Source organism: Gelidibacter maritimus, assembly GCF_014062315.1.
GTDB lineage: Bacteria > Bacteroidota > Bacteroidia > Flavobacteriales > Flavobacteriaceae > Gelidibacter > Gelidibacter maritimus.
Genome location: NZ_JACGLT010000011.1, coordinates 56,555 through 147,846 on the forward strand (window position 1 = coordinate 56,555; position 91,292 = coordinate 147,846).

Sequence of the window (91,292 nt, forward strand, 5' to 3'; positions counted from 1 at the left end):
TCTCTTTGGTTTGGGCAAAACCAATTGAGACAGCAAAAAAGGCAGCTAAGACAATTAACCGTTTCATTTTTTTGCAATTAGTTAAAATTGTAATACGATGTGATTTGAGCTTGCCTTGAGGGAGAGGATGGCACGTTCACAAAATACAATAACAATGCTGTTAAAGATTTTAAAATATATGTATCAACGTTTTTTGGGACCTTGATTAATAGCTTGCCAAAAATGGATAAAAGGGTTTTAATAAGCTAATTTTCGGGTTTTAATGCCAATAAATTAGATAAAGTGATGTGCGTTATTTTTCGAATTTATTGGATATCAGTTGAAAGACCAATTTCTTAGAAAAACGGCGCAATTGTCGATGAAATGCACTCACGGGTTCAAAGGAAAATAGGGCTTAATTAAAACATTGAATACCATTAATTTAGTAGTATTGTGAAAATGAAATGTTTATTGGTTATCTTCAATAAAATTAAATAACAGAAAAATGAAAAGAACAATCAAAACCATTCTGATGGTTGTAGGAGCTGTTTTGTTGGTATATGGAATTTATAAGTTAATTGTACCTGAAGCCTCTATTGGAATTGGTGATTTGAGCATTGACGTTCAAGATAATACTGATGCTTATATGACCATTGGTCTTGGTTTGGTTGCTATGGCATTGGGATTCCTCGGAGCTAAGAAACCATAATCAATGCTATTGAGATTTTCATCATGCGAATGGTGAAGCATTTTTTTGAATCTTGTTGCTTGTGTCAACCTCGTTAATTGCTTTTACAATATCACGTAGATGGAGTTATTATCAAAATATTCGTTCCAAACTCTACTGTAATTCCATAAAAACCAAGTCTGTTTCGATTCTGTTCGACGTTTTGAAGTGTATGTTACGCGTTTAATTCGAGAATTACAATGTCGCACATTCATAAACCGCAAGTTTATCTTAATCCATATTCTTGTTTTACATACTTGAGAGGGCCTTTGTGATGATAGATCAGCCCAAGCATCCGAATAATGGAAATATAGGGGAACATCCATTAGTTTATCTTTAATAGTTAAGCATCTGATAAGCGGCTATGTTCTTTAGTTGGTGTGTGCCATAGTTTTAGACGGACGAGAATAGCTCTATTTTTAGAAACATAATCTAAACTACTGGTAGGAATGCCACTTTTACCTTTGTAATCTAAATTTTATTTTTCAAATTCGGATTGAAATGACAAATCCATAACTTTATAAAGATGAGGTTCGTCTGGTGTTAAAGCGTAGGGAATATCACTGAATCCGTCGCATCCTGTGATTAGAAATAGAATGCTCAGATAGTAGAATTGGTTGTTTTTGAGAAGTTGTCGTATTTAAAGTTGATCAAATTGAAAAAGACGAGATGATGCTATTTTAAGCCATTTTAGAACATACAGTTTTTCCGCGACAATAGAGCTTTTGCATCGGAAAAAATTTAATTAAAATCTTATCTTTGCACACTTAAAATAAACAACAAATGAATCTTCAGGAGACCTTATCACATCAAGTTAGAAAAGCAGTAAACGATATTTTTGGCGCGACCTTAGAGTCGGTTGAACTACAATCCACCCGTAAAGAGTTTGTGGGTGATGTTACCGTCGTTATTTTTCCAATGTTGCGTGTGGTAAAAGGAAATCCAGTCCAAATTGGTGAGCAAATTGGTCAATATCTATTGGAAAACATTGATGAGGTAAAATCTTTCAATGTTGTGAAAGGCTTTTTAAACATTGAAATTGAGGATGCACATTATCTCAATATTTTTGAAACCATAAAAGATCAGAAATCTTACGGCTTTAAAGCTCCTCAACCAGAAGATAAAGCCATAATGGTGGAATATTCATCGCCAAACACCAATAAGCCTTTGCATTTAGGGCATATTAGAAACAACTTATTGGGTTATAGTGTTTCTGAAATATTAAAAGCTTCGGGTAAAAAAGTATATAAAACGCAAATTATCAATGACCGTGGGATTCATATTTGTAAGAGTATGTTGGCTTGGAAACGCTATGGTAATGGAGCGACACCTGAATCGACAGGTTTGAAGGGAGATAAACTTGTTGGTAATTATTATGTGAAATTTGATCAACAATACAAAAAAGAAATTCAGGAGTTAATAGATCAAGGAAAATCGGAGGAAGAGGCTAAAAAACAGGCGCCAGTGATTGTTGAAGCTCAAGAAATGCTACAGAAATGGGAGGCAGGTGATGCAGAAACCGTAGCGCTTTGGGAAAAATTGAACGGCTGGGTTTACAAAGGTTTTGATGAAACCTATGAAAATTTAGGCGTTGATTTTGATAGTTTGTATTACGAAAGCGAAACCTATCTTTTAGGGAAGGAATTTGTTGCAGAAGGCTTAAAATCAGGTGTCTTTTTTAAAAAAGAAGATGGCTCCGTTTGGTGTGATTTGACTGAAGACGGATTGGATGAAAAAATTGTGCTGCGTGCTGACGGAACTGCGGTTTATATGACCCAAGATATTGGAACCGCAATTCAGCGGGTTAAAGATTTTCCTGATGTTGGCGGAATGGTATATACGGTTGGAAACGAACAGGAATATCATTTTCAAGTGTTGTTTTTAATTATAAAAAAGCTTGGATTTGAATGGGCGAAAAATCTGTTCCATTTAAGTTATGGGATGGTCGATTTGCCTTCCGGTAAAATGAAAAGTAGAGAAGGCACCGTAGTTGATGCCGATGACTTGATTGTTGAAATGGCACAAACTGCCGAAGAGATTTCTGAAGAACTGGGCAAGCTGGAAGGGTATTCAGATGCTGAAAAAGATGCACTTTATAAATCCATTGGTTTAGGTGCTTTAAAATATTATATCTTAAAGGTCGATCCGAGAAAACGTATTCTTTTCGATCCTAAGGAATCCATCGATTTTCAAGGCAATACGGGGCCGTTTATCCAATATACGTACGCCAGAATCCAGTCCATTTTAAGAAAATCAGATTTAGGAGTTGCCATTGACACGGGGTCCCTTAACCTTCATGAGAAAGAAAAGGAATTGATTAAACAATTATTGTTGTTTCCTGAAGTTATCCAAAATGCAGCAGAAAATCATAGTCCGGCATTAGTGGCCAACTACACCTATGATTTAGTTAAAGAGTTTAATTCCTTTTATCAGAATGTATCCATCCTGGGTGCCGAAAACGATACTGAAAAAGCCTTTCGGGTCGCTTTGTCAAATACCGTTGCGGTGACCATTAAAAATGCATTTGGACTATTGGGTATTGATGTGCCTGAACGAATGTAATTTAGTGGATCTCATATCTTAAATGCAAGGCCATTTAGTAATGAAGGTTGTTCTGATGGCTATCAGAATTAATGAGATCCGAAGTTCAAGGCCTGACAAGCTTGACAAGATGATATTTATTAAGCCCTTAGGTTTTATAAATAGACATCAAATATGTAAATTTGCAACTGAAAATTTAATTCTTGTAGTTTTAAACACTGCAAATAGAAGACTGAAGACATATGTTTAATAATTTAAGTGAAAAGTTAGATAAAGCCCTACACGTCCTTAAAGGGCATGGAAGTATTACGGAAGTCAACGTAGCTGAAACCTTAAAAGAGGTGCGTAGAGCATTGTTGGACGCCGATGTCAACTTTAAGATTGCCAAGGAATTTACCAATACGGTTAAGGAAAAAGCATTGGGTCAAAACGTTTTGACCACTTTACAGCCTGGACAGCTGATGGTAAAGTTGGTTAAGGATGAGTTGACTGAACTTATGGGCGGTGATGCTGAAGACATCGATCTTTCAGGCAATCCGAGTGTGATTTTGATGTCTGGTTTACAGGGTTCTGGTAAAACGACTTTCTCCGGTAAACTTGCCAATTATCTTAAAAATAAAAAAACAAAGAAACCTTTATTGGTGGCCTGTGACGTCTATCGTCCGGCTGCGGTTGATCAACTTCATGTGGTTGGAGATCAAATCAATGTTGAGGTGTATAGTGATAAAGGGAACACAGATCCGGTGGCCATTGCAAATGCTGGTATTGCACATGCAAAAGCAAACGGTCATAATGTGGTTATTATTGATACCGCTGGACGTTTGGCAGTTGATGAGACGATGATGACGGAGATTTCCAATATCCGCGATGCCATTCAGCCACAGGAAATTTTATTTGTGGTAGATGCCATGACCGGTCAAGATGCTGTTAATACTGCAAAAGCCTTTAATGATGTCCTAAACTTTGATGGTGTAATCCTTACCAAATTAGATGGTGATACCCGTGGTGGTGCGGCCATTTCCATTAAATCAGTAGTGGACAAACCTATCAAGTTTATTGGTACTGGTGAGAAAATGGAAGCCATTGACGTATTCTATCCATCACGTATGGCCGATCGTATTTTGGGGATGGGGGATGTTGTGTCTTTGGTTGAGCGTGCCCAGGAGCAGTTTGATGAAGAAGAAGCACGTAAACTTCAAAAGAAAATTGCTAAAAATCAATTTGGTTTTGATGATTTCTTAAAGCAGATTCAGCAAATTAAGAAAATGGGGAACATGAAAGACCTTATAGGTATGATCCCTGGTGCCGGAAAAATGATGAAAGATATTGATATTGATGATGATGCCTTTAAGGGTATTGAGGCTATCATCCATTCCATGACACCATTAGAAAGAGCAAATCCATCAGTTATAAATGCCAGTAGAAAGAAACGTATTGGAAAAGGTTCTGGAACTTCTGTGCAGGAAGTCAATCAGCTTCTAAAACAATTCAACCAAATGAGCAAAATGATGAAGATGATGCAGGGCGGTAAAGGGAAAGCGATGATGCAGGCGATGAAGGGAATGAGATAAAATTTCAGTTGACAGGCAGTTACTCTACTATTAAACAAAACATACATCTTTAACGTCTCTGCGAGAAAATTATTCGTGTATTCGTGCTTAATTAAACACAAAAAGAATGACAATCCTAGATGGAAAAAAAATAAGCAATGACATTAAGAATGAAATTGCCGAACAAGTAAAAAAAATGAAAGAAAATGGCGAGAAAGTACCGCATCTCGCCGCAATTATTGTAGGTAATGATGGTGCAAGTTTAACCTATGTGGCCAGTAAAGTAAGAGCTTGTGAACGTGTGGGATTTGAATCCACCATGGTGCGCCTTTCCAATACGACAAGTCAAGTGGAATTATTGGATAAGATCAAAGAATTAAATGAAAACTCGGATATTGATGGCTTTATTATTCAATTGCCATTGCCGAAGCAAATTGATACACAAAAAGTCCTTTTAGCGGTCAATCCAGATAAGGATGTGGATGGTTTTCATCCGATGAACTTTGGCAAAATGGCTCTTGATATGTCAACATTTATTCCTGCTACGCCTTTTGGTATCTTAGAATTATTAGACAGATACAATGTTGATACTCAAGGAAAGCATACCGTTGTTATTGGCCGTAGTCATATTGTTGGACGCCCAATGAGTATTTTAATGGGAAGGAAAGGGTTTCCTGGCAACTCTACTGTTACTTTAACGCACAGTCATACCAAAAACATCACCCAAATCACATCTCAAGCGGACATTATTATTTCAGCTCTCGGAGTGCCAAATTTCCTAAAAGCAGAAATGGTAAAGGATGATGCCGTAATTATTGATGTGGGAATTACCCGTGTTCCTGATGACACTACTGAAAAAGGGTATCGTATTACTGGTGATGTTGATTTTGAAAACGTTAGTAAAAAAGCAAGTTTTATAACTCCAGTTCCTGGTGGTGTTGGACCTATGACAATTGCCATGTTGTTGAAAAACACGCTTTTGGCGAGAGAACGTCAAATGTAAATCTCCATAAAAAAGAAGAATAGGGCCTTATGCAAATTTCAGTTCTAACAGTGCCCTTAGCAGTACAACGAGTCGTGATGGGAAGTATAGAACATTGGCTTCCCATTATTTTTGCTTCTTTGGTTGGGTTTGTGACCATACGATATGCCAAGAATAATCTGCTCAAAAACGAACAGCATCGTCTTATTCATTTCATAGCCATTGGTATCTCCATTACAGTAATTAGCTTTCATCTTCATAAGGTGATATTTGAAGACTATGATCTTCAAAAAGATTTACCTTTATACTTATGTAGCCTGTTGGCAATTTTAATTCCCATATTCACATGGTATCGTAAATTTTGGATGTATGAAGTCTTGGTGTTTTGGGTTATTGCTGGCACCTTACAGGCTGTGATCACTCCTGATATTGCATCAGGTTTTCCAACATTCAACTACTTTCGGTATTGGGTGGTGCATCTGGGATTGTTATTTGTTATAGGCTACGCAACAATCGTCCTTAGAATGACTCCAAATTTTAAAAGTGTGTTTAAGTCATTTTTTGTTTTACAACTGTATTTTTTGACAATAATGTTGGTGAACCACCTTTTAAACGCCAATTATTTCTACCTCAGTCAAAAGCCGAAATCAGCATCGTTATTGGATTATTTTGGGGAATGGCCGATGTATATCATCGTTGTTCAAGTAATATTATTGCCGTATTTTTTGCTCATCTACGTTCCGTTCTATTTGTACAATAGGGAAAGAGCAAATAAAATCATTAATAAAAAGTAACTTATTTGGCAAATAATTGATCCATGTCTTTAAAGGCCTTAAACTCTAAAGCATTGCCAGAAGGATCCTTGAAAAACATCGTAGCTTGTTCTCCAACCTCTCCTTCAAAACGAATGTAAGGCTCAATAATAAATTCAACACCTTGAGTAGTCAGGTGTTTGGCAAAATCTTCAAAAGATTGCCATGGCAGCACAACGCCGTAATGTGGTACCGGAACATTTTTGCCATCTACACTATTGCTGTGTGATTCTTCTGCTGACTTCGGTTTATAATGAATGACCAATTGGTGGCCAAAAAAATTGAAATCCACCCAATGATCAGAACTTCTACCTTCTTCACAGTTTAAAACATCTTTATAAAAAGATCGACATTCCTCAAGATTATGTACAGGAATGGCAATGTGGAATGGAGATAAGGTTGTAGACATGATTTAATTTGTTGGTTCGTCTTTTCTGTACTTCAACATAGAAACACCAGCTAAGAAGAAGATGCCTCCTAATATGGATAAAGCCCAGGGACTTAAAGAAGTAAAGTTGTTCCCGAATATTCCCAAGACACCAAGTATTAAGGCAATCATTCCGCCAATGGTCAGTATTAATGCTAAGATTCTAATCATATATAGTTAATTTAAGATGTTGTATGCTTTTGCCATTATTGTTTGTATGAATGTTTGGGTTCCTATAAAGCAACCGGTGTTTCAATCTCAAGTTCTTTTTTTTCGAGTTGGAGATTTTTCTTCTGCCATCCGTTTTGCCGAATTATCCAAAAGCGCATTCAATTCTTTGAATTCTTCTTGCGTTAACTCTCGATAAGTGCCAATAGGCATATCCAATTTAATGTTCATGATCCGAACGCGTTTCAAAGATTCTACCTCATAATCCAAATACTCACACATTCTACGAATTTGACGGTTCAAACCTTGGGTTAAAATAATCCTGAATTCATTGGTGTCCAGTTTCTCTACAAAACATTTTTTTGTGATGGTATTTAAAATGGGCACACCGTTAGACATGCGCTCAATAAACGTCTGCGAAATAGGCTTATTGACCGTTACCAAATACTCTTTTTCATTATTATAACCAGCTCTCAATATTCTGTTGACAATATCACCATCATCGGTAAGTAAAATTAAACCTTCACTCGGTTTGTCCAATCGTCCAATCGGAAAAATTCGTTTATGATAGTTGATATAGTCAATTATATTATCTTTCTCAACACGTGTGTCCGTAGTGCAAACGATGCCAATAGGCTTATTGAAGGCTAAATAAACAAAATCTTCATTGGTGTCTTTAACCAGTTTTCCATCAACATGGACAACGTCGCTTTTCGAGATTTTCGTACCCATTTCCGGAACTTTTCCGTTGATGGTGACGCGTCCTGCTTCAATGAGTTTATCGGCTTCCCTGCGTGAGCAATAGCCTACTTCGCTTAAAAATTTGTTGATACGTTTGAGATTTTCTTCCATAACACAAAGATAATGGTTTTAGGCATCAATGAAGGCGTAAATATGTTCAGCAACGGAAGCGTCCATTAAAGAATGGCCTAATCCCTTGGTGGTAATTAGCTGACTGTTTTTAAAACTGTTCCTTATCAGTAATGCATCATTATAAGGGATTATATGGTCGTCTTGGTCATGAATAATCAAGCCTTCAGATTCAATTGTTTCAAGAAACCTTGCGGTTGATAAAGTGTCAGAAGGACTGCCAAAACGTTGGATTATGGTCTCTTCCAACTGTGTAACAATCCGTTGGTTATAACCCAACATATCCGTATAGCGTTTTATGACATCCTGAAATTCAGAAGGTGCGCCCAGCAGAATGATTTTCTTTAACTTGCTAAATTGATATTTATGTAGAAAAAAAGCGGAGGCCATACCACCAACAGAATGTCCGATAAGGATGTCAGGTGAAAAACGTCTGGCAACAACATTAATGAACTCAGCATATAACATGGCGTCAAAAGCACGACCTCCCGATTTGCCATGAGCAGGAGCGTCAAGAGCAATGACGTTAAAACCTTTCTTTTTAAGTGCTAAAATCAATTTTTTCCATCGCGCAGAATTACTTTCCCAGCCATGGGTCAATAAAATGGTTTGCTTTTTTCCCAACCATCTATAAGTCATAATCGGATAATGTTCATATTTAAGTTCTTCTTGGTAAGCGGTATGTGAAAAATCCGATTGCTCCTCATTTATCCGTCCAGCTCGTGGTTTGGTAAATAAGTACATGGCCTTATTTGCAGCATAAGGTTTTGAAACATAGCTCAGCATATTATAATAGGTCCCAATTAATTTGATAAGAACTTCCTTCATGAAATTTTGGCTGCGGGATTAATCTTCTCTATGAACAAGATCCATTGAGAATGCGGGAAGGCAAACGGCAAGATATTCACAAGGTTCCGTATACGGATTTGAATATTGAACACGTGTGTTTTTGTCTATTTTTATAGACTCCCCCGCTGATAAAATAACGGTTTCGCCGTCAATTATAAATTGCTTTTTACCACTTATGATAAATGTGTATTCGTCAAACTCCGGAGTTTGAAAAGGTTCACTCCAACCCGCTGGCGCCTTCATATGCGCAATGCTTAATTTGGAGTTGCCATCTGTAGCCTGTCCGAAATGTTCTTTAATGATTTTACCATCGGTTGTCGGAACAACAAAAGGTGACCTTTGTATGATATAGGGTTTATTTGCCATTAATTCTGTTTTGTTATTAGGGATTAGTATTAATAATATGATTTTCAAATAAATTCCATGCCAAAGATATTCAGAGCAATCATAATTAATAAAATTGAAAAAATGAATTCATCTGTTTCGTTTGTCAGAGGTTAATTCCAATGGATGAAAAAGTACTTTATTTTGGCATTATCAGGAATTTGTGAGGCTTCAATAGAAATGCTTCTATCGAAGCGTAAATTGGATGGTAATTCCTTTTTGTCGATTGTAAAGGAGGCATTGATTTCATTAACACTTACACTAATGGAGTTGATGAGGTTATCAATTTTTGAAATTTCATAAGCATCTTGGATATCCTTAAAGGTGCTCTGTGTTGAAATGCCTTTTTCAGTTTTGTAGCGCGGATCTAAAATCCGGATATTGTTGATCACAGAAGTTGAATCGGCTCTTCTTTGAGGCGATATACTTAACAGTGCCACGCCATCTCTATCGAAAATTTCGATGTTGTCAATATTTCTGGTAAATTCATCTCTGCCGATATAATTGGCAACGGAATCTTTATCAAATACCATATGTAAATCTTTGACTTGTGTTGAATCTGTTAAATTGCCAATATTTTGCTTTTTGATCAAAAATGGATCTTGTTCCTTTCCACAGCTGGTCAATATGAATGAAATTATAACAATAAAAATAAAAGGTTTTTGCATGTTTAATAGTGATTTTAATTTCCGTTAGGTTTATGATTTCCGGTAGATAATAGATTTGTTTTACTTCTTTTTCATGGCTTTTGACAGAATGCCAAAAACACTTCTTATAAATGTGGCACTGGTAAGGACTTTTACAATCGGATTCATTGCAGAACTACGTCGAGTGGTCCGAGTGCGTTGCTTGGATTGGGCTTTCTTTAAGTCTTCCAATTCCTTTTTTACTTTTTCTTTTTCTTCCTCCGCCTGTGCTTTTTCAATCTTTCTGTTGAGCATTTCGTAGGCACTGTCTCTGTCAATGGTCTCATTATATTTTTTAATTAATTTGGACTTAGACAATAGATTTGATAACTCATCATCGGTGAGAATATCCATACGGCTCATTGGTGCGCGCATCAATGTGGCGGCCAATGGAGTGGGACGGCCTTTTTCATCCAAAGCACTTACCAGAGCTTCACCCGTTCCTAAAGAGGTTAAAACACTTGCCGTATCATAATAAATGGTGTCAGGATAATTTTGTGCGGCCAATTTGATTGCTTTTCTGTCTTTGGCAGTAAAAGCACGTAGGGCATGCTGAACTTTTAAGCCCAACTGACTCAAAACCGCTTCAGGAATATCGGTAGGGTTCTGGGTTACAAAATAAATTCCAACCCCTTTACTCCTGATTAATTTAACAATGCTCTCAATTTGATTTAATAGTGCTCTTGATGCTTGATTAAAAATTAGATGGGCTTCTTCAATAAATATGATAAGTTCCGGTCGGTCGGTATCACCTCTTTCTGGAAAAGTAGAATAGATTTCCGCCAATAGCGTGAGCATAAAGGTTGAAAATAGCTTTGGACGGTCTTGTATGTCGGTTAACCGAAGAATATTGATATAGCCCCTGCCGTTCTCGTCAATATTTAATAAATCGTCCACTTCAAAGGAGGTTTCTCCAAAGAACAAATCAGCGCCTTGTTGTTCCAAGGCTACAAGTTTCCTTAAAATAGCCCCAGTTGAAGCGGTTGAAATCCGACCATATTCGGCTTCAAATTCATCTTTACCTTCTTGAGTTGAATATTGTAAGATCTTTTTAAAATCCTTAATGTCCAAAAGAGGCATCTTATGGTCATCGCAATATTTGAATATCACGGAGACAATTCCCGCTTGTGTTTCCGTCAATTCCAAAATTCTCGATAAAAGTACAGGACCAAATTCGCTCACCGTTGCTCTCAATCGGACGCCATCTTGTTCAGACAAGGTTAGAATCTCGACAGGAAAACCCTTTGCTTTGTGCGGAATTCCAATTTTGGCGTGACGTTCATCTATTTTGGGGTGGGGTGCACCGGGCACTGCTAGTCCGCTTAAATCGCCCTTGATATCCATGAGTAAAACAGGAATTCCTTTTTCTGAAAGACCTTCCGCCAATACCTGCAAGGTTTTTGTTTTACCCGTTCCGGTAGCACCTGCAATGAGACCATGCCTATTTAAGGTTTTCAGTGGAACATTGACCAAGGCATTCGTAATGGTCTCTCCATCCAACATGGCAGCACCTAGGGTAATAAACTCGCCTTTGTTGGTGTTTCCGTCTAGAATATGTTTGAAGAAATCATCCTTTCTGGCCATAAATTTTAAATTTTGGATAAAAATAGTGTAATTTTATTCAAGTTTAGAAGATAAAAAATGAAACTTAAATCTGTTTTTTCCACAATTTTCCTTGTATTCCTTGCCTTTGGATGCAAAAATCAATCTAATGGGATTATTTTTCATAAGTCACATGAGGCTAAAAAACAAGACACGCCTTTTAGTGATGTGGTTGAAAGCAATGGCTTTCTCTTTTTGAGCGGTCAATTGGGACTGGATCACAAAACGCGTACCCTGGTTGAAGGTGGGATTGAGGCTGAAACGCGGCAGTGTATTGAGAATATCAAAGCGGTCCTGGAACATCACCAATCTTCTATGGGGCAGGTTGTGAAGTGTACCGTCATTTTAAAAAACATGGATGACTTTACGACATTCAATGCGATTTATAAAGAATACTTCCCTAATAAACCAGCGCGTACAACCTTTGCCGCAAGCGGATTGGCGCTCAATGCCAGTATAGAAATTGAGGTTATTGCTTCTAAGTAAAAACTTCTATTATCAGGTCTCTTAGTATTAACTTTATCAAGTATCTTTGCACGCTATGATAAAAAGTGAAAAACAGGAATTGATAGATCAGGGCCTTCTACTACCGTTGATGGAAGAATTTTACACCATTCAGGGTGAAGGCTTCCATAAAGGGACGGCTGCTTATTTTATAAGATTGGGCGGCTGCGATGTGGGCTGCCACTGGTGTGATGTCAAGGAAAGTTGGAATGCAGAACTACATCCACCAACTATGGCAGATGCTATTGTTGAAAACGCAATAAGATACAGCAAAACCATCGTCATTACCGGGGGAGAGCCTCTCATGTGGAATATGGCTCCCCTAACTTCCAAGCTAAAATCGGAAGGCTTACAGATACATATTGAAACTTCTGGAGCTTATGAGTTGACGGGTACTTGGGATTGGATATGTTTGTCGCCAAAAAAACTGAAACGCCCTACCCAAGCGGTTTATGATCAGGCCAATGAACTTAAAGTGATTGTTTATAATAAAGACGACTTCAGATTTGCCGAAGAGCAAGCGGCAAAAGTCAATAAAGATTGCATGCTGTTTTTACAGCCAGAGTGGAGCAAGCGCGACAAGGTAGTTCCGGAAATTGTGGATTATGTGATGGCAAATCCGAAGTGGAAAGTGTCTCTTCAAACCCATAAATATTTAAATATCCCATAAAAAAAAAGAGTTTAGGATTTCTAAACTCTCTTTTTATTTCATAACGATGGGTTAAAACGTAAAAGGAACCTTTACTCTTAACGTGCCCCAGCCCATATACATATATGCACCCGATTTTGATTCTTCAAAAGTTATTGAAAAGGCTTCCAGAATAGCTTTGCTTTGGGTTACGGGAACTTTAATTCGTGCCACATCGTTAGCTTCTTTATAGGTGTAAGCGCCCCAAACATTAATGTCAGAACTTAAGATAATGGTCCATTCTTCGTTCCCCGGAATCGTAAATAAAGAATAGGTGCCAGGCTTAATTTTGGTGCTTCCTAGTGTGACCGGTTTGTAGAATGTGATTTCCGTAGCTTCATTTGCACCTGTTCGCCAAACCTGGTGATTAGGCGTTAATTTCGCTACATCTCTTCCTTTTAATTGGGGTCTGCTATAAATGATTTTTATTGTCTTATCAGAAACTTTATAATTGCTGGGATAGGTGGCAGCATCCATTGGGCTAGGGTCTAAATCTGAGAATTTTTGTGCATTGGCGGTATAAGAAAATACTAAGACCAATGTAAATAATAGTGTTTTAATAACTGTTTTCATAGAATTTATTTTTAGGGTTAAATTTAAGATTTTTTATCTTAAACTTTTTATAAAAATAAACCCCTACTTAAGATTTACAATTGTTAAAAAAACCACACCGTTTAGAGTCGTCACGCTTGGGTATTTTAGTAATATAGGTTTTTTTAGTTATGAATTGTAATCATTTTGATATATATGGTTTCATAATTGAAATGATAGACCCATATTTGCCTAAGTTTTATAATAGAAAAAATAATAAATATAAAAGTATAAGATCATGTGTGGAATTGTATGTGCCTTTGATTTAAAACAGAAAGCGGAAGATTTACGTCCTCAATTGTTGGAAATGTCCAAAAGAATCCGTCATCGCGGACCAGACTGGGCGGGAATTTACAATAATGAGAAAGCGATTATGGTTCATGAGCGTTTGGCTATTGTTGATCCAGCCTCAGGAAAACAACCATTGTTGAGCGAAGATCAAAATCTCGTTTTGGCCACAAACGGAGAAATATATAACCATAGAGAATTAAGAAAGCAATTTCCCGACTATAAGTTTCAGACTGAAAGTGATTGTGAGGTTATTTTGGCCTTGTATAAAGAAAAGGGGTTTGATTTTATCGATGAGATGAATGGGATTTTTGGATTTGCCATTTACGATGTGGAAAAGGATGAGTATTTCATCGCTCGTGACCATATGGGCATTATTCCATTATATATAGGTTGGGATCAGAACGGTACTTTTTATGTAGCATCAGAGTTGAAAGCTTTGGAAGGTTACTGCACCAAGATTGAACTTTTTCCTCCAGGCCATTATATGTCCAGTAGAGATGGGAAATTCGTGCAATGGTACAAGCGTGATTGGACAGAGTATGATGCGGTAAAAGATAATGAGACCAGCATCAAGGCCATTAAAGAAGCGTTGGAGGCAGCTGTGCATAGGCAATTGATGAGCGACGTGCCTTATGGGGTGTTGCTTTCAGGTGGATTGGATTCTTCCATAACTTCCGCCGTTGCTAAGAAATATGCTGAAAGACGTATCGAATCTGACGATACTCAGACCGCTTGGTATCCGCAATTGCATAGCTTTTCGGTAGGGTTGGAAGGGTCGCCAGATTTGGCAGCCGCCCAGAAAGTGGCAGACCATATCGGGACGGTACACCACGAAATAAAATTCACTATCCAAGAAGGTTTGGATGCGCTCAGAGATGTAATTTATAAGCTTGAAACCTACGACGTAACCACCATTCGTGCCAGTACGCCTATGTATTTGATGGCGCGTGTTATTAAATCGATGGGTATTAAAATGGTGTTATCCGGTGAGGGTGCAGATGAGCTGTTTGGCGGTTACCTCTATTTCCATAAGGCACCAAATGCTAAAGAATTTCATGAAGAAACTGTTAGAAAACTGAGTAAACTTCACATGTACGATTGTTTGCGTGCCAACAAAAGTTTGGCGGCATGGGGCATTGAAGGCCGCGTACCGTTTTTGGATAAAGAATTTATGGATGTTGCCATGAGCATCAATCCACAAGACAAAATGATCAATGGCGAACGCATGGAAAAGTGGGTGGTCAGAAAAGCATTTGAAGATATGTTGCCAGAAAGTGTGGTTTGGAGACAGAAGGAACAGTTTAGTGATGGTGTGGGTTATAGTTGGATTGATACTTTAAAATTGTTGGTAAGCAATGAAGTGAGCGACGAGCAATTGGCAAATGCCAAGTACAAGTTTCCAATTCAGACTCCAACAAGCAAGGAAGAGTTTTATTACCGCTCCATTTTTGCAGAACATTTCCCAAGTGATGCTGCTGCGTTGAGCGTGCCGCAAGAAGCTTCTGTGGCGTGCAGTACAAAGGTTGCTTTAGAGTGGGATGAAAGTTTTAAGAATATGAACGACCCAAGTGGTAGAGCAGTAGCGAAAGTGCATTCAGATGCCTACGTAAAAGTGTAATTTGACTGAAATTTTTAATTTTTTAATTTCAAAATCCCGCCTTAGCGGGATTTTGTTGTTTTTGCTTTTTTATGGAGATGTTAAAGTTCATCAAAATCTATTTTAAGCACCTTTTTAGCCGTTTTAAGCGACTTTTGAGTAATTAACAAATGTTGATAAATTTAGCACATAATTGATGAATTGCTTTCAAAAAGCCTCCTGATTTCGTATCTTTGTGAGTATCCAAAAATGATGCGCAAGTATCATTTTTTTTATGAATTTTAATTAGCTGAAATTTAATTTTGAATGTTCTATGGTGTTGTTCTTCTTTGAGAATAGTTATCGAAAAGATGTTTTAAAAAGGGTAATTGAAATCTTGATAAAAAATATAAATAGTAATTAAGGATTATAATAGAGAATAAGTAATATAACATTATGAAAGAAGAATTTAATAAGGACAATTATTCTGCGGATAGCATACAGGCCCTGGAAGGGATGGAGCACGTTCGTTTGCGTCCGTCGATGTATATCGGTGATACGGGGACGCGAGGTCTGCACCATTTGGTTTATGAGGTAGTGGATAACTCCATTGATGAGGCCATGGCTGGGCATTGTGATAATATCACCGTAACTATCAATGAGGATAATTCCATTACTACCGAAGATGATGGTCGTGGTATTCCTGTAGATTTGCATAAAAAGGAAGGTGTATCAGCACTTGAGGTAGTTATGACCAAAATTGGAGCTGGTGGAAAATTTGACAAAGATTCCTACAAAGTCTCCGGTGGACTGCACGGTGTTGGGGTGAGTTGTGTCAACGCATTGTCTGAGCATTTAACCGCCACAGTTTATAGAAAAGGAGAAGTCTGGGAGCAGGAGTATGAAGCGGGGAAGCCATTATATCCGGTTAAAAAAATTGGGGAAACCGATAAAAGAGGAACAAAGGTTACCTTTAAGCCTGACCCTAAAATTTTTACCCATGTTATAGAGTATAGCTACGATACGCTTGCAAGCCGTATGAGAGAGCTCGCATTTCTTAATAAAGGAATTACCATTCATTTAATTGACAAACGTAATGTAAAAGAAGACGGTACTTTTGAAGGTGAGACGTTTCATTCAGAGGAAGGTCTGAAGGAATTTATCAAGTTTTTAGATGGGAATCGTGAGCCGTTGGTAAAAGAGGTCATCGCTTTTGAGGGCGAGAAAAATGGCGTGCCGGTTGAGGTGGCCATGATCTATAATACCAGCTACGCTGAAAACTTACATTCTTATGTAAACAATATTAATACCCACGAGGGCGGAACGCATTTGTCAGGATTTAGACGCGGTTTAACGCATACCCTTAAAAAGTATGCCGATGAGTCTGGATTGCTTAAAAACCTCAAATTTGAAATTGCGGGTGATGATTTTCGTGAAGGCTTAACGGCTATTATTTCAGTAAAGGTTCAGGAACCACAATTTGAAGGACAGACCAAGACCAAATTAGGAAACCGTGAAGTTTCTGCTTCGGTAAGTCAAGCAGTTTCTGAAATGTTGACCGACTATTTGGAAGAAAATCCGGAAGATGCAAAAGTTATTGTGCAAAAAGTGATTTTGGCAGCTCAAGCCCGTCATGCAGCGCAGAAGGCTCGCGAATTGGTCCAGCGTAAAACGGTTATGAGTATTGGAGGTTTACCCGGGAAATTAAGTGACTGTTCAGAGCAAGACCCGGCATTGTGCGAAGTGTTCTTAGTAGAGGGTGATTCGGCGGGTGGAACCGCAAAACAAGGTCGTGACCGAACATTCCAGGCCATATTGCCTTTAAGAGGTAAGATTCTGAATGTTGAGAAAGCAATGTCCCATCGTGTTTTTGAAAATGAAGAAATAAAAAACATTTATACGGCGTTAGGAGTTAGCATTGGAACGGAAGAAGATAGTAAAGCGCTGAATCTTTCAAAGCTGCGTTATCATAAAGTCGTCATTATGTGTGATGCTGATATTGACGGTAGTCATATTGCTACTTTAATTCTGACATTCTTCTTTAGATATATGAAAGAGTTGATAGAGAATGGTCACGTTTATATTGCAACACCGCCATTGTATTTGGTGAAAAAAGGCCAAAGAAAAGAATACGCTTGGAGTGATAAAGAACGCGATGAGATAGCTGAAGATTTTGGAGGAAGTGTTGGTATACAGCGTTACAAAGGTCTTGGAGAGATGAATGCAGAGCAACTGTGGGATACTACTATGAATCCAAAGTACCGTACCTTACGTCAAGTTCAAATTGACAATGGCGGAGAGGCTGATCGAATTTTCTCAATGTTGATGGGCGATGAAGTTCCACCACGTAGAGAGTTTATTGAGAAGAATGCGATTTATGCTAAAATTGATGCGTAAATAGTAGGGATTAAAATATATTAACTGAGAACACCCAAGATTGGGTGTTTTTTTTTGTTCATAGCATTGTTTAGTGCAAAATAAATAGAATTGTTTTAAGAGAATGAAGGAAAAGCGTAAGAGGAAATCGTACCCTTTCTTTATTAACAGCGATTTTATTCGTAATTTCGCAATCATTTTACACCCGAAGTTTCACATTAAATAACATATATAATTATGAAAATCACAGTAGTTGGAGCAGGTGCCGTTGGGGCAAGCTGCGCAGAGTATATCGCCATTAAAAATTTTGCAAGTGAAGTTGTTTTGTTGGATATTAAAGAAGGTTTTGCCGAAGGTAAAGCTATGGATTTAATGCAGACCGCTTCTTTAAACGGTTTCGACACCAAAATAACAGGAATCACTAATGATTATTCTGTAACTGCAAAAAGTGATGTTTGTGTCATTACTTCTGGAATTCCGCGTAAACCGGGAATGACTCGTGAAGAGTTGATTGGAATCAACGCCGGAATAGTTAAGGAAGTATCTTCAAGTTTAATTAAGCATTCTCCGGACACCATCATCATCGTGGTTAGTAACCCAATGGACACTATGACCTATTTGGTTCATAAATCAACCGACCTTCCAAAACACAGAATTATTGGTATGGGTGGTGCATTAGATTCTGCACGATTTAAATACCGATTGGCGGAAGCCTTAGAAGCACCAATTAGTGATGTTGACGGTATGGTGATTGGTGGCCACAGTGATACCGGAATGGTGCCATTAACACGATTGGCGACGCGTAACAGTGTGCCAGTAACAGAGTTTTTGAGTGAGGACAGATTAAGCCAAGTTTTGGAGGATACTAAGGTAGGTGGTGCTACACTTACGAAATTACTGGGTACTTCAGCGTGGTATGCGCCAGGTGCAGCTGTTAGTGGATTGGTTCAAGCCATTGCATGCGACCAAAAGAAAATGTTTCCATGTTCAGTATTGTTGGAAGGCGAATACGGATTGTACGATATTTGTATTGGAGCTCCAGTAATTTTAGGGCGTAACGGCATTGAGAAAATCGTTGAAATTGAATTGAACGATGCTGAAAAAGCACACATGCAAAAAAGTGCGGAAGGGGTTCGTAAAACCAACGACTTATTGTAAGGCGCTATAAACAATTGAAGTTACAAGGTTTTTTAAATTTTTGTACCTACAGTTAATAGTTGGCATTATTTTAGTTACTTGTAACAGAAATCATTTAAATTTAAAACAAACAATACTAATGAGAAAAATATTATTTATAGTAGCCGTAACCTTGAGTGCAACAATGTTCGCTCAAAAGCAGATTGACGAAGGCGTCATTATTTCAAAGCAAACCATGTCTAGTGATAATGAGCAAATGAATGCTCAGTTGGCCATGTTGGGTGATATGACGACAACTACCTATTTTAAGAATGACAAATCGCGTTCTGAACTAAGTAATCCAATGACTGGTAATACCGTTTTTATTGCAGACAACAATTCTAAAAAATCATTGGTATTAATGGATAATCCTATGATTGGTAAGAAGTATATGGAGTCTGATATTTCACCTTCAGAAGAGGATGCAAAAGGAATTTCTATTGAAAAAACCAATGAAACAAAAACGATTCTTGGTTACGAGTGTACAAAATACAATGTTACTATGAATAGAGATGGGGCCGATGTGCAGATGGAGGTATATGCTACTGATAAATTGAAAGCGATCTCTCAGCAAGCAACGACCTTTGGAAAGGAATTCTCTGGTTTTCCTATGTATATGAGTATGGCTATAAATCAACAGGGCATGAAAATGAATATGGTTATTGAGGTTACTGATGTTAAGGCTGAAAAAGTTGCTGATGAGAAGTTCAACATGACGCCGCCTGAAGGTTACTCGAAAACTGAAAACTTGCCTGGGATGTAGGGGTTGTTTTTATTAGAAATTATTAACTAAGACTGTAGAAATACAGTCTTTTTTTATATAAGACGTGTTTTCCCATAAGAAAAAACCGAAATAATTAGATGTTTAATCGATGATTTATAAGGTTTAACAGGCTATTTTTGGTTTTTTGTAATAAAATACTTTCATTAGTTCTTATTTATGTAAAATTTTTTAGTGAATAAGTTTAATTTAATGATCTTCCCGTTTTGAAGTATTTGAATTCAATAAACCACTATCGAGCCCTTTCGATCGTCATGATCGTTGCAATTCACGCGTATTCAGCGGCCGATTTAGTTCTTGATTCCTACACCAGTCGATTTTTATTCAATCTTGTCAGTGGTGCTACATTAAATTTTATTTTTATTTCCGGCTTCTTGTTTTATCTTGTTTTTTACGAAAAGTTTGAGTTTTTTAAATTTGTGAAAGGAAGGATAGACAGGTATTTAAAACCGTATCTGTTTTTATCTATTTTGCCCATAGCTATAAGCCTTCTTACAATGCCTATGTATTGGGATAATTCTATTATCATAGATTTTAATAAGGATACTATTGGAACTTGGCATTTTATATCTACTTTAAAATATTTGGTGTCGGGAGCTCATATTACCGCCTATTGGTATATCCCTTTTATAATGCTTATGGTGTTGCTTTCACCCCTATTTGTGGCATTTGTAAAACTCAACATAACTAAGCAATTAATTATATTTGGCATTTTTCTGACGGTCTCAATGCTGATCCATAGGCCTTTTGAAAGAGTCGAACTGTTTCAAGCGGTGCATTCCGTGTTTTATTTTACTTCCATTTACCTAATGGGAATAATTTGTGCTATTCACAGAACAAAAATTTATGAAGTTCTACACAAAAAGGAATTATATCTATTGAGTATAGTGCTGTTAATCGTTATTTGGCAGACTAATCAAGGTCATTTGGGATTATATAAAACCGAGTTTTTTGTTTATAATGGTATTGATTTAGTAGTAATCAAAATGGTGTTTTTTTGTTTATTCTTTATGATATGGCTGCACAGATTTGAACATGTTAAAAGTTATGTCATAAGTACGATAGCCGCGGCCAGTTTTACGATTTATTTTTTGCACGTTTATTTTCTAAAGGGAATAAATATTGTGAAAGACTACTTTAACCTGAGTTTCGAGAACTACCCCTTTATAGCGTATATACTACTCGTTATGACAATTATTTTTTTAAGCACCATTACTGCACGACTTCTTTATCGTCTCATACCCAATTATACACGCATCTTGATAGGATATAATAAAAGAGCAGCCAAAAATCCAAAATCAAAATGGACCAGAAAATTGATTTTCTCAAGAAAATGATGCCTAAAACATTCTGGTTTCCTCTTACATAAGTCTTTATTTTTTATATATTTGCGCGATTCCAACCATAAGTAAATTATGATTTCCAATACTTGGGTATAGAATTTAAATTATAATAATTGAAACTCTTTAAAGTCAATAAAATACAACCAAAATGGTTCATCAGTGCAGCACTACTTTTTGTTGCTGTATTGGGTGGTGTTTTGGGTCAGCAACAGCATACGGTTCCAAATCAGGAAATTGTGGTGCAGTTTGCGAACGAGAATATCACTTTAAATGAAGCGAAGCATACCATTACAATAGTTGAACAAGAACTCCACCGCATTGGTGTATCCCACATTCAGATTAGTGAACAGGAAGATGGTAAGTTGGTCATCAGTTATTATAGCGATACCACCGTTGAAGCGATTAAAAAATTGCTTTCTGAACAAAACGAACTTGCCCTGGGTTTTGATTCTTCTGATAATCAAGAAAACCCATTACAATTTCCTTCTCAAAAAGAGTTGATTGCCTATAATCTTGATGTTTACGAAATTCATGTGGGCCAAAATGCTTTTGCCGACGTTGGTGGGAAACATGCCTTGGAGCTAAAGACGAAACCATACCGTTTTGTAAATCACAACTTTTATATTCCTTCTTTTAACGCTTATACTGTAAGTTGTATCCACCCGTTAAAAACTAAACTTAGCTTTCAAAGGTATACTGCGCTTACAAAAGATTACCGATCTCATAAAATACCAGAAGTCAGGGCGGGACCTTTGTCTTAGGAGGTTAGAAGTTATTGCGTAATTATTAAAACTTCCCCTTATTCCATCAAAATTAAACAATGTGATGTGCGAACAATGCATTTCATTTCTACAAAGCTTCTTAAGCTATAAACAAAACATACATAATCGTAAAAAACAATTGTCAAATCGTCCGTAAACTCTATATTTGCGCGTTGAAAAAATTGACTTTTTAAAAATTTAAAATAATGCAAAACAAAGGATTAGTAAAGCTGTTTGCTGTGTTATTTGGGTTGGTAAGTATCTATCAGCTATCATTTACATTCAAAGCTAACCAAATTGAAAATCGTGCCGAAGAAATTGCAGCGCGTAAAACTGACAACCCTGATTTAAGGGCTGACTACGAAACCAATTATTTAGATTCTATAGCCAATCAAGAAGTTTTTAATCTTGGTATTGCTAACTATACCTATAATGAGGTAAGGGATAAAGCCATGAATTTGGGTCTTGACCTTAAGGGTGGAATCAACGTTATTCTTGAAATATCTGTAAAGGATATTTTGAAAGGTCTTGCAAACAATAGTAAAGATCCTGTGTTCAACAAGGCTTTAGACGATGCTTCTGAACTTCAAAAAACAAGTCAGAATGCCTATGTGGATGACTTTTTTATCGCTTTTGATAAAATAAAGGGCGATCAAAAATTAGCATCTCCTGATATTTTTGCCAATAGAACCTTAAGTGAGGAAATTACATTTGACATGTCAGATCGTGCGGTACAACCAATCATCAGACAAAAGGTAGATGAATCTATAATCTCTGCATTTGAGGTATTGCGTAAACGTATTGACAAATTTGGGGTGACTTCTCCAAACATTCAGCGTTTGGGAAACACTGGACGAATTCTTGTAGAGTTACCAGGTGCAAAGGATGTAGAACGAATCAAAAATCTATTACAAAGTACGGCTCAATTGGAGTTCTGGGATGTGTACAGAGGTGAGGAGTTTCTTCCATTCTTGGCACAGGCCAACGAAGTTTTAAAGCCATTGGTCAATAAAGATGCTAAAAGTGAAGTTGCTGATTCAGAAATTGTAACAGATACTATTGATGATGCAGATAGCAGAATTAAGGAACTGACCGGTGTTATTGATACTGATTCTACCGAAGTTGGTGAGAATCCAATTTTAGATTTATTGAGAGGTTATGGTGCTGGCGGTCCAGTTGTGGCCATCTTTGAGGCCAATGATAAGGATCTTGTTATGGAGTATCTGAACATGCCACAAGTACGTTCGTTATTGCCAACAGATCAGCGTTACGTGAAATTTGCATGGGGTATTCAAGCCAAAAACAGTGAATTTGTTGATTTATATGCCATTAAAGGAAATAGAGATAACACACCTGAATTAAGTGGTGCGGTTATTACAGATGCACGTCAAGCATACAACCAAAGAAACCAGCCTACGGTGAGCATGCAGATGAACAGTAAAGGTGCTAAAATCTGGGAAGAGATGACCGGAAGAGCCTATGCGCAACAAAGCCAGATTGCGATTGTTCTTGATGATATTGTGTATTCTGCTCCAGGTGTGACTACAGGTCCTATATCTGGTGGAAATTCTGAAATTTCAGGATCGTTTACACTGAACGAAGCTATTGACTTGGCAAACGTTTTAAGAGCTGGTAAATTACCGGCAAAAGCTGATATTGTTCAAGCTGATGAGGTTGGGGCATCCTTAGGACAAGAAGCTATTGAAAGTGGTACAACCTCTTTCTTAATCGCACTATCTTTGGTGTTGGTTTGGATGGTTGTCTATTACGGTAGAGGTGGATTATTTGCCGACATTGCCTTATTGTTGAACATCTTGTTGGTTTTTGGAGTCCTATCCGGATTGGGAGCTGTTTTAACACTTCCTGGTTTGGCTGGTATTGTATTGACCATTGGTATGTCAGTAGATGCGAACGTGATTATTTTTGAGCGTATCAAGGAAGAGCTGGCCAAAGGCAAAAGTAGGCGAGAAGCTGTAAAGGATGGGTTCAGCAATGCATTGTCATCAATTTTAGATGCCAACATTACCACCTTATTAACGGCTATTATCTTATTCGTATTTGGTACAGGTCCAATTAAGGGTTTCGCAACTACCTTAATTATTGGTATTGTGACTTCATTGTTCACGGCAATTTTCATTACAAGATTGTTGGTAGATTGGTATGTTGGTAAGGGTAAGGAATTGACCTTTACAACCGCAATCACCAAAGGGCTTTTCCAAAATATGAATATCAATTTCATCAGTAAAAGAAAAGTATCTTATGTAATATCGGCAATTGCTATTTTATTGAGTTTATTCTCATTGTTCACCAAAGGATTGGATCAAGGTATCGATTTTGTTGGAGGTAGAACATACCAAGTTCGTTTTGGCCAGGAGGTCAATCCTGAAGAAGTGAAAGCTGATGTTTTGGAGGCTTTTGGTAGCGCTGAGGTGAAAACGATTGGTAGTTCGCATCAATTAAAAATATCTACAAAATATTTGGTAGATGTCAATACCGCAGAAGCGGATGAGAAAGTACAATCTGAACTTTTCGAAACCTTAATCCCGTACCTTCCAAAAGGAATGACTTTTGAAGACTTTAAAGTAGGATCAGGTGATAAGAAGATAGGACAGATGTTCTCTAGTAAAGTGAGTCCTACCATTGCTGATGACATCAAAACGGAGTCGTTCTGGGCAGTCATCGGATCTTTGGTGGTTGTGTTCTTATATATCTTGTTAAGATTTAAAAGATGGCAATTCTCTCTTGGGGCAGTCGCGGCTGTATTCCATGATGTTATTATTGTATTGGGTATATTCTCATTTTTCTACACATTTATGCCATTCTCAATGGAAATTGACCAAGCGTTTATCGCGGCAATCTTAACTGTAATTGGTTACTCGTTGAACGATACGGTGATTATCTTTGATAGGGTAAGGGAAACCGTAATGGAGCGTGGTGGATTTGCAGGAGGGCGTAACATCAACTTTGCCATCAACAGCACGATTAGTAGAACCTTGAACACCTCGTTGACAACTTTGGTGGTGTTATTGGCGATATTTTTGCTAGGAGCTGACTCCTTGAGAGGTTTGCTGTTTGCGATTATTGTTGGTATTGTGGTAGGAACCTACTCATCTATTTTTATAGCAACCCCATTAATGTATGACACTTTGAAAAATAAAGGTGAAGTTATTGATGAGGATTCAAAAATATAAGATGCATATAAAATCTTTATAAATTAAAAATGCCGCTCCTTTAGCGGCATTTTTTATGTTCATAAGTGATCTTAACTGGAGCAGAACCCTAAGTAAGACTATTAATGATTAAGTGTTATCGGATGATGTGAGCAAGACATATTTGGCCTACAAAGTCTTACAGATGGAGCGGATAAACATCGTTAAGTAAGGTGTAAAACTGACACTGAATAATGCTCCAATAGCTTAATTAAAATAATAGAAAGCAGTTTACTATGGCTTTCTTTTAGTAGTTATAGGATGTCTAAATTATACTAAATACGAATCGGTTGGTTTAGGGGTGATTCGGTGTTGAATCTTTTATTTGGTTGTAAAGGGATGTAAATCTGTAAACTGCGTGAATTCCGCAACTTGATTATCGTTCTACCCTACTATACTCTATTTTATCCCCAACTTCCAATTGCCATTGGTCAGCTAAACCAGCGTTAATTTCCAACACATACTTTGCCGGTACATTGGATGGCAATGAAGTTTCGTTATTAGGTTTCGCATTCTTTTGAAAGCTCACTATATTTTTATTGGCATCGATATAAATAATATCTAATGGAATGTTGGTGTTTTTCATATAGAATGATCGTAGATCTTCATCTGGAAACACAAATAACATCCCTTGAAGCTCGCCCATTGCATCACGGTACATTAGACCTGTTTGGGTCTTATACGCGTCATCGGCAATTTCTACATCTAATTTTTTAATGATGCTGTCATTGGTAGTTTTTAATACCAGTTCAGCTTCTTTTTTAAATTCAATCACCAAAGGTTTCACCGTTTTTTGTTCCTCTTTACAACTTTGAAAGTTTACCAGAGAAACTCCAAAAACAAGCATAACAACCAGTTTAACCGTAGATTTTTTCATTATGCGTGTTGTTTTTTCGATTTATAGAAGAACATAAAATACAAGCCAATAAGAATAAAAGGAATACTCAACATTTGACCCGTATTGAGTGTAGATGTTGCTATATATTCGTGTTCACTTTGAGGTTCCTTGACAAACTCCACAAAAAACCGAACCACCCACAGCAAGACCAAAAAGAGCCCAAAAAGAAACCCTTGTTGCTCGCTTTTTTTACTTTTCCAATAGAAAAGCCATAGGGCAATGAATACAAAAATATAACAAAAAGCCTCGTAAAGTTGTGCTGGATGCCTTGGGAAAGCCTCCCCGTTTTGCGCAAAAACAACCCCAAAATCGGTGCCGGTTGGTTTACCTACAATTTCAGAATTGATAAAATTTCCAAGTCTCACAAATACAGCACCAGCAGCTACAGGCACGACTACACGATCTAAGATCCAAAGAACTGATTTGTGCAACACTTTTTTATTGTAAAGATACATGGATATGATCATGCCAATGGCTGCACCATGACTCGCTAAACCTTGAAAACCTGTAAATTCAAATCCGCCCTTAAATTTAAAAGGTAAGAAAATGCTAAAGAAATCTTCCGAAATCAATTCACGTTGATAGAAGAGCACATGACCCAAACGGGCGCCAAGCATAATTCCAATTACCGAATAGATGAATAAAGAGTCTAAGGATTCTTCAGATTGATGTTCGTTTTTATAAATACGCTTCATGATCAAAAATCCCAGAATGAAAGCAACAATCCACATCACACTATAAAAATGTAATGTAAAACCAAGAATATCGATGCCTTTTGTAGGATCCCAAACAATTTTAAGTGCGTGCATGGAGTAGAATTTAATTAGAAGGGTAAATATAATATTTTGAAAAGTAATAAGCGTGAATGCTACTGAATTTTACGAAAGCTTTAGTAAAAGACCTCAATCGGTTTCAATGTTGAATCTAATCCTAAATTCAATCTGATTTGTTTTTGGAGATAAGGTATTACGGATTTACAGAATTTAAAAGGCAAAAACGTCTGGAGTTCTTATCTATCTTTATGATCTGGCACCGGGTCATAGCCAGATTTTCCCCATGGATGACAACTGAATATCCGTTTTGTGGCCAACCATCCCCCTTTAAAAATACCATGCTTTTCAAGAGCCTCCTTGGCGTAAGCTGAACAGGTTGGTTGAAATCTACACGATGCGGGAGTCCATGGTGAAATAAAGGTTTGGTAAACCTTAATTAACAATAAAAACGGATATGTCAATATTTTCTTCATATCACTATTCAGGTGCAAGCAATTGATTACTTTAGGAAAGGATTATTATTAATTGGTCGTGAAGGTTGTTCCTTCCTTGCCATCATTCAATTGAATGCCTGCAGCCGCTAACTCATCACGAATTTTGTCAGAGGTGGCAAAATCTTTATTTGCTCTGGCTTCTTGTCTTAATTGAATCAGAAGTTCCACAGCACCTGAGAGTTTTTCCGTTCCACTTTCTGTTGAGGTAACATTGACCAACCCTAGGACATCATAAGCAAAAGCATGGAGTGTAGTCTTAAGTAAGGCTAAGTCATCTTCCGTAATCGTGGCGGTTCCTTCTTTCAGTTGGTTGATGATTTTAACGGCTTCGAACAAATTGGCAATAAGTGTTGGCGTGTTGAAATCGTCATTCATTGCCTCGTAACATTTTTGGCGCCACTCTTCAATATTGAAGGTGGAAGTAATGGTAGGTGTTATTTCATCCAACGCATTGATAGCATCCATAAGCCTGAAAAATCCTTTCTCGCTGGCTAGAAGTCCATTATTGGTAAAATCCAAAATGCTTCTGTAATGCGCCTGAAGCATAAAAAACCTTGCAACACTTGGCGTAAATGCCTTAGTGATATGAGGATTGTCTCCCGAGAAAATCTCTGTTGGTAAAATAAAATTCCCAGTAGATTTCGCCATTTTCTTACCATTCATGATTAACATGTTGGCATGCATCCAATAATTAACTGGCGCTTTATCATTGCAAGCTTCGGCTTGCGCAATTTCGCATTCGTGATGTGGGAATTTTAAATCCATTCCACCACCATGAATATCAAACTGCTCACCTAAATACTTTGTGCTCATTGCTGTACACTCTAAATGCCAGCCTGGGAAACCGTCACTCCACGGTGAAGGCCAACGCATAATGTGCAATGGCTCGGCTTTTTTCCATAAGGCAAAATCCTGCGGATTTCTTTTATCACTTTGACCATCAAGGTCCCGCGAATTATGCATCAGATCCTCAAGGTTTCTTTTGCTCAAAATACCGTATGGTTTCGTTTCATTATATTTTAAAACATCAAAATAAACAGAACCATTGACCTCATAAGCCAATCCCTTTTCAAGAATGACTTTGATGATTTCAATTTGTTCAATGATGTGTCCCGTAGCCGTTGGTTCAATGCTTGGCGGCAAGAAGTTGAATTTATTAAGGATGTTGTGAAAGTCAACTGTGTAGCGCTGTACAACTTCCATTGGTTCAATCTCTTCTAAACGCGCCTTCTTTGCAATACGGTCTTCACCAACATCAGCATCATTTTCCAAATGCCCAGCATCGGTTATGTTTCTAACATATCTGACTTTGTATCCTAAATGCTTAAGATATCTAAAAATCACATCAAAAGACATGAAGGTTCTCACATTTCCCAAATGCACATTACTATACACAGTCGGCCCACAAACGTACATGCCAACATAGCCTTCGCTAATAGGAGTAAACGTTTCTTTTTCTCCTGTCAGGGAGTTGTATATTTTTATGTGATTGTCTGTGTAAAGTGGCATTGGTATATGGTGTTTGTTGGGTGAGGCGATTGGCTGTTCTATATGCGACAGCCTTCCTATTACGTAATTTCTATTGTTTGGATTAATGTCAAATGTTTATACTTTTAAGGTTTACTGCTAATTTGAAAACCTGTATGTCAACTAGCAACTTATAAAATTAAGAGACTATTGTTCCTAAGGCTTTAAATAATTTTATTAAAAGTAATTTATAGTGTCAGAATTAAAAAATTAAATCTGATTTTTTAAATATCACACGACAACATCGAAGCTAAAATTAAAAATCAGTATCTAATTTGATATAATCTAAAAACTCACGACGGGTCTCTGGATTTTTAAATTGACCGCCAAATTCTGAGGTGACCGTGCTGCTTGCCACATCTCTAATACCACGTGAGTTGACGCATAGATGTTTGGCATCTACGACGCAGGCAACATCATCAGTGCCAAGAGCCTCTTGCAATTCTTTTACAATTTGAATGGTAAGACGTTCTTGAACCTGCGGTCGTTTGGCGTAATAGTCAACAATTCTATTCATTTTAGAAAGTCCTATCACGGTGCCATTACTAATATATGCTACATGTGCCTTGCCTACTATTGGTAGTAAATGGTGTTCACAAGTAGAGTATACGGTGATGTTTTTTTCAACCAACATTTCACCATATTTATATTTATTGTCAAAGGTGGATGCACTTGGTTTCTTATCAGGACTCAAGCCGCTAAATATTTCTTTGACAAACATTTTAGCAACGCGTAAAGGTGTGCCTTTAAGGCTGTCATCATCAAGATCAAGACCTAAGGTTTCCATAATGTGTCTTACGTCGTCCTTAATAATATCTATTTTCTCATCAGAAGTAAGCTTGAAAGCGTCACTTCGCATGGGAGTATCGGCGGAACTGCCAATATGGTCATCACCAATGGCATCAATTTGTTGCATATTTTTATCTGTTTTCATAGTCGTTTTGTAAATCAAATAAGGTTACAATTACCTTAAAGGAGTAATTTATATGAAATAGGGTGCAAAGATAAACAAAAATAAAACCATAACATTAGGTTGTCTGTATAATTGCTTTGGTGCATTTCAGGGTTTCCATAGCTCAAAATTTCATGGAAATTAATCTGTTTCATGCTGATACTTTGCAAAATTCAAATTTCTCATAAATTGAAAAAGCACTCTCTTGGAGAATGCTTTTTTTTCAATATGTTTAGCTAAGCGTCTTACAAACTAAACCCTAAGGTCAGAGTAAAGTTTGAGTTATTGGTGTTAATTTGAGCAGCATCAGTTAAACCTACAGCATATAACTGTTGGTTGTAGTCTCTTTTTGCGTGATCATAAGCAAGATCCAATTTGACATTTCCAAAATTAAATCCTAAACCTAAAGAGTAGCCATTTAAATCGCCGTAAAACGATTCATTCTCATAAGGACTTTCTTCCAATCTGTAACCAGCTCTAAGACTTACCATCTTAATTCTATATTCACCACCAATTCTGTAGGTGGATGCGTTTTTCAACGTGTTGCTGATGATGTCATTTTGAGAGGAGAAATAAGAATCAGATGTTGGTTTGAATTTTGTATTGCTATAGTTTTTTAAGGAATAATCAAAACTTATTAAACCTTGGTCGCCAAAAATATAGGCCAAACTACCAGTAATCTTACCTGGGGTCTGTAATTTGTAATCAGGATAGACGTTCACCACATACGGATCTATAATTTGTGAAACATTCGATCCATTTTCATTTCTGATGGTTCCGAGATATTGTGTGGTCTCTTCTGAAATGGTATACCAAGTAGGGGAGTTATAAGACAGTCCAGCTCGTAATTCATCATTTATTTTTGCAATCGCACCCAATTGAAAAGAAAATCCGCTCCCTATGGTTGACAATGCATTTTGAAACCTCACATCTCTTACCAATGAACCAGGATTGCTGTTGGTTTCATGAAGGTCGGTAAACTTATCGTAATTGATAAAGTGAGAATTCAAGTTCAGTCCAAAATAAAAATTTTCACCGTATTGTGTCGAGGCATTAAAACTGAATTTACCATTATAGCCTGAGGCAGCGTATATGTATCCTTGATCAAAGTTATTTCCAACGATATTAGAAGTATATGAAGTATTGTCATCAGTGTCCATGGATGGCTCAATAATATAAGATTCGAAACCTAAGAAGGCCTGTTGATTGGCAAAACCATAGAGTCTATTAATTTCGGAATAAGCCGTGGATAAACTTTCATTATCAAGTGCCGAAATCTGATCGAGTCTTAAACCTTGGGCATGACCAAGAAAATAATTGCCAACGGAGTTGGAATTGGTATTCAACCCTCTTACATTCCATGAATTCTCAAAATCGGATATTTTATCGTAGGCAACGCCTAGTGAAAACTTCTTCCAAGGGGAATTAGGATTTGTATTATAAAAAACAAATGCTGCGCCTGTTTGGTTAAGATCAAATTTTGAATCTGATGATGAACTTGCGCCATTATAATAGTTGACTTCGTTTTTGGTTCCTAGATTAGATATGGATATCGAAGCGTGGCTTGAGGTGAATATAGATGATCCCGCAGGGTTGATGCTTACGGCCGACATATCGCCACCAAGCGCACCAAAGGCGCCACTCATACTTCTAAATCGTGCCGTCCCTTGGACTTCATCATGTGAATATCTAACGGCATCAGTAATGTCCTGAGCCATAATACTAGACATAGATAGGGCTGCTATGAACAGTAAATTTAACTTTTTCATATGTTGTATTTTTTATGATTCTGATTTTTATCTACCGCTACGTCTTGATGATCCACTAGAACTCCTTGCAGGAGATGAAGATCTTGAAGGCGCGCTGCTTCTTACCGCTGGAGCGGGTGAAGAACTAGAGCGTGAAGGTGCTGAATAATTTGAATTGCTTCTTGACCTCGGAGTCGAAACATTACCACCACCACTTCGTCTCGATCCAGAGTTATTGGATCTGGTTCGTGTTGCAGGCCGCGTGCTTCTATTGGTATTGGTCCTTCTGGCCGGCTGAACGTTTCTTCTATTGGTATTTGTTCTTGTAGTCGGTTGCGTGTTCCTATTGGTGTTCGTCCTTGATCTGGTGTTTGTAGAAGAACGATTCGCATTAGATGAACTCCGTCTATTGATAGTACTATTGTTAGTTCTCGAATTTCTGTTTGAAGAATTGATCGTACTACGTCTTCCAATATTTGAATTTGAATTGTTTCTGTTTAGAGTTGTTGAACGATAGTCGTTTGAATATATACTGCCGCGTCTGCCTCTCGTATAGGACGCATTTCTGCTGTTGCGATAGTAACTGTTGTAGTAAGGATAGTGTCCGTAGCCGTAACCATATCCATACCCATACCCATAGCCATATCCGTAACCATAGCCATAGTAAGGGTAATATCCAGGGAAATAACCATAAGAGTAAAAAGGATTATAAAAACCAGAATATCCCCAACCGGAGTAACCCCAGCCAGTGTAACCCCATCCGCGATACGGACTATATAAGCCAAATCTGCTATATGGGTACCAGCCAATATTGTTATGATAAACGTTTATATCTACATTTTGACTATTCTGTCCCCATCCAGCATAACCATCTTCATAGTATATATCTTCATTGCCATCAGCATAGCTGCCTTGATAATCGTCAATATTTGTAAAAATAACATTGTCATTATGAGCTATTTCCTCAAACTGTTGTGATTTCTGTCCGAAAAATTCTTTGTAATAACTATTGTTATTATTTGGAACATCTTCATAGTAGACTTCATATTGTGGGGCTTCTGATCTATATATACCATCATTTTCATAACCGGCGTATTGGTATGATCCACAAGAAGCTAATAGAAAAAGTAAGCTTAGTGCAACAAACAATGGGAACCTGCGATATAAGTAAGTTTTAAATTGCATATCTATTTGTTTTTATTGTTGAACATTACAAAAATAGTTAGTTTTGTCGAACTATTTATTTATTTAACATTAGCACAACTTTTGTGCCAAAACCCAGGTAATGAGTAAAAATCTTACAAGTAGAGCGGAAGACTATTCCAAATGGTACAATGAGTTGGTCGTTAAGGCCGATTTGGCTGAAAATTCAGCAGTTAGAGGCTGTATGGTGATTAAACCTTACGGTTATGCAATTTGGGAAAAGATGCAAGCAGAATTGGACAGGATGTTTAAGGAAACGGGTCACCAAAATGCTTATTTTCCACTTTTTGTGCCTAAAAGCCTATTTGAAGCAGAAGAGAAGAATGCAGAGGGTTTTGCTAAAGAGTGCGCTGTAGTAACGCACTATCGACTGCAAAACAATCCTGATAGTCCGGGTAAGTTACAGGTAGATCCGGAAGCAAAATTAGAAGAAGAGCTTGTGGTGCGCCCAACCAGTGAAGCCATTATTTGGAACACCTATAGAGGATGGATCCAAAGTTATAGAGATTTACCAATATTGATCAATCAATGGGCCAATGTGGTGCGTTGGGAAATGCGCACGCGTTTGTTTTTAAGAACCGCTGAGTTTTTATGGCAAGAAGGACATACAGCCCATGCCACGAAGGCGGAAGCTTTGGCGGAAGCTCGGTTAATGAACCAGGTTTATGCTGATTTTGCTGAGAATTTTATGGCCATTCCAGTAATTCAAGGCGTCAAAACAGAAAGTGAACGGTTTGCCGGTGCTGAAGAAACGTTTTGTATCGAAGCGTTAATGCAAGATGGTAAAGCGCTACAGGCGGGAACTTCTCATTTTTTGGGACAAAACTTTGCCAAGGCTTTTGATGTGAAATTTACGAATAACGAAGGCAAGCTTGACCATGTCTGGGCCACGTCTTGGGGTGTTTCCACCCGCTTGGTAGGCGCATTGATCATGACGCACAGTGATGATAAAGGCCTTGTTCTGCCACCTAATTTGGCTCCAATCCATGTGGTCATCGTTCCGATTCATAAAACTGATGCGCAATTGGAGGAGATTGGTGTTGTGGTTAAGAACTTAACCAGTCAATTTAAGAAAAAGGGTATTAGCTTTAAATATGATGATCGTACAACACATCGTCCGGGAGCTAAATTTGCACAATATGAATTGCAGGGTGTCCCATTACGAATCGCTATTGGTCCGAAGGATTTAGAAAATAAAACGGTAGAGCTCGCTAGACGAGACACCTTGTCAAAAGAAAATATCCCTTTGGAAGGATTGGTAGAGAAAATTGACGATTTGCTCGTTGAAATTCAGGACACATTATTTAAAAAAGCTTTGGATTTCAGGAATTCGCATATTACTGAAGTAGACACTTTTGAGGAATTCAAAACTGTATTGGAGACCAAAACAGGTTTTGTTTCAGCGCATTGGGATGGGACTCCTGCCACAGAGGATAAGATTAAAGAACTAACAAAAGCAACTATTAGATGCATACCTTTAGATCAGCAAAAAGAAGTCGGAAGCTGCGTGTTTAGTGGAAAAACCTCTAATGGAAGAGTGCTATTTGCGAAAGCTTATTAAAAATAATAAAAAAAAGATCGCGAAGGTGTTGCAACATTTAAAAATAGTTGTATTTTTGCATCCGCAATGAAACAATTGTGAGTTCATTTGAAAAATTTGCTTATTGATAAAAAATGTTATTAATTTGCACCTTGAATAAACAAATGGCCCGTTCGTCTATCGGTTAGGACGCCAGGTTTTCATCCTGGTAAGAGGGGTTCGATTCCCCTACGGGCTACAATTTTTTAAAAAGAAAGAAATAAAATGGCAAATCATAAGTCCGCATTAAAAAGAATCAGAAGTAGTGAGTCAAAGCGTTTAACCAACAGGTATAAGCACAGGACTACTCGTAGCGCTATCAAAAAATTGCGCGAAATGGAGAATGCAGAGGAAGCACAAGCGATGCTCCCTTCAGTTTCTGCCATGATTGATAAATTAGCTAAGAAGAATATTATTCATAATAATAAAGCAGCTAATTTGAAATCTGGCTTAGCTAAGCACGTTGCTTCTTTGTAAGAAACAGAAGATCTAATTTTTATATAGAAAATCCATTCGTAATGAATGGATTTTTTTGTGCTTTAAACCAAGGAGTATCTTTTTCCTTCCTTTTGAATACGGCACACACACACACAATCCAATTTGGTATCTGTGCAGTATAGTAACCTATATTAATAATAACACTTTGTCCTATAAAAAAGCCCCAAATGAAAATTTGAGGCTTTTTTTTATATGCTGATGGACTTCTTATCCATTCATGGATACCAAAAACTCTTCATTGTTTTTAGTCTTTTTAACTCTATCGTTAATGAATTCCATAGCCTCGACAGGATTCATATCGGCTAGGTATTTGCGCATCACCCACATTCTTTGAATTGTATTGTCATCCAATAGGAGATCATCTCTACGCGTACTTGAAGAGGTTAAGTCAATAGCAGGGAAAATACGACGGTTAGATATTTTTCTATCCAACTGTAACTCCATATTACCTGTTCCCTTAAATTCTTCGAAGATGACTTCATCCATTTTTGATCCGGTTTCAGTTAATGCCGTAGCGATAATGGTCAATGAACCGCCATTTTCAATATTACGTGCAGCACCAAAGAATCGTTTTGGCTTATGCAGGGCATTGGCATCAACACCACCACTTAATATTTTCCCAGAGGCAGGTTGAACGGTATTGTATGCTCTTGCTAAACGGGTGATGGAATCTAGAAGAATTACAACATCGTGTCCGCATTCTACCAAGCGTTTAGCTTTTTCTAATACGATATTAGCAATTTTAACGTGTTCATGGGCTTCCTTATCAAAGGTTGATGCAATAACTTCGCCACGGACGTTACGTTGCATATCTGTGACCTCTTCAGGACGCTCATCAATAAGCAAGATCATTTGGTAAACTTCAGGATGATTGGCTGCAATTGCATTTGCAACATCCTTTAAAAGCATTGTTTTACCTGTTTTTGGTTGGGATACAATCATACCACGTTGTCCTTTCCCAATAGGTGAAAACAAATCCATGATTCGTGTAGAAATGGTACTCTGGCGTTCAGCAATATTAAATTTCTCCTGCGGAAACAAAGGTGTTAAGTGTTCAAATGATACCCGGTCTCTGACAACTTCAGGGCGTTGACCATTGATTCTGCTTACTTTAATTAACGGAAAATATTTCTCACCTTCTTTTGGAGGTCTTACATGTCCTAAGACCGTGTCTCCAGTTTTTAAACCAAACAATCTGATTTGAGATTGTGATACATAGATGTCGTCAGGGGAGGAAAGGTAATTATAGTCTGATGAGCGTAAAAATCCGTAACCGTCTTGCATGATGTCCAAAACACCTTCACTTTCGATAATGGCATCAAATTCAAAATCAGGTTCTCTGTAACGATTTCTATTGTCCTTGTTTCCGTTATTCGATTTAGAGGAAGAATGACCGCTATTGTCACGATTTTGGCTATGATCTTTAGAAGATGATTTGTTGCCATTGCTATCGCCCGAGCGTTGTTGCCTGTTATCTTTAGAAGATGATTTGTTGGAAGTGTCTTTATCTTTTTGAGTATGTTGCTTTTTCTCCCGATGCTCAGCACTTTTCGGGCTGGAGCTTTCTCTTTTTGAAGTGTCAGAAGCCTTGGCGGATGATTTGGCCTTAGGTGTCTGGGTTTTAGGCGCAGGACTTTTAACATCGGATTTTTTTGCCTCAGTCTTGTCGTCTGGAAGTTCCATTTTTTGTTGTGCCTTGTCTGAAGCTTGTTTTTTTACAACACGCTCTCTCTTTTTCTTTGGTGGCGGTGTTGACGCTTTTGGAGTTTCAGCCTTAGCGCTGTCTTTAGGGTCAGCTATGGCAGCTATTTCAGTTTTGACCACTTCTGGATTGGCCGCTTGTAAATCTAAGATTTTATAAACCAAATCTAATTTTTTAAGAGATCGGTACTTAGGGACATTTAATTTTTGAGCTATTTCTTGTAAATCAGAAAGCTTCTTTTCTTTTAATTGCGAAATTTCAAACATGTATGTTTATGAATATTAGTGTAAAATTGAAATTGGATTAGTTCCGAATCTATTTTTGAGATTAAGAAGAGGAAAAAACCGAATGTAATTTTGAAGATTTAACAGCTTATTACTCTGTGAGTAACACTATGTTGTTGCAATAATACAATTTTATTTTAAAAATTACTGTATGATTTAAAAAGAAACTGTTAATTTTGGCTTTTAATTTTTTAGATCAATACATGTTACAGCGTATCCAAACCGTATATTTACTAATAGCAGCCATTTTTTCCTGTGGCTTGATATTTGTATTTCATTTGTGGACCAATGCACAGGATGTCCCGGTGTATGCAAAAGATGATATGTTGTATTTGGCTATGTTTTTTGGATCGGCTGCCTTATCTTTGATTTCTATTTTTAATTATAAAAACAGGAAGTTCCAATTTGTTTTGGGGCGACTTAATATCATATTGAACTTTATTTTATTAGGATTATTTGTATATGTATTGCTAATGGCGCCTGGAGAGAGTGAAATCTCAGAGAAAGGCGTTGGGATTTTCATTCCTATTTTCTCTATCGTGTTTTTGGTATTAGCCAATAAGGCCATAAAAAAGGATGAAGATCTTGTAAAATCTGTAGATAGATTGCGATAAACCTATTATCTTAATTTTTTTAGTGCGTAAACCCGAGGTGAAGACCTCGGGTTTTTTTAGTGAAATCCCTGTCTGTCGACAGGCAGGCATATTGCAAAAGCCGAAGGCGCATTGGAAGATGCTGGTTGTCCCCATAGTTATAGTGATAATCCCTCCCGATGTATCGCAATTGGCGGAATCTCAAACTTTTTTATCACCATCTATATTACCATATATAACTCACGAAACAAACCATTGAAACGTTGATAACACAGATTGAGCAGATTTTTCCTTGTTTTTAAGAACAGATCAGCGAAAATCATAAAAAATCTGTATCATCCGTGTTTCGTTTCTATTGATCAATCTCACCTCTTAAACTCAATCACCTCCAAATTATCAATCTTGCTACCATCAATTGTAAACCGTAACATTGTTCTCACTTGCTGAAAACCATGTTTCCCGATGGCGCCTGGATTCATGTGGAGCAGATTCAGATTTTTATCTGGCATGACCTTTAGAATGTGCGAATGCCCACAAATATAAAGTTTGGGTGGATTTTGGTAAAGCAATTTGCGTACACGTGGCGTGTATCTGCCAGGGTAACCGCCGATATGGGTGATGAAAACATCAACGTCTTCGCACATGAACCGGTTGTTTTCCGGAAATTCCATCCGGGCTTTGGTGTCGTCAATATTACCATAAACTGCCCGGAGTGGTTTTAATTTTTTGATGGTATCCGTAACGTTTAAATCGCCAATATCGCCAGCATGCCATACTTCATCAGCTTGTTTTACATATTTTAGGATATCATTATCAATATAACTGTGGGTGTCTGATAAGAGCAGAATTTTTTTCAAAATGGATTTTTCTGTGTTTTTTAATTCTTAAATCAACAATCGTTTAATCATCAATCTTAAATAACTAACTTTGCAACTCACAAAAATAAAGCAATATTTTAATGTTTGCATCAAATCCACTTTTAGTTATATTGAAGTCTCTATTCTATAAGCAAAGCGGTCTTGGATCTATAGAAAAATGAGATATTTTATTGAATTTTCATATAATGGGAAAGCCTATCATGGCTGGCAGAAACAACCCAATGCCATATCTGTACAACAAGTTTTGGAGCACGCGCTGACTACTTTATTGAGAGCCCCAATTAGCGTTATGGGGGCGGGTAGAACCGATGCTGGTGTACATGCCGCTCAGATGTATGCACATTTTGATATACAGACAGCACTGGATGCTGAAACATTGATCTATAAAATCAACTGGTTTTTGCCTCCTGATATTGCCGTGCATCGGGTTTTTAAAGTTCGAGATACGGCCCACGCCAGATTTAATGCGCAAAGCAGGACATACCATTATCGCATTTCAAATACCAAAAATGTCTTCACCCACGATTTTGCTTATAAAATCCATTTGCCTTTAGATTTGGATAAAATGAATGAGGCTTGCAAAATATTATTGCAGTATAGAGATTTTGAATGTTTTTCTAAAAGTAATACGGACGTTAAAACGTATTTTTGTGACATTAAAGAAGCCTATTGGATACTTGAGGGTACAGAATTGACTTTTGTGATTACCGCCGATCGTTTTTTGAGAAACATGGTACGAGCCATTGTAGGGACCATGGTCAACATTGGTTTAGGCAAAATGGAAGCTGAACAAATGCACGCCATTATCCAATCTAAAGATAGGGGCGAAGCTGGTTTCTCAGTTCCAGCACAAGGATTGTTCTTAATGCATATAGAATATCCCGATTCGATTTTTAACGCTATATAATATGAGTGCCAAAAAGAAAACTATAGTTTATGATGTGAATCTTTTCAAAAGATTGATGCAATACATCAAGCCTTATAAACTTGTTTTTACACTGACTTTATTATTTGTAACCGGACTGGCAGCTTTCGGGGCGTTAAGACCTTATATATTACAACAAGCCATTGACAATCAGATTGAACTTCAAAAGTATGATGGTTTTTTGTTTTATATCATCGTCATGATAGTCCTGTTGCTCCTGGAGGTCATCTGTCAATTATTATTTATTTACAATGCCAGTTGGTTGGGGCAATCCGTGGTGAGAGACATCAGGGTTAAACTGTTCAAGCATATCATGAGTTTCCGGATGAAATATTTTGACAACTCTTCGGTAGGCGTATTAATCACAAGAACGGTCACGGATATGGAACGTATTTCCGATATTTTTGGGGAAGGTCTTTTTATGATCTTTAGTGACATCTTAAAAATGTTAGTGGTTGGAGGGGTTATGATTTATATGAACTGGAAGCTCAGTCTTTTGGTGTTTACAACCTTGCCCATCGTCCTTTTTGCAACCACCATTTTTCAAAAGTATATGAAAATTGCCTTTGAGGATGTGCGCAATGAAGTATCCAATCTCAACTCCTTCGTTCAGGAACGTGTCACGGGAATGAAGATCTTGCAGCTCTTTACACGAGAGGAAACAGAATACCGTAAGTTCAAAGAAATCAATGCCCGTCATAAAAAAGGGTGGTTAAAAACAGTTTGGTATAACTCAGTATTTTTTCCGATTGCTGAGTTCTTATCGTCCTTGACGTTAGGGATGGTTGTTTGGTACGGCGGACTCAATATTATATCTGATGACTTGGCTTCTCAAGGCGATTTGTTTGCCTTTATCATGATGATCCCGATGTTGTTCAGGCCTTTGAATCAAATTGCAAACAGGTTTAATACACTGCAAATGGGAATTGTAGCCGCCAATCGTGTGTTTGCGGTTTTAGATACCACTTCGCAAATTGATGATACTGGCAAAATTGAAGCGGCACCTTTTAAAGGTGATATAAAGTTTGAAAACGTGTATTTTTCCTATATCGAGGATGAAGAAGTTTTGAAAAACATTTCTTTCAATGTCCAATCAGGTCAGACCATTGCTATTGTGGGGGCTACCGGGGCAGGAAAATCAACCATTATTAATCTGTTGAACCGTTTCTACGATATTCAAAAAGGAACGATTTATATTGATGAGGTGGATATAAAACAAATGACTTTAACCTCGTTAAGAGCTCAGATAGCTGTGGTGCTCCAGGATGTATTTCTTTTTGCCGATACCATTTTAAACAATATCACTTTGAACAATCCTGATATTACGGAAGAAGACGTACAACAAGCTGCTAAGGATATTGGAATTCATGAATTTATAATGAGTCTGCCCAATGGTTATCATTATAATGTTAAGGAGCGCGGGGTTATGTTATCCTCCGGACAGCGGCAATTGATTTCGTTTTTAAGAGCTTATGTCACCAATCCGAGCATTTTGATTTTGGATGAAGCCACCTCTTCCGTAGATTCTTATTCGGAGCAGTTGATGCAAGTTGCTACTGAGAAAATCACAAAAGGAAGAACATCCATAGTTATCGCCCATCGCTTGGCAACGATTCAAAAAGCAGATAGTATTATTGTGATGGATGCAGGACGCATTGTAGAACAAGGCACACATCAAGAGCTGCTCCAAAATGAAAATGGTTACTACAGAAATTTGTATGAAGTGCAGTTTTTAAAGAATGAGGCCGTTTAATTTTGTCAGTTGAAGCGTTATTATTTATCTCATTGACATTTCTAAAACAACCTAATAAACTGTTTAAATGCTGTACTTGGTCTCTTATTAGGCCAAATCTTTTTTGATCATATCAATGAGTTCAGAATTCTCTTTGAACATCATAAATTCGCCATTTTTTATATAAGAAATCTGCCCAGTCTCTTCGCTCACAGCAATGGCAAGGGCATCAGTTTTTTCGGTAATTCCAACGGCTGCTCTATGTCTTAGTCCAAAACGTTGCGGAATACTTCTTTCACTACTGACTGGGAGAATGACCCGCGTGGCTTTTACAGTATTGTTTGCAATAACTATCGCGCCATCGTGCAGCGGACTGTTTTTAAAGAAGATACTTTCTATAATTGGTTGGGTAACGGCAATATTCATCGCATCGCCAGAGCTCGTCAAAAAATCTAAATTGTTATTGCGCTCAATGACTATTAAAGCTCCCGTTCTGGTCTTGGCCATTTTTTTACATGCCGAAATGATAACGTCAACATCGGTTTGTACTTGATCTTCGGTTTTCAAAAAATTAAGATGTCTTAAGAACCTTCGCTTATTTCCAAAATTTGTTGAACCGACCATCAATAGGAATTTTCTAATTTCAGGCTGAAAAACAACAATTAATGCAATAATTCCAACGTCCATAAATCCACTGAAGATGGAGCTCAATAAGCCCATTTTGAGAAATGCGGTCAACTTCCACACAAAATAAATGATGATGATGCCAATAAATATATTAATGGCCACAGTACCCTTTATAAGTTTATAGACATAATATAAAAGTATGGCAACGAGAAAAACATCAATAAAATCTATAATCCCGAAATCCCAAAATTTAAGCTCGTCCAATCCAAAAATATTTTTGTAAAATTAAAAAATTATGGCTAATAAATGAATTCGTTTTCATTAATGGTCACATGACCCAATTTTACCTTAGAGAGAGTTGATTTAAAAGTTATATAATCCTGAAATGTTAATTGGTCATTAATATTCAGGACTATATCGTATTCTTTGTCATTGGGTAAGGCATCAAGATCTGTTTTGAGCGTTTTCAGCGTTGAGTTTTTGATAATGGAATCATTGTAAAGCGTCACAAATTTTATATCATTTGGAGTTTTGAAATTCAAGATCATCCGTTTTTTCTTGGCGTTAGAATAATCTGAAGAAACGTTGGGAAGAATAGAGTTCATCTTATAAATGATAGGCGTGAATTCTATAAACCCTAAATTTTGAATGCTGGTATCATTACAGCTGAAATAGTTTTTTGAATTCTCATTTTTATGAAGTTCGGCATTCCGTTTTTTATCCTGTAACATTATGATTTTTGGTACCACTTGACCCAAAGTAAGCCTCTTATCAATATTTAGGAGCCAGTTGGTGGTGCTAATAACATTGTTTCTATTCAGTTCAAGACTGTCTGCTTTAGTCTCATCATAAAAAATATAGATCGGAGAAATATCATGAACCTCAGTAATATCAGCATGTTCAATTTCCGGAAGGAAAACTGTTTTTTGATGGTTACAGGAAAATGTTAAAACAAGTAATAGGAGGAATGGATATTTCATGGATCAATAGTTTAATTGCTGGGTCAGTTCAATACATTCCTTAGCTTCCTTGACATCATGGACTCTTAAAATGGATGCATTTTTTTCTAAGGCAAGGGTGTTTAAAACGGTAGTGCCATTAAGGGCTTGGGCTGCCGATATATGAAGGGGTTTATAGATCATTGATTTTCTGGAAAATCCAACTAATAAAGGTTTTTCCAACATTCTAAATAGTTCCAAATTCTTTAATAGTTCATAATTCTGAGCCACTGTTTTTGAAAACCCGAATCCCGGATCCACAATCACATCTATAATACCCAAAGCTTTGGCAGCAGCAATACGTTCAGAAAAGTAAAAAAGAATGTCCTTTATTAAATGCTCATAGGTGACGTTTTGTTGCATATTTTGAGGTGTACCCTTCATATGCATCATAATATAAGGAATGTTGAGTTCAGCAACGGTGTTCAACATATGGTCATCCATTTGTCCAGCGGAAATATCATTGATCATGCAGGCTCCTGCATTAACAGCTTGCTTGGCCACTTCGCTTCTAAAGGTGTCAACAGAGAGCAAAATCTGAGGAAACGTGTTAGTCAGCAATTTTATAATTGGAAGTAACCTGTGCAACTCTTCCGTTTCCGAAATATGAACGGCATTGGGTCTTGAGCTATAAGCCCCTACATCAATAAAATCTGCTCCCTCGTTCAGCATTTTATCCACTTGCCTTATAATATCGGTATCATTATTATAAACCCCACCGTCATAAAATGAATCTGGGGTGAGATTAAGGATGCCCATAATTTTGGGAATCGTCAAATCTATAAGCTGCCCGTTACAGTTGATGGTCATGAGGTTGATTCGAATTTATAGTTTAAATTATAAAATGATATGGGATACAAAGTCAAATCGATCAATATTCTCTAAAATATAATTTGATATCTGGAAAACTTTGAACCCTGAACTTTGAACTCTGAACTATTTAGGCGAAATTTACGCAAAATTACCAATTTTCTATGCAAGATACCTCAAAACAATACGATGCTGTGATTGAAAAATGCAGAAATCTCTTTGTTGATAAAATGTCCGATTATGGAAGTGCTTGGCGCATTTTAAGGCTCCCATCCCTAACTGATCAGATTTTTATAAAAGCGCAACGCATACGGGGCTTGCAACAAAATGTTGAACGTAAGGTTGATGAAGGAGAGGAGAGCGAGTTTATGGGCATCATTAACTATTGTACCATGGCATTGATCCAATTGGAGAAAGGCGTGGTTGAAAAACCAGACCTGTCTGTGGCAGTAGCCACAAAACTTTATGATGAAAAAATAGCTTTGACCAAAGAGTTGATGATGAATAAAAATCATGATTATGGCGAAGCATGGCGGGATATGAGAGTCAGCAGCTTGACTGATCTCATCTTGCAAAAACTCTTAAGGGTAAAACAGATAGAAAACAACGCAGGCAAAACCTTGGTGAGTGAAGGTATTGACGCCAATTATCAGGATATGATCAATTATTCGGTATTTGCCTTGATTCACTTAAACGAAAAAATATAAGTATAGTATCATCTACAATCTCCGATGGGAGTTTGGAATTTTTAACTTTTGAAATTTTATGAAATTTATAGTAGGCATCAGTAGAGTATTTGTAGGTATCCTTTTTATAATATCAGGATTTGTTAAATTAAATGATCCTTTGGGGTTCTCCTACAAACTTCAAGAGTACTTTGGAACTGACGTTTTAAATCTTCCTTTTTTAGACCCTTATGCATTGGGAATTGCCGTTATAGTGGTTGTGTTTGAAGTGGTATTGGGCATTTTTCTGCTCATTGGTTATAAACCAAAATTTACGGTGTGGAGCTTGTTGCTCATGATTATCTTCTTTACCTTCTTAACCTTTTACTCTGCATACTTTGATAAAGTGAAGGATTGTGGCTGTTTTGGAGATGCCATGCCGATGACGCCATGGCAGAGTTTTACTAAAGACATTGTATTGTTGGTCTTTATTCTAATTCTCTTTTTAGGCGTTAGGCATATAAAACCAATTTTCAGTAAACTTGGTGTCACTGTTGTAGCGCTTTTAGGTTTTCTAGCCTCGCTTTCATTTGCATATTATGTACTGATGCACTTGCCGGCCATTGATTTTAGAGCGTATAAAATAGGTGACAACCTACAGGAAAATATGATGCTTGCACCAGATGCTAAAAGAGCTATCATAGATTATGAATGGACCTATACCATTAATGGTGAGGAAAAAACACTGACGGACCGCGGACAGGGACCAGCAGAGTACGATGAGATCATAGGTGTGGAAACCAAAGAAATACAGGCAGCCGACCTACCTAAAATTCAGGATTTTTCAATAGAATCAGAAGATGAAGATTTGACTTCCTATTTCTTGGACAAGGATAAACTGTTGATGATTGTTGCTTACGACTTAAATTCTTCAGAAAAGGATGGAATGATGAAATTGAAATCATTGGCAGACAAAGCACTTAAGGAAGGCTATACTGTTATTGGTCTAACCACTTCAAATGAAGCTAAAAAGCAAGAAGTCAAATCGGCTTATAACCTTGATTTTGAATTTTATTTATGTGATGAAAAAGTTCTAAAAACTATTGTACGGTCCAACCCAGGAGTAGTTATTCTAAATAAAGGTACCGTGATGCAAAAGAAACATTGGAATGACATTGAGGATTTAAAATTATAAAATAGAATATTAATTTAAAACATAAAGCTTTCACAATAAAGAGCTTAGTATCGACTATGAGAAAAAATATAGTAGCAGGAAATTGGAAAATGAACAATGATTTATCGGAAACAGAAACATTGATCAGAGAAATAAAACAACAAAATAAAATCGCCGATGTTGAAGTCATGATTGCACCATCATTCACTAATCTTTGGCAGGCTTTTAATTCTTTAAAAGATAGTAGCGTTGAAGTGATTGCGCAAAACATGCATTTTGCAGAATCTGGTGCTTACACAGGTGAGGTCAGTGCGGCAATGATAAAAAGTCTTGGCGTCAAAACAGTCATTTTAGGGCATAGTGAGCGTCGCGCTTATTTTAATGAAACTGATGAGGTATTGGCTAAAAAGGTTGATGCAGCCATAAAAAATGAAATGCGAATTATTTTCTGTTTTGGAGAGGAACTTAACGATAGAAAATCTGGAAATCATGAGCAGGTTGTTGAAAATCAGATCAAAAATGCTTTGTTTCATTTAGAGGCATCAAGGTTTGAGAATATCGTATTGGCTTATGAGCCGGTTTGGGCCATCGGTACCGGAGAAACTGCAAGCCCCGAGCAAGCGCAAGATATGCATGCCTTTATTAGAAAAACTTTGGCGGACAAGTACAATCAAGACTTGGCGGATAGCGTCTCTATTTTATATGGAGGAAGTTGTAAGCCATCAAATGCCAAAGAGATTTTCTCCAAACCAGATGTTGATGGTGGATTGATTGGTGGGGCTGCTCTTAATGCGGACGACTTTTTTGCCATTGTCAATTCATTTTAAGTATAAATAAATCAGTTTTTGAGCCTATCACATTGAGCTCTGTAATACGGAAATTAAAGGTCAACTATGTCCAATAGTATTTATATAGGTTATCAATTTAAGGTAGAGCCTTTGCAGCCAGGAACAGAAATCCTAATTGCGGAATTGGGCTATGCAGGCTTTGAGAGTTTTGTGGAAACAGACCAGGGTGTTACGGCTTACATTCAAAAGGATGAATGGCATGAGGACATCTTAGAGGATATTCAGATCTTAAAATCTGATGAATTTGAATTTCAATATACTTTTGAAGAAATAGAACAGGTCAATTGGAATGAAGAATGGGAAAAGAATTTCAATCCGATTGTTGTGGACGATTTGTGTTCCGTTCGAGCGCCATTTCATGAAAAACCAAACACTAAATACGACATTGTTATTGAGCCCAAAATGAGTTTTGGCACCGGACATCATGAAACCACCCACATGATGATTCAGCACATTTTAAAAAACGATTTTAAAGATAAAGCAGTATTGGATATGGGGTGTGGTACAGGTGTTTTGGCGATTCTTGCTGAAATGAAAGGCGCTAAACCCATTGATGCCATAGATTATGACAATTGGTGTTATGTGAATAGTTTGGAAAATGTAGAGCGAAATAACTGTCAGCATATTACCGTCTTGGAAGGCGATGCCAAATTATTACAAAATCAAAAATATGATATTATTATTGCCAACATCAACCGGAATATTCTCTTGAACGACATGGCTGCTTACGTTAAATGCCTCAAGCCAAATGGATTGCTATTCTTGAGCGGTTTTTATAATCAAGATATTCAGGCCATTCAGGAAGAATGCAATAAACACGGGTTGACCTACGTTGAAAGTTTGGAAAGAAATAATTGGGTTGCTTTAAAATTTGTAAATTAGCTAGCAAATAAAGAACCTAATAATTGTATTAACTTGTGCAGACTGAACACTGCAGATTTATGACTGGGAAAAATGAGTACTAAAGAGAAAATTCAAGAAGACCTTCTCGTTGATACACTTGAACAAAATCTGAACGAGATTGTATTGTATAATGATGACGTCAATACTTTTGATTACGTCATTGATACGCTTATTTATGCGTGTGACCATACTCCGGAACAAGCCGAGCAATGTTCCATTTTAGTACATTATAAAGGAAAATGTACAGTGAAAACAGGATCCTATGACGATCTGAAACCACGCTGCTCCATGCTTTTGGAAGCAGGGCTAAGTGCCGAAATAGTATAATTAAAAACCTCAGAGTTTTTTAACGAAACTGTGAGGTTTTAATTTTTTATTGCCCATTTGCAAAAACCTCCCATTCATCTTAACAGGCTGTTTTTTCGCGATTTTTAAAGGAAACCTTATAAATGTTGTTCCAATCCTTGCTTAAAGTAATACTTATTTGAACAATGCCTGACATCACAACCTTTTTGACATTCTACAAAATGTTACTACTTAATGTGGAAGTTTACCTTTCAAGACGCCGTAAACATAGGTGCCGAGCATTGCCGCTATAATAGCAATCAGAATGGTGAAAACACCAGTGCCTATCAAAATATACATCGGTCCTGGGCAGGCTCCAGATAGCGCCCAACCTAAGCCAAATAACGTTCCGCCTAAAATATAACGCGTAAAACCTTTTTCTTTATCAGGAACGCTCATTAGACCTCCTTCAATGTTTTTAAACTTAAATTTTTTAGTGATCAGGAGTAAAATAACACCTGTTGCAATAGCGGTACCAATGATACCATACATGTGAAACGATTCAAAACGGAACATTTCGTAAATACGATACCATGATACGGCTTCTGATTTCACTAGAATAATTCCGAATGCGATTCCGACGAGTAAGAATTTTAAAAATTTCATTTGTATATATATGTTTTTTGAGAGTCAGATGCCATGTCCAAATTAACTTTTTGAATCTATTGTAACTTGACAAATAGACCAGTCATATTAACCAAAAATTAAAGGAAACAATAAGTGTATCATAATCAAGCCGCCCAGAAAGAAACCAATCACAGCAATTAAGGAAGGTAACTGTAAGCTGCTTAACCCAGTAATGGCGTGCCCAGAGGTGCAGCCGCCGGCATAACGGGTGCCAAAACCAACCAGAAATCCGCCAATGATTAGAATAGATAATCCTTTCAGGCTAAAGGCAGCTTCCCAACTGTACAATTCGGCTGGTAATAAACTTTTACCTGCGTTTTCAAAGCCCAATTCCGATAGGCGCTCAACGGTTACGGGATTTAAGTCAATATCCACTGGATTGGACAATAGAAAATGCGCAATGAAGCCTCCTATAATAGCACCCAGAACAACGACAAGGTTCCAGCGTTGCGATTTCCAATCGAAGTCAAAAAACTTGGTCTTTTTTCCTGCGCCAGCAATGGAGCAAAGGGTCCTTAAATTAGAGGACATGCCAAAAGTCTTCCCAAAATAAATAAGTACAAACATAATCATGGCCAGTAGTGGTCCCGAGACATACCACGGCCAAGGTTGTAAAATGTAATCCATTAAATTATTTTTTTTTGCAAATGTAAGTGTACTAACTCAATTTTGTAAGGATTGTCCATAAAAAGTACTTGTTGGGTGGGCTTGAAATGCGTCAATAATCAAAAAGCTGTTGCAATGAATTGCAATTTTTGCCAATTGATACTGAAAATGCAAACATTTACAAATTTGAAATAAATTGTTTGGTTCTAAATTAATAAAAGTGTTATATTTGCACCCACTTTAAAAGGCCTCGTGGCGCAACTGAATAGCGCACTTGATTACGGCTCAAGAGGTTACAGGTTTGAATCCTGTCGAGGTCACTCAAAGCTATTTTAAATAGCATCAAAACCACGCAAATCTTAGGATTTGCGTGGTTTCGTGGTTTTTAGGGGTTCATTTAATTTGATATGATTTGGTTTAAAATGTTACCTCAGAGGTTACCTCAAAATTAAAAAGGTTACCTCGGGTGTATTTTAAGCTAATATGTTATTACTCAATTGTTTGTTTGATTTGACAATCGGAACTTAAGTTTAACTTAAAACAGCAACAATTATGAGAACAGTAAAAACACTTGGGATTCACTTCTGGGTCAACAAGCAAAAGGAAATTGATGGTGAAGTACTTCTGTATGTTAGAATCACTATCGATAAAAAACGTGTCAATATCAGTTTAAAGCGCAAAGTTCCATTGGGGTTATGGGATTTCAAACACCGAAAGATGATTGGCAACTCCGCTAAATCAAAAGAAATTAATAATTACTTAGAAGTAACGAAGGCTGAACTTTATAATCGTTATCAAATTCTACGTAGTGAGAATAGTGATATAACGGCCGAAAATTTAAAAAATGAATTTTTGCAAGATGGGGTAGACTCAAAAACGCTTCTTGAGCTATTAAATTACCACAGTCAAAAAATTGAAAATACTTTGGCTATTGGTTCCATTAGAAATTTTAAAGTCACTGAAGGTTATATTTTACGATTTTTAAAACGGAAAAAGCTCAATGATATTTCTTTATCTCATTTGAATTATGAATTTTTATGTGATTTTGAGAACTATTTAAATGCCTACTATCCAAAAGGTCATCCAAAGGCGATGAGCCATAACACGGTAACAAAACACATTCAACGTTTTCGAAAAGTGGTAACGCTTGCCTATAATCTTGAATGGATCAAGGATGATCCATTTCGAAGATGGAAATCTTCATTTGATAGAGTAGATAGAGAATTTCTGTCCGATAATGAGCTTTCAAAACTCGCCACACATCATTTTGAACTTGACCGTTTGGACCGTGTCAGGGATCTTTTTGTTTTCAGTAGCTATACAGGAATCTCTTATGTGGACATTCTGCATTTGACAAAACAAAATGTTTGGATTGGTGATGATGAAGGTCATAAATGGATTACAACATACAGGCGAAAAACAAATACTAAAATCAAAATTCCATTGTTGTTCCGCGCAGAAGAGATTCTTCTTAAATATGAGGCGCATCCAGTGACCCAGTTTTCGGGTAAGCTTTTGCCAACAATAACCAATGAGAAAGCTAACCTTTATCTGAAAGAAATTGCAAAAGAAGTTGGAATTGAAAAAAATCTCACTTTTCATATGGCACGGCATACGTTTGCAACAACAGTGGCGTTGAGCAACGGAATGCCAATTGAAACGGTTTCTAAGATATTAGGACATTCTAAAATTACAACTACCCAAATTTATGCTCGTGTCATGGATCACAAAGTAAAATCAGATATGGACGCTGTGCAAAGAAGACTTGACATAAAAGCGAAAAAACTGGAAGACGATCAGGAGCTGAAACTGCTGCGAAAAAAAATTGCAGATGCCGAAAAGAATAAATATGCTGAGATGTCTAAAGAACAACTTCTTAATAAGTTGAACGAAATAATGCAGGAAAAATCGGATTAGAAATAAGATGAAGCATCCAATCTGAAGATATCATGGATAGGTTTGGCACGGCTGGTATTGAAAACCGGATATTTCTATTTTAGATGATATCTATTATTAGAAGCGAAAAGAAAAGATGGCTCGGCCCTGAAAATAGAATTGATAAAAAACATCAATAAAGATGAAATCAAGTTACGATTGCATAAAGATATCAAGAAATATAACTCACTTAAGGAAGAGCTTGAAAAAGTGATCAATCGCTACCATTCCAATGCGTTGGATAGTTATGCCACTATTGCCGAACTGGTGCCAACGTGCCAAAGATTTACAAAGCGATGATGAACGCACCAAAGATTTAGGATTGAGTGAGGGAGAACTTGCTTTTTATGACATTCTCAACGCCAAAAAGGATTTGATTCAAGAAGAAGGTCCCATCCAAGATATTGTGCAGGCGGTTATAAAAGCAGTAAAATCCAACTTGTAACTGGATTGGACTAAGAAAGAAAATGCAAAGGCTGCCATTAGATTGGCCGTGAAAAGAGAATTACGGGGCAAAATATCAATGACAAAACTTAATGATATTTTACAGGAAATTATGCTTCAGGCGGAAGGACAGCATAGTGATTGGATTGCTTAGGGTTTAAATGAATCACAACATTAGTGTTTTTGAGTAGGATAAGTTGCTTCTATAAAATCATCTTAATTTATTCCTCAGGATATTTTGAGATTCCGGGCTCACTGTGTTCAAAAAGTCCAGATTCATAGAAAAAATTTGCCATTGCCAATCCATCCCCGTTGGATTCCTTTGTAGCTCTTAACTCGAACCATTTTTCCATAAACTGATTCTGTCCGACAAGTTCCGTGCTTGTTTGGGCGATCATCTGGTTTAAATCGGTCAAATTGTTTTCATCCACTACTTTTACATAAAAATTACTTCCATAACTGTTAATACATAAATTACCCATTGGTTCCCCAATGAGATTGGTGCAGTTATTTGTTTTTATTGTGAAGTGTGCATATGAGATGATGGGGTTTTGTTTTAAGTCTGAAATTATTTTTGTTATCTCTTCACAACTTTTCTGAGCGTTTAGTTTAAAGGTATTTCCTTAAACTTATAGTTTACAACTTTATGAATTAGGTAGTCATAGTTTTGATCAAAAGTGCTTAGGGTTGAAATTAAATTTTCAATTTCATGATCTAAAGAAATACTATCAACTGCAATTAAAACATAATCATTTGACATTTCTCCCAATACATCCTGGCTTCCATTGTAATATTTGAAATTTATAAAATCACAAGGACCTTGATTAATTTCAGCCTCATCATTTGAACAGCTTATTAAGGGTAAGGCAATTAGAAAAAATAAAATGCAATTCCTCATAGTGATGTATTTTTAGCAGCTATTTTTTATTTCATTGAACGTTTGCTTCAGAATGTCACACATTGACTGCTTTTAATTTGCGCTATAATATTATGGCAATCTTTCTATGACCAGATGAGTCTCATTCAACGTTCGAATTTTCCAATGATTATCCATTAAACCAGCCATCCCATTATCATTAGAAATGGTAATTATGGAATCATTTTTCTTCCATTTTCCTTGGAAATCTGCAAAGACCAGGGGCGGTGTGCCACACCATCCTGAGCTTCTTTCCACGCTTATATTTTCAGTTAAAAAAGCCACGCCATACGCGGCATCTTTGAATCTGTTGGCTCTTTCGAATGTTGTTACTGGGTCGGTGTAAACCGGGTTGATCCAATACCCAATCAGCATATTGGATTCGTCAATCTTTAGCGATTCATTGTCATTATCACAACCAATATTGACAATTATAAACAGAAATAAAAAAGCTTTAAGTAGTGGTTTCATATGCCTTGTATTTTAATTAATAGTGAGATTGATTGTAACGAAATCTGTTGGGCTTGATTTAAATTTCAACGCGTGATTTCCGACCTCGCTGGTGATAAATTCATAATTTACCGTCCGAATTGGCAGGTTATCGGTACAAATACAACCTACATATTTTGCTTCAACTTCAATAACTCGCGTATTTCCGTCTTTTTTTTCAATAAATTTACCAAAACCTCCACAGCCGTTTGTTACTTGAAAATTGACTTCAATATCGAGGGCCTTATTCACATTTCCTGTCTTGGGCGCATCAACAGAGGTGACGAAAACAGTTTGGGTCGAAATGCATTTATCATTTTTATCATCGCTACTGCAGCCAATTAGCAAGCCGAGAATCAACATACAAAATGTTAGAATGATTTTATTTTTTTTCATCTGGATAAAATAACACATTTATACTTTTAATTGTAATGCCGACAAGGCAATCGTCCATACAGTCCTTTTCTACGTAGCCACATGTTGAAATCAGTCCATTATTTTTGGATTCAAAATAGGACGTTGAATTCTTTCTCTTAATTAACCAATCGGTTTCCGCTTTATTATAGATCTGATCCAATGTCAAAGCGTCTGCAGCAATTGAAGATTCGTGACTGTTTAATTCATTCTCATTTTCTGTCCATTCCAAATGGTCTTCAGGAATGTTGTCTGGATTCCCAGTGAACGTAAAATGACGTTGAATTATGATTCCATGTAATACTGTTATCGTCGTTTCCTAGCCATAAGTCGTAAAAACGGAGCCTCCAGATACCACATATTTATATGAATTGTTCGATGATTCTTTAAAATGCAACCAAGCATTTTGACTGGCTTCAAAATCACTTTGATAATTCAAATCGTCATCTGACGAGCAGGAAAATATGAAGCTGGTAATTAATAGGACTGTAAAAATGTGTATTTTCTTTTTCATAAGGCGGTTGGTATATCTAATAGATGCACAATCAGAGGTTTGGTTGCGTCGATTAGCTTGCGAATTCAAATTGGAATGACCATAAATTACTATAGAGTCAATTAGCAATGCGAACAACTTACGATTGATATTGTCCCATATTTTATTGGTTTAACCTTTAAAAACCGATACCCTGCTCGCAAATACAAATTCACTGCGACATCAGGCTCATTTACCATAATCACATTCTCTTTTTTAAAGTAATGTAAATACCCAACGCCGATTCCTGCTTCGTAATTAAAATGTTTGCCAATATTTCTTCTAATTCCCCAAGTTGGTACAATAGAAATATCAGTAATAAAACTAAGGTTCGTTTCATTAGAAATAACAAACCAATCTGGATGATACGTGGTCTTTATGGAGATGAAATTTCCGCTATTTCCATATGTCCGCCGTGATTTGCTTGCTCGTTTGTTTAAATTGTAGTACCATCGAGGTTCTAAGGTTAGGACAGGTGAGAGCAAAAATCCCGTTACATTATTACCATTTCTTATTGTAACTCCTGTATCGAGACCAATTTCGGTTCTTAATGCGATGAGATTTGATAATTTGGATTCATTATGCACCCAAACTCCTAAGAATCCGGTTTGAATCCCAAAGTTTGATTTCTCAACACTGACACTTTGTGAATTTACTTTCAGCGCTATTCCTAAAATAAGGACAATAAAATTTTTTTCATAACATCATTTTTTAAGGGTATTGGCATGCAATAAGTTATTTGTGCAATGATCTTTTTGTAATATTTATATAAATGATAAAAATAATTTCTACTTCTATTATCTTATTCACTATGTATTTTAATTTATAGAGTGCGGATTATTTCACTAAAGTTATCTATGTGAACTCATAACATTTAAATAACCCCTGATTTTTTGATGGAGCCAAAATAGAGAATTAACTGATGTCACATAATTAAATTCGATGAAGTGCGAATATTAATTTTTCCGATTTTAGTATTGCTAATAGTATTTCAAATAGCCCAATTAACATGACATTATGGGAGATTTTAAAAGTTAGAAGAAAGATTTTGTTGACCGGATATAATGTGGGATTTAAACGGAGTATGAGCAATTTGGAATGATTAGTATCTTAATTAGTCGTTCAGCCCATTGCCGCTCCATTTCGCAAAAGCTCCATTACGGGCAAAGCGCTTCATTAAAAAGTCTTGGACCCAAATCCAAAGTCTATGGTTTCCATTCCACTTGCCCGCCATTCCCGAAAAAACGGGGAGGCGGGCAAACTCCATTGCAACCTCCAACTTTGAAGTCGCGTCCGCTTAGCCTCGGCTAAACGTGGTAATTCCATTAAAGCAATTCGGGAAGCACATTCCCCTACATTTCGCGAAAAGCTACATTCCAGGAAAAGAGCTTCCCTACAATACTCTTGGACACCATCCCCAATTTCTACTTTCCATTTCGCTAAACCCGCTCCGTCCCGATCGCTATCGGGACGGAGCGGAACGCTTCATTCCCAATTCGAAATTGAGGAGGAGTCCGCAAATTCGGAGTTCCATGTCATCATTTGGTGCCACTTCCTATGTTTTTATATTTCACATAAGTCTTTAGAACTACCTCCGCACCCTCGCTACCCCAACCTTTTTTTGCCAGCAAAATACCAATATTTTGAACTTGAACAGACTGCATAAACCGTTACGCTGCGCTTCACTTTTTATAAGTCCTTATCAATTCAAAATATTGAAACTGTATCAGCAACAAAAAAAGGTAACAGCGAGGGCGCTATGGGAAGTAAATCTAAAATGAAACTTATGAAATCTTACAAAAACATACAAAAGGAAGTGGCACCAAAAAAACAAACCTGCCTGCCGCAGGCAGGAAAGGAAAACGCTCAAGATATAATAAGTAAATCACTTCAAAAAAATATAACAATAAACGGTCTGAATGGTTCAGACAGCATTTTAGTTAACCCGCCTGCCGGCTGGCAGGCCTTTAAATCTTTTATTATGAGTACTCTAAAAAATCACGTACAGTTAATCGGAAACGTTGGACAGGAGCCAACCATTACGAACCTTGAAAGCGGTAAGAAAGTAGCCCGTTTTTCACTCGCCACTAATGAATATTACAAAAACGATAAGGGCGAGAAAACGCAAACTACAGATTGGCACACGGTGGTAGCCTGGGGCAAGACCGCCGAAATTACCGAAAAATATGTAGGTAAAGGCAAAGAAGTAGGTGTTACCGGAAAATTGAAATCACGAAGCTACGAGGACAACGACGGTATCAAACGATATGTTACCGAAATTGAAGCGAATGAAATCCTTTTGCTCGGAACCAAAAATGGCAAGTAGCCATTAAAACTAAAGAGGGCGTACCTCTTAAAGTTGCGCCCTCTTTTTTCATTATTCACACATTAAATATATGCACAATGAAATCGAAGATTCACGATTTCGATTAAAAAATAGAAATTATGAGTAAAACACAAGTTAACGACATCAAAGAAGGATTGCAACATTTTCATGGAACGGAAATGTTCTATCAAATTCCATTGTTACAGACCCGTTTTACGGACGGATTGAAATATTTAGCCGAAGTTGCAGAATGTTTTTGGCTCATTACAGACACTTCAGTAATTGCTAAAAGCCTGATGGATCACAGCAGGTTCATAACCATAGATTTTAAAAGGTTGTCCAGGGAAACGCAGGAATCCAAAGGCTACGAAGCTGAAATAATTTATTCCGATGGCAATGATAATATTTTGGAAAAACATGGCTATCGGGTTACCGATTTCCCCTTGGATGAACTGCGATTGTATTTTGTAAATGATACGTTGATGTTACCAAGCGAATACTAAAAATGTACGCTATGGTTTAGCTCAATTTTACAGACCTGAGCGAGATGGCTCAAAAGCGACTTTTGGAAGATTCCTAAAAGGATGTGGAACGAAAATTTGGCGAAGAAATTCGAAAATACTTAGAGAAAAATTACACCGACTTTAAAACGATGATAGCCGGAAGCATTGCGAAATTTATAGTCCTACACATTCGTTTCTAACATTTGATATTCTAAACTTATTGAGAAACACCTCTAAATTTTGGAGGTGTTTTTTAGTTTCGTAATTACAATTTAACAAAAAAAGTGTATCTTTATTTCGCTGAGATTCGGCATTCAATTTTAAGTAGGGTTATCCATTTTTCACTTTCGCCGATAACTTCACACATCGAAAATAACATATCGGAAAATCATTTTCCCTAGAACTTGCAATCGGCTCCGACAGCTGTCGTAACTGCCGGATTGTATGGATTTTTGTCCCGCTGCGCGGGACGAAAAGGAATAGCAAGAGGGTAACACGCTGCGCGATGTTACAGATTCCTTTTCGTTTTTAAATTGCTGATTATTAAGCTCTTACATTTGATGTAATTGCTTTGGAATCAACAGTTTGCGACAAACGGCTTGGATACACCCATTTTTAGGGAAGATTTTGCGACAATACGGCGAAATATGGACACATTTATTGGAATCAGATTTAAAAAGGAAACTGCCAAACGGTTTCAGGAATTTTCAAGGACCCACTTCAGATCACATACTGAGGCCATGGCCGCCATGCTCGATTTTTTCTTCTATAATGAGATTTCGCCGAAGGAAAAATTGGGTCCGACCGGAAGGACCATCGAAGCTTCCATTAAAAAGCGGATCAATGCTGTTATTGCGATCATGAGAGATGTTGAAAAAACACAGACCAAACCGACTGCAGCAATGATCGCGTCCCTCTTTCAGGCAGAAGAAGCTCCCAAAAAACCTCTGATTTTGGAAAAGGCAATGCGGGAAGAAAAAAAGGAGATCCGCCGTAAGGCAGGAGAAAAGGGTTTTCAGAAAAAGCTGAACACAAATAATGAACTCTAATATTTAAGCGATGTACATCACTATCACACCTCAGAAACTGGGCGGCAATTACTCCCAAAGTTCTGCCGATTTTGTCGAATATCTGGAGAAGGAAAATCAAGGTCTGGAACTAGGAGAATTGACTTCCCAAGCAGCAGGGGGCGAACATTTTTTCAATCAATATGGCGATCGAATCTCTGCGGAGGAAGTAATCAGGGAAATAGATGGAAATACGGCAAAATTAAAAAGGAACGAACCGAAATTTTATTCCATAACTGTAAGTCCCTCTAAATATGAACTGAACCGGTTGCAAGACAGTAGCGTAGACCTAAAAATATATACTCGTGAACTGATGAAGGATTATGTGGCTTCTTTCAACCGGGAAATTCATTGGCGTCCCCTAACCATCGATGACATTAAATACTTTGCAAGAATAGAACATCAAAGGACCTTTAAAGGAACAGACATACAGATAAGGGAAAATCAACCTTATGCCTCAAAGATCCTTCTGTTAAAAACAGAGATCCAGAATATCCGGGAAGGTAGGGCAGTAGGCAATGTCCAAAAAATAAGAGCGGAAATCGAAAATTTGGAAAAGGCCGCACCGCATCAGCAGGATGGCAAGCGCATTGTACAAGGAATGCCAAAGGCGGGAAACCAAAGCCATATCCATATCATCGTAAGCCGAAAGGATGCTTCAAATACCTTCAGTCTCTCGCCAGGAAGTAAATATAAAGCTTCGGAGATTGAGATGCACGGGAAAATTGTCAAACGTGGGTTTGACCGTGCTACATTCTTTAAAAATGCCGAAAAAACGTTTGATAAAACGTTCGATTATAACAGAAACTTTGCTGAGAGCTATAAGGCGCGAAATGATTTTATCAAGAATCCAAAGATATATTTTGCAGCACTTATGAAATTGCCTACCAATGAAAAAGCACTGGCGTTTAAAATAATGGGTAAAGCTGGCATTCCTATAATGCCGACGATTCCTGCAACACAGGCACAATTGGCAATGAAAATATTTAACAGGTTACGCCGCGGTGCGGAAGTGGCCATCAAATCTAGTTCTATCGGGATTTAATATGAAATGATGCAGTTCGACAATTTCCTAACGCTAGCTTTTGTTATTGGTAGTGCCAGCAGTTTTTTCTATGGGACTTTTCGGCTAAGTAAATATGCCTTTATAGGTAATTTCCTCCTGCTTGGTATTCTTGTGTATGTGCTGGATCAGCAATTTCCATTGGTGCACATAGCACTTTATTTGGTTTGTCCCTTGGTCTTGATCAACATCGGGATGTACGTGTTTTTACATAAAACGGACCAGTCCGAAAATGGAAATATAAAATATCAGGTCAACTTTGATACCACCAAAGGAAAATTTAAACTTGAAAACATCAAACGTGGGGCATCCATCATAGGTTCTGCGGGGAGTGGTAAGACCGAAAGTGTGGTCTATGGCTTCTTGAAACATTTTAGAAAAGAGAGCTTTTGTGGGGTCATCCACGATTATAAGGATTTTGAACTGACCGAAATGGCATATCCTCTCTTTAAGAATAGTGACGTTCCGTTCAAGGTCATTTCCTTCGACAGGATCATCGACAGGGTAAATCCTATCGCGCCACGCTATTTAGAAAACGAGGAAAGCGTAAATGAGGTGTCAAGGGTGTTAATCGAAAACCTATTGGAGCAACGAGAAAGCGGAATAACCGGTACAACCAAATTCTTTAACGATGCCGCGGAAGGTCTGATCGGTGGCCTGATCTGGAAATTGAGGACCAACTATCCACAATTCTGTACCCTTCCACATTTGATTGCTATTTACCAATACCTGGACACGGACAGCCTGATCAAGTTTTTGGAGACGAATACGACATCGAGGGCAATGGCAGATGCCTTTATCAGCGGTAAGGACTCGGAGCGGCAGACGGCAGGTGTTAAAAGTACCTTGGCCAATGCGCTGAAGCGAATCAGCACGCAACGCATCTTCATGGCCTTATCAGCGGATGAGGTGCCGCTCAATATCAATAGTCCGGAAAATCCTTCTGTGGTTTCGATTGTGAACAATCCTAAATTTGAAACGTCGTATTCACCGGTCATTGCTATGATCATCCATACCATTACTAAACAAATGAGTGTTCGAAACAAAGAACCTTCATTTTTATTGATGGAGGAGGCACCGACCATTCGCTTATTGAATATGCACCGCATTCCCGCAACATTACGGAGTTACAATATTTCTACAATTTATGTGATGCAGGACAAGATCCAAAACGATATGATGTATGGCGATAAGGCGAGTAAGGCAATTTTGAGCAACCTTTCCTATCAGTTCTTCGGAAAGGTCAACGATCCGGATACGGCTAAATATTATGAACGGTTCTTTGAGATCATTAAGGACCCTACCAAAAGTGTAAGCCGCGGTTACAGTCTTGATTTTGATACGCGCGTCACTACAGGTGAAAAGGAGATCCCTAAAATTAGGGCTGATGTCTTCTTTAGATTGAAACAAGGTGAATTTATTACGTATGCGGATGGTAAGGATAAAAGAGTCCAGTTTAAATTGCGGCCAATTAAGAGACAATTGCCGCAACCAACAATTGGGTTTTCTGATGCGGATTTGGCATCTAATTTTGAAAGGATTTATAAGGAAGCCAGGTCAATTTTTGAATAGCATGATCACAGTGTACAGCTTGAGGTGTCTTGTTCTTAACCCTGTACGTTGTTGGGAAAATATTTTTGTTTTATATCTAAGAATTCTTAAAACATAGACCTTTCACTAAGATCAAGTGGTCTCAAATTTAATTTTTTGAATTAAATCCTTGAAATATTTCGGGCTCCAAATATTTAAAACATCGTCATTTGGGATAAACTTAACGACGTCCTCTTTGATCCTGCTGAATGAAACAGAATCGATTTTGGTGTCCAATAGCTCGATGATCTGTTCTTTGGAAATGGTAGTGTCAGGCCAGTCATTGGTGTCTTTCGCTCTCGTTAAGAAATGATTTACGTCCAAAGGAATTCCCTTTTTGATATACCATTCTAAATCATACCAATCCCTTCCTTTAACTCTATTTAGCCACTTTCTAAATAGAAGGGCATGCAGTTTTCCTGCAAATAAACTTGGTTTCGTAAAGCATTTTACGTAAAAGGAAAATGGACGGAGCAATAACTTTTCTTCGGTTTGGAAATCTAGTGGAGGCTGTCGATCAACTTCTATTTTTATCTTTAAGGTCTTGTTGGAGCGCACCCCAGTTTCCTTGATGATGTCTTCTAATACAATTTCCTGCCATATGGTTTCGGCTTTTAGAAACGCAGAATCAATAGCCGTTTGTTTTGTTTTTTTCTTTTCCTTGATACTAATGGTCAGGCCCAATGACTTAAATTCATCTATAATGGCATTGAAATATGGCTCAATAGAAAAATTAGGATTGGGCTTAAGTAATGAGAAATCCAGATCTTCCGAATATCTATCCAATCTATAGAAAATCCGGAGAGCGGTTCCTTCATAAAAAGCTGCCTTCTCAAAAAAATCAGTTCTTGATAAGCCTGCTAAAGTAATTTCTTGCATTATTTCTCGTAATGCAGATAAAATCTCTTCCTCATTCTGAGGGTTATAGTCCTCTATCCATTCTCTTATCATAATTCCATCAGTGTTTTAATAAGCATTTTTAGACTACTTTTTTTAGGGGCGCTATCAATCCATAAGTCCATGATTTTTGTATTTAATGTGCTTAATATATCACTGTCCATGCGAAGATCTTCCGATAAAAATTCCCGTGTTTGTTTGATGCTTCTAAGATGAATTTTGGGTGTTAGAACAATTTTGTCACATAATGCCTTTTCTGGGGAGGCAATTAACACGGTTTGTTTAGGCGAATATTCTATGTTTTTAATCCCATAAGAATAATAGGGAGCCTTTGATTGTTGGTAACTAAATCGTCCAACAGCAGTTTTATATGTCTTTGTAGTTTGTAGAGTTACTGAACTTATTTCATAGGCCATTTCCGGTATCATGTTCCAATAGGACAATGCGGATTCTAAGGAGACGTAACTCGGTCCCCTAAGGTGATTGGCAATCAGAAACGGCTCTGGTGTTGGTAAGTCCAATTTAGGTCCTGTTATATATAGTCCTCTTCTGATAGAAATAAGCTTTTTACTTTTAAGCAACTCACTGATTTTATCATTTGGACGCTTATAATCTTTTAATAAATCCAAAATCAGGTGCCTGGATATAGGTGTTTCTGCATATTCCTTTATCCTCTTTCTAAACTCCATGATGTGATTTTCATGAATGATAATCGGATTATTTCCGATTAAATGCTGATATAATTACAAGAGTGGTGTCGTTGTTTGGTTAAATCTACTCTGTTGATTTAATATAAGATCATGTTTTGTACAACCTAGGATAATTAAAAACGATCCGAATATAGTGATGTGACTATGAGATGAAAAAATATCGGATGAAAAATATTTGTGTTCTTGCAAAATAAGTTCTCCAGTTGAGCATTTCTTTAATCAACCTATATTTGGACTATTTGAAGGTATTCTAATTAGGATTGTTGAGATATCTGTGAGATATTTTTAGCTCAATATTTCGTTCACCATCTTTTTCGCTCAGCTCTAAAATAGCTCTACGGTCGGTTGAGAGTGAGAGTTTTGGCAACACATATACGAGCCGCGTCGATTCACCTTTTACAATTTTGGAGGGTAAATTCTTTGTGAAAATAGTCTCTTTATGAAGGCGTTGTACAGATTTCCGTTTTCCTTTATGTCTTGTCTCTATAGATAACGTGAGGAAATTTAAGTCGTAATCGAGTGTTGACTTGTTATCGATCTTGATCACAAAGTAAAGTTCATTTCGATTGTAAACAATATCTTCCACGCCCAAAACAATGTTGTGCCGTCGTTTTTTTGTTTTGCCTCTGCGCGGTTTCCGCTCAAGAAGATGGGAACTTAATTCCTGGCGGTAGTACTCCTTGTTTTCCTTGTTGATTTCTTGGGATGTTGCTGGAATGGAGTCTTTGGTAACTGGTTTTTCGTTTCCGATACTGCTCGACATTGGAATGAAATAATTCAATTTTGATAGCTCCGATTTATATCTAACGATATATGAGAATACTGAACCGTTTTTATTGATGACCAGAAGATTGCTGTCCTTTCCGCGAGTCGCTTGCAGCAATCCAAAATATTGCTCGTTCTCTCGGTTATAGGTAAAAACAAAATTTTCTGATCCGGTAATGCCCTGTCGAATGGGTTCTGGGAAGAAGAGGGCGACATTCATGGTGTCATTGGCATAAATCGTATCCATGACCGTAATGTTTTGGTCTTTTGCTTGTGCTGTACAGTAGAGTGATACTGAACTGCACGCCATAAAAATGATTGGAATTAAAGAATGTGTTTTCATAAGATTAAGGTTTTAAAATAAGTTGGTAATTGTTCAGCACGGTTACTTTCACACTGCGGTTATGGCGCTTGAGTACTTTGCTGATGCCACCAACTTGGGGGATACTTGGAATATTGATGTCGCCGATGATGTCGTCCACAACTTCATCGGTGGCTTCAGCACGAAAATTGTTTTCAATATAGATGCCCTCGCTGCCATCCTGAAGATCGTAGGCTTTGAGCTTGGTGGGTTGGTGTTGGATATTTTCGATGTTGATCATTGCGCGATTGGGTTGGAAACTAATGAACCCAAAAACCAGAGTGTTTTTTGGCAGTTTCCGGTTATTGATTACCGCGGCTTTTGTCAGCCGCATTCGCAATCGGCTATTGGTTTTCACGACCTGATCGCCATCAACAACGACATGGATGGTTTTATCGGTAGTGCCAAAAACTGAATTGTCATCAGGTTTGGGTGACGCAGCAAAGAACAATTGATGTTCCAGGCCCAGTTCCTTGGCTTCAATCTTCTGTTCTCTTTTTATTTCTGCGGAATCTATTTCTTGTACATTTTTGGTTTCTGGCTTTCTTTCTCCAAGAACCTGATAGGACCGTTCAGAATAGTTGATTTTCCCTGCGGAATAGATGCTATCCACAATCCGCTCTTTTTCACGTTCTGGTAAATCTCGATCATAATAGCCCAAGGAGTCCATCAGTTTTTCATCATAGATACTTGGGGCATTGGATTCCCGAACGTCTTTCAGATCGTTGAGGGCATCCAATTTGGATTTATACTGTTTCTGGGTTTCTTCCAGGGGAGGTACCAACGTCTGCTTTAAATGTTCACTTTCACTTTTGCCATCGTCCATAACCATCAGGGTATAGGCCACTAGGAATAAGACAATCACGGCCATTACGGTCGCGAAGACCATTTTATTTTTTTCTATTTTCATTGGAGATTTTTTTTAAGGTGTTTTCAAAATAATCGGTGATCAATAATCCGTGCGGATTGTTCGGGAAATTCCGATCAACTAGAATCAAACTGCCGGTAGACACAAGTTCATAGGAATCGGTAATCGACCCTCTGTTGATTTCAAATAGGGTGGTGGTATGAAATGTATACTTACCGTTGGTTTCCGTGAGTTTTGAATCGATACTTTTCACCTTTTGGACCAAGGAATATTGCAGTAAACGGTTGTACACCCCATCTGCTTTTTTCTGGCGGTACAGATTGTCCACGGAACTATTGCCCAGCCACAGGGCCTTTTGTAAATGACGTTCATAGTTGCTCGCATCAATATTGTAAAAGTAGGTATGGAACAATTCCAAATGTGCCAGGGCTTCTACCGTAAAGTTTTCTTTTTGGGTAACGATTTTCAGAGGAATAACACTGCCATCGGTGTTGATGGCGAAGGCACTGTTGAGCGCATTTTTATGGGTCGTAAAGGCAATCCAAACCGAAAACGTACTTGCCGTAAAGGCACACACAACGACGGCCAGGACGATAAACCGGTTCAATTTGAGGAGGTGATAAATATTCTTATAGGGTGTTTTCATAAAAAAGCTGCTTTAGTTGTTGAATAATCTGAGGGTAAAGGACGTGGCTCGCGCATATAACCTGAATTTCAGGAACACGATAAAACCTACAGAACCTAACTGTACCACCGGCGCGAAGAATCCCTGTCCGAAATCGGTACCGAACAGGGTTGTCCAAAAATTGGTGTTTATTTCGGTGTAGATGGCGTTGATAAAGATGTTGACCAAAAAGAATGCAGGTACCAACATATAAACCGCAGCGTATAGTTTGAAGAATGAATAGGCAAGCGATCTGAATTTCTCGAATACCGCCAAACTGATGACCAACGGAAAAAATGCCTGCATGATCCCCAATAGAAAGAAGCGTTCCGCCAGAAAAAGGGGATAGATGAACAGGTCGAGGATCCAAAGGATGACGCTCAGGATAAAGGCTAAAATCTTGAATCCATACAGCGGGGTTACCAAGGCCTCATAGAGTAATGTCATGGCACTTTTCATCGCATCCATGAGATTGATATCCTCTTCTATCGCAATGTCCTGCAAATGTAAAGGCAGCAGGGCAGGAGCGGTCCCGCGATATTGTGATTCGATCGCCACGAGAATGGCATCAAAGAACCCCAATACCTGAGTTGAAAAGATGACTAATAGGACCACGGCAAAATTCTTGGCGAGTTCACTTGGGCTCAATCCCCAGGTGTAGCCGTCCTTGTCCACAATGCCTTCATTGTATTTTTTAAGAATATTGACCAGAAAAAACAGTACGGCAAGCGTCTTCATCCCTGCCATGGTATATTGCGAAAAACTGCTGTTCTGTATGGTCTGGAAAATCGTATCGATATATTCCAGTCCGATCCCTAAAATTATCATACTGGTCATGTTTAGTATTCTGTGTCCCGGTTATTGATTTTGTCCTGCATTTTTCTAAAGGAAATAATGTCTTTGTAGCGTCGCGTCCGAATGCCAATATTGGAAACCATCTCTTTGGATTCTTCCTCTTTTTGTTTCAGTATGGTGGCACGTTCGGCATCGCTCATTTTGAGATAATCACTCGAAAGTATCTGATCAATGAAGTCCATGGTCTCCAATGAATTTAGGACGATGGCATTGAAGGATTCTGAAATGCGTGTCATTTCATCTGGTCTTATATAAGGAGAATTCAGAATGTCCCTTAAATCATTTTGCATGACCTGGATCAGCCGCTGGTTATTCCGCCCAATCTCCCTGACGGCATTCATCTGTCGGACAACATTGTTGACCTTCTCGAGATTCTCCTTTTGCTGTTTTAGAAACTCAGCCGTTTTTAAAAGCTGTGAGGTTTGTTTGGCCGATTCTACCAGTGTTTTTACCAAGCTTACAAAGTTAGTGTTGTCGTATACTGGCATGCCTTGGGCATGTATATTAACACTTAATACCAATGCGATTCCGGTGGTGAGGATTTTGATTTTCATATTATTTTGATTTAGAAGTGAATTCAATTATTGCTTTTTTCATATCGCGATGTTGCTCGTAGAGCGTCATTATTGCCTCGTTTTCCTGGCCATCCGTGAGATATGCAGCATATACCTCCTTGGGAACTTCGAGCCTGAAAATGTTGCTTTCCTTTCCAATCTTGATAAACATCTCCGTGTATTTTCGAGGTCCTGAAAGATTGTTCTTGATGGATTTTAATTGGTTCAGATCATGACTGGATAGGTTGAGCCTTTTGACCAGCTCGGCGTAGCCTTTCTCATTGTTTAGACTGTAAATGACCTGTGTGTTTTCCAAAATGCTGGCGGAAGTAGAGTTGTTCGGAAGTTGGTTGATGGATTGCAGAATAATGCCGATGGCGCCGTTTTGTTTACGGATGGCTTGATAGTAGAATTCTACACTTTCAAGGACATTATCGAACTTCAGCTGTTTGGCAAATTCATCAAAAAGGATAATGCCTTTTTCAGCGCGATTTTTCCAGATGGTCCGTTGTATGGCCGATTTGATCAGTTTCAACATGACGGACAGGATTTCTTTATTGTCCTTCACTTCATCCAGTTCAAAAACAATCAATCGTTTGTCCTCGATCTTATAGGTCTGGTCCTCGTTGATTTCAAAAAGGAAACTATAGAGACCATTGCCTACGTACTCCGACATGACATGCAAAAAGCTTGTGATATTGAAATAATCGGAATGGATATTCAGTGTGCTCAATAGGTCTTTCTGATGTTTTTCTATGAAATGGTAGAAATTTTCCAATGAATGGTTCTCTAAAGTGCCATCATAGTAATGACGCAGGATCTTTTTGATGGAAACGGATTGTGCTTTGGTTATTTTCAAATCCGAAGCAAAGAGTTCGAAAAGGAATACGGAAAGATCTTCAAGACGTTCAGGGGTAAGGTCATTTTGATGACTGATGTAGAACGGGTTGATGCCCAAATTTTTTCCGCTCTCGTAGCGCAACACTGTATATTGTTCAGGATAAAGCTTTGCGAACTTTGTATAGGAACCACCCAGATCGATAAGGACCAAACGGACACCACTTTCAAAATATTGGCGCAGGATATTATTGGCCAAAAAGGACTTTCCTTCACCAGTGGGTGCGAAAATGGCAAAGTTCCTTGCCTTGATGCGTTTTTTGCGTTCGTCCCATACGTCCTTTAAGACCGGAATATTATGTTCGCGGTCGTTGAAGATAATTCCAGTGGCATCCGATTTATAATTCGTATTGTTTATGAACAGACAAAGGGCATGCTTCAGATCGGTCACGTAGAGATCGGAATTCGAGAAATTGGAAGAGAAGCAACAGTAGCTGTTGAGAAAATAATTTTTGCGTGCTTCACCTCTCGGATAATAGGGGAGGATATCCAGTTCCTTGAACTCGGTCTTTATTTTGGAGGTTATCTTATCGAGCTCTTTGGTTGTTTTGGTCCAATAAAGAATATTGAGATGTCCACGAATGATCCGTGAACTGTCATCGGCATTGATCTGGTCAAGAATATGTTGGATTTTTCCGAGTACGACCTTGTTCTGTGAACCAAAATTGGAGCTTTTGTTCAGTTCTTCAATCTTTTTATCCAGCAGCTTTCGCCATTTTTGCTTGTCATCCAAATACAGGATTTGATTGATAATGTGATTTTCATCGAGCGTAAGCCCTAAACCATCAATGAACCCTTGATGAAACACAAAATCATCAGAAGTGAATTTCTCATTGGTCTTGCTACTCTGTACACTTTCGCCAAAGCACAGTTCGCTATTGATGGCCAGGGCATCAAAATGGTTTTCGCCAATAGTGACGCTTTTTTTATCGAGTAAAATATCTGTATCAAAGCCTTCATTGAAACCGTTGAAGTAGCTGCTTGTAAGTTCCAGGATCTCTTCGGCAACAAGCGGGAGAAATGCCATTTTTCTACTGTTGTTGATGAACGAAATGGAATCGCTTACGGCATTGCTAAAACTTTTGATATTGTCATCCAGTTCGCCCGCGATTCCCTTGGAAACCTTTCGGAAGGGATTGATGTATTTGGCATTGTTGAGTGCTTTATTCTTGGGCAAAATGAAAAATAAATAACAACGATGTTCAATATGTTCGCGTCCCTTGAAATGGTCGTGGGTTGCTTTTTCCAAAAAGCTGTTGTTTGGAAGTTGTTCTGAGGTATACAATGTTTTGAGATAAACATCCTGTTTATGAACCACCGTCCCCACCGGCAGGGATTTCAAGGCTTGAAACCAGACACTATGGGTATCTTCAAAGTCCTTTTCAGAAAGCGAATGGATTTCAGGTAAGTCCCCTTCATAGCACAGGACCACATTACCATTGGTGGCAAAAATGATATGGTTCTGAACATCCGCAATTGGTGTGTATGTCGAAAGATCAATCTTGTTCATAATTGAAACCTATGTTTTTTTTGTTACTTATAATTTTGGGAAAGACCTTGGTGATCTGGAATAGTTGTGGATGGTTCGTAATACGAATCAGTGCCACGTAAAGCGCAGCATTGAAAATTAAAACCCCTATTATGATCCCAAAGCTGAATGAGAAAATGATGACCAATAGTGAAGCGAGTATGGCAACCATCATTAGCGCAAATAGGGAAATAGGCAGTCCGAAAATGACCGCCTGTTTCCTGATGTTCCTATAGACCTCGAATGTCTTCATATTGCATATTTTTTTAAATACCTCTTGGAGGCTTAGACGACGATGCCAATGAGATAGGTAAAAATGCCAACTACGGCACCCGCGATCAAGACGAATACCAAAACTCGAGTGATGCCCTTCTTTAAGTCTGCGTTCTCTCCGAAGAAGTGTCCAGCGTTAAAAAGGAAGCCCACAAGGAAAATAACGCCCAAAATGATTGGAAAAATAGTTCGGATGGTGTTCGATACATCATCAACCGAATCTTCAATACCACCAATTTGTGCAAAAAGTGTTGTTGAGAGGAGCGAGAGAAATCCTGCGAAATAGTTTGATTTTTTCATAACGAGAAGGTTTAAAATTTTGTGTTGTTTTCGATATGGAAATTTACATATATTTGTTTATAAAATGCTGTAAATCAGATAATTGTGAATAAAATATTATTTAGTTTTGTTTAGTTTCGGATGGTGTCAACTGACATTAAATTTTATGATTTAAAGACATCAAGTTGTTGATAACCCAAAAATTGAAAATGAAAAATGGACTCAAAAACGTCAGTTTTATGATTTTGCTCTTAAAAATGTGCATCATTTTAGGACAGGAAACAGTCTCGCAAAAACGAATTGTAATTGATGTTGGACATGGTGGAAAAGATTCTGGTGCCATTGGTATAAATGGAATTAAGGAAAAAGATGTAGTCCTTAATATCGCTTGGGAAATTCTGAGGCTAAACGAACAATTGGAAGCACCCCTGAAAATCTTTATGACCAGATATAGTGATACGCTTATTTCATTATCTGATCGGACAAAATTAGCTAAAGCTCTAAAAGCAGATCTGTTTATTTCCTTGCATTGTAACCATGCCGATAATCCGGATGCCAGGGGAATAGAAGTGTATGTGTCAAATGCGACTTCACAATATTCGAGGGATGCCATTTGGTTGGCCTTTGAATTGCAAGCGGCGTTCAAAAAGGAATTGGGTTTTGAGAATAGGGGTGTGAAGTTTTCGAATTTTCAGGTGCTAAGGGAGACTGATGATCATTGCCCTTCAGTGCTTTTGGAATTAGGGTTTTTGAGTAATCGTGATGAGCACGCATATCTGTCTAACATTAGAAACTTAAACGCTATTGCACAAGTAATTTTAAGGACCATAAAACGATAAGATTTATGAAAGAGATTTATTTGTCACTGACAAAAAGTTTGAGAGAAATTATAGTCCTGTTTATTTTAGAGTTGGTTTTATTGTACAAATCATTCCGTAGATAGACTACCCTCTCTTATCCATAGATTTTTTATCAAACGCAATCAAATTGAACAATTCCCGCATTCTGCTCCGCACCCGGTGGCCATAATGTTCTTCAAGCTCATCAGCACCAAGATTGGTGGTAGCATGGGTTTTAACTTTCTGTTTGGTGTCCAGAAAAAGTTCATATCTGGACAATAATACTTCGCCCATCACATTGAGGTCTTTTCCATAGAATCGGCCCATTGGCTCTATGCCCAAATCATCAAAACAAAAGGACTTAGTGTTTCCGTAATCTTCAATAGTTTTGAAGCCAAGATGATTAAAGCTAAAAGTTACATTACGGGATGGAATGATTTCGTAAGGCCGTTGCATCGGTACGATATATCGCAAGAGTTTCATCAGGGTGGTCTTTCCGCAACCTACAGGACCAGATAGGAGAATGCCTTTGTTCGGATCAATGTCATGCTTTTGGCAATAGTCCCTGTCCTTGATAAAATAATGGCAGAGTTTACGGAGAACGCCAAGATCTTCGTCGTAAATCTTAAAGGGGTTGCCGAACATTATTTTTCCTTTGGCATCCAAGTAGTTCAGGATGAGGTCAAAATCATAAACCACCGTTTTGCCATCAAAGGTGCCTATGGAGTATTCCACATCATCTTCAATAATTTTAGAGGGGTTGGCCATAATCTTTGTGTTTAGTGGTTTTTAAGTTGTCTTTAAATCGGGACGGTGGTTTCGTGTTTGCTTTACTTTTATTTTTGAATAACTCGGCTCTGTCCATCCAATGCTTGGCTAGGGCACGCCAATCACGAATGGTATTGCCATCACTTGTTTTCCAGTTCCGGGTTTCGTAATGCTCGAAGAATTTTTTTCCTTCATCAGCATGAAAACCTTTTTCAACAAAAAAATCAATAACAACCTGCCAGCCCTTTGGTTGTTTATTAATGTTTACTTGTTTATTACTGTTTATAGTAGATCCCATTGTAAGTCCGCTGGTGGGACCATACCGTCCCAGGATAAGTTCATCCTTGGGACGGTACTGTTCCGCAACCTGTTCCAAAAAGGGATTGTACCGTCCCAGAGTGGGTTCGTTTTCGGGACGCTGGCATCCCAGCAATGGTCCTGTTAAGGGACAGTTTTGATCCGCTGCAGGTTCATCTTCGCTCCAGAAGATAATCATCTTTATTTTGCTGCCCCTGTAAGGACTGTTGGAGGGAAAATAGGAGAGATATGCCCATGCGTCAAGGTCTCTGATGCAGCGATGGTAAGAGGATTTGGAGCCTATTTTTGACGCTATCATCAAATCTCTTCGGTTTACACTAAATTCTTCGGCAAATCGATTACAGTTCCATTCCTGAAACAGGGCCATATAAAGACTGATATGGGTAGGCTGCAGGCGGTCGTCTTCATGGAATTTTTCAAAAGCCGCATTGAGAAGCTTTATATAATTCATCTTCTAAGAATTTAGACCGTTTTGTACTCGGTTTGAAGTCAGGATTTTTTGAATTTCTTCGGAGTCATAGTAGATAATCCCGCCAATTTTCGTGTAGGGCAGTGTGCCATTGATGCGGAGATTCTGTAATGTTCCCGGGCTTACCTGCAATAAGTCCATAACCTCAGAGGATTTGAGGTATCTTTTCATTGTTCCTTTAGATTGACTTGCTAAAAGATTTTTAATAGCATCGAGCAATTCCATTTTGAATTCCCGAAGATCATCGGTGGTAATAATATTTACTGGCATAATCGAATGGTTTTAGAGAAAGGGACTATCGTTTCAATTTCAATTAATTTGACAGCCCCTAACTTGATTTGACTTTCGTTCTGCAAATTTGATAGCTATTATTGTCAAAGCATCCATAGTCCATCCAGAGGTGGGGGATATTTATTGTTATAGATTTGGGGTATTTTGTTAAATGAAGGAATGGAATAACAAGGTTTCTGCCTTCAAAAGGTATCAAAAGCTATGCGGAAAGGAATGGATTTATTTCTCCCAAGGTGGGATGACCTATGGATTATTCGTCTGAATCTTCAAACCGTCTGTTCAGGGCATCTGTAAGCTTGTCCATAAATTTTGTCTTACTGGATTTTCTCGCCCTGATCTCTATAAATGTGTGGTAGTAGTTGCCCAGATCAACGTTGAACAATTGCTCAAATACTGAGGCCAGCTCTTTGATGTCAGCGGTGCCACTATTGATAGAGCCACTGCTATGCAGCGCGTATATCAGTTCAATCAATTCCGTTTTATTTCCAGTCCAAAAAAGTTTTGAGGATGAATTTTTCATTGCATTTTGGTAAACACTGTTATTTGTTTCTAATTTTTCAATTTCCTGTTGTAAATACACGATCAGCATATCATAGGCCATGATCATCGCAACGGTAGTGTCCTGAGAAGTGGCAAACTGATCATCTACGAAAAAATGGTATGAATCAGTGGGCGAACGGAGATCAGTCTTGCCCCTAATGAAATATTCCTCATCAAGTGTTGTAGCGCCTCTGCGGTAGTAATGATAAAAATCCAGATTATCATTAAAATAGACTTGTAGTTTGTTAATGTGGGCATTAAGATATTTGATCTGAAATTTAGAACTGCTCCTGGGACGTTTACTTTCAATATTGAAAAGCTTGACATAGTAGATGAGCTTGCTAAAAATTTGAGGTTTTATATGCTTGAAGAAACTGATTTCTTCCTCATTGTTCTTAAAGCCCATCTCGATGACCTTTTGACGTAACAGTTTAATGAATTTTTCAGTTCTTGAAATGCCATGCTCTGCTTTATATAAAATATCTTCCGTGCGGGACTCCAAGGCATCTAAGTGCATCTGGTATTCCGATATTAATTCTTGGTATTTCATGTCCTGCAAACTGATGTCCTTGCTTATTTACATTCTAATAAACCCATAAGTTCTAACGTGTAATTATCAGATGTCTGGATGTAGGCATGTTTTTCTTCCACAATGGCACCAAGTTTTCTTTTTTCAAATGCTGCGGTCATTCCCAAATCAATGTGTTCAAAATTTAAATGGATTGCCCTTTTGATAGTTTGATAAAGTAATTGTCGGTAGGTATGGTAAGTGAGGAGATTGTCATAATCAAGGCCTACCAAAGAAGGGACGTAAGTGTGATTTTTATTCCTATAGCAGAACATGACTCCAATAATATCTTTACTGGTTTTGGCGACTTTAATGATTATAAACTCCCAATTTGGATTTTTGGACATGTTTTCAAATAACTTTGCGGGATATGAAAAAGTGTTCAGGCCTAAATTGTTTTTTCGGACGTTATCATACAGTTTCTTAACCTGAATTATTTGAGCTTTATCCAATTCAGATAGAATCGATATTTCCAATGAAGATTCATGAGCCAATATGTCTTTTCTAAAATGTTTTCTGCTCCGCGATGAAAGTTTAGATATGTAGTGTTCAATAGAATCATTGCGTCTTAAACTGATGCTACATGAGTTTGGCATCTGAATCCTAAAGTAGCCTTGACCTTGAAAATAGCTATGTAATCTGTCGTCCTCATTAAAATCACGCAGTGTAACCATTTTCGAATTTGAATCCTTCTCTAGTTGTTCCAGGGTTGCCATCAGTTTATTTAAGGCATCGTTCTTCAGGGGATGCTTGTTATCTAAATAAAGATGATTTCCCTCAGTGAAAAGACATCCTAAACTAAGAACCTTTGAAGTCATATAGTAAGGGTCCGTTAGACGTTTTTCCTCAATAGTTTTCGATGCGATTGTATTTGCGAGCATATCGTCCTTCCACAAAGATGAGGATATTAGGGCTGCCAATACAAGCTGGTTTTTTTGATCATGTATAAGTAAATACCAAAAAGACCAATTATTTTCTTTCAATTCATTGTCACTAAATGTATCCTCAAGAAACTTCATTCCGTCCCAATCTTGAATGCCATTTTTTCCGACTGAGGTGTTCCATGTCAGCTTATCTATATTTGAAATGGAATTTTCTAAACGCATGGTTAGATTTTCATGTGTCAAATTTTCTGGTTTGGACTTTGATTCTAGTTTGAATGCTTGATAGACACGGTTCAAATCAGTATGTGTTTCTTCAAGGGCTTTTGGCAAATGATATTGCATGGCATCAACCAATGCTTTAATTTCCTGAATTTGATTATGACGGGATATTGTAATTCGAACTCCAGTGTTTTTAACTGGTACAGCTGGGAAAAGTCCAAGGTTGACATAAAACCCCTCCTTCATCAAGCGATTGACAAAATTATACCCAGTCTTCGGGGTTCCAGTACCTATAAAAAATACTGGCGAATTGTTTTTATCTATAAGTGGTAAATCTGTTTGATGGACGAGTTCATTAAAATATTGTATTCTTTTTTTTAAGTCATTTTGGAGTTCGTAGATCTCAGGAGTTAAATGGATTTCCGCTGAAGTCGTTGCAGCAGCAACAGAGGCAGGTTCAAGTTGAGCGGAGAAGGTGAGAGGGCCTCCAAAGGTTTTTATTTCGTTATACATTTTTTTATTGGAGCAAACTAACACTGATCCACTTGCCCCAAACGTTTTGCTCAAGGTGCCAAACAATAGCATGTTTTCCGAAAGCTCATTGATTTCGCTCATAACATAGCCCGTACCATTTTTTCCAATCCAACTCATGCCGTGTACATCATCAAAATAAAGATGCAACTGGGGATATTTTAGACTCAACGCTTTTAATTCTTTAACCGGTGCATAGTCACCATACATAGAATAGATCCCGTCTGCCATATACCAAATTCTCTTTCTGGTATTGGAATATGCTTTTATTTTATCCTCTAACATGTTCAAATCATTATGGCGAACCATGTCAATAGGGACACTTCTTGTTTTCAGTACCTTTGCAGCACTTTGCACGCTCCAATGTACTTGATGGTCCAAAATAATTGCATCTTCGTCTTTTACTGCACTGGGAATGACTCCCAAATGACCTAACGTACTATTTTTTGTGATGACTACTGGATTTCCGTACATCTCAGATACCTTTTCCTCCAATTGTCTATAAAGCGGATTGGAAATGTAGGACTTTGATAGAGGGTATTGAGTGCCATATTTCCGAATGGCGCTTATGGCCGCTTCTTTTAATCGAGAGTCCTGTTCCAAACCTAAATATCCTGTAGTTCCAAAATGAAATAGTTTTCTATTGTTGACACCAATAGTTCTGCCTGTAAATGTTTCCCCGTCTGCATATAAATGAAGTACCCCTTCATCAATAGCGTCCGTAAAAACGTCATTTACTGTGTCCAAAAAGTTGTTTTGTTTAATCTTTGCCATGTTATTGAATTTATTAAACATAGAATTTAATGTCTTTTGTGCGATATTGGAGAGTGGCAGAGCGTCATAATCCGTTTTAGTCAAATTTTAATCCGTTTTAGGCTAAGATTAATCCCTATATGACAATTCCTACTCCGTTTTGGTCAAACCTTCCTTAATTAAATTTTTAACTTTATATTTAAGAAACTAATTTTCAAATTGTTGAGATCATGTTTGCTGAAAATGAATATGCGACGTATGTTATAAAGGAGGGTATCCTGTATGTTGAATATAAAAATGTCAAATTGGATTTAGCGGCGGCCATCAGCATTGTTGAGGACAGATTCGTTGTACAGGAAGGACAAAGCATTCCTGTACTGTGCGATATACGTAAAGTAAGAGGGATCAACAAAACAGCGCGTATCTATTTGTCAATAGAAGGTTCGTCGTTTGTTAAAGCCGTGGCATTTATAGTTGAAGCACCTGTTTCGGACATGTTTTCAAAGTTTTACTTACGCACTAGTAAGCCACCAATACCTACCATGGTCTTTGAAACGATAAGTGAGGCTTTGATTTTTTTGAAAAAATATAAGTGATAATTGGGCATAAACATCTAAAAAGTAAATAGTTAATTATGGGAGAATTTGATAAACAACGGGTAAGGAACATTCATAATATGATTTTGGAAATGGCCTTAGGTAATTTTCATTATCAGATAGAGCGTTCTTCAAAGGATGATGACCTTGAATCAATTATTGTGGGGTTGAATATGTTAGCTGAAGAAATTGAGGCTAACATGGTCCATCAGGGTTTTGCTAATGCCAATACAACCATCATGGATATTATAAAGATGAGTTTCATAGTGGATGAGAATGGAGTCGTTGAAATGGTCAACGGTCAAGCAGGCAAAATGCTCTCTCTGCCAATGGATAATATCGTAGGAAAGTTGTTTGAAGATTTTCTGACGGATGATTCGAAGACCATCTGGAATAGCAAATGGAAAAGCATAACCAGGAAACCAAAACTTGAAGGTTCTGTCCATTTGATCTTTAAGCGCAAAAATAATTTTGAGGTTCCCAAAGTTGTGCATTTTACCACCTTTAGGCACAGGGCAAATGAAAGCAGGAAACTATTGATCACCGTGGTTCAACATTCCTATTATCAGAAAAAGTTGAAATCGGAATTAAAGAAAAAGGTCATTAACGGAAAATACCAACGGGTGTTAAATGATACAAGTTTACTATCCAAAAAAAATAAAATGGTGTTGACCTATGGGGACATCCAAAAGATTAGAGCTGCACATAATATCATTTTCAACAATCCCCAAACCGATTTTCCATCACAGAAGGATTTTGCCCTTCAGTTGGGAACGAATGAGTTCAAGTTGAAGTATGGCTTTAAAGAGCTCTATGGGACCACAATCCATAAATTCATCATACAAGAGCGACTCCGAAAAGCACAGGTAATGATACAGTATACGGACCTCCCCTTTAAAACTATCGCGCACAAGTCGGGGTTTAAAAGCCAATCCCATTTTTCAAGATTATTTAAGGAAAGGTTTGGATATACCCCAAAAGATTTGAGAAACGATACCATCTCCAGAGGTAAATTATAGGGTTTCTGGAAATTAATCCCGATTAGGCAAATACTTTCACGTTTTCGTATAATTTAAGTTTGGAACTTTACCATATCAACACAAATGATATGAGAGTTCCTAAATCCATAATACAAAAAATACCAGAGCTGATCAGTTTGATGTTCATTCTGTTATTTGTGTATGCTGCGGTAAGTAAGCTCTTGGATTTTGAAACATTCCAGACACAGTTAGGTCAGTCGCCTTTGTTAAGTGCCTATGCCAAACCCTTAGCTATCGGCGTCCCATTTCTGGAGCTGCTTATTGCCTTAGGCCTTATGATGCCAAGGTTTCGATTATGGGCGCTTTATGGGTTTTATGGCTTGATGGTCATGTTTACGACCTATATTGTTATCATTCTTAATTTTTCTGATTTTGTGCCTTGTTCTTGTGGTGGGGTATTAGAGAAAATGAGTTGGACGCAGCACTTTTGGTTTAATATAATTATTTGCGGGTTTGCCATTTTAGCCCTCTTTTTTACGGATATTTCTAAAAAGAGAGTTCTTTATTTAAGTTTTTTAATCTTGATTTTAAGTTCTGGAATAACAGTTTCCATCACCAAACTTTCTGAAGAAAAAATTAAATATAACAATGAACTTGTACGCAAGTTTCTCCACCGTCCCTTAAAAGACCCCATTTCTTATCAACTAGATTACAATTCCTATTATGTTGCCGGAATTTTCAAAGACAGTATTTATCTGGGCAACACAACCGCACCTCGTCATATTCTTGCCCTGTCGATGGACTTAAAAGGTAGTGCGCCGCATTTAATTACTATTCCTGACAGCTTAAAAGCTGACTACCAAACAGCGCGGATTACCGTCTCTGATTCGGTATTTTTTCTGACAGATGGTGTTTCGGGAATTATCCAAAAAGGAAATACTGATGACTGGACAATAAGTGAAAGCTATACATTGGATATCCCCTTTACGGCTTTTGAGCCCCAATCAAAACAACGAGCTGTTTTGAGGGTATATGATATGCTCAATAAGGAAACGACTTTGGCAGAATACGATCTGAAAACCCGTAACCTACATGTGCACAGCGGGATATTGGATACAAAGATTGATGGTTTGTTTGACACGGACGGACAGCTGCTATTTGATGCAGATACGGACAAGGTATTGTATGTGTATTTCTACCGCAACAATTATCTTTTGGCAGATTACAATTTGGAAAATTCGGTTTATAATAAGACAATAGATACAATCAAGCAGGTTGATCTGGAATTTGGTTATCTAGAAGGTGGCAGGCAAAAGAAGCTTGCCAAGACTTATAAAAAAGTAAACCATAGTGCGGCTGCAGGTAATGGCTATCTGATGATTAAATCAAAAAACTTAGGGCGTTTTGACGTTGCAGATATGTTGGAACATGCCTCGATTATTGACGTGTATGATATAACAAAGAACAGCTACGAGCTTAGCTTTTATTTTTATTATGAGAACAAAGAGGAAGTGAAAAGTTACTATCTGTATGAAGATAAGATTATTGGATTGACAGAAAACCACATCGTGGTTTGCGAAATGAAAAAAGCAATATTTAAAAAACTATAGTTTTATATAGGATGCACTGATCACGCACCAATAGGGTAAAGGTTGACCACCCATATTAAATGTCAGCCAGCCAAAAACAAAGTTATTATGGCTAAATTAAAGGAAATCCTGATTCCTATAGCGGTAGTTGCCGTTGGGGTGTTAGGTGCATTTGCTACGCAAATGTCAGGAAGCAGCAGTGCTGCACAAGTTTTAGAACCTGCATGGATCGATAATATTATGCCATGCGAAACTGACCCTTACATGTGTTCACCCTTTGAAGGTGAGGCTTGTACGGTTATAGTTGATGGAGTGGAACATAAGCTAAGAGGGAAGTATAGCTCTTCTGACTCTGATTGTCCAAAACCACTATTTAAACCGGGTTCATAGTTTAATTCATAAAAGAAAAGAGGCTGTCTCATAAATAGAAACAGCCTTTTTTCATTTGTAATTTCTCAATAAACAGTACAAGTGAGCCTTAATAATTATTGTTTTACTAATGTAAGTAGGGATATATTGAAAAACAATCAATCCAAAATTGTGAAAAATCACTATTGAGACAGCCCCTTGTTTTTGTTATTAATTCCAATGAGGTTTAGATTTATCTTTTAAATGATAATTAAACCACTCCATCATTTTTTTTGAGATATCTATTTGATTGTGCTTTTCTGTAAAAACATGATATTCATCTTTATATAATAGTAAGGTGCTTTTTTTTTCCAGGCGGGTGAGTGCCAATTGCATTTTAATGCTGTTTTTCCAATCTACTCTATTATCGTTTGTACCTGCGATTAAAAGCATTGGCGTATTAATTTTATGAGCCTGTAAAATGGGGGAATTATCCAAAAAAATGTGACTGTAATAGGGTGCTGTGATTCTATACTGGTTATGTTCAAATCTAAAATAATTGAAACGTTTACCGTCATCGATTGATAGATAGTTTGATGATAAATCCTGTGAAGCAGCAAAACAAACTATTGTTTTAAATTTATCTGTTTGTGTGGCAATATAGCTTGCTTCATATCCGCCAAAAGAGTGTCCGAACAATCCCATGCGAGAGGTGTCGACTCCCCGTATTTTGTTAATGGCATCCACACCTGCTAATACGCTTTTTAAAGCAGATTCTCCTGTGTGATTTAATTTATAAGATATATCTGGCATAAACACAAAGTAATCTTGTGTAGTAAATACAAAGTTATTCCAACCAACTGAATTTTGAAGTGTTAATGGAATGTAGTCCTTCAAAGCAGTTATGTTTACCTCAGAATAGATTTTAAAAATAACAGGATATTTTTTATCTGGATTATAATTTCCAGGGTAAAATAATATTCCTTTTAAAGTAGTTCCATAAGGACCAGGATAAGTCAACAATTCTGAATGTCCCCAATAATAATTTTGCTGCTGTTTGTTGCTTTGTTTCATTATTGTTTCTTTGCCATTTTTCCAATAAACAATCTGTGGAGGCAGATTATAATTACTCAATGTATAAACTATTGCATCACCTGCTTTTCTAGGAGAAGATATTTTGTGTAAACTTGATGTAATAAATTTCAACTCGTTGCCCGTTTCATACAAATAAAGAGATTCGTTGTTGGTGTTTAAATCGTATTGTACCACAAACAGTCCATTCTCCAAATCTACAGGTGGTTTCTTATAAAGATTATAATTTTCTCCTCTTGAATCTAACCATTCCGGTTTAGCAGATTCAATTTGGTAGTTATAATTTTTATTATCTTTAAACAGAGGCTGAATGTCATTGTCATTAAAATTGTAGATCCATATATTATGCTTGGAAGTCAGAATAATATTATTGTTATCTTTTGAATAAAAAGCAGTTCCATAAGGCACATTAAGACTGTTCTCTGAATCAACAGGAATTGCAAATTCGTCTTTAATCCCACAGGTAATGCATGTTTTTTCGTCTTTTTCACTATTGTAAACCCACCAGTCTTTTTCCTTAATCCATGTAAAATAATTTTCTTTTGGACTGGTAGCGATGACTTCTAAACGGGTAAGGACAATGAATTCGTTATCAATAATTTTTGTTTTACCGGTTTTTGAGTTTCTAGAAATGATGTCATTATAAAAATTGCCATACTTAAAAGAGGGTTGATAATTTTTGTTGTTAAGCGTAAAAAAATGTTGGTAATCTCCGGTTGCCATTAAATAGGATTGATCAGATATCGGAGTTAGTTTCCCATTGGTCAAATCCCATGATATAAGCCATCTTTTATTATAAGTTTCTCCAACAGGCGGGTGAATAGCATCAGATGATCTCCATATCTGTGGATCAATAATCTTATGGCTTTCATCTTTAGGGAATGCCATAAAATTAATAGTTGTTTCATCTTTGCTAAAGGTTATTACATGGCTATTTAGATAGTAGTCCTTATTGAGTTTTTCTGAATAAAGTATCTTATTTTTTGTGTTTTCCTTTAAATCTAAACAATGCAATATATGGTCTTTGTATTCACCTTTTATAGACTTTGTTTCTTCATAAAACGCTAACAAATTTCCCGAATCGCTCCATCTGAAATTGGAAGAATGGTTTATTTTTTCTTTTAACAGTGTTGGTTTATCTGGTTGTTTTAAATCTACAAGAAGCAGGTTGAATAAGCTGTCATTCTGCTGTATTACAACCATGTTTTCTTTATCAGGGCTGATACTAAAATTCGTTGTATGATTAATTGTCAATTCATTTTTATTCTTATTGTTATAAACGGTCAGTTTATCCGGATGATTCTTGTGCCGAAGAAGGGTGATTTCTCCGTTAAGAGCAAACTGTGCAGAAAGGATGCTGTCTGTCCATGTTTCGGTTTTATTTGTCAGGTCAAACAACACCCATTGATCGTTTTTAAAAAATGAAAACCACTTTTCGTTAGGTGAGAACTGAGGCTTCTGACCAAAGGGATAAACGTGTTTTTTCATGCTGCTCAATTCTGCTAGTTCCAGTGTGTCTGCGGGTTGATCAGGTTGCGTCATTCCTTTGATATGGGTATTACTCAGGGTGTAATAGGCCCAGTTGCCTTTGGGGGATAAAATGGCGGCGGACATGCTTGTCCACTGTTCGTATTCATTTTCGGTAACATATTTCTTTTGAGATTGTCCCCAAGTAATCGACGAAATCAGGCAAGCGAGAAGGAGGTATATGTTGCTCCTAAGAAATTTAATAGCCATTATTTTGAGGGTTAAGATTAGGATTTAATAACAATTCTTTTTCAGGCAAAGGCAGGTTTTTGTAAGCTGTCTGCCAGTTTGGCTTTACGTTCGAAAGCACTTCGTCGAGTTTGTCCCAGCGTTTTAGATCAAAAAAACGATGTCCATGTTCACTAAAAAGCTCATGCTGTCTTTCCTCTATCAGATATTGTAGGACGGTTTGTTCAGAAGCAGTCATGCGGTTTTCCAAGCCTGCTCTTTGGCGTATCATATTGATGTCATCCAATCCCATATCAGTTTGTCCGGATTGGATATAGGCTTCTGCGCGCATCAGATATACCTCTGCCAAGCGCAATTGTACTGAGTATTCCATTGAAGTCCCTGTAGGCTGATTGTATTTGTATTTAAAACTGTGGGTAAAGGATTGCGTTTCATTTGATAAGGTTTTTGTCCAATGTGTTTTACGTAAATCGCTTATTTCAAAAGAATTGTACAAACTTTCACTCATGGATTGCACGGGAGGAATCTTTGTAAAGATGTAGCTAGCACCTTCCATGGCGTTATTTCCTGCCTTCGCCATTAGCTGCCATATGGTTTCTGTGCTTTCTTTTAAAAAGACGAGATTCAAGTCGGTTTCCAAAGAATAATGGTTGCTGTCAATAATTTCGGAAGTAAGCCTAATTACGCTATCCCAATCTTGTTGTAACAGTGCTGTGCGTGCCTGGAGCACTTTGACAGCGTCAATAGAGGGCCTGCCTTTAAGGACATGTTGCGGAACGTTTTTAAGGAACTGCGCCGCCCGTTCTAAATCATTTTGCAATGCATCAATTAGCTCGCCAGGTTTTAATTTGCCTGTTTTGCTGTTAAGCTCATAATCTGTTGAAGTGATATAGGGAATTTCGTCAAAGAGTCCGTACAGAAAATAGTGGATATAAGCTCTTGTAAAATAAGCTTCGCCCAGCAGTTTGTTTTTGTCTGTTTCTGTAATATTGCTTTTTTCAACCCCTTCAATTATGGCGTTAAGAGCATAAATGGCGTGATAGGATTTGTCCCATAATGTCATTATGGTATTGTCATTTGGTGCAACCTGATTTAGGAAAAAGACGCCCTGAGCAAAACCTTCTGTGGTGTGGTAGGTTTGTTCATCACCATAAGCTCCCATTAAAACACCTATACCTCTTTGATTTCCGGTCACTAAGGTTTCTGAAAACAATAGCGTGTACACGTGAGTAAGGGCGGCATCTGCCGTTTGTACATCTTCAAAAACAACTTTGCCTGTTAATTGGTTGTCAGGCAAGTTAATGTCTGTAAAAGATTCACAATTGTAAACCAATACAGTACTAATTAATAGTATAAAATATTTTTTCATGAGATCAATTTTTTAAAATTTAATATGAGTTCCCAGTGTCATCTGTTTCAATGGCGGCAGGTATCCGGTCAGCTGGGTTTCGGGATCACTCTCTTTGTAGGAGGTCAGCGTCAAGAAGTTTTCAGCTCGCACATAGATGCGGCATTGCAGTTGGGGCAGTTGCGGAATCCGCAGGGTATAGGCAAGTTCAATATTCTTTAACCGCAGATAAGAAGCATCGGTAAAAACACCATCACTTTGCGTCATGTAGTTATGTGCCTGAACAGCTTGGGTATTGCTGCCGGAGGTATAGCGCTGTACTGATGCTATATCGCCCGGTTTTTGCCAGCGGTCGACAATCATCGTTAGGTTTTGACCAGCACCTGGTATCAGTCTTGTTCTGTAGTTTTTTCCCTTTTGTTTGGCAAAATAAAAGGAAAATGCCAGTTCCCAGTTTTTATAACTGATGCTGTTCTGTAGTCCGCCGTACCATTGGGGTAAAGGATTGAGATAGGTTGTTCTGTCATCGGTTGTCAGTTTTCCATCGCCGTTTATATCTTCAAATTCATAAAGTCCGGTTTGCGGATTGACGCCCAAAAAGTGATAAAGTTTTAAAATACTGAGTGGTTGTCCAATGGCATATTGATTGGCATAAGTAGAGCCTTCTAAATCAGGAAAAGCAATCAATTTGTTTTTAGCAATTGAAAGATTGAATCCGGTTGTCCAGTATAATTCGCCCTTGCGTATATTTACTGTATTTAAAGTGAGTTCTAATCCTGAGTTTTCAACGGTGGCATCTAAATTGGCATTGACAGAGCTGAAACCTGTAGTCCCTGGTAAGGGAATACCAACCAGTTGATTGGACGATCGGTTTTTATACCATGCCAAACTTGTATTGATGCGGTTATCAAGCAATCCCAATTCTAAAGCAGCTTCTAGTTTGGTGGTTTTCTCCCAACTAAAATTTGGATTGTATAATCTGTCCGGTTTTAGTCCTGATGCATTATCATAGACATTTCCGGTGGAAGAGTAAGTGTTGAGGTATTGATAATCCCCAATATTATCACTTCCCGCAGTACCATAACTGCCTCGTAGTTTTCCGAAACTCAGCCAGTGATTGTTTTTTAAAAAGTTTTCTTCTGTAAAAATCCACGCTGCTCCCACCGATCCAAAATTGGCAAAGCGGTTGTTATCGCCAAAACGGCTGGAGCCGTCCCGACGTCCCGTCAGATTGACAATATATCGGTTGCCATAATTGTAGTTTAATCGTCCAAATATGGCGTTGTAGCGGTATTGCGATTGATAGGCATCAAGTATAGAAACAGTTGTGGCAGCTTTAATATTGTAAATTAAACTATTACTTGAAAAACCACGTCCCCTTATTCCTAAACGTTCACTTTGTTGGTGTAAAAAGGTCAGTCCGGTAAGAGCAGATAACCGGTGTTTATTCCAGTTTTTGTGCCAATTGATTTGAGGCTCTAAGTTCCAGCTGATACTTTCTCCCTTATTAGTCATAATTGAAGAAGAGTTGCTATCCATTCCATAAGAAGGATTATAATAAGTGTGAGGAATAATCTGTGATTGATTGATGTTACTTTTTGAATATCCCGCATGAAGATTAAATTCAAAATTATTAGTAATTTGATACCCAACCATCATGGCACTATGCAATAAATCATTTTGTGCTCTGTATTTTTGTTCCAATGCTTGTAATGGGTTAGTCCATGCAGATTCTGCCCAGTTTAGCGTGCCGTCCTCATTGTACAGTTCCGGAGCATTGGGTTGAAGGGAATATGTTGTTAATGTAAAATCCGTTCCGGGTAAATTGCTTTTTGATTGATTATAGCTCACTGAAAGATTAAGATGAAATTTATCGTTTTTGGAGCTGTGTTTTAATCCGGTTTGTACTGAGAGGTTGTTTTGTTTTTGATTGCCAATAAAAACAGTGCTTTGTTCATGTTGTGAAATACTGAAGTTGTAATTAGTGTTTTGATTACCTCCACGCATACCAAAATCGAGGTGGTGGAACTGCATGGTATTTCCAATCAATTTGTCCTGCCAGTCGGTATATTTTGAATAATCCCAGTTGCCGTTAATGCTGTGGTCTGATGCTCTATACTCTGTCAAACCGTCATTGAGATAACCTTCTTTTTTCATTTCTAAGTATTGTTCTGTTTTCATTAACGGTACTTTTTTTGTGATTTTTCCCCAACCGGTATAGCTGTTGAGGTAAAAGGAAGTGCCGTCCACTGCGCTTTTTTTGGTGGTAATTAGCACGACACCGTTTGCCCCACGCGAACCGTAAATAGCCGTGGCATCAGCATCTTTGAGGATTTCGATACTTTCAATATTGTTGGGGTTAATTATGTTTAATGGACTTATTAAATATGGAGAAGCAGATAATAAGCTTTTGTCGTGTATGTTTTCATTAGACAACGGCATCCCATCCACAACATATAACGGCATATTCCCATCTGTACGTAGGCTATTTTGCCCACGAATCTGAATATCAAAGCCACCGCCTGCCAACCCGGTTTTTTGGATTACCTGAACGCCAGCAGCCTGTCCTTGAAGAGCATCGAGTATATTATTGCTTGCCTTGTTTTCAATGTTTTTAGCGGTTACCTTGGCTATGCTGCCGGTGCGTTCTTTATCTTTAACGTTGTAATAGCCTGCGTTAATCACAACTTCGTCTAATATAGCTTGATCGGGTTGGAGGGTGATGTTTAGCGTAGTTCCACTGACAATGTGGGTTTGGGTTTTGTAGCCGATAAAACTAAACGTTACAATACCGCCTGGTTTGATTTTTAACGAATACCTTCCGTTTTCGTCTGTCATCGTGCCGTTGTTGGTGTCTTTTTCCCAAACGCTTACGCTGGGTAAGGGGGCTTCCGAATCTCTTACTATTCCTGTCAGGGTGATGCTACTTTGCGCATGGGCATTTCCGTAAAGTATGAGATATAGCAATAGTCCGATGACAGGACTGAGGTATTGCTTATGATGCGTATGTTTTTTCATAATTTTGTAAATGAAATGGTTAGTTAAACAATTGTTTTTCTATTCAGCCCCTTAAAAAGCTGTAACTTTTTAGGGGTTTTTCTTTTTTGTCATCCTGACAAAAGGAAGAATCTCTAACGAGACCCCTCAATTCTTCGGAATGAACACTTTTTTCAGTTGAGATAGTTTGGTATTGATATTCATTTTTGGCTTAGATAACATAATTGTATTTTTGATTTAAATTTTTTAAAATCCTGATGTAGGTAGGGTACTTGCACGGAGCGTGAGGTTTACTTATGGAGCAAAGCTTTATCAAAAAAGCAACCCTGTCACTATGAAGAAATAGGGTATTGCTATTGTGAACCACCTTTGCGTGCGCGTCTGTCCATTTCTTGCTGGACTCCTTTTGGCAGCGGTTTTAGCGCAACATTATAATGGATTGAATCTACAGTATATATCATACCGTAATACCAGTGCCGAGCAAAAACCACAGCTTTTCCTAATGGTATGTTGATATTGTAATTTCCAGCTTTATCAGTGTAAGTGGAACTATATGCTCTATCCTTGTCGTAAACAGATACCCATTCTATAGGTTTACCAGTTTCGGCGTTGGTGACAGTTCCGGTTACGGTAACAATTTCCTGGGCAGAAAGGGTCATGGAAATGCTAAGGAAGAAGAGAAAGCAGACAAAAATACGCCGCCACCTTACTGATTTATGATTATTTATCATAGTTTTGTGTTGGTTAAAGTGATACAATTATTTTAACTTTTGGCCTGCTCCATTGTCGTCGAAAACTGGGAGTGGGCTTTTTAGTGCCGATTTATGGTGTACGGCAGTGTCATTTTACGTTATGTTCATTTCATAGGCAGTATTTTTTTTAGGGAAGTTGGGCCACTGCTTAGAAACCAAATCTAACAGTTGCAGCAGCCCTTTCCCAAAGACTAATTCTAACTGTTCGCTATGTGGCACTGACTTTTATAGTGCTGCCGTTTTCTTAGGGATTTAGAGTTTGCAATTGGCGATAGCGAGGTTTTTGTTGCAAACTCCAGTTGTAGCGTATCTCAATGATGAGGTTTAGGCTTGGTCACGATTGATTTTCATGAGTGTTTTGGTTTTAAATTGTTATTACTGTTTTTATAAATGCCCTTGCTGTCCTATATTTTAGGTAAAACCTTAAAACATTTGGAAAACGTGAAGATTGATGCTACTTTTAAACTGTCAGATTTTAATATAAGCACCAACCTGGGTTTTCCAAACATTGGGAACCAAGGGCGGTTATGGATTTTGTAATGTTTGGGCCATAAAACCTAACATTACATTACCTGTTGTAAGTATAATTTTTTGAAGCCATTTTCTTTTGTCAGAAGGTAGTGGGGAACTACTGGCTAGAAACAAAAAATCGCTCTCACAATTGAAATTATGGAACGATGTTTCGAGAGTATGAAGATTTCTTGCATAAAAAGCAAGGAGCGGTCTCACACTTTAGAGTCAAGGGCGACCAAGCCCTACTTTAAATCTTTTGATTATAAAGTTACCTTCTAAAGTTAACGTGAGAACCGCTCGCATGCCGTGTGCAAAAGTAAAAAACTTTTTGACATGGAGCGATTTCACGATTCTCTCGAAGGTTAAATTGGTCGTTTTGACTCGAGAAATCATCGTTTTAATATGCCTTATAAAAGCTTACTATCAATTCGCTAAGACAAATATAAACAAAATTCAATCAAATGCAAATAAGTTTCTAAATAAAAACGAAAAAGCATGATAAAAATAATATGAGTAATAAATCCAATACAAATAGTATTTCTTTTTATAGGGAAAAATTAGGCTCTAAACTAAAATCTTATCGCTTGGGAAAATATCTCTCAATTGAAGATGTGATTTATATGACTGAGATTTCTAAAAGTTCCATCATAAAGATTGAAAAGGGTGAAGCTAAAAATATCGATTTATATATTGAATATGCAAAAGCTGTACAATACCCTTTAGAAACCTTGATAGATTTTAAAATACCATTAAAACCCAAGAAAGAATTACCGAAAGAGCGAAAGGAAGCGACCAAGTTAACTGCAAAAATTAGAGAACATATAGTAAACACCAATTTTCTTAAAGTTGGTAAAACTGTTGCAGAAATCAAAATTGAATTATTAAGAATAAATACAATTGATAAAAATATAACTTCTACCGCCATCGCTGGTGTTATGAGAAACCTGAAACAAGATGAATTAGTAAAGACGGGAGAAAAGGTTGGTAGGAAGGATGTTTACTACAAAGCGTAAATTATGATTTAAAAACTATAAACTCAAAGACGCCCTACTGATAGAGGCTTAAAGTATTTACTGTATTAATTAACTTAAGTATATTAAACAGATGGTTAAAGCAAAGGAATAATACTCTTATCTTTTTGTGGTAAACTGAAATTTGAGATAGGGTAGTGGTGGTTTGTAATAGCCTTTTCCCTCTCATACACTCTCCATACACTATCCATGGAGTATCTATGCTTTATCCATGCTTTATATACGCTATACCTATTTTTTTTGAACCGTCCTAAATTTGCTATACAGATTATTAATTAAATCCTGTTATAGTTATACAACTATAGGACAGGGCAAACTGACAGAATGTGACCTAAGTAGGGTTTTATTTTACGGAAGACGAAATTGTTTCGGGATATTTTGAGCGACTATGATCCCGAAATTAGTTTTTTAATTACCTCTTTCGTACAATCAGGATCTCATCATCAGAAAACTCCATCCAGGCTATGTCATATAAATAAAAGAATGTTTTACCCTTTGAATTTATATGGAAATGGGTATGGTACTTAAAGCGGAACCCCTTCTTCTCCAATAGATTTCTATATACTTTAAGCTGTATTTTGTTTTTGCCCAATACCTCCAATAGAATCGAGTAATTGCGTTTTAAGTAGCCATTGATTTCTATTGCGGCGACCTTAGAGGCATAGCGAAGCTTTTTGTGGTATATATTTTTACAGTGTGTTGAGCAATATATCTTATCCGATCGGCCTTTGATCGGTTTTGCACATATTTTACATTTATGATCCATATAATCCGTTGTTATATAGGTAAATATACGCAATCGTTCCTAACGGATAAATACGTTTAATATCGTTTGCAATGCTATTTGTGTTATCCAATTTCTCTAAATTTGGATATGTCTCTAAAAAATCTATAATGGAAAGGAAGGATAGAGCCCAGATTGTCATTTACCTCCCGCAGGTCAAAGCTGGTCGGATCAAGCTAAGGATTCCATATGAAATGACCAAGGAGCGTGAGGCTTTTAAGAAACTCAACGGCACTTTTTACCATTTCCATCAAAGGCTGTGGAGCATTGTCAATACCGAAGAAAATGTAAAAAGGCTAGAAACGCTTTTTGGCGAGAAACTACTCAAACAAAGTACAGAAGCTCCTACTGTAATTCCACAAATGGAGATTTCGGAAGCAATTCAGGCAGAATTGGACCGGAATCACCAAAAAATGATTCTTAAAGGTTTTAGCCAGGCTACCATACGTAATTATCAGAGTAATTTGATCCAGTTCTTTCAGTATTTTGAATCGGTTGCATACCGAGAAATAACCAAGGAACAGATAGAAGGTTTTGTTTATTACCTAATCAATAAGTACAAGATAGGTGAGCAAAAGCAAAACCAGCTCATAAATGCCATAAAATGCTATTATGAGCACACTTTGGGATTGCCTCGTGAGTATTACAATATTACAAGGCCTACCAAGAGCAAGGATTTGCCAGATGTTTTAAGTAAGCAAGAGGTGGCTGCCATTATAAATTGCCCGAGCAATATAAAGCATAAAGCCATACTTCATGTTATATATGGTGCCGGCCTTAGAGTGGGCGAAGTGGTGCGTTTACGGGTGGTGGACGTTCGTAGCCAAGACGGTTATCTTTTCATTAAAGACTCTAAAGGCAAGAAGGACAGGCATACTACACTTAGCCCAGTTCTATTGGATATTTTACGGACATACTATCGTGAGCACAAGCCTAGCTATTGGTTGTTTGAAGGACAGAACGGGGGTCAATATACCGCACAGAGTATCCAACGTATTTATCGGAAGGCTGTAAAAGACACTAAAAGCAACCCATGGAGTACGCCCCATACCTTACGTCATAGCTATGCTACGCATCTTATGGAACAAGGTGTAAATATCCGTTATATTCAGAGCTCATTGGGGCATTCCAGCACTAAAACAACTGAGATTTATACTCGGGTTGTGGGAATAAACAACAAAACTTTAACAAGCCCCTTGGATTCTTTGTATGAATCAGGTACATTTGAGAAAGATAAACTAAAATAGCATGGTGCACATAGGTGATATATACGTCACTCCTAGGGTCATATGTTATATATACACATGTTGTGGTGCATATAACAGGAACGCAGAAAAAACCGAAAAAGTAAATGAAATTAACGATAAGAAAAGAAAATCCAGAAGACTTTAAAACAGTCTTTAACCTAATAGAAAAGGCATTTGAAAATGAACAAATGAGCGACCACAAGGAACAGTTTTTAGTGGAACGATTGAGAAAGTCAAATGCTTTTGTTCCCGAACTTTCAATAGTAGCCGAAACCGAAAACAAAATTGTTGGACATATTCTGTTGACAAAACTTAAGATTAAAAACAAATCGAACGAATTTGACTCATTGGCTTTAGCACCTGTCTCTGTCTTACCTGAATTTCAAGGAAAAGGAATTGGCGGAAAATTGATAGTCGAAGCCCATAAAAAAGCTAAAGAATTAGGACATAAATCAATTGTTTTACTTGGACACGAAAATTACTATCCAAGATTTGGTTATAAACAAGCTGATAAGTATGGAATAGAATTGCCGTTTGAAGTTCCGAAAGAGAATTGTATGGTAATTGAATTGATTGAAAATGGACTCAAAGGAGTAAATGGAATAGTTGAATATCCAAAAGAGTTTAACGAATAAAAAATACGACACCACAACAAAGAACTGAGGCAAAAAACAAGGCTTTTCTCCATTAAATTTGACAAATGCGGTCCTGGCATTGTTGAAGTGGAATAAAGCTCCTTCGTCGTTTTATTTCCAATCCAACAATCAATAATCAGCACCAAAGTTGATGAGTCCGATTAATTAATCTTTAACACTGACACATGGGCATCATCGTACGGTAAACCAGATTTCACGATTGCAAAACACTGTTTCAATAACTTATTGGCTACTGCAATAAGCGCCAATTTTTTACTCTTACCCTTGTTTACGATTCGCTCATATATCTCGCGGCACGCTTTGTTGTACTTACAGGCATTGAAAGCACAAAGGAACAACAGGTTACGAAGTTTCTTGTTGCCGACCTTACTGATCCTGCTACGACCGCGTACACTGCTTCCCGACTCTCGAATTGTAGGTGTAATACCAACATAGCTGCAGAGCTGTGCAGCGGTCTCAAACTTGGAAAATCCATCGGTTACCACAATCAAAAACAATGCAGTCTTTATACCTATCCCTGGAACGGTGGTTAAAAGGGTGAGCTGCTGTTGTTGTTCTTTCCTAACAAGCGAGAGCAGACGCTCCTCGATACCGGCAATCTCCTTGTCCAAGTGTTTTCTGTCCCGTTTCAGGGACCGGTAAACGAACTTGGAGGGAATGCCGAGGGTCTCTTCGCCGTGCAACTTGTTTTTGGCTGCCGTGCGCTTTTTAAGATAACTGTCCAACAATCGGAACAGTTGCAAACACTCTGCCTGCACATCGGTCAGGGCACTGTAAAGTGGAACCTCATTAGCCATCGCATAATCGCAAATAGCTTTGGCATCGCTCTTGTCCGTCTTCACCTTGGCAAGTTTCATCTGTATGAAACGCTTTACAGACAAGGGATTTACAACCGATACCACTATGTTGCTTTTGTATAGAAACTGTGCGAGCCTATAGTGGTAATAGCCCGTTGCCTCCATCACCACAATTGAATCTTGGGGAAGTATCTTTAAAAAGGACTTAAATCCTTTTTCATTATTCTTGAACTGATCGTGGCCACTATTGCTACCGTGCAAATCAAAGACATCTTTGCTGATGTCAACTCCAAAAGTTTCCTTATATTTATTCATATCAAAACAATTCATGAAAGAACCAGCTACTTGGGTCACAACAACTTGAAAACGAGATCTAGGTCTCACAGAACTGAACGTGATTTAAGTAGTAAAAGAGCGGGGATTATCAATGTTGCCGAAGTCTAAAAGCTTCACCGTGTATAGTAACCTTACTCC

At 37.6% G+C, this 91,292-nt stretch carries 88 protein-coding genes, 2 tRNA genes and 1 pseudogene (1 of these 91 cut by a window edge); 42 read left to right on the forward strand and 49 right to left on the reverse strand.

Features of this window, described 5'->3' with window-relative positions:
- Positions 1-67, reverse strand: the start of a protein-coding gene (locus H3Z82_RS13590) for a tetratricopeptide repeat-containing sensor histidine kinase (protein ID WP_182206052.1). The gene continues 1,991 nt to the left of window position 1, outside the view; only the first 67 of its 2,058 coding nucleotides appear in the window; it begins with the start codon at positions 65-67; its stop codon lies off the left edge, out of view.
- 417 nt (positions 68-484) lie between these two features.
- On the opposite strand from H3Z82_RS13590, the gene H3Z82_RS13595 reads away from it, so the two are divergent.
- The 5 genes from H3Z82_RS13595 (at position 485) to H3Z82_RS13615 (ending at position 6,573) form a co-directional block, all read left to right on the forward strand.
- On the forward strand, positions 485-688 hold the full coding sequence (locus tag H3Z82_RS13595) for a hypothetical protein (protein ID WP_182206053.1): 204 nt from the start codon (positions 485-487) through the stop codon (positions 686-688).
- A gap of 801 nt (positions 689-1,489) precedes the next feature.
- Complete coding sequence (gene argS, locus H3Z82_RS13600; RefSeq protein ID WP_182206054.1) at positions 1,490-3,268, forward strand: arginine--tRNA ligase; 1,779 nt, start codon at positions 1,490-1,492, stop codon at positions 3,266-3,268.
- Positions 3,269-3,489: 221 nt separating this feature from the next.
- On the forward strand, positions 3,490-4,818 hold the full coding sequence (gene ffh, locus H3Z82_RS13605) for a signal recognition particle protein (RefSeq protein WP_182206055.1): 1,329 nt from the start codon (positions 3,490-3,492) through the stop codon (positions 4,816-4,818).
- A gap of 106 nt (positions 4,819-4,924) precedes the next feature.
- The gene (locus H3Z82_RS13610; RefSeq protein ID WP_182206056.1) at positions 4,925-5,800 is read left to right on the forward strand and encodes a bifunctional 5,10-methylenetetrahydrofolate dehydrogenase/5,10-methenyltetrahydrofolate cyclohydrolase; all 876 of its coding nucleotides are present in this window, start codon (positions 4,925-4,927) and stop codon (positions 5,798-5,800) included.
- 29 nt (positions 5,801-5,829) lie between these two features.
- On the forward strand, positions 5,830-6,573 hold the full coding sequence (locus H3Z82_RS13615; RefSeq protein WP_182206057.1) for a YwaF family protein: 744 nt from the start codon (positions 5,830-5,832) through the stop codon (positions 6,571-6,573).
- Position 6,574: 1 nt separating this feature from the next.
- Here H3Z82_RS13615 and H3Z82_RS13620 read toward each other — a convergent pair whose 3' ends face one another.
- The 7 genes from H3Z82_RS13620 to H3Z82_RS13650 all read right to left on the reverse strand — a co-directional run bounded on the left by H3Z82_RS13620 (position 6,575) and on the right by H3Z82_RS13650 (position 11,559).
- Entirely contained in the window at positions 6,575-7,000 is a 426-nt protein-coding gene (locus tag H3Z82_RS13620; protein ID WP_182206058.1) for a VOC family protein, read from the reverse strand.
- A 3-nt stretch (positions 7,001-7,003) separates the two neighbouring features.
- Positions 7,004-7,189: a hypothetical protein gene (locus H3Z82_RS13625; protein WP_182206059.1), complete on the reverse strand. Its 186-nt coding sequence runs from the start codon at positions 7,187-7,189 to the stop codon at positions 7,004-7,006.
- An 87-nt stretch (positions 7,190-7,276) separates the two neighbouring features.
- A complete protein-coding gene (rluF, locus tag H3Z82_RS13630; protein ID WP_182206060.1) occupies positions 7,277-8,038 on the reverse strand; it encodes a 23S rRNA pseudouridine(2604) synthase RluF in 762 nt (253 codons plus the stop codon).
- Between the two features lie 18 nt (positions 8,039-8,056).
- Positions 8,057-8,884, reverse strand: a complete 828-nt coding sequence (locus H3Z82_RS13635) for an alpha/beta hydrolase (protein WP_182206061.1) — start codon at positions 8,882-8,884, stop codon at positions 8,057-8,059.
- A gap of 18 nt (positions 8,885-8,902) precedes the next feature.
- Positions 8,903-9,271, reverse strand: coding sequence for a cupin domain-containing protein (locus tag H3Z82_RS13640; RefSeq protein WP_182206062.1), 369 nt, complete (start codon positions 9,269-9,271; stop codon positions 8,903-8,905).
- 131 nt (positions 9,272-9,402) lie between these two features.
- Positions 9,403-9,957, reverse strand: coding sequence for a hypothetical protein (locus tag H3Z82_RS13645; protein WP_182206063.1), 555 nt, complete (start codon positions 9,955-9,957; stop codon positions 9,403-9,405).
- 60 nt (positions 9,958-10,017) lie between these two features.
- Complete coding sequence (locus H3Z82_RS13650) at positions 10,018-11,559, reverse strand: helicase HerA-like domain-containing protein (protein WP_182206064.1); 1,542 nt, start codon at positions 11,557-11,559, stop codon at positions 10,018-10,020.
- A 57-nt stretch (positions 11,560-11,616) separates the two neighbouring features.
- Here H3Z82_RS13650 and H3Z82_RS13655 point away from each other — a divergent pair, with 57 nt between their 5' ends.
- Complete coding sequence (locus H3Z82_RS13655) at positions 11,617-12,063, forward strand: RidA family protein (protein WP_182206065.1); 447 nt, start codon at positions 11,617-11,619, stop codon at positions 12,061-12,063.
- A 55-nt stretch (positions 12,064-12,118) separates the two neighbouring features.
- On the forward strand, positions 12,119-12,751 hold the full coding sequence (locus H3Z82_RS13660) for a 7-carboxy-7-deazaguanine synthase QueE (protein WP_182206066.1): 633 nt from the start codon (positions 12,119-12,121) through the stop codon (positions 12,749-12,751).
- A 51-nt stretch (positions 12,752-12,802) separates the two neighbouring features.
- On the opposite strand, the gene H3Z82_RS13665 is transcribed toward H3Z82_RS13660, so the two are convergent.
- Positions 12,803-13,342, reverse strand: coding sequence for a DUF2911 domain-containing protein (locus tag H3Z82_RS13665; protein ID WP_182206067.1), 540 nt, complete (start codon positions 13,340-13,342; stop codon positions 12,803-12,805).
- Between the two features lie 256 nt (positions 13,343-13,598).
- On the opposite strand from H3Z82_RS13665, the gene asnB reads away from it, so the two are divergent.
- The 7 genes from asnB to secDF all read left to right on the forward strand — a co-directional run bounded on the left by asnB (position 13,599) and on the right by secDF (position 24,855).
- The gene (gene asnB / locus H3Z82_RS13670) at positions 13,599-15,269 is read left to right on the forward strand and encodes an asparagine synthase B (RefSeq protein WP_182206068.1); all 1,671 of its coding nucleotides are present in this window, start codon (positions 13,599-13,601) and stop codon (positions 15,267-15,269) included.
- A 414-nt stretch (positions 15,270-15,683) separates the two neighbouring features.
- The gene (gyrB, locus tag H3Z82_RS13675) at positions 15,684-17,624 is read left to right on the forward strand and encodes a DNA topoisomerase (ATP-hydrolyzing) subunit B (RefSeq protein ID WP_182206069.1); all 1,941 of its coding nucleotides are present in this window, start codon (positions 15,684-15,686) and stop codon (positions 17,622-17,624) included.
- 216 nt (positions 17,625-17,840) lie between these two features.
- Positions 17,841-18,761, forward strand: coding sequence for a malate dehydrogenase (gene mdh / locus H3Z82_RS13680; RefSeq protein WP_182206070.1), 921 nt, complete (start codon positions 17,841-17,843; stop codon positions 18,759-18,761).
- Positions 18,762-18,879: 118 nt separating this feature from the next.
- Positions 18,880-19,542 (forward strand): DUF4412 domain-containing protein, encoded by a 663-nt coding sequence (locus tag H3Z82_RS13685; RefSeq protein ID WP_182206071.1) that lies wholly within the window; start codon positions 18,880-18,882, stop codon positions 19,540-19,542.
- A gap of 233 nt (positions 19,543-19,775) precedes the next feature.
- A complete protein-coding gene (locus H3Z82_RS13690) occupies positions 19,776-20,897 on the forward strand; it encodes an acyltransferase family protein (protein WP_262890700.1) in 1,122 nt (373 codons plus the stop codon).
- A 119-nt stretch (positions 20,898-21,016) separates the two neighbouring features.
- A complete protein-coding gene (locus H3Z82_RS13695; RefSeq protein WP_182206073.1) occupies positions 21,017-21,664 on the forward strand; it encodes a hypothetical protein in 648 nt (215 codons plus the stop codon).
- 206 nt (positions 21,665-21,870) lie between these two features.
- The gene (gene secDF, locus H3Z82_RS13700) at positions 21,871-24,855 is read left to right on the forward strand and encodes a protein translocase subunit SecDF (RefSeq protein ID WP_182206074.1); all 2,985 of its coding nucleotides are present in this window, start codon (positions 21,871-21,873) and stop codon (positions 24,853-24,855) included.
- Positions 24,856-25,249: 394 nt separating this feature from the next.
- On the opposite strand, the gene H3Z82_RS13705 is transcribed toward secDF, so the two are convergent.
- From H3Z82_RS13705 to H3Z82_RS13735, 7 genes are all read right to left on the reverse strand, one after another.
- Positions 25,250-25,750: a DUF192 domain-containing protein gene (locus tag H3Z82_RS13705; RefSeq protein WP_182206075.1), complete on the reverse strand. Its 501-nt coding sequence runs from the start codon at positions 25,748-25,750 to the stop codon at positions 25,250-25,252.
- Positions 25,750-26,580 carry a prolipoprotein diacylglyceryl transferase gene (gene lgt / locus H3Z82_RS13710; RefSeq protein WP_182206076.1) on the reverse strand — a complete coding sequence of 277 codons (831 nt, stop codon included), beginning with the start codon at positions 26,578-26,580 and terminating at the stop codon, positions 25,750-25,752. Before lgt ends, H3Z82_RS13705 begins: the two co-directional genes overlap by 1 nt.
- Before the next feature lie 200 nt (positions 26,581-26,780).
- Positions 26,781-27,017, reverse strand: coding sequence for a membrane protein insertion efficiency factor YidD (gene yidD / locus H3Z82_RS13715; RefSeq protein ID WP_182206077.1), 237 nt, complete (start codon positions 27,015-27,017; stop codon positions 26,781-26,783).
- Between the two features lie 48 nt (positions 27,018-27,065).
- Complete coding sequence (cysS, locus tag H3Z82_RS13720; protein WP_182206078.1) at positions 27,066-28,547, reverse strand: cysteine--tRNA ligase; 1,482 nt, start codon at positions 28,545-28,547, stop codon at positions 27,066-27,068.
- Positions 28,548-28,821: 274 nt separating this feature from the next.
- Positions 28,822-29,499: a GTP cyclohydrolase I FolE gene (gene folE, locus H3Z82_RS13725; RefSeq protein ID WP_182206079.1), complete on the reverse strand. Its 678-nt coding sequence runs from the start codon at positions 29,497-29,499 to the stop codon at positions 28,822-28,824.
- Between the two features lie 263 nt (positions 29,500-29,762).
- Complete coding sequence (locus H3Z82_RS13730; protein ID WP_182206080.1) at positions 29,763-31,286, reverse strand: OmpP1/FadL family transporter; 1,524 nt, start codon at positions 31,284-31,286, stop codon at positions 29,763-29,765.
- Between the two features lie 27 nt (positions 31,287-31,313).
- A complete protein-coding gene (locus tag H3Z82_RS13735; protein WP_182206081.1) occupies positions 31,314-32,450 on the reverse strand; it encodes a hypothetical protein in 1,137 nt (378 codons plus the stop codon).
- Positions 32,451-32,550: 100 nt separating this feature from the next.
- Between H3Z82_RS13735 and proS the strand changes: the two genes are divergently transcribed.
- The 3 genes from proS (at position 32,551) to rpsT (ending at position 34,524) form a co-directional block, all read left to right on the forward strand.
- Positions 32,551-34,029, forward strand: a complete 1,479-nt coding sequence (gene proS, locus H3Z82_RS13740; RefSeq protein WP_182206082.1) for a proline--tRNA ligase — start codon at positions 32,551-32,553, stop codon at positions 34,027-34,029.
- A 145-nt stretch (positions 34,030-34,174) separates the two neighbouring features.
- Positions 34,175-34,246: transfer RNA gene (locus tag H3Z82_RS13745), tRNA-Glu, on the forward strand.
- Positions 34,247-34,272: 26 nt separating this feature from the next.
- On the forward strand, positions 34,273-34,524 hold the full coding sequence (rpsT, locus tag H3Z82_RS13750; protein ID WP_182206083.1) for a 30S ribosomal protein S20: 252 nt from the start codon (positions 34,273-34,275) through the stop codon (positions 34,522-34,524).
- A 228-nt stretch (positions 34,525-34,752) separates the two neighbouring features.
- Here rpsT and rho read toward each other — a convergent pair whose 3' ends face one another.
- The gene (gene rho, locus H3Z82_RS13755) at positions 34,753-36,513 is read right to left on the reverse strand and encodes a transcription termination factor Rho (RefSeq protein ID WP_182206084.1); all 1,761 of its coding nucleotides are present in this window, start codon (positions 36,511-36,513) and stop codon (positions 34,753-34,755) included.
- 221 nt (positions 36,514-36,734) lie between these two features.
- Between rho and H3Z82_RS13760 the strand changes: the two genes are divergently transcribed.
- Positions 36,735-37,145 carry a DUF4293 domain-containing protein gene (locus H3Z82_RS13760; protein WP_182206135.1) on the forward strand — a complete coding sequence of 137 codons (411 nt, stop codon included), beginning with the start codon at positions 36,735-36,737 and terminating at the stop codon, positions 37,143-37,145.
- A 344-nt stretch (positions 37,146-37,489) separates the two neighbouring features.
- Here H3Z82_RS13760 and H3Z82_RS13765 read toward each other — a convergent pair whose 3' ends face one another.
- Complete coding sequence (locus H3Z82_RS13765; protein ID WP_182206085.1) at positions 37,490-37,981, reverse strand: metallophosphoesterase family protein; 492 nt, start codon at positions 37,979-37,981, stop codon at positions 37,490-37,492.
- 178 nt (positions 37,982-38,159) lie between these two features.
- Between H3Z82_RS13765 and truA the strand changes: the two genes are divergently transcribed.
- Both truA and H3Z82_RS13775 read left to right on the forward strand, forming a co-directional pair.
- Positions 38,160-38,909: a tRNA pseudouridine(38-40) synthase TruA gene (gene truA / locus H3Z82_RS13770; RefSeq protein ID WP_182206086.1), complete on the forward strand. Its 750-nt coding sequence runs from the start codon at positions 38,160-38,162 to the stop codon at positions 38,907-38,909.
- 1 nt (position 38,910) lies between these two features.
- The gene (locus H3Z82_RS13775; RefSeq protein ID WP_182206087.1) at positions 38,911-40,680 is read left to right on the forward strand and encodes an ABC transporter ATP-binding protein; all 1,770 of its coding nucleotides are present in this window, start codon (positions 38,911-38,913) and stop codon (positions 40,678-40,680) included.
- 87 nt (positions 40,681-40,767) lie between these two features.
- On the opposite strand, the gene cdaA is transcribed toward H3Z82_RS13775, so the two are convergent.
- From cdaA to folP, 3 genes are read right to left on the reverse strand one after another with little or no spacing between them, the layout of a single operon-like run.
- On the reverse strand, positions 40,768-41,550 hold the full coding sequence (gene cdaA / locus H3Z82_RS13780) for a diadenylate cyclase CdaA (protein WP_182206088.1): 783 nt from the start codon (positions 41,548-41,550) through the stop codon (positions 40,768-40,770).
- 35 nt (positions 41,551-41,585) lie between these two features.
- The gene (locus tag H3Z82_RS13785) at positions 41,586-42,266 is read right to left on the reverse strand and encodes a hypothetical protein (RefSeq protein ID WP_182206089.1); all 681 of its coding nucleotides are present in this window, start codon (positions 42,264-42,266) and stop codon (positions 41,586-41,588) included.
- 3 nt (positions 42,267-42,269) lie between these two features.
- Entirely contained in the window at positions 42,270-43,094 is an 825-nt protein-coding gene (gene folP / locus H3Z82_RS13790; RefSeq protein ID WP_182206090.1) for a dihydropteroate synthase, read from the reverse strand.
- A gap of 164 nt (positions 43,095-43,258) precedes the next feature.
- On the opposite strand from folP, the gene H3Z82_RS13795 reads away from it, so the two are divergent.
- The 5 genes from H3Z82_RS13795 (at position 43,259) to H3Z82_RS13815 (ending at position 47,011) form a co-directional block, all read left to right on the forward strand.
- On the forward strand, positions 43,259-43,801 hold the full coding sequence (locus tag H3Z82_RS13795; RefSeq protein WP_182206091.1) for a DUF1599 domain-containing protein: 543 nt from the start codon (positions 43,259-43,261) through the stop codon (positions 43,799-43,801).
- A 58-nt stretch (positions 43,802-43,859) separates the two neighbouring features.
- Positions 43,860-44,954 (forward strand): BT_3928 family protein, encoded by a 1,095-nt coding sequence (locus H3Z82_RS13800; protein WP_182206092.1) that lies wholly within the window; start codon positions 43,860-43,862, stop codon positions 44,952-44,954.
- Positions 44,955-45,010: 56 nt separating this feature from the next.
- On the forward strand, positions 45,011-45,760 hold the full coding sequence (tpiA, locus tag H3Z82_RS13805) for a triose-phosphate isomerase (RefSeq protein ID WP_182206093.1): 750 nt from the start codon (positions 45,011-45,013) through the stop codon (positions 45,758-45,760).
- 66 nt (positions 45,761-45,826) lie between these two features.
- Positions 45,827-46,663 carry a 50S ribosomal protein L11 methyltransferase gene (prmA, locus tag H3Z82_RS13810; protein ID WP_182206094.1) on the forward strand — a complete coding sequence of 279 codons (837 nt, stop codon included), beginning with the start codon at positions 45,827-45,829 and terminating at the stop codon, positions 46,661-46,663.
- Between the two features lie 72 nt (positions 46,664-46,735).
- Complete coding sequence (locus H3Z82_RS13815) at positions 46,736-47,011, forward strand: ATP-dependent Clp protease adaptor ClpS (RefSeq protein WP_182206095.1); 276 nt, start codon at positions 46,736-46,738, stop codon at positions 47,009-47,011.
- A gap of 210 nt (positions 47,012-47,221) precedes the next feature.
- Here the strand turns inward: H3Z82_RS13815 and H3Z82_RS13820 are convergent, their stop codons facing one another.
- Positions 47,222-47,635, reverse strand: a complete 414-nt coding sequence (locus H3Z82_RS13820) for a DUF6691 family protein (RefSeq protein ID WP_182206096.1) — start codon at positions 47,633-47,635, stop codon at positions 47,222-47,224.
- Positions 47,636-47,722: 87 nt separating this feature from the next.
- Entirely contained in the window at positions 47,723-48,283 is a 561-nt protein-coding gene (locus tag H3Z82_RS13825) for a YeeE/YedE family protein (protein ID WP_182206097.1), read from the reverse strand.
- A 225-nt stretch (positions 48,284-48,508) separates the two neighbouring features.
- Between H3Z82_RS13825 and H3Z82_RS13830 the strand changes: the two genes are divergently transcribed.
- From H3Z82_RS13830 to H3Z82_RS13840, 4 genes and pseudogenes are all read left to right on the forward strand, one after another.
- Positions 48,509-48,582 (forward strand) — tRNA-Arg (locus H3Z82_RS13830).
- 232 nt (positions 48,583-48,814) lie between these two features.
- Positions 48,815-50,179: a site-specific integrase gene (locus H3Z82_RS13835; RefSeq protein WP_182206098.1), complete on the forward strand. Its 1,365-nt coding sequence runs from the start codon at positions 48,815-48,817 to the stop codon at positions 50,177-50,179.
- 138 nt (positions 50,180-50,317) lie between these two features.
- A complete protein-coding gene (locus tag H3Z82_RS19745) occupies positions 50,318-50,497 on the forward strand; it encodes a DUF3387 domain-containing protein (protein ID WP_262890701.1) in 180 nt (59 codons plus the stop codon).
- Positions 50,445-50,795 (forward strand): annotated as a pseudogene (locus H3Z82_RS13840) (type I restriction enzyme endonuclease domain-containing protein). Before H3Z82_RS19745 ends, H3Z82_RS13840 begins: the two are co-directional and overlap by 53 nt.
- Positions 50,796-50,862: 67 nt before the next feature.
- On the opposite strand, the gene H3Z82_RS13845 reads toward H3Z82_RS13840, so the two are convergent.
- The 6 genes from H3Z82_RS13845 to H3Z82_RS13870 all read right to left on the reverse strand — a co-directional run bounded on the left by H3Z82_RS13845 (position 50,863) and on the right by H3Z82_RS13870 (position 52,974).
- On the reverse strand, positions 50,863-51,123 hold the full coding sequence (locus H3Z82_RS13845) for a hypothetical protein (protein WP_182206099.1): 261 nt from the start codon (positions 51,121-51,123) through the stop codon (positions 50,863-50,865).
- Positions 51,124-51,245: 122 nt separating this feature from the next.
- Positions 51,246-51,539: a hypothetical protein gene (locus H3Z82_RS13850; protein WP_182206100.1), complete on the reverse strand. Its 294-nt coding sequence runs from the start codon at positions 51,537-51,539 to the stop codon at positions 51,246-51,248.
- A gap of 90 nt (positions 51,540-51,629) precedes the next feature.
- Positions 51,630-52,028 carry a hypothetical protein gene (locus H3Z82_RS13855; protein WP_182206101.1) on the reverse strand — a complete coding sequence of 133 codons (399 nt, stop codon included), beginning with the start codon at positions 52,026-52,028 and terminating at the stop codon, positions 51,630-51,632.
- A gap of 12 nt (positions 52,029-52,040) precedes the next feature.
- Positions 52,041-52,442, reverse strand: a complete 402-nt coding sequence (locus tag H3Z82_RS13860) for a hypothetical protein (protein ID WP_182206102.1) — start codon at positions 52,440-52,442, stop codon at positions 52,041-52,043.
- Positions 52,429-52,692: a hypothetical protein gene (locus tag H3Z82_RS13865; protein WP_182206103.1), complete on the reverse strand. Its 264-nt coding sequence runs from the start codon at positions 52,690-52,692 to the stop codon at positions 52,429-52,431. The genes H3Z82_RS13860 and H3Z82_RS13865 overlap by 14 nt, the downstream gene beginning before the upstream one ends.
- Before the next feature lie 87 nt (positions 52,693-52,779).
- Positions 52,780-52,974 carry a hypothetical protein gene (locus H3Z82_RS13870; RefSeq protein WP_182206104.1) on the reverse strand — a complete coding sequence of 65 codons (195 nt, stop codon included), beginning with the start codon at positions 52,972-52,974 and terminating at the stop codon, positions 52,780-52,782.
- A gap of 1,999 nt (positions 52,975-54,973) precedes the next feature.
- On the opposite strand from H3Z82_RS13870, the gene H3Z82_RS13875 reads away from it, so the two are divergent.
- From H3Z82_RS13875 to H3Z82_RS13895, 5 genes are all read left to right on the forward strand, one after another.
- Positions 54,974-55,318 (forward strand): single-stranded DNA-binding protein, encoded by a 345-nt coding sequence (locus H3Z82_RS13875; protein WP_182206136.1) that lies wholly within the window; start codon positions 54,974-54,976, stop codon positions 55,316-55,318.
- Positions 55,319-55,437: 119 nt separating this feature from the next.
- On the forward strand, positions 55,438-55,821 hold the full coding sequence (locus H3Z82_RS13880) for a DUF6876 family protein (protein ID WP_182206105.1): 384 nt from the start codon (positions 55,438-55,440) through the stop codon (positions 55,819-55,821).
- Between the two features lie 647 nt (positions 55,822-56,468).
- Positions 56,469-56,870, forward strand: a complete 402-nt coding sequence (locus H3Z82_RS13885; RefSeq protein ID WP_182206106.1) for a BfmA/BtgA family mobilization protein — start codon at positions 56,469-56,471, stop codon at positions 56,868-56,870.
- A gap of 10 nt (positions 56,871-56,880) precedes the next feature.
- Positions 56,881-57,933: a MobB family relaxase gene (mobB, locus tag H3Z82_RS13890; protein WP_182206107.1), complete on the forward strand. Its 1,053-nt coding sequence runs from the start codon at positions 56,881-56,883 to the stop codon at positions 57,931-57,933.
- A 9-nt stretch (positions 57,934-57,942) separates the two neighbouring features.
- Positions 57,943-59,523, forward strand: coding sequence for a type IV secretory system conjugative DNA transfer family protein (locus H3Z82_RS13895; protein WP_182206137.1), 1,581 nt, complete (start codon positions 57,943-57,945; stop codon positions 59,521-59,523).
- Positions 59,524-59,634: 111 nt separating this feature from the next.
- On the opposite strand, the gene H3Z82_RS13900 is transcribed toward H3Z82_RS13895, so the two are convergent.
- The 10 genes from H3Z82_RS13900 to H3Z82_RS13945 form a co-directional block, all read right to left on the reverse strand.
- A complete protein-coding gene (locus tag H3Z82_RS13900) occupies positions 59,635-60,492 on the reverse strand; it encodes a nucleotidyl transferase AbiEii/AbiGii toxin family protein (protein ID WP_182206108.1) in 858 nt (285 codons plus the stop codon).
- Complete coding sequence (locus tag H3Z82_RS13905) at positions 60,489-61,127, reverse strand: type IV toxin-antitoxin system AbiEi family antitoxin domain-containing protein (RefSeq protein ID WP_182206109.1); 639 nt, start codon at positions 61,125-61,127, stop codon at positions 60,489-60,491. The genes H3Z82_RS13900 and H3Z82_RS13905 overlap by 4 nt, the downstream gene beginning before the upstream one ends.
- A gap of 271 nt (positions 61,128-61,398) precedes the next feature.
- Positions 61,399-62,256 (reverse strand): DUF4138 domain-containing protein, encoded by an 858-nt coding sequence (locus H3Z82_RS13910; RefSeq protein WP_182206110.1) that lies wholly within the window; start codon positions 62,254-62,256, stop codon positions 61,399-61,401.
- A 4-nt stretch (positions 62,257-62,260) separates the two neighbouring features.
- Complete coding sequence (traM, locus tag H3Z82_RS13915) at positions 62,261-63,184, reverse strand: conjugative transposon protein TraM (protein ID WP_182206111.1); 924 nt, start codon at positions 63,182-63,184, stop codon at positions 62,261-62,263.
- Positions 63,165-63,788 (reverse strand): conjugal transfer protein TraK, encoded by a 624-nt coding sequence (locus H3Z82_RS13920; protein WP_182206112.1) that lies wholly within the window; start codon positions 63,786-63,788, stop codon positions 63,165-63,167. The genes traM and H3Z82_RS13920 overlap by 20 nt, the downstream gene beginning before the upstream one ends.
- Before the next feature lie 12 nt (positions 63,789-63,800).
- Positions 63,801-64,643 (reverse strand): hypothetical protein, encoded by an 843-nt coding sequence (locus H3Z82_RS13925; RefSeq protein ID WP_182206113.1) that lies wholly within the window; start codon positions 64,641-64,643, stop codon positions 63,801-63,803.
- Between the two features lie 2 nt (positions 64,644-64,645).
- Positions 64,646-65,215, reverse strand: a complete 570-nt coding sequence (locus H3Z82_RS13930) for a conjugal transfer protein (RefSeq protein WP_182206114.1) — start codon at positions 65,213-65,215, stop codon at positions 64,646-64,648.
- 1 nt (position 65,216) lies between these two features.
- A complete protein-coding gene (locus tag H3Z82_RS13935; protein ID WP_182206115.1) occupies positions 65,217-67,622 on the reverse strand; it encodes a TraG family conjugative transposon ATPase in 2,406 nt (801 codons plus the stop codon).
- Positions 67,609-67,893: a hypothetical protein gene (locus H3Z82_RS13940; protein WP_182206116.1), complete on the reverse strand. Its 285-nt coding sequence runs from the start codon at positions 67,891-67,893 to the stop codon at positions 67,609-67,611. Before H3Z82_RS13940 ends, H3Z82_RS13935 begins: the two co-directional genes overlap by 14 nt.
- Positions 67,894-67,925: 32 nt before the next feature.
- The gene (locus H3Z82_RS13945; RefSeq protein ID WP_182206117.1) at positions 67,926-68,213 is read right to left on the reverse strand and encodes a hypothetical protein; all 288 of its coding nucleotides are present in this window, start codon (positions 68,211-68,213) and stop codon (positions 67,926-67,928) included.
- A 188-nt stretch (positions 68,214-68,401) separates the two neighbouring features.
- Between H3Z82_RS13945 and H3Z82_RS13950 the strand changes: the two genes are divergently transcribed.
- Entirely contained in the window at positions 68,402-69,031 is a 630-nt protein-coding gene (locus tag H3Z82_RS13950) for an N-acetylmuramoyl-L-alanine amidase family protein (protein WP_182206118.1), read from the forward strand.
- A 105-nt stretch (positions 69,032-69,136) separates the two neighbouring features.
- Here H3Z82_RS13950 and H3Z82_RS13955 read toward each other — a convergent pair whose 3' ends face one another.
- The 5 genes from H3Z82_RS13955 to H3Z82_RS13975 form a co-directional block, all read right to left on the reverse strand.
- Entirely contained in the window at positions 69,137-69,799 is a 663-nt protein-coding gene (locus H3Z82_RS13955) for a P-loop NTPase family protein (RefSeq protein WP_182206119.1), read from the reverse strand.
- Positions 69,783-70,568, reverse strand: a complete 786-nt coding sequence (locus tag H3Z82_RS13960) for a hypothetical protein (RefSeq protein ID WP_182206120.1) — start codon at positions 70,566-70,568, stop codon at positions 69,783-69,785. Before H3Z82_RS13960 ends, H3Z82_RS13955 begins: the two co-directional genes overlap by 17 nt.
- A 3-nt stretch (positions 70,569-70,571) precedes the next feature.
- Positions 70,572-70,856, reverse strand: a complete 285-nt coding sequence (locus tag H3Z82_RS13965) for a helix-turn-helix domain-containing protein (RefSeq protein WP_182206121.1) — start codon at positions 70,854-70,856, stop codon at positions 70,572-70,574.
- A gap of 271 nt (positions 70,857-71,127) precedes the next feature.
- Entirely contained in the window at positions 71,128-71,967 is an 840-nt protein-coding gene (locus H3Z82_RS13970; protein ID WP_182206122.1) for an RteC domain-containing protein, read from the reverse strand.
- Positions 71,968-71,990: 23 nt separating this feature from the next.
- Entirely contained in the window at positions 71,991-74,393 is a 2,403-nt protein-coding gene (locus tag H3Z82_RS13975; RefSeq protein ID WP_182206123.1) for an aminotransferase class I/II-fold pyridoxal phosphate-dependent enzyme, read from the reverse strand.
- A gap of 209 nt (positions 74,394-74,602) precedes the next feature.
- On the opposite strand from H3Z82_RS13975, the gene H3Z82_RS13980 reads away from it, so the two are divergent.
- The 4 genes from H3Z82_RS13980 to H3Z82_RS13995 all read left to right on the forward strand — a co-directional run bounded on the left by H3Z82_RS13980 (position 74,603) and on the right by H3Z82_RS13995 (position 77,927).
- On the forward strand, positions 74,603-74,968 hold the full coding sequence (locus H3Z82_RS13980; protein ID WP_182206124.1) for a DUF7793 family protein: 366 nt from the start codon (positions 74,603-74,605) through the stop codon (positions 74,966-74,968).
- 38 nt (positions 74,969-75,006) lie between these two features.
- Positions 75,007-75,987 (forward strand): helix-turn-helix domain-containing protein, encoded by a 981-nt coding sequence (locus H3Z82_RS13985; protein ID WP_182206125.1) that lies wholly within the window; start codon positions 75,007-75,009, stop codon positions 75,985-75,987.
- A gap of 89 nt (positions 75,988-76,076) precedes the next feature.
- A complete protein-coding gene (locus H3Z82_RS13990) occupies positions 76,077-77,558 on the forward strand; it encodes a MauE/DoxX family redox-associated membrane protein (RefSeq protein WP_182206126.1) in 1,482 nt (493 codons plus the stop codon).
- 87 nt (positions 77,559-77,645) lie between these two features.
- A complete protein-coding gene (locus tag H3Z82_RS13995; RefSeq protein ID WP_182206127.1) occupies positions 77,646-77,927 on the forward strand; it encodes a hypothetical protein in 282 nt (93 codons plus the stop codon).
- A 189-nt stretch (positions 77,928-78,116) separates the two neighbouring features.
- Here the strand turns inward: H3Z82_RS13995 and H3Z82_RS14000 are convergent, their stop codons facing one another.
- From H3Z82_RS14000 to H3Z82_RS14015, 4 genes are all read right to left on the reverse strand, one after another.
- Complete coding sequence (locus H3Z82_RS14000) at positions 78,117-80,465, reverse strand: alpha/beta hydrolase family protein (RefSeq protein ID WP_182206128.1); 2,349 nt, start codon at positions 80,463-80,465, stop codon at positions 78,117-78,119.
- A gap of 238 nt (positions 80,466-80,703) precedes the next feature.
- Positions 80,704-82,062, reverse strand: a complete 1,359-nt coding sequence (locus H3Z82_RS14005) for a RagB/SusD family nutrient uptake outer membrane protein (RefSeq protein ID WP_182206129.1) — start codon at positions 82,060-82,062, stop codon at positions 80,704-80,706.
- A 12-nt stretch (positions 82,063-82,074) separates the two neighbouring features.
- Positions 82,075-85,059: a SusC/RagA family TonB-linked outer membrane protein gene (locus H3Z82_RS14010; RefSeq protein WP_182206130.1), complete on the reverse strand. Its 2,985-nt coding sequence runs from the start codon at positions 85,057-85,059 to the stop codon at positions 82,075-82,077.
- A 332-nt stretch (positions 85,060-85,391) separates the two neighbouring features.
- Positions 85,392-85,769, reverse strand: coding sequence for a peptidase associated/transthyretin-like domain-containing protein (locus H3Z82_RS14015; protein ID WP_182206131.1), 378 nt, complete (start codon positions 85,767-85,769; stop codon positions 85,392-85,394).
- Between the two features lie 1,043 nt (positions 85,770-86,812).
- Here H3Z82_RS14015 and H3Z82_RS14020 point away from each other — a divergent pair.
- From H3Z82_RS14020 to H3Z82_RS14030, 3 genes are all read left to right on the forward strand, one after another.
- The gene (locus H3Z82_RS14020) at positions 86,813-87,316 is read left to right on the forward strand and encodes a helix-turn-helix domain-containing protein (RefSeq protein WP_182206132.1); all 504 of its coding nucleotides are present in this window, start codon (positions 86,813-86,815) and stop codon (positions 87,314-87,316) included.
- 912 nt (positions 87,317-88,228) lie between these two features.
- Positions 88,229-89,365, forward strand: coding sequence for a tyrosine-type recombinase/integrase (locus H3Z82_RS14025; protein WP_182206133.1), 1,137 nt, complete (start codon positions 88,229-88,231; stop codon positions 89,363-89,365).
- 104 nt (positions 89,366-89,469) lie between these two features.
- A complete protein-coding gene (locus H3Z82_RS14030) occupies positions 89,470-90,000 on the forward strand; it encodes a GNAT family N-acetyltransferase (RefSeq protein ID WP_182206134.1) in 531 nt (176 codons plus the stop codon).
- A gap of 161 nt (positions 90,001-90,161) precedes the next feature.
- On the opposite strand, the gene H3Z82_RS14035 is transcribed toward H3Z82_RS14030, so the two are convergent.
- Positions 90,162-91,133 (reverse strand): IS110 family RNA-guided transposase, encoded by a 972-nt coding sequence (locus H3Z82_RS14035; protein ID WP_182206138.1) that lies wholly within the window; start codon positions 91,131-91,133, stop codon positions 90,162-90,164.
- Positions 91,134-91,292 lie beyond the last annotated feature (159 nt).

Bases quoted from the DNA above. Each gene is read 5' to 3' on its own strand.
- H3Z82_RS13595 (WP_182206053.1), top strand. From the start codon at position 485: ATGAAAAGAACAATCAAAACCATTCTGATGGTTGTAGGAGCTGTTTTG.
- argS (WP_182206054.1), top strand. From the start codon at position 1,490: ATGAATCTTCAGGAGACCTTATCACATCAAGTTAGAAAAGCAGTAAAC.
- ffh (WP_182206055.1), top strand. From the start codon at position 3,490: ATGTTTAATAATTTAAGTGAAAAGTTAGATAAAGCCCTACACGTCCTT.
- H3Z82_RS13610 (WP_182206056.1), top strand. From the start codon at position 4,925: ATGACAATCCTAGATGGAAAAAAAATAAGCAATGACATTAAGAATGAA.
- H3Z82_RS13615 (WP_182206057.1), top strand. From the start codon at position 5,830: ATGCAAATTTCAGTTCTAACAGTGCCCTTAGCAGTACAACGAGTCGTG.
- H3Z82_RS13620 (WP_182206058.1), bottom strand. From the start codon at position 7,000: ATGTCTACAACCTTATCTCCATTCCACATTGCCATTCCTGTACATAAT.
- H3Z82_RS13625 (WP_182206059.1), bottom strand. From the start codon at position 7,189: ATGATTAGAATCTTAGCATTAATACTGACCATTGGCGGAATGATTGCC.
- rluF (WP_182206060.1), bottom strand. From the start codon at position 8,038: ATGGAAGAAAATCTCAAACGTATCAACAAATTTTTAAGCGAAGTAGGC.
- H3Z82_RS13635 (WP_182206061.1), bottom strand. From the start codon at position 8,884: ATGAAGGAAGTTCTTATCAAATTAATTGGGACCTATTATAATATGCTG.
- H3Z82_RS13640 (WP_182206062.1), bottom strand. From the start codon at position 9,271: ATGGCAAATAAACCCTATATCATACAAAGGTCACCTTTTGTTGTTCCG.
- H3Z82_RS13645 (WP_182206063.1), bottom strand. From the start codon at position 9,957: ATGCAAAAACCTTTTATTTTTATTGTTATAATTTCATTCATATTGACC.
- H3Z82_RS13650 (WP_182206064.1), bottom strand. From the start codon at position 11,559: ATGGCCAGAAAGGATGATTTCTTCAAACATATTCTAGACGGAAACACC.
- H3Z82_RS13655 (WP_182206065.1), top strand. From the start codon at position 11,617: ATGAAACTTAAATCTGTTTTTTCCACAATTTTCCTTGTATTCCTTGCC.
- H3Z82_RS13660 (WP_182206066.1), top strand. From the start codon at position 12,119: ATGATAAAAAGTGAAAAACAGGAATTGATAGATCAGGGCCTTCTACTA.
- H3Z82_RS13665 (WP_182206067.1), bottom strand. From the start codon at position 13,342: ATGAAAACAGTTATTAAAACACTATTATTTACATTGGTCTTAGTATTT.
- asnB (WP_182206068.1), top strand. From the start codon at position 13,599: ATGTGTGGAATTGTATGTGCCTTTGATTTAAAACAGAAAGCGGAAGAT.
- gyrB (WP_182206069.1), top strand. From the start codon at position 15,684: ATGAAAGAAGAATTTAATAAGGACAATTATTCTGCGGATAGCATACAG.
- mdh (WP_182206070.1), top strand. From the start codon at position 17,841: ATGAAAATCACAGTAGTTGGAGCAGGTGCCGTTGGGGCAAGCTGCGCA.
- H3Z82_RS13685 (WP_182206071.1), top strand. From the start codon at position 18,880: ATGAGAAAAATATTATTTATAGTAGCCGTAACCTTGAGTGCAACAATG.
- secDF (WP_182206074.1), top strand. From the start codon at position 21,871: ATGCAAAACAAAGGATTAGTAAAGCTGTTTGCTGTGTTATTTGGGTTG.
- H3Z82_RS13705 (WP_182206075.1), bottom strand. From the start codon at position 25,750: ATGAAAAAATCTACGGTTAAACTGGTTGTTATGCTTGTTTTTGGAGTT.
- lgt (WP_182206076.1), bottom strand. From the start codon at position 26,580: ATGCACGCACTTAAAATTGTTTGGGATCCTACAAAAGGCATCGATATT.
- yidD (WP_182206077.1), bottom strand. From the start codon at position 27,017: ATGAAGAAAATATTGACATATCCGTTTTTATTGTTAATTAAGGTTTAC.
- cysS (WP_182206078.1), bottom strand. From the start codon at position 28,547: ATGCCACTTTACACAGACAATCACATAAAAATATACAACTCCCTGACA.
- folE (WP_182206079.1), bottom strand. From the start codon at position 29,499: ATGAAAACAGATAAAAATATGCAACAAATTGATGCCATTGGTGATGAC.
- H3Z82_RS13730 (WP_182206080.1), bottom strand. From the start codon at position 31,286: ATGAAAAAGTTAAATTTACTGTTCATAGCAGCCCTATCTATGTCTAGT.
- H3Z82_RS13735 (WP_182206081.1), bottom strand. From the start codon at position 32,450: ATGCAATTTAAAACTTACTTATATCGCAGGTTCCCATTGTTTGTTGCA.
- proS (WP_182206082.1), top strand. From the start codon at position 32,551: ATGAGTAAAAATCTTACAAGTAGAGCGGAAGACTATTCCAAATGGTAC.
- rpsT (WP_182206083.1), top strand. From the start codon at position 34,273: ATGGCAAATCATAAGTCCGCATTAAAAAGAATCAGAAGTAGTGAGTCA.
- rho (WP_182206084.1), bottom strand. From the start codon at position 36,513: ATGTTTGAAATTTCGCAATTAAAAGAAAAGAAGCTTTCTGATTTACAA.
- H3Z82_RS13760 (WP_182206135.1), top strand. From the start codon at position 36,735: ATGTTACAGCGTATCCAAACCGTATATTTACTAATAGCAGCCATTTTT.
- truA (WP_182206086.1), top strand. From the start codon at position 38,160: ATGAGATATTTTATTGAATTTTCATATAATGGGAAAGCCTATCATGGC.
- H3Z82_RS13775 (WP_182206087.1), top strand. From the start codon at position 38,911: ATGAGTGCCAAAAAGAAAACTATAGTTTATGATGTGAATCTTTTCAAA.
- H3Z82_RS13785 (WP_182206089.1), bottom strand. From the start codon at position 42,266: ATGAAATATCCATTCCTCCTATTACTTGTTTTAACATTTTCCTGTAAC.
- folP (WP_182206090.1), bottom strand. From the start codon at position 43,094: ATGACCATCAACTGTAACGGGCAGCTTATAGATTTGACGATTCCCAAA.
- H3Z82_RS13795 (WP_182206091.1), top strand. From the start codon at position 43,259: ATGCAAGATACCTCAAAACAATACGATGCTGTGATTGAAAAATGCAGA.
- H3Z82_RS13800 (WP_182206092.1), top strand. From the start codon at position 43,860: ATGAAATTTATAGTAGGCATCAGTAGAGTATTTGTAGGTATCCTTTTT.
- tpiA (WP_182206093.1), top strand. From the start codon at position 45,011: ATGAGAAAAAATATAGTAGCAGGAAATTGGAAAATGAACAATGATTTA.
- prmA (WP_182206094.1), top strand. From the start codon at position 45,827: ATGTCCAATAGTATTTATATAGGTTATCAATTTAAGGTAGAGCCTTTG.
- H3Z82_RS13815 (WP_182206095.1), top strand. From the start codon at position 46,736: ATGAGTACTAAAGAGAAAATTCAAGAAGACCTTCTCGTTGATACACTT.
- H3Z82_RS13820 (WP_182206096.1), bottom strand. From the start codon at position 47,635: ATGAAATTTTTAAAATTCTTACTCGTCGGAATCGCATTCGGAATTATT.
- H3Z82_RS13825 (WP_182206097.1), bottom strand. From the start codon at position 48,283: ATGGATTACATTTTACAACCTTGGCCGTGGTATGTCTCGGGACCACTA.
- H3Z82_RS13835 (WP_182206098.1), top strand. From the start codon at position 48,815: ATGAGAACAGTAAAAACACTTGGGATTCACTTCTGGGTCAACAAGCAA.
- H3Z82_RS13845 (WP_182206099.1), bottom strand. From the start codon at position 51,123: ATGGGTAATTTATGTATTAACAGTTATGGAAGTAATTTTTATGTAAAA.
- H3Z82_RS13850 (WP_182206100.1), bottom strand. From the start codon at position 51,539: ATGAGGAATTGCATTTTATTTTTTCTAATTGCCTTACCCTTAATAAGC.
- H3Z82_RS13855 (WP_182206101.1), bottom strand. From the start codon at position 52,028: ATGAAACCACTACTTAAAGCTTTTTTATTTCTGTTTATAATTGTCAAT.
- H3Z82_RS13860 (WP_182206102.1), bottom strand. From the start codon at position 52,442: ATGAAAAAAAATAAAATCATTCTAACATTTTGTATGTTGATTCTCGGC.
- H3Z82_RS13870 (WP_182206104.1), bottom strand. From the start codon at position 52,974: ATGAAAAAGAAAATACACATTTTTACAGTCCTATTAATTACCAGCTTC.
- H3Z82_RS13875 (WP_182206136.1), top strand. From the start codon at position 54,974: ATGAGTACTCTAAAAAATCACGTACAGTTAATCGGAAACGTTGGACAG.
- H3Z82_RS13880 (WP_182206105.1), top strand. From the start codon at position 55,438: ATGAGTAAAACACAAGTTAACGACATCAAAGAAGGATTGCAACATTTT.
- H3Z82_RS13885 (WP_182206106.1), top strand. From the start codon at position 56,469: ATGGACACATTTATTGGAATCAGATTTAAAAAGGAAACTGCCAAACGG.
- mobB (WP_182206107.1), top strand. From the start codon at position 56,881: ATGTACATCACTATCACACCTCAGAAACTGGGCGGCAATTACTCCCAA.
- H3Z82_RS13895 (WP_182206137.1), top strand. From the start codon at position 57,943: ATGCAGTTCGACAATTTCCTAACGCTAGCTTTTGTTATTGGTAGTGCC.
- H3Z82_RS13900 (WP_182206108.1), bottom strand. From the start codon at position 60,492: ATGATAAGAGAATGGATAGAGGACTATAACCCTCAGAATGAGGAAGAG.
- H3Z82_RS13905 (WP_182206109.1), bottom strand. From the start codon at position 61,127: ATGGAGTTTAGAAAGAGGATAAAGGAATATGCAGAAACACCTATATCC.
- H3Z82_RS13910 (WP_182206110.1), bottom strand. From the start codon at position 62,256: ATGAAAACACATTCTTTAATTCCAATCATTTTTATGGCGTGCAGTTCA.
- traM (WP_182206111.1), bottom strand. From the start codon at position 63,184: ATGAAAATAGAAAAAAATAAAATGGTCTTCGCGACCGTAATGGCCGTG.
- H3Z82_RS13920 (WP_182206112.1), bottom strand. From the start codon at position 63,788: ATGAAAACACCCTATAAGAATATTTATCACCTCCTCAAATTGAACCGG.
- H3Z82_RS13925 (WP_182206113.1), bottom strand. From the start codon at position 64,643: ATGACCAGTATGATAATTTTAGGGATCGGACTGGAATATATCGATACG.
- H3Z82_RS13930 (WP_182206114.1), bottom strand. From the start codon at position 65,215: ATGAAAATCAAAATCCTCACCACCGGAATCGCATTGGTATTAAGTGTT.
- H3Z82_RS13935 (WP_182206115.1), bottom strand. From the start codon at position 67,622: ATGAACAAGATTGATCTTTCGACATACACACCAATTGCGGATGTTCAG.
- H3Z82_RS13940 (WP_182206116.1), bottom strand. From the start codon at position 67,893: ATGAAGACATTCGAGGTCTATAGGAACATCAGGAAACAGGCGGTCATT.
- H3Z82_RS13945 (WP_182206117.1), bottom strand. From the start codon at position 68,213: ATGAAAAAATCAAACTATTTCGCAGGATTTCTCTCGCTCCTCTCAACA.
- H3Z82_RS13950 (WP_182206118.1), top strand. From the start codon at position 68,402: ATGAAAAATGGACTCAAAAACGTCAGTTTTATGATTTTGCTCTTAAAA.
- H3Z82_RS13955 (WP_182206119.1), bottom strand. From the start codon at position 69,799: ATGGCCAACCCCTCTAAAATTATTGAAGATGATGTGGAATACTCCATA.
- H3Z82_RS13960 (WP_182206120.1), bottom strand. From the start codon at position 70,568: ATGAATTATATAAAGCTTCTCAATGCGGCTTTTGAAAAATTCCATGAA.
- H3Z82_RS13965 (WP_182206121.1), bottom strand. From the start codon at position 70,856: ATGCCAGTAAATATTATTACCACCGATGATCTTCGGGAATTCAAAATG.
- H3Z82_RS13970 (WP_182206122.1), bottom strand. From the start codon at position 71,967: ATGAAATACCAAGAATTAATATCGGAATACCAGATGCACTTAGATGCC.
- H3Z82_RS13975 (WP_182206123.1), bottom strand. From the start codon at position 74,393: ATGGCAAAGATTAAACAAAACAACTTTTTGGACACAGTAAATGACGTT.
- H3Z82_RS13980 (WP_182206124.1), top strand. From the start codon at position 74,603: ATGTTTGCTGAAAATGAATATGCGACGTATGTTATAAAGGAGGGTATC.
- H3Z82_RS13985 (WP_182206125.1), top strand. From the start codon at position 75,007: ATGGGAGAATTTGATAAACAACGGGTAAGGAACATTCATAATATGATT.
- H3Z82_RS13990 (WP_182206126.1), top strand. From the start codon at position 76,077: ATGAGAGTTCCTAAATCCATAATACAAAAAATACCAGAGCTGATCAGT.
- H3Z82_RS13995 (WP_182206127.1), top strand. From the start codon at position 77,646: ATGGCTAAATTAAAGGAAATCCTGATTCCTATAGCGGTAGTTGCCGTT.
- H3Z82_RS14000 (WP_182206128.1), bottom strand. From the start codon at position 80,465: ATGAAAAAACACGTTTATCCCTTTGGTCAGAAGCCTCAGTTCTCACCT.
- H3Z82_RS14005 (WP_182206129.1), bottom strand. From the start codon at position 82,062: ATGAAAAAATATTTTATACTATTAATTAGTACTGTATTGGTTTACAAT.
- H3Z82_RS14010 (WP_182206130.1), bottom strand. From the start codon at position 85,059: ATGAAAAAACATACGCATCATAAGCAATACCTCAGTCCTGTCATCGGA.
- H3Z82_RS14015 (WP_182206131.1), bottom strand. From the start codon at position 85,769: ATGATAAATAATCATAAATCAGTAAGGTGGCGGCGTATTTTTGTCTGC.
- H3Z82_RS14020 (WP_182206132.1), top strand. From the start codon at position 86,813: ATGAGTAATAAATCCAATACAAATAGTATTTCTTTTTATAGGGAAAAA.
- H3Z82_RS14025 (WP_182206133.1), top strand. From the start codon at position 88,229: ATGGAAAGGAAGGATAGAGCCCAGATTGTCATTTACCTCCCGCAGGTC.
- H3Z82_RS14030 (WP_182206134.1), top strand. From the start codon at position 89,470: ATGAAATTAACGATAAGAAAAGAAAATCCAGAAGACTTTAAAACAGTC.
- H3Z82_RS14035 (WP_182206138.1), bottom strand. From the start codon at position 91,133: ATGAATAAATATAAGGAAACTTTTGGAGTTGACATCAGCAAAGATGTC.